Origin of the sequence: Plantactinospora solaniradicis, assembly GCF_042658085.1 — a bacterium.
Taxonomy (GTDB): Bacteria; Actinomycetota; Actinomycetes; order Mycobacteriales; family Micromonosporaceae; genus Plantactinospora; species Plantactinospora solaniradicis.
Genome location: NZ_JBHSPR010000018.1, coordinates 164,518 through 277,751, shown reverse-complemented (window position 1 = coordinate 277,751; position 113,234 = coordinate 164,518). Strand labels below are relative to the sequence as shown.

General features: G+C 71.0%; 109 protein-coding genes (1 of these 109 running past the window's edge). 39 read left to right on the top strand and 70 right to left on the bottom strand.

Annotated elements, in window-relative coordinates:
• Positions 1–392, bottom strand: partial view of a glycosyltransferase 87 family protein gene (locus ACFP2T_RS23015; RefSeq protein WP_377424854.1) — the 5' portion only. The gene continues 1,036 nt to the left of window position 1, outside the view; only the first 392 of its 1,428 coding nucleotides appear in the window; it begins with the start codon at positions 390–392; its stop codon lies off the left edge, out of view.
• On the bottom strand, positions 389–2,908 hold the full coding sequence (locus tag ACFP2T_RS23010) for a putative bifunctional diguanylate cyclase/phosphodiesterase (protein WP_377424852.1): 2,520 nt from the start codon (positions 2,906–2,908) through the stop codon (positions 389–391). Before ACFP2T_RS23010 ends, ACFP2T_RS23015 begins: the two co-directional genes overlap by 4 nt.
• A 1,130-nt stretch (positions 2,909–4,038) precedes the next feature.
• On the opposite strand from ACFP2T_RS23010, the gene moaC reads away from it, so the two are divergent.
• The 4 genes from moaC to ACFP2T_RS22990 all read left to right on the top strand — a co-directional run bounded on the left by moaC (position 4,039) and on the right by ACFP2T_RS22990 (position 6,817).
• The gene (gene moaC / locus ACFP2T_RS23005) at positions 4,039–4,530 is read left to right on the top strand and encodes a cyclic pyranopterin monophosphate synthase MoaC (protein WP_377425206.1); all 492 of its coding nucleotides are present in this window, start codon (positions 4,039–4,041) and stop codon (positions 4,528–4,530) included.
• Positions 4,527–5,009 carry a MogA/MoaB family molybdenum cofactor biosynthesis protein gene (locus tag ACFP2T_RS23000; RefSeq protein WP_377424851.1) on the top strand — a complete coding sequence of 161 codons (483 nt, stop codon included), beginning with the start codon at positions 4,527–4,529 and terminating at the stop codon, positions 5,007–5,009. The genes moaC and ACFP2T_RS23000 overlap by 4 nt, the downstream gene beginning before the upstream one ends.
• A 90-nt stretch (positions 5,010–5,099) precedes the next feature.
• Positions 5,100–6,362: a molybdopterin molybdotransferase MoeA gene (locus ACFP2T_RS22995; protein ID WP_377424850.1), complete on the top strand. Its 1,263-nt coding sequence runs from the start codon at positions 5,100–5,102 to the stop codon at positions 6,360–6,362.
• Entirely contained in the window at positions 6,359–6,817 is a 459-nt protein-coding gene (locus tag ACFP2T_RS22990; RefSeq protein WP_377424849.1) for a molybdenum cofactor biosynthesis protein MoaE, read from the top strand. Before ACFP2T_RS22995 ends, ACFP2T_RS22990 begins: the two co-directional genes overlap by 4 nt.
• Positions 6,818–6,844: 27 nt before the next feature.
• On the opposite strand, the gene ACFP2T_RS22985 is transcribed toward ACFP2T_RS22990, so the two are convergent.
• Complete coding sequence (locus tag ACFP2T_RS22985; protein ID WP_377424847.1) at positions 6,845–8,293, bottom strand: glycosyltransferase 87 family protein; 1,449 nt, start codon at positions 8,291–8,293, stop codon at positions 6,845–6,847.
• 263 nt (positions 8,294–8,556) lie between these two features.
• Positions 8,557–9,102, bottom strand: coding sequence for a DoxX family protein (locus tag ACFP2T_RS22980; RefSeq protein ID WP_377424846.1), 546 nt, complete (start codon positions 9,100–9,102; stop codon positions 8,557–8,559).
• Positions 9,103–9,185: 83 nt separating this feature from the next.
• Between ACFP2T_RS22980 and ACFP2T_RS22975 the strand changes: the two genes are divergently transcribed.
• On the top strand, positions 9,186–9,737 hold the full coding sequence (locus ACFP2T_RS22975) for a GNAT family N-acetyltransferase (RefSeq protein WP_377424844.1): 552 nt from the start codon (positions 9,186–9,188) through the stop codon (positions 9,735–9,737).
• A gap of 26 nt (positions 9,738–9,763) precedes the next feature.
• Here ACFP2T_RS22975 and ACFP2T_RS22970 read toward each other — a convergent pair whose 3' ends face one another.
• The 3 genes from ACFP2T_RS22970 to ACFP2T_RS22960 all read right to left on the bottom strand — a co-directional run bounded on the left by ACFP2T_RS22970 (position 9,764) and on the right by ACFP2T_RS22960 (position 13,150).
• The gene (locus ACFP2T_RS22970; RefSeq protein WP_377424842.1) at positions 9,764–11,035 is read right to left on the bottom strand and encodes an ATP-binding protein; all 1,272 of its coding nucleotides are present in this window, start codon (positions 11,033–11,035) and stop codon (positions 9,764–9,766) included.
• A 240-nt stretch (positions 11,036–11,275) separates the two neighbouring features.
• Entirely contained in the window at positions 11,276–11,887 is a 612-nt protein-coding gene (locus ACFP2T_RS22965; RefSeq protein ID WP_377424841.1) for an LppU/SCO3897 family protein, read from the bottom strand.
• Between the two features lie 456 nt (positions 11,888–12,343).
• Entirely contained in the window at positions 12,344–13,150 is an 807-nt protein-coding gene (locus ACFP2T_RS22960) for an LppU/SCO3897 family protein (protein WP_377424839.1), read from the bottom strand.
• A 166-nt stretch (positions 13,151–13,316) separates the two neighbouring features.
• On the opposite strand from ACFP2T_RS22960, the gene ACFP2T_RS22955 reads away from it, so the two are divergent.
• On the top strand, positions 13,317–14,255 hold the full coding sequence (locus ACFP2T_RS22955) for an EamA family transporter (protein ID WP_377424838.1): 939 nt from the start codon (positions 13,317–13,319) through the stop codon (positions 14,253–14,255).
• Here ACFP2T_RS22955 and ACFP2T_RS22950 read toward each other — a convergent pair.
• The 6 genes from ACFP2T_RS22950 to ACFP2T_RS22925 form a co-directional block, all read right to left on the bottom strand.
• Positions 14,241–17,483: a UvrD-helicase domain-containing protein gene (locus ACFP2T_RS22950; protein ID WP_377424837.1), complete on the bottom strand. Its 3,243-nt coding sequence runs from the start codon at positions 17,481–17,483 to the stop codon at positions 14,241–14,243. The two genes, ACFP2T_RS22955 and ACFP2T_RS22950, sit on opposite strands and share 15 nt — an antisense overlap.
• Positions 17,484–17,598: 115 nt before the next feature.
• The gene (locus ACFP2T_RS22945; protein WP_377424836.1) at positions 17,599–18,783 is read right to left on the bottom strand and encodes a low temperature requirement protein A; all 1,185 of its coding nucleotides are present in this window, start codon (positions 18,781–18,783) and stop codon (positions 17,599–17,601) included.
• Positions 18,784–18,935: 152 nt separating this feature from the next.
• Positions 18,936–20,270 (bottom strand): metallophosphoesterase, encoded by a 1,335-nt coding sequence (locus ACFP2T_RS22940; RefSeq protein WP_377424834.1) that lies wholly within the window; start codon positions 20,268–20,270, stop codon positions 18,936–18,938.
• 14 nt (positions 20,271–20,284) lie between these two features.
• Entirely contained in the window at positions 20,285–20,551 is a 267-nt protein-coding gene (locus tag ACFP2T_RS22935; protein ID WP_377424833.1) for a MoaD/ThiS family protein, read from the bottom strand.
• A gap of 2 nt (positions 20,552–20,553) precedes the next feature.
• Positions 20,554–21,585 (bottom strand): GTP 3',8-cyclase MoaA, encoded by a 1,032-nt coding sequence (moaA, locus tag ACFP2T_RS22930; RefSeq protein WP_377425204.1) that lies wholly within the window; start codon positions 21,583–21,585, stop codon positions 20,554–20,556.
• 23 nt (positions 21,586–21,608) lie between these two features.
• Positions 21,609–22,499, bottom strand: coding sequence for a fructosamine kinase family protein (locus ACFP2T_RS22925; protein WP_377424832.1), 891 nt, complete (start codon positions 22,497–22,499; stop codon positions 21,609–21,611).
• 68 nt (positions 22,500–22,567) lie between these two features.
• On the opposite strand from ACFP2T_RS22925, the gene ACFP2T_RS22920 reads away from it, so the two are divergent.
• Complete coding sequence (locus tag ACFP2T_RS22920; RefSeq protein ID WP_377424831.1) at positions 22,568–23,083, top strand: GNAT family N-acetyltransferase; 516 nt, start codon at positions 22,568–22,570, stop codon at positions 23,081–23,083.
• Between the two features lie 106 nt (positions 23,084–23,189).
• Complete coding sequence (locus ACFP2T_RS22915; RefSeq protein WP_377424830.1) at positions 23,190–23,591, top strand: hypothetical protein; 402 nt, start codon at positions 23,190–23,192, stop codon at positions 23,589–23,591.
• Between the two features lie 39 nt (positions 23,592–23,630).
• On the opposite strand, the gene ACFP2T_RS22910 is transcribed toward ACFP2T_RS22915, so the two are convergent.
• Together ACFP2T_RS22910 and ACFP2T_RS22905 are read right to left on the bottom strand one after the other, a co-directional pair.
• The gene (locus tag ACFP2T_RS22910; protein ID WP_377424829.1) at positions 23,631–23,816 is read right to left on the bottom strand and encodes a DUF397 domain-containing protein; all 186 of its coding nucleotides are present in this window, start codon (positions 23,814–23,816) and stop codon (positions 23,631–23,633) included.
• Positions 23,813–24,598, bottom strand: a complete 786-nt coding sequence (locus tag ACFP2T_RS22905) for a helix-turn-helix domain-containing protein (protein WP_377424828.1) — start codon at positions 24,596–24,598, stop codon at positions 23,813–23,815. Before ACFP2T_RS22905 ends, ACFP2T_RS22910 begins: the two co-directional genes overlap by 4 nt.
• Before the next feature lie 251 nt (positions 24,599–24,849).
• On the opposite strand from ACFP2T_RS22905, the gene ACFP2T_RS22900 reads away from it, so the two are divergent.
• Together ACFP2T_RS22900 and ACFP2T_RS22895 are read left to right on the top strand one after the other, a co-directional pair.
• Entirely contained in the window at positions 24,850–25,359 is a 510-nt protein-coding gene (locus ACFP2T_RS22900; protein ID WP_377424826.1) for a hypothetical protein, read from the top strand.
• Between the two features lie 128 nt (positions 25,360–25,487).
• The gene (locus tag ACFP2T_RS22895) at positions 25,488–26,582 is read left to right on the top strand and encodes a DUF4192 domain-containing protein (protein WP_377424824.1); all 1,095 of its coding nucleotides are present in this window, start codon (positions 25,488–25,490) and stop codon (positions 26,580–26,582) included.
• An 80-nt stretch (positions 26,583–26,662) separates the two neighbouring features.
• Here ACFP2T_RS22895 and ACFP2T_RS22890 read toward each other — a convergent pair whose 3' ends face one another.
• Positions 26,663–27,103, bottom strand: a complete 441-nt coding sequence (locus tag ACFP2T_RS22890) for a nuclear transport factor 2 family protein (protein WP_377424823.1) — start codon at positions 27,101–27,103, stop codon at positions 26,663–26,665.
• Between the two features lie 164 nt (positions 27,104–27,267).
• Positions 27,268–28,125 carry a formate dehydrogenase accessory sulfurtransferase FdhD gene (gene fdhD / locus ACFP2T_RS22885; protein WP_377424821.1) on the bottom strand — a complete coding sequence of 286 codons (858 nt, stop codon included), beginning with the start codon at positions 28,123–28,125 and terminating at the stop codon, positions 27,268–27,270.
• Between the two features lie 59 nt (positions 28,126–28,184).
• Here fdhD and mobA point away from each other — a divergent pair, with 59 nt between their 5' ends.
• Positions 28,185–28,799: a molybdenum cofactor guanylyltransferase gene (gene mobA, locus ACFP2T_RS22880; protein ID WP_377424820.1), complete on the top strand. Its 615-nt coding sequence runs from the start codon at positions 28,185–28,187 to the stop codon at positions 28,797–28,799.
• Positions 28,796–29,059, top strand: a complete 264-nt coding sequence (locus ACFP2T_RS22875; protein WP_377424819.1) for a DUF6457 domain-containing protein — start codon at positions 28,796–28,798, stop codon at positions 29,057–29,059. Before mobA ends, ACFP2T_RS22875 begins: the two co-directional genes overlap by 4 nt.
• Before the next feature lie 56 nt (positions 29,060–29,115).
• Here ACFP2T_RS22875 and ACFP2T_RS22870 read toward each other — a convergent pair whose 3' ends face one another.
• Complete coding sequence (locus tag ACFP2T_RS22870) at positions 29,116–29,613, bottom strand: MarR family winged helix-turn-helix transcriptional regulator (RefSeq protein WP_377424818.1); 498 nt, start codon at positions 29,611–29,613, stop codon at positions 29,116–29,118.
• 88 nt (positions 29,614–29,701) lie between these two features.
• On the opposite strand from ACFP2T_RS22870, the gene ACFP2T_RS22865 reads away from it, so the two are divergent.
• Positions 29,702–30,673, top strand: coding sequence for an EamA family transporter (locus tag ACFP2T_RS22865; RefSeq protein ID WP_377424816.1), 972 nt, complete (start codon positions 29,702–29,704; stop codon positions 30,671–30,673).
• A 168-nt stretch (positions 30,674–30,841) separates the two neighbouring features.
• Positions 30,842–31,483: an NAD(P)-dependent oxidoreductase gene (locus ACFP2T_RS22860; RefSeq protein WP_377424814.1), complete on the top strand. Its 642-nt coding sequence runs from the start codon at positions 30,842–30,844 to the stop codon at positions 31,481–31,483.
• Here ACFP2T_RS22860 and ACFP2T_RS22855 read toward each other — a convergent pair.
• Positions 31,467–31,724: a hypothetical protein gene (locus ACFP2T_RS22855; RefSeq protein WP_377424813.1), complete on the bottom strand. Its 258-nt coding sequence runs from the start codon at positions 31,722–31,724 to the stop codon at positions 31,467–31,469. The genes ACFP2T_RS22860 and ACFP2T_RS22855 overlap by 17 nt on opposite strands.
• Positions 31,725–31,831: 107 nt before the next feature.
• On the bottom strand, positions 31,832–32,413 hold the full coding sequence (locus tag ACFP2T_RS22850; protein WP_377424811.1) for a PadR family transcriptional regulator: 582 nt from the start codon (positions 32,411–32,413) through the stop codon (positions 31,832–31,834).
• 84 nt (positions 32,414–32,497) lie between these two features.
• Here ACFP2T_RS22850 and ACFP2T_RS22845 point away from each other — a divergent pair, with 84 nt between their 5' ends.
• Both ACFP2T_RS22845 and ACFP2T_RS22840 read left to right on the top strand, forming a co-directional pair.
• Positions 32,498–33,397: an extracellular catalytic domain type 1 short-chain-length polyhydroxyalkanoate depolymerase gene (locus ACFP2T_RS22845; protein WP_377424810.1), complete on the top strand. Its 900-nt coding sequence runs from the start codon at positions 32,498–32,500 to the stop codon at positions 33,395–33,397.
• A 98-nt stretch (positions 33,398–33,495) separates the two neighbouring features.
• The gene (locus ACFP2T_RS22840; RefSeq protein WP_377424808.1) at positions 33,496–34,602 is read left to right on the top strand and encodes a T3SS (YopN, CesT) and YbjN peptide-binding chaperone 1; all 1,107 of its coding nucleotides are present in this window, start codon (positions 33,496–33,498) and stop codon (positions 34,600–34,602) included.
• Positions 34,603–34,611: 9 nt separating this feature from the next.
• Here ACFP2T_RS22840 and ACFP2T_RS22835 read toward each other — a convergent pair whose 3' ends face one another.
• From ACFP2T_RS22835 to ACFP2T_RS22825, 3 genes are all read right to left on the bottom strand, one after another.
• Positions 34,612–36,648, bottom strand: coding sequence for a beta-propeller domain-containing protein (locus tag ACFP2T_RS22835; RefSeq protein WP_377424806.1), 2,037 nt, complete (start codon positions 36,646–36,648; stop codon positions 34,612–34,614).
• Positions 36,649–36,808: 160 nt separating this feature from the next.
• Positions 36,809–38,173 carry a glycoside hydrolase family 6 protein gene (locus ACFP2T_RS22830; RefSeq protein WP_377424805.1) on the bottom strand — a complete coding sequence of 455 codons (1,365 nt, stop codon included), beginning with the start codon at positions 38,171–38,173 and terminating at the stop codon, positions 36,809–36,811.
• A 418-nt stretch (positions 38,174–38,591) separates the two neighbouring features.
• Positions 38,592–39,050 carry an Lrp/AsnC family transcriptional regulator gene (locus tag ACFP2T_RS22825; protein WP_377424804.1) on the bottom strand — a complete coding sequence of 153 codons (459 nt, stop codon included), beginning with the start codon at positions 39,048–39,050 and terminating at the stop codon, positions 38,592–38,594.
• 106 nt (positions 39,051–39,156) lie between these two features.
• Here ACFP2T_RS22825 and ddaH point away from each other — a divergent pair, with 106 nt between their 5' ends.
• Complete coding sequence (ddaH, locus tag ACFP2T_RS22820; RefSeq protein WP_377425202.1) at positions 39,157–39,942, top strand: dimethylargininase; 786 nt, start codon at positions 39,157–39,159, stop codon at positions 39,940–39,942.
• A gap of 97 nt (positions 39,943–40,039) precedes the next feature.
• Here ddaH and ACFP2T_RS22815 read toward each other — a convergent pair whose 3' ends face one another.
• On the bottom strand, positions 40,040–41,245 hold the full coding sequence (locus ACFP2T_RS22815; protein ID WP_377424802.1) for an ABC transporter substrate-binding protein: 1,206 nt from the start codon (positions 41,243–41,245) through the stop codon (positions 40,040–40,042).
• Between the two features lie 83 nt (positions 41,246–41,328).
• Positions 41,329–42,153, bottom strand: coding sequence for an alpha/beta hydrolase family protein (locus tag ACFP2T_RS22810; RefSeq protein ID WP_377424800.1), 825 nt, complete (start codon positions 42,151–42,153; stop codon positions 41,329–41,331).
• An 87-nt stretch (positions 42,154–42,240) separates the two neighbouring features.
• Between ACFP2T_RS22810 and ACFP2T_RS22805 the strand changes: the two genes are divergently transcribed.
• On the top strand, positions 42,241–42,849 hold the full coding sequence (locus tag ACFP2T_RS22805) for a bacterial proteasome activator family protein (RefSeq protein WP_377424799.1): 609 nt from the start codon (positions 42,241–42,243) through the stop codon (positions 42,847–42,849).
• A 21-nt stretch (positions 42,850–42,870) separates the two neighbouring features.
• On the opposite strand, the gene ACFP2T_RS22800 is transcribed toward ACFP2T_RS22805, so the two are convergent.
• The 4 genes from ACFP2T_RS22800 to ACFP2T_RS22785 all read right to left on the bottom strand — a co-directional run bounded on the left by ACFP2T_RS22800 (position 42,871) and on the right by ACFP2T_RS22785 (position 46,828).
• Complete coding sequence (locus ACFP2T_RS22800) at positions 42,871–43,707, bottom strand: HAD family hydrolase (RefSeq protein ID WP_377424798.1); 837 nt, start codon at positions 43,705–43,707, stop codon at positions 42,871–42,873.
• Positions 43,707–44,528: an HAD family hydrolase gene (locus tag ACFP2T_RS22795; RefSeq protein ID WP_377424796.1), complete on the bottom strand. Its 822-nt coding sequence runs from the start codon at positions 44,526–44,528 to the stop codon at positions 43,707–43,709. Before ACFP2T_RS22795 ends, ACFP2T_RS22800 begins: the two co-directional genes overlap by 1 nt.
• A gap of 149 nt (positions 44,529–44,677) precedes the next feature.
• Positions 44,678–45,934, bottom strand: coding sequence for a serine--tRNA ligase (gene serS / locus ACFP2T_RS22790; protein WP_377424794.1), 1,257 nt, complete (start codon positions 45,932–45,934; stop codon positions 44,678–44,680).
• Between the two features lie 69 nt (positions 45,935–46,003).
• Positions 46,004–46,828 carry a hypothetical protein gene (locus tag ACFP2T_RS22785; protein ID WP_377424792.1) on the bottom strand — a complete coding sequence of 275 codons (825 nt, stop codon included), beginning with the start codon at positions 46,826–46,828 and terminating at the stop codon, positions 46,004–46,006.
• 226 nt (positions 46,829–47,054) lie between these two features.
• Between ACFP2T_RS22785 and ACFP2T_RS22780 the strand changes: the two genes are divergently transcribed.
• The 3 genes from ACFP2T_RS22780 to ACFP2T_RS22770 all read left to right on the top strand — a co-directional run bounded on the left by ACFP2T_RS22780 (position 47,055) and on the right by ACFP2T_RS22770 (position 48,781).
• Positions 47,055–47,486, top strand: a complete 432-nt coding sequence (locus ACFP2T_RS22780) for an OsmC family protein (RefSeq protein ID WP_192766111.1) — start codon at positions 47,055–47,057, stop codon at positions 47,484–47,486.
• Positions 47,487–47,615: 129 nt separating this feature from the next.
• Positions 47,616–47,978: a metallopeptidase family protein gene (locus ACFP2T_RS22775; RefSeq protein ID WP_377424790.1), complete on the top strand. Its 363-nt coding sequence runs from the start codon at positions 47,616–47,618 to the stop codon at positions 47,976–47,978.
• Positions 47,979–48,058: 80 nt separating this feature from the next.
• Entirely contained in the window at positions 48,059–48,781 is a 723-nt protein-coding gene (locus tag ACFP2T_RS22770) for an AIM24 family protein (RefSeq protein ID WP_377424789.1), read from the top strand.
• Positions 48,782–48,870: 89 nt separating this feature from the next.
• Here ACFP2T_RS22770 and pheA read toward each other — a convergent pair whose 3' ends face one another.
• The 5 genes from pheA to ACFP2T_RS22745 form a co-directional block, all read right to left on the bottom strand.
• Positions 48,871–49,827, bottom strand: coding sequence for a prephenate dehydratase (gene pheA, locus ACFP2T_RS22765; protein ID WP_377424788.1), 957 nt, complete (start codon positions 49,825–49,827; stop codon positions 48,871–48,873).
• 10 nt (positions 49,828–49,837) lie between these two features.
• Entirely contained in the window at positions 49,838–50,383 is a 546-nt protein-coding gene (locus tag ACFP2T_RS22760) for a hypothetical protein (RefSeq protein WP_377424786.1), read from the bottom strand.
• 91 nt (positions 50,384–50,474) lie between these two features.
• Entirely contained in the window at positions 50,475–50,864 is a 390-nt protein-coding gene (locus tag ACFP2T_RS22755) for an ACT domain-containing protein (RefSeq protein WP_377424785.1), read from the bottom strand.
• A 112-nt stretch (positions 50,865–50,976) separates the two neighbouring features.
• Positions 50,977–51,468 (bottom strand): hypothetical protein, encoded by a 492-nt coding sequence (locus ACFP2T_RS22750; RefSeq protein WP_377424784.1) that lies wholly within the window; start codon positions 51,466–51,468, stop codon positions 50,977–50,979.
• A 176-nt stretch (positions 51,469–51,644) separates the two neighbouring features.
• A complete protein-coding gene (locus tag ACFP2T_RS22745) occupies positions 51,645–52,382 on the bottom strand; it encodes a hypothetical protein (RefSeq protein ID WP_377424783.1) in 738 nt (245 codons plus the stop codon).
• Between the two features lie 164 nt (positions 52,383–52,546).
• Here ACFP2T_RS22745 and ACFP2T_RS22740 point away from each other — a divergent pair, with 164 nt between their 5' ends.
• Positions 52,547–53,773, top strand: coding sequence for an arginine deiminase (locus ACFP2T_RS22740; protein WP_377424782.1), 1,227 nt, complete (start codon positions 52,547–52,549; stop codon positions 53,771–53,773).
• A 74-nt stretch (positions 53,774–53,847) separates the two neighbouring features.
• Here the strand turns inward: ACFP2T_RS22740 and ACFP2T_RS22735 are convergent, their stop codons facing one another.
• Positions 53,848–54,135: a flavin reductase gene (locus tag ACFP2T_RS22735; protein WP_377424780.1), complete on the bottom strand. Its 288-nt coding sequence runs from the start codon at positions 54,133–54,135 to the stop codon at positions 53,848–53,850.
• Between the two features lie 3 nt (positions 54,136–54,138).
• Entirely contained in the window at positions 54,139–54,378 is a 240-nt protein-coding gene (locus tag ACFP2T_RS22730) for a hypothetical protein (protein WP_377424778.1), read from the bottom strand.
• A 14-nt stretch (positions 54,379–54,392) separates the two neighbouring features.
• On the opposite strand from ACFP2T_RS22730, the gene ACFP2T_RS22725 reads away from it, so the two are divergent.
• Positions 54,393–54,689: a Scr1 family TA system antitoxin-like transcriptional regulator gene (locus tag ACFP2T_RS22725; protein WP_377424776.1), complete on the top strand. Its 297-nt coding sequence runs from the start codon at positions 54,393–54,395 to the stop codon at positions 54,687–54,689.
• Positions 54,682–54,873, top strand: a complete 192-nt coding sequence (locus ACFP2T_RS22720) for a DUF397 domain-containing protein (RefSeq protein WP_377424775.1) — start codon at positions 54,682–54,684, stop codon at positions 54,871–54,873. Before ACFP2T_RS22725 ends, ACFP2T_RS22720 begins: the two co-directional genes overlap by 8 nt.
• Positions 54,874–55,032: 159 nt before the next feature.
• Here ACFP2T_RS22720 and ACFP2T_RS22715 read toward each other — a convergent pair whose 3' ends face one another.
• The 18 genes from ACFP2T_RS22715 to ACFP2T_RS22630 all read right to left on the bottom strand — a co-directional run bounded on the left by ACFP2T_RS22715 (position 55,033) and on the right by ACFP2T_RS22630 (position 74,435).
• Positions 55,033–55,974: a DUF5926 family protein gene (locus ACFP2T_RS22715; RefSeq protein WP_377424773.1), complete on the bottom strand. Its 942-nt coding sequence runs from the start codon at positions 55,972–55,974 to the stop codon at positions 55,033–55,035.
• Between the two features lie 84 nt (positions 55,975–56,058).
• Complete coding sequence (locus tag ACFP2T_RS22710; protein WP_377425201.1) at positions 56,059–56,535, bottom strand: ATP-binding protein; 477 nt, start codon at positions 56,533–56,535, stop codon at positions 56,059–56,061.
• A gap of 14 nt (positions 56,536–56,549) precedes the next feature.
• Positions 56,550–58,010 carry a sensor histidine kinase gene (locus ACFP2T_RS22705; protein WP_377424772.1) on the bottom strand — a complete coding sequence of 487 codons (1,461 nt, stop codon included), beginning with the start codon at positions 58,008–58,010 and terminating at the stop codon, positions 56,550–56,552.
• A 112-nt stretch (positions 58,011–58,122) separates the two neighbouring features.
• Entirely contained in the window at positions 58,123–58,935 is an 813-nt protein-coding gene (locus ACFP2T_RS22700; RefSeq protein WP_377425200.1) for a glycerophosphodiester phosphodiesterase, read from the bottom strand.
• Between the two features lie 202 nt (positions 58,936–59,137).
• Positions 59,138–59,473, bottom strand: coding sequence for a rhodanese-like domain-containing protein (locus tag ACFP2T_RS22695; protein WP_377424770.1), 336 nt, complete (start codon positions 59,471–59,473; stop codon positions 59,138–59,140).
• A 120-nt stretch (positions 59,474–59,593) separates the two neighbouring features.
• Positions 59,594–60,568 (bottom strand): LCP family protein, encoded by a 975-nt coding sequence (locus tag ACFP2T_RS22690; RefSeq protein ID WP_465264268.1) that lies wholly within the window; start codon positions 60,566–60,568, stop codon positions 59,594–59,596.
• Positions 60,569–60,807: 239 nt separating this feature from the next.
• Complete coding sequence (locus ACFP2T_RS22685) at positions 60,808–62,061, bottom strand: LCP family protein (RefSeq protein ID WP_377424769.1); 1,254 nt, start codon at positions 62,059–62,061, stop codon at positions 60,808–60,810.
• A 221-nt stretch (positions 62,062–62,282) separates the two neighbouring features.
• Positions 62,283–63,539: an LCP family protein gene (locus tag ACFP2T_RS22680; protein WP_377424768.1), complete on the bottom strand. Its 1,257-nt coding sequence runs from the start codon at positions 63,537–63,539 to the stop codon at positions 62,283–62,285.
• Positions 63,540–63,614: 75 nt separating this feature from the next.
• Complete coding sequence (locus ACFP2T_RS22675; RefSeq protein ID WP_377424767.1) at positions 63,615–64,595, bottom strand: UDP-glucuronic acid decarboxylase family protein; 981 nt, start codon at positions 64,593–64,595, stop codon at positions 63,615–63,617.
• A 152-nt stretch (positions 64,596–64,747) separates the two neighbouring features.
• Positions 64,748–66,436: a solute symporter family protein gene (locus tag ACFP2T_RS22670; RefSeq protein WP_377424766.1), complete on the bottom strand. Its 1,689-nt coding sequence runs from the start codon at positions 66,434–66,436 to the stop codon at positions 64,748–64,750.
• Entirely contained in the window at positions 66,433–66,846 is a 414-nt protein-coding gene (locus ACFP2T_RS22665) for a DUF485 domain-containing protein (protein ID WP_377424765.1), read from the bottom strand. The genes ACFP2T_RS22670 and ACFP2T_RS22665 overlap by 4 nt, the downstream gene beginning before the upstream one ends.
• Before the next feature lie 246 nt (positions 66,847–67,092).
• Positions 67,093–67,692 carry a flavin reductase family protein gene (locus ACFP2T_RS22660; RefSeq protein WP_377425196.1) on the bottom strand — a complete coding sequence of 200 codons (600 nt, stop codon included), beginning with the start codon at positions 67,690–67,692 and terminating at the stop codon, positions 67,093–67,095.
• 55 nt (positions 67,693–67,747) lie between these two features.
• Complete coding sequence (locus ACFP2T_RS22655; RefSeq protein ID WP_377424764.1) at positions 67,748–69,391, bottom strand: sodium/solute symporter; 1,644 nt, start codon at positions 69,389–69,391, stop codon at positions 67,748–67,750.
• Position 69,392: 1 nt separating this feature from the next.
• Positions 69,393–69,800 carry a hypothetical protein gene (locus tag ACFP2T_RS22650; protein WP_377425194.1) on the bottom strand — a complete coding sequence of 136 codons (408 nt, stop codon included), beginning with the start codon at positions 69,798–69,800 and terminating at the stop codon, positions 69,393–69,395.
• Between the two features lie 131 nt (positions 69,801–69,931).
• Complete coding sequence (locus ACFP2T_RS22645) at positions 69,932–71,602, bottom strand: DUF4153 domain-containing protein (RefSeq protein WP_377424762.1); 1,671 nt, start codon at positions 71,600–71,602, stop codon at positions 69,932–69,934.
• Between the two features lie 308 nt (positions 71,603–71,910).
• The gene (locus ACFP2T_RS22640; RefSeq protein WP_377424761.1) at positions 71,911–73,023 is read right to left on the bottom strand and encodes a sensor histidine kinase; all 1,113 of its coding nucleotides are present in this window, start codon (positions 73,021–73,023) and stop codon (positions 71,911–71,913) included.
• Complete coding sequence (locus ACFP2T_RS22635; protein ID WP_377424760.1) at positions 73,020–73,706, bottom strand: response regulator transcription factor; 687 nt, start codon at positions 73,704–73,706, stop codon at positions 73,020–73,022. The genes ACFP2T_RS22640 and ACFP2T_RS22635 overlap by 4 nt, the downstream gene beginning before the upstream one ends.
• A 165-nt stretch (positions 73,707–73,871) precedes the next feature.
• A complete protein-coding gene (locus ACFP2T_RS22630; protein WP_377425192.1) occupies positions 73,872–74,435 on the bottom strand; it encodes a phosphoribosyltransferase family protein in 564 nt (187 codons plus the stop codon).
• Between the two features lie 179 nt (positions 74,436–74,614).
• Between ACFP2T_RS22630 and ACFP2T_RS22625 the strand changes: the two genes are divergently transcribed.
• From ACFP2T_RS22625 to ACFP2T_RS22610, 4 genes are all read left to right on the top strand, one after another.
• Positions 74,615–75,256: a septal ring lytic transglycosylase RlpA family protein gene (locus ACFP2T_RS22625; protein WP_377424759.1), complete on the top strand. Its 642-nt coding sequence runs from the start codon at positions 74,615–74,617 to the stop codon at positions 75,254–75,256.
• Between the two features lie 246 nt (positions 75,257–75,502).
• Positions 75,503–76,630: a PP2C family protein-serine/threonine phosphatase gene (locus tag ACFP2T_RS22620; RefSeq protein ID WP_377424757.1), complete on the top strand. Its 1,128-nt coding sequence runs from the start codon at positions 75,503–75,505 to the stop codon at positions 76,628–76,630.
• Between the two features lie 178 nt (positions 76,631–76,808).
• Positions 76,809–78,701, top strand: a complete 1,893-nt coding sequence (locus ACFP2T_RS22615; protein WP_377424756.1) for an acyl-CoA dehydrogenase — start codon at positions 76,809–76,811, stop codon at positions 78,699–78,701.
• Between the two features lie 165 nt (positions 78,702–78,866).
• A complete protein-coding gene (locus tag ACFP2T_RS22610) occupies positions 78,867–79,136 on the top strand; it encodes a DUF6458 family protein (RefSeq protein WP_377424755.1) in 270 nt (89 codons plus the stop codon).
• Positions 79,137–79,188: 52 nt separating this feature from the next.
• Here the strand turns inward: ACFP2T_RS22610 and ACFP2T_RS22605 are convergent, their stop codons facing one another.
• Positions 79,189–79,806, bottom strand: coding sequence for a SixA phosphatase family protein (locus ACFP2T_RS22605; RefSeq protein ID WP_377424753.1), 618 nt, complete (start codon positions 79,804–79,806; stop codon positions 79,189–79,191).
• 204 nt (positions 79,807–80,010) lie between these two features.
• Between ACFP2T_RS22605 and ACFP2T_RS22600 the strand changes: the two genes are divergently transcribed.
• The gene (locus tag ACFP2T_RS22600) at positions 80,011–80,280 is read left to right on the top strand and encodes a DUF6458 family protein (protein WP_377424752.1); all 270 of its coding nucleotides are present in this window, start codon (positions 80,011–80,013) and stop codon (positions 80,278–80,280) included.
• Between the two features lie 200 nt (positions 80,281–80,480).
• Positions 80,481–82,313, top strand: a complete 1,833-nt coding sequence (locus ACFP2T_RS22595; RefSeq protein ID WP_377424751.1) for an NHL domain-containing thioredoxin family protein — start codon at positions 80,481–80,483, stop codon at positions 82,311–82,313.
• 22 nt (positions 82,314–82,335) lie between these two features.
• Here ACFP2T_RS22595 and ACFP2T_RS22590 read toward each other — a convergent pair whose 3' ends face one another.
• Positions 82,336–84,051, bottom strand: coding sequence for an alpha-keto acid decarboxylase family protein (locus ACFP2T_RS22590; RefSeq protein WP_377424750.1), 1,716 nt, complete (start codon positions 84,049–84,051; stop codon positions 82,336–82,338).
• Positions 84,052–84,331: 280 nt separating this feature from the next.
• Between ACFP2T_RS22590 and ACFP2T_RS22585 the strand changes: the two genes are divergently transcribed.
• A complete protein-coding gene (locus ACFP2T_RS22585) occupies positions 84,332–85,033 on the top strand; it encodes a hypothetical protein (RefSeq protein ID WP_377424748.1) in 702 nt (233 codons plus the stop codon).
• A 155-nt stretch (positions 85,034–85,188) separates the two neighbouring features.
• Positions 85,189–85,866: a PAQR family membrane homeostasis protein TrhA gene (gene trhA / locus ACFP2T_RS22580; RefSeq protein WP_377424746.1), complete on the top strand. Its 678-nt coding sequence runs from the start codon at positions 85,189–85,191 to the stop codon at positions 85,864–85,866.
• A 75-nt stretch (positions 85,867–85,941) separates the two neighbouring features.
• Here the strand turns inward: trhA and ACFP2T_RS22575 are convergent, their stop codons facing one another.
• The 7 genes from ACFP2T_RS22575 to ACFP2T_RS22545 form a co-directional block, all read right to left on the bottom strand.
• Positions 85,942–88,953 carry a hypothetical protein gene (locus ACFP2T_RS22575; RefSeq protein ID WP_377424745.1) on the bottom strand — a complete coding sequence of 1,004 codons (3,012 nt, stop codon included), beginning with the start codon at positions 88,951–88,953 and terminating at the stop codon, positions 85,942–85,944.
• A gap of 359 nt (positions 88,954–89,312) precedes the next feature.
• Positions 89,313–89,450 carry a hypothetical protein gene (locus tag ACFP2T_RS22570; RefSeq protein ID WP_196202257.1) on the bottom strand — a complete coding sequence of 46 codons (138 nt, stop codon included), beginning with the start codon at positions 89,448–89,450 and terminating at the stop codon, positions 89,313–89,315.
• Between the two features lie 231 nt (positions 89,451–89,681).
• Entirely contained in the window at positions 89,682–91,160 is a 1,479-nt protein-coding gene (locus ACFP2T_RS22565; RefSeq protein WP_377424744.1) for a dihydrolipoamide acetyltransferase family protein, read from the bottom strand.
• Complete coding sequence (locus ACFP2T_RS22560; protein ID WP_377424742.1) at positions 91,157–92,146, bottom strand: alpha-ketoacid dehydrogenase subunit beta; 990 nt, start codon at positions 92,144–92,146, stop codon at positions 91,157–91,159. Before ACFP2T_RS22560 ends, ACFP2T_RS22565 begins: the two co-directional genes overlap by 4 nt.
• A complete protein-coding gene (gene pdhA, locus ACFP2T_RS22555) occupies positions 92,146–93,330 on the bottom strand; it encodes a pyruvate dehydrogenase (acetyl-transferring) E1 component subunit alpha (RefSeq protein ID WP_377424741.1) in 1,185 nt (394 codons plus the stop codon). Before pdhA ends, ACFP2T_RS22560 begins: the two co-directional genes overlap by 1 nt.
• A gap of 652 nt (positions 93,331–93,982) precedes the next feature.
• Positions 93,983–94,663 carry a hypothetical protein gene (locus ACFP2T_RS22550; RefSeq protein ID WP_377424740.1) on the bottom strand — a complete coding sequence of 227 codons (681 nt, stop codon included), beginning with the start codon at positions 94,661–94,663 and terminating at the stop codon, positions 93,983–93,985.
• A gap of 107 nt (positions 94,664–94,770) precedes the next feature.
• The gene (locus ACFP2T_RS22545; RefSeq protein ID WP_377424739.1) at positions 94,771–95,466 is read right to left on the bottom strand and encodes an NUDIX hydrolase; all 696 of its coding nucleotides are present in this window, start codon (positions 95,464–95,466) and stop codon (positions 94,771–94,773) included.
• 538 nt (positions 95,467–96,004) lie between these two features.
• Here ACFP2T_RS22545 and ACFP2T_RS22540 point away from each other — a divergent pair.
• Positions 96,005–97,540, top strand: coding sequence for a M28 family metallopeptidase (locus ACFP2T_RS22540; RefSeq protein ID WP_377424738.1), 1,536 nt, complete (start codon positions 96,005–96,007; stop codon positions 97,538–97,540).
• A gap of 153 nt (positions 97,541–97,693) precedes the next feature.
• On the top strand, positions 97,694–98,308 hold the full coding sequence (locus ACFP2T_RS22535) for a Uma2 family endonuclease (RefSeq protein WP_377424737.1): 615 nt from the start codon (positions 97,694–97,696) through the stop codon (positions 98,306–98,308).
• 13 nt (positions 98,309–98,321) lie between these two features.
• Here the strand turns inward: ACFP2T_RS22535 and ACFP2T_RS22530 are convergent, their stop codons facing one another.
• The 7 genes from ACFP2T_RS22530 to ACFP2T_RS22500 all read right to left on the bottom strand — a co-directional run bounded on the left by ACFP2T_RS22530 (position 98,322) and on the right by ACFP2T_RS22500 (position 107,024).
• A complete protein-coding gene (locus ACFP2T_RS22530; RefSeq protein WP_377424736.1) occupies positions 98,322–98,981 on the bottom strand; it encodes a restriction endonuclease subunit S in 660 nt (219 codons plus the stop codon).
• Positions 98,978–100,360, bottom strand: coding sequence for an N-6 DNA methylase (locus ACFP2T_RS22525; RefSeq protein WP_377424735.1), 1,383 nt, complete (start codon positions 100,358–100,360; stop codon positions 98,978–98,980). Before ACFP2T_RS22525 ends, ACFP2T_RS22530 begins: the two co-directional genes overlap by 4 nt.
• 338 nt (positions 100,361–100,698) lie before the next feature.
• Positions 100,699–101,376: a hypothetical protein gene (locus ACFP2T_RS22520; RefSeq protein WP_377424734.1), complete on the bottom strand. Its 678-nt coding sequence runs from the start codon at positions 101,374–101,376 to the stop codon at positions 100,699–100,701.
• 331 nt (positions 101,377–101,707) lie between these two features.
• Positions 101,708–102,937, bottom strand: a complete 1,230-nt coding sequence (locus ACFP2T_RS22515) for a hypothetical protein (RefSeq protein ID WP_377424733.1) — start codon at positions 102,935–102,937, stop codon at positions 101,708–101,710.
• Between the two features lie 9 nt (positions 102,938–102,946).
• Entirely contained in the window at positions 102,947–103,384 is a 438-nt protein-coding gene (locus ACFP2T_RS22510; RefSeq protein ID WP_377424731.1) for a hypothetical protein, read from the bottom strand.
• Positions 103,381–105,099 (bottom strand): GTPase, encoded by a 1,719-nt coding sequence (locus tag ACFP2T_RS22505; protein WP_377424730.1) that lies wholly within the window; start codon positions 105,097–105,099, stop codon positions 103,381–103,383. Before ACFP2T_RS22505 ends, ACFP2T_RS22510 begins: the two co-directional genes overlap by 4 nt.
• Complete coding sequence (locus ACFP2T_RS22500; protein WP_377425191.1) at positions 105,096–107,024, bottom strand: GTPase domain-containing protein; 1,929 nt, start codon at positions 107,022–107,024, stop codon at positions 105,096–105,098. Before ACFP2T_RS22500 ends, ACFP2T_RS22505 begins: the two co-directional genes overlap by 4 nt.
• Before the next feature lie 345 nt (positions 107,025–107,369).
• Here ACFP2T_RS22500 and dnaK point away from each other — a divergent pair, with 345 nt between their 5' ends.
• The 5 genes from dnaK (at position 107,370) to ACFP2T_RS22475 (ending at position 113,195) form a co-directional block, all read left to right on the top strand.
• Complete coding sequence (gene dnaK / locus ACFP2T_RS22495) at positions 107,370–109,244, top strand: molecular chaperone DnaK (RefSeq protein ID WP_377424729.1); 1,875 nt, start codon at positions 107,370–107,372, stop codon at positions 109,242–109,244.
• A gap of 54 nt (positions 109,245–109,298) precedes the next feature.
• On the top strand, positions 109,299–110,324 hold the full coding sequence (gene grpE / locus ACFP2T_RS22490) for a nucleotide exchange factor GrpE (protein WP_377424728.1): 1,026 nt from the start codon (positions 109,299–109,301) through the stop codon (positions 110,322–110,324).
• Positions 110,325–110,449: 125 nt separating this feature from the next.
• A complete protein-coding gene (gene dnaJ, locus ACFP2T_RS22485) occupies positions 110,450–111,640 on the top strand; it encodes a molecular chaperone DnaJ (protein ID WP_377424726.1) in 1,191 nt (396 codons plus the stop codon).
• Positions 111,641–111,664: 24 nt separating this feature from the next.
• Complete coding sequence (locus ACFP2T_RS22480; RefSeq protein ID WP_377424725.1) at positions 111,665–112,111, top strand: heat shock protein transcriptional repressor HspR; 447 nt, start codon at positions 111,665–111,667, stop codon at positions 112,109–112,111.
• Positions 112,112–112,574: 463 nt separating this feature from the next.
• Positions 112,575–113,195, top strand: a complete 621-nt coding sequence (locus ACFP2T_RS22475) for a DUF4360 domain-containing protein (RefSeq protein WP_377424724.1) — start codon at positions 112,575–112,577, stop codon at positions 113,193–113,195.
• Positions 113,196–113,234 lie beyond the last annotated feature (39 nt).

Sequence of the window (113,234 nt, the reverse complement as noted above, 5' to 3'; positions counted from 1 at the left end):
TGGGCCCGGTCGAGCCGACCACCGGCCCGCTCGACGGCCTGCCAGACCAGCGGCACCAGCGCGGTGGCCGTCCAGACGACCGTGGTCAGTACGCCCCTGGCGGCGGTACCGGCGAGCCGGGAACCGGGCTGCCGGCGCCGGGCGAGGAGTTGGCCGAGGACGGCGATCGTGGCGGCGAGGTAGCCGAACACGGCCACGGCGCCCCAGGCGCGGTGTGGCAGCAGCGTGGAGGTGGCCGCGGTGACGGCGGCAAAGACGGCGGAGAGGGCGTAGAGCACCAGGTCGGCGGCGAGTCCTCCGGCGGCCTGATCGGCCCGGTTCCAGTACCGGCGGCCGCCCGATGCCGGCGGTGGGTTCTCCGTTCCGTCCGCCTGATGGTCCGCAGCGTTCACGCGGGCAAGTGTGGCAGACGCTCCGCGCGCCGTGGACCGGATCGCCGGCCGGGTGACAGCCGGACCACCGCGCCCTCGTCGTGCAGCGCGGGCGCGAGGGTGCCGGGGCGACCACCCGCGCCCTGGTGCAGGGCGGAGAGGAGTCGGGCGGCCGGCATCGGCCGGGCGAAGAGGTGACCCTGCCCGGCGGAGCAGCCCAGTTCCCAGAGCGCCATGCGTTGCGGCTCGCTCTCCACGCCCTCCGCCACGACCACCAGGTTGAGGCTGCGGCCCAGGTCGACGGTGGACCGGATCACCGCGGTGGCCTCGGCCGAGGTTTCCATCGCGGTGACGAACGCGCGGTCGATCTTCAATTCGTGCACCGGGATCCGGGACAGTACCGACAGCGAGGAGTAGCCGGTGCCGAAGTCGTCGAGGGCGAGCCGGATCCCGGCGTCCCGAAGCTGGCCGAGGACCTGGTCGACCACTTCCAGTTGACTGAGTGTCAGCGTCTCGGTCAGTTCCAGCACCAGCCGGTCGGGCGGCAGGTCGTGGGCCCGCAGCCGGGCCAGCACGGCACCGGGGAACCGGGCGTCGAGCAGGCTGCGTGGCGAGACGTTGACCGCCACCGGCAGGTCGAAGCCGGCCTCCCGCCAGGTCTGGGCGGCGATCAGGGACTGGTCGAGGACCGCTTCGGCGAACGCCGGCAGCAGGCCGGAGCGTTCGACCGTCTCCAGGAACCGGAGCGGGTCGATGGTGCCCCGGGCCGGGTGCCGCCACCGGGCGAGAGCCTCGGCCGCCACCACCTCGCCGCTGCCGAGATCGACGATCGGCTGGAAGTTGACCGTGAACTCGTGGTCGGCCACCGCCCGGGGCAGGTCGCCGCCGAGCGCGAGCCGGCTGAGGTCGGCGGTGTCCCGGGCCGGGGCGTAGGTGGCGATCCGTCGTCCGGCCCGTTTGGCCTGGTACATCGCCACGTCGGCGCGGCGCAGGAGTTCGGTCATCCCACCGGTGCTCGGCGCGACCGCGATGCCGCCGCTGGCCTCGACACTGATCCGCATCCCGTCCAGATCGATCGGCTCGTGCAGCGCGGTGAGCAGGGACTCGGCCCGGTGCGCGGCGACCGCCGGGGCGGGCAGTCCGTGGAAGAGCACGGCGAACTCGTCCCCGCCCAGCCGGGCGACCAGGTCGTCACCCTGGACGGCGGCGCGCAACCGCTCGGCGACCTGGATCAGTACCCGGTCCCCGGCGGCGTGCCCGAGCGTGTCGTTGACCTCCTTGAAGTGGTTCAGGTCGATCAGGAGGAGCGCGATGACCCCCTCGGAGCGGCGCTGGCCGAGCTGTTCCGCGCCACGGTCGAGCAGGTGTCGCCGGTTGGCCAGGCCGGTAAGCGCGTCGTGGGCGGCAGCGTGCGCGTGCTCCTCGGCCACCCGGTTCAGTTCGGCGTACGCGGAGGCGTTGCGGACCGCCGTGCAGAGTGCGGAGGCGAAGGTACGGAGGGTGTACTGCTCCCGCTCGGAGAGCTTCACCGGCCCGTGGAACCGCAGCCGCAGCATGCCGACCGCGCTGCCGTCGTACCCCTTCATCTCCATCGGGATGACTGATCCGTTGGTGGACGAGGGTGGAGTGTCGAACCCGTCGTAGCTGATCGTTTCGCTGTTGCCACGGACCGTCCGCTTGTTGTCCTGCAGCTCCACCTCGACCTCGTCGGCGGAGAACAGGTCGGCGGCCTGGGCCACGGCGGTGTGCAGTACGGCGTTGAGGTCGACCACGTTGAGTGCGTCGGTGGTGTGGGCCAGGTGTTGCCAGGCATAACGTTCAGCACGCGCCCGAACACGGGTCGAGTACGCGAGGTGCAGGCTGAGGGCCAGTGGCGGTACCGCCACCAGTAGCCGGACGTCCTCCCGCAGGAGCATCACCGTGAAGACGGCGACCACGAAGCGCACCGCGTAGCCGACGAGTCGCAGGTCCCAGTTGGCGCTGAACTGTCGGAGGATCTTTCGCCGGGTCGCGAGCGCGATTACCGGCATGGCGACAATCTCGTCGACAAGTGCCGCGACGGCGTACGCCAGAGCCACTGGAACGATCATCTGCTGCAGTCCGGAAGGAGGCCATACCCAACCGACGAGAGTCAGGGTCGTGCCGGCCGCCGCGGCTACGAGCATGTTCTTACTGATGTTGAAAATCGCCTTAACCAAGGGTGAACGATGAATCCTACTTAGGATCGCCAGGCTGAGCCCCGTACACAGCACCACCCACGGGGTTGGCGCCACGGCCACGCCGATCACGATCGCTGTGTCGTTCCACGTGATGGCATGGGTGGTGGAGCGGATCCGTATCGGAGCCTTCACGCTCGCGCTTACCGTGATCGTTAAGATGAGTGCCAGCACCATCGCCAGGTCGTCGATGGAACGGGGCGGCGTGGGGGCGCTCAGCAGGGACAGGACCGTCGCGACAACTGCGGAAACAGCGACGAGACCGAGGAGCGGCAGTAGCCGCTGATCGGTCCCGTTGTCGGTTCGCTGTCCCTGACTCACACTGGTTCCTCAACGTCACCGAACCCTCGTGGTCTGTAACGGTAGCAACCTCGACGCCTCTGTGTGGCGGGTCGTATCTCCTAGTACCAGTCGTTGGAGCGCATCGGCCCTATGCTCCCTTCGTTTGGGGTGTCCACATGCAACCCAATTACGCGGAATAGTCCCCGTCACTTGTTGCTTCCGAGCGATGAGAGAACCTTAAGGGGAGTAGGGCATGGTTAGCGACAATAAATGTCGCTATGCTCAGTATTAGTCAACTAGCGCCGGATTCGTCACGCTCTGTCCATAAATGGGAACTGAGAGCGTTAGCCTGCTCCTCCGGGCCCTAACGTTAGGGAGCGGCGAAGGGTGTTCCCTCCGGGATACCCGTCCTGCCGGCCTATAGGAAGATCTGCTCCGGAGTAGCCGGATTCCGTCGTCTTCGGCTTCTGGGTGGTGGTGTGGGCGGATGGTGTGATGCACTCCACTCGATGGTGTTGAGTGTCGACCTACTGCCCGCCGGTTTCCATCGGGTGGCCTGGTAGAACTCGCTTCGTGCCGACGTGCTGACCCTGGGTTCAGGGTGACGGTAAAAAGCGTGTCATTCCGGAACATTGTGGTAATACGGGGGATTCGGAACGTCCTAGTGGACGGCAAGGCAATGACGCCAGTGAATGTATGATTGTAGTGCTCGACGGGCTGCGTGGAGTGACTGTGGAGCGCGCCCTTTCGCCTGGCTCGAGACTGTGGATGATCGAGTTCGAGCTCCGGCTCCTCGTGGCCGCTGGAGGTCGTTGCCAGCGGGGTGTCGCTGCCGCTCGGACCGCCGAAGCATCAGGTCGTGGTGGCCACGCTGGCCCCTTCGGGGCGCCGTCGATGGTGTCGACTTGCCCATCTCAACAGGGGATATCGGCCGTGTATCGACCTCCCATCGCCCGTCGGCTTACGTTCTTTCCGTTCCACAGGGGATCGGCTTGGCGACAAGGCGATTGGCGGGGGCCGCTGGCGGTGCCCGCCACCGAAGTCGCGAGCGGAACATGGTGAGGTACCGGTACCGGCGTACGGCACTGGCGGAGACGAACTGCCGTATCGGCATCGCGTCGACCCGCCCGTACCCCGTGGCCGGAGTCACCCTCGGTAGGCTCGCGGGCGTGACCGAGCCCGCGCACCTCACCCATGTCGACTCCGCCGGGGCGGCCCGGATGGTCGACGTCTCCGCCAAGGACGTGTCGGTGCGCCGCGCCGTCGCCGCCGGCCGGCTGCGTACCACGGCCGAGGTGATCGAGTTGCTGCGCCGGGACGGCCTGCCCAAGGGCGACGCGCTGGCGGTCGGCCGGCTCGCCGGCATCATGGGCGCGAAGCGCACCCCGGACCTGATCCCGCTCTGCCATCCGATCGCGCTGCACGGCGTGACGGTCGACCTGGAGCCCGGCGACGACACCGTGGAGATCACCGCGACGGTCCGGACCGCGGACCGGACCGGCGTCGAGATGGAGGCACTGACCGCCGTCGCCACCGCCGGGCTCGCGCTGATCGACATGGTCAAGGCCGTCGACCCGGCCGCCTCGATCGAGGGGGTACGGGTGCTGCGCAAGGAGGGCGGCAAGACCGGCGACTGGACCCGACCGGTGGACCGGCCGTGATCCGGGCCCGGGTCGTGGTCGCCTCCAACCGCGCGGCCAGCGGGGTGTACGCGGACACCAGCGGCCCGCTGCTGGTCACCGGCCTGACCGAACTCGGCGCACAGGTGGACGAGCCGGTCGTGGTGCCGGACGGCGACCCGGTGGCCGAGGAGTTGCGCCGGGCGGCGGCGGACGGCGTCGACGTGGTGCTGACCAGCGGCGGCACCGGGATCAACCCGACCGACCGGACCCCGGACGTGACCCGGGCGATGCTCGACTACGAGATTCCCGGCATCGCCGAGGCGATCCGGGCGCACAGCCGGGACAAGGTGCCGACGGCGGCGCTGTCCCGGGGGGTCGCCGGGGTGATCGGCCGGATGCTCGTGGTCAACCTGCCCGGCTCGACCGGTGGTGCCCGGGACGGGCTCGCCGTACTCGGGCCGATTCTGGGGCACGCGGTGGACCAGCTCCGGGGCGGCGACCACCCGCGTACCGACTGACTCTCCGGCGCTCGGTCACATCGCGAGGATAGGCTCGGACGGTGAACGTGAGGACCGGGTGAACGTGAAGACCGGGTGGGAGAGGACCGAGTGAGCACCGAGGCCACCGCTGTCGCCGCCGCGCTGCCCACGCTGGACTGGGCGCAGGCGCGCTCCCGGGTCTACGAGGCTGGCCGGGCCGTCGTGCCCGAACCCGTCGACCTGCCGCTGGCCGAGGCGGACGGACGGACCCTCGCCGAGCCGCTGACCACCCTCACCGACCTGCCGGCCTTTCCGACGTCGAGCGTGGACGGCTGGGCGGTACGCGGTGCCGGGCCGTGGCGGATCGTCGGACGGGTCCTCGCCGGTGGTACGCCGCCGCCGCTGACCGGGGACGACACCGCTGTGGAGATCGCCACCGGCGCGATGCTGCCGGACGGTGCGGCGGGGGTGCTCCGGATCGAGGAGTCGACGCGTACCGCCGAGGGGTTGGTGGCCGGGACACTGCGGCCGACGCCGGAGTGGCGCGCCCCGGGCGAGGAGGCGCGGGCCGGGGAGGAACTCCTGCCGGCCGGTACTCCGGTCGACCCCGGGGTGATCGGCCTGGCCGCCTCGTGCGGCTACGACAGCCTGCGGGTCCGCCGCGCACCCCGGGCCGCTCTGATCATCTTCGGCGATGAGTTGCTGACCAGCGGACGGCCGGGCGCCGGCCGGGTACGCGACTCGCTCGGTCCGGCCGTTCCCGGCTGGCTGCGCCGGTACGGCGCCACCATCACCCCCGCCGAACTCGTCGGACCGGTGGCCGACACCCTGGACGCACACGTCGACGCGCTCCGCCGGGCACTCGCCGAGGCCGACCTGGTCTGCACCACCGGCGGCACCATGAACGGGCCGGTCGACCACCTGCACCCGGCACTGCGTGAACTCGGCGCGGAGTACGTCGTCAACACCGTCGCCGTACGCCCCGGGTTTCCGATGCTGCTCGCCCGGGTCGTCGGGGCGGACGGCCGGGCCAGGTTCGTCGCCGGGCTGCCGGGCAACCCACAGTCGGCGATCGTCGCGACCGTGTCCCTGGTCGCCCCGCTGCTGGCCGGGCTACAAGGCCGGGGCATGCCGGCACTGCCCCAGGTGACCCTGGCCGAACCGGTACCCGGCCGGGGCGACCACACCCATCTGGCGCTGGTTCGGGTCGACACCGCGCGGAACACCGCCCATCCGGTCCGGCACGTCGGTTCGGCGATGCTGCGCGGCCTGGCCCAGGCGGACGGCTTCGCCGTGATCGCACCCGGCACCCGGGGCGAGCCGGGGGACCGGGTACCGGTCGTACCGCTGCCCCTGCTGTCGGGCGAGCGTGTTCCGGGAGGAGCGACATGAGCGAGCAAGCCCTCGACACTGTGCCGGCGACGCCCGGCCCGACGGTGCACACCTGGGTCGGGGTGGAGCCGCTGGACACCGCCTTCCACGAGGCCGTGGTCGCCGACTCCGGCGCCGGGGCGGTGGTCTCCTTCCAGGGCGTGGTACGCGATCACGACCACGGACGCGCGGTCGTCCGGCTCGAGTACGAGGGCCATCCGAGCGCCGCCGACGTGTTGCGGGAGGTGGCCGCCGAGATCGCGGCCGATCCGGCCGTACACGCCATCGCGGTCTCGCACCGGCTCGGGCCGCTGGCCATCGGCGACGTGGCCCTGGTGGCGGCGGTCAGCACCGCGCACCGGGCGGCGGCCTTCGCGGCGTGCGCCCGGCTGGTCGACGAGGTGAAGGCCCGGCTGCCGGTGTGGAAGCGGCAGGTGTTCGCCGACGGTACCGAGGAATGGGTCAACTGCCCGTGACCTGACAGCCCGCCGGACGGCAGGCTGTCAGCGGTGGTTGGCGGCGGACCGCCGGTCGAACCGGGCGTGCTCGGGGTAGAAGGCGGGCTCGGCACCCGGCCGCCAGGGCAGCGCGGCGACCAGCACGATCACCGCGAGCGCCAGCGAGTTCTCCATCAGGGCGCCGAAGAAGCCGTCCTGGTAGTGCGAGACCTCGGGCAGTTGGTGCTCGTACGGCCAGATGGGCGCGATCAGGAACAGCAGGTAGAGGCCGATCGCCGCGCCCCCGTGCCGGAGCCCGGTCAGGGTGGGGAACCAGATCGGTGACCGCAGTCCGTTCATCCCGGCCGGTCCCGAGCCGGCCGGAGACAGCGTGCTCCGGTACGCCGGGCCCCGGCTGGCCGCCCGTCGCCGGCTCGCGGCGTCGCCGAGTACCACCATCGCCGGGATGACCCAGACCAGGTGGTGTGACCAGGAGATCGGGCTGATCACGTTGGTGGTGAGCCCGATCAGGGTGAAGGCGGTCAGCTCGTCACCGTCGGCGTGCGAGTTGGAGGCGCGGGAGAGTCCGAGCGCGAGGACCAGCAGCGCGAAGGAGAGCCAGAGCAGGGTCGGTGTCTCGATCGAGTCGTAGAGCCGGGCCAGCACCCCGGCCAGGGACTGGTTCGGGGTCATGTCCGCCGCGCCGACCCGCTCGGTCTGCCAGAGCACCGACATCCAGTAGGTGGTGGACTCGCGACCCGCGACCGCGAAGGTGCCGACGGTGACGGCGATGGCGGTGCCGACCGCGGTCATCGCGGCCCGCCATTGCCGGGTCAGCAGCAGATAGACGATGAACAGCGCCGGAGTGAGTTTGATCGAGGTGGCCAGCCCGATGCCGACGCCGGCCCACACGCCGCTGAACCACAGCCTGCGCAGCGGGCCGTCGGTCGGGTTGATCCGGGCCCCGCGCCGGGCCCGCCAGCGCAGCGCGATCAGGTCGGCCATGATCAGGCCGAACAGCAGCAGGTTGACCTGGCCGAATCCCAGGGTCTCCCGGGTCGGCTCGATCGCCACCGCGAGCGGTACGGCGATGCCGAGGGTGAACCAGAGCGACCAGCCCAACCGGTCGGTGATCGGCTTGAGCAGCGCGGCCAGTACGACCGTCAGCGTGGCGACGCTGGCGAGAACGTTGAGCCAGCCGGCGAGGCCGAGCGGGATCTTCGCCATCGGCAACATGACCAGGCCGGCGAAGGGTGGGTAGGTGAAGCCGAGGGTGGTCCTGGGTGCGATGAAGTCGTAGAGCTCGTTGCCGCTCGCCCACCAGACCACCGCGCCGTGGTAAATCTTCATGTCGAAGAAGTTGTACGACCGTCCGAACGTGACTATGGCGAGCCACGCCGCGTAGCAGACGACGGCGACGATGCCGATCCGTACGACTGCCCGACGGTCGATTCCACGAGCCAAGCGGCGGACTGGGGCGAGGCGGCTTAGCCGTCTTTCGACGGTCGCCGGCATGGCGTGGCCACCCCCGTACCGATGTCGGTGTTCCGCCCAGGTCCTCCAGGGAGCCTAGAACGGTGAGTCACTTGAATGCCTCCTGCGTTATGCGACCGTGTCCGATCCCACACTGGTTCGCGACATTTCCACCGCGTTAACGCAGGGAGTGCGGTTCAGGTGATTCAAGGCCGCTCAGTCAGGTGAAACTAGCATATGTCCGGCATGGACCGTGGGCCGATCGCGGATCCACCGACCTGCGGCCCGGCGGAAAGTGGCGCAGGTCAGCCCGGGAATTTCCGAGCCGCCGCCGCTGACCGTACCGCGATCCGGGCGTCCCTGCGTGCCGTGCGCACCGCGCGGCGTACCCTTCGACGCCCGCCGTCCACCGCGTGACTGGTCCGCCAGCCCAGCCCGGGTCGGCCCTGGGTGTCGGCCACCGCGAGCAGCAGCCCGCCGAACAGGCCGAGGTTCTTCATGAAGTGGACCTGATGGGTCCGCCGCTCCGCCGGATCCTCGACGTCCCAGAACGGGTGTCCGGCGAGCGTGGTCGGCACCAGCGTGCCGGCGAGCAGGGCGGCCGCCGGCCGGGTCAGGTGCCCGGTGGCGAGCAGCAGTCCACCGACGAGCTGGGCGGCGCCGTTGGCCCGGACCATGCTCGTCGGATCGGTCGGTATGCCCGGGTGCACGCCGCGCAGCACCGGTCCGACCCGATCCGTCACCCGCTTCGCCCGGTCCAGGTGCGGTTCGGGGTTGGTCACGGCGCGGGCGCCGCTGACCACGAATATCGTGCTCAACAGGGTACGGGCCACCGTGCGTACGGGTCTCATGGGTCAAGTCTTACCCGTTCCCTCCGAGTTTCACCCGTCGAAGTGGGAGACTGGAGGGCGCTGTGGCGGTACCGTCGCGAGCTGTGACGACTGTGCGGTTGCGACCGGAGGGCTTGGCCGACGTCGCGCCGATCCGCCGGCTGGTCGCCCAGGCGTTCGCGAGTCCGGAGACCCGACGGCCTCCCGAGGTGCAACTCGTGGAGGCGTTGCGGGACAGCGACGCCTGGCTGCCCGAGCTGTCCATGGTGGCCGAGGTCGACGGGGAACTGGTCGGCTACGCCCTGCTGAGCCGGGTCCTGGTGCAACCGGGCGGAATTCCCGCGCTGGCCCTCGGTCCGGTGGCCGTACGCCCGGACCGGCAGCGTCGTGGGTACGGCCGGGACGTCGTACAGGCCGCGCTCGACGCCGCCGCCGAGCTTGGCGAGCGACTCGTTCTGGTCCTCGGAAACCCGGCCTACTACCGTCGGTTCGGATTCGAGCCCGCGGCCCGGTTCAAGCTGACCAGCCCGTGGTCCGGGCTCGGGGATCCGTGGCAGGCGCTGGTGCTGCCCTCGATGGACGGCGCGGTGGAGTCGGCACCGGTGCCGGTGCCGAGTGGTGAGGTGACCTTTCCGGCACCCTGGTCCCAGGTCTAGGCCGCCGATCGGCCGGCGTGGCGACGTCAGGCCGGCTGGGTACGCAGGTAGCGGCCGAAGTGCGGCACCGTGAACGCCACCGTGCCGCGCTCGCCGGAGTAGATCAGCCCCTTCTTGATCAGGGCGTCCCGGGCCGGCGAGAGGCTTGCCGGCTTACGCCCGAGCGACCGGGCGATCTCGGCGGTCGAGACGGCGGCGTCCATGTCGTCGCGGGGTCCACTGTCGGGTACCTCGGTCGCGGTCGCGCCCTCGACCAGGGAGAGAGCGGCCATCGCCCGCATGTACTCGCGCTCGGCCGGAGTCGCCCGCTCGAATCGGGAGCCGAAGAACCCGACCGCGAGTTCGGCCTCCGCTTCGGGGGCGGCGACCCGGACGTCGGCCGCCGTCACCGGGGTACGCGGCGCATGGTCCCAGGTGGCCTTGCCGTACGCCTGGACGAAGTACGGGTAGCCGCCGGACTTCTCGTAGAGCAGGTCGAGCGCCTTCTGCTCGTACTCGACGTCCTCCCGGGCGGCCGGTGCGCAGAGCGCCTGGTCGGCGGCGATCCGGTCGAGCCGGTCGATGCGCTGGTAGCGGAACAGGCGTTCCGAGTAGGACTTCGCCGCGGAGAGCACGGCCGGCAGGTGCGGAAGCCCGGCGCCGACCACGATCAGTGGTGCGCCCAGTTGGGACAGCTCGTGACACGCGGCGCAGAGCCCGGAGACGTCCTCGGGACCGAGGTCCTGCATCTCGTCGATGAAGACCGCGACCCCGGTGCCGACGTCGGCGGCGACGTCGGCCGCGTCGGTGAAGAGCTCGACCAGGTCGATCTCGATGTCGCCGGAGTCGGCCCGGCCGCTCGCCGCCGGTACGTCGATGCCCGGCTGCCAGCGGTCCCGGAGCCGGGTGCCGGCCGCACCCCGACCGGTCGTACCCGATCCGGTGGGAGCGGAGCGCAGCGCGAAGGCCTTGAGTACGCCGAGGAACGCGTCGATCCGATCGGGGGCACGGTGCCGGGGTGCCAGCTCCCGGATCGCCATGTGCAGTGCGGCGGCCACCGGTCGGCGGATCGACTGGTCCGGTCGCGCCTCGATTTTGCCGGTGCCCCACAGCCGGTTGATGGCCTGGGACCGGAGCGTGTTGAGCAGCACGGTCTTGCCGACCCCACGCAGCCCGGTGAGCATCAGGCTGCGTTCCGGCCGACCTCGGGCGATGCGTTCCAGCACGATGTCGAAGACCTCGAGCTCCCGACCTCGGCCGGCGAGCTCGGGCGGACGCTGGCCGGCGCCGGGCGCGTACGGGTTGCGGACCGGATCCACGTATCGCACGGTATCGGGCCGTCTAGCCGCACCGCTAGACATACGTAGATCGGTGTAGGCGTGTCGCGCCGTCGAGCCGACCGTCGTCACCGTCGAGAACAAACTAGGACCGTCTAGCGTCTCTGCTAGACGGTCCTAGTTTTAGCTATCGGCACTGCTTCGGGTCGTCGACGCCGCAGGGCCGACACATCATCGCCGCAGGCCGACACATCATCGCCGCAGGCCGACGGGGGATTCGGGTCAGCGCGACTTGAGGCAGAGCACGAAGTCCCCGAGATCCAGCGGATCGTCCTGCACGTAGTGGGCGTCCGCCTCCGGCGCGCCGAAGATGGCGTCCTCCTTGCACTGATCCGGGTCGGTGGTGAACGGGATCCGGGACAGCACCTCGAAGGTGTCCGGTCCGCAGGTCACCTTGCGCAGCTTCGGGTCGCTGTCCGTGCCGTCGTTGACCAGGCAGTCGCCCTTCGCGTACCGCTCCGTACTCGACGACGGGGTGGTGCGCGGGGTGGGCGTCGCCGGTCCGGCGGTCGAGGTCGGCGCACCGATGGGGTTCGTGCCGGAGTCGTCGGGCGCCCGGTCGACCAGCCACCAGACGCCGCCACCTACGCAGGCGCAGAGCAGCAGCAACACGACGCCGCCGATGATCAGAGCGAGCTTCAGGCCGCCCTTCTTCTTCGGGGCACCCGGCTGTCCGAGCGGAGCACCGGGCGGGCCGTACGGGGCACCGGGCGGGCTGTACTGGGCACCGGGCGCACCGTACTGGGCACCGGGCGCACCGTACTGGGCGCCGGGGGGGCCGTACGGGCTGCCGTAAGGCGCGGCCGGTGCGCCCGACTGCGGCTGATCCTGCACGCCCCCGTACCCGGGTTGCTGTGGTCCGCCACTGGACGGTGGCTGGCCCCACTCGGGGTTCGGAGCCGATGGCGGCTGCTGGCCCCACTCCGGAGTCGGCGGTGGCGGCTGCTGGCCCCACTCCGGGTTCGCCGGGGGTGGCGGTGGATAGCCGGTGTTGGGCGGCGGTGAATAACCGGGGTCAGGTGGTGGCGGGTAACTCCCCGGTGGTGGCGGTGGCGGGTAGCCGCTGGCGGGTGGGCCGGACGAGGGGGGCTCGTTGGGGTCGTCGGGCTGACGTGGACCAGGTGATCCGTAGATCGACATCGTTCTCCAGGGTCGGGGCCGCGCGTTCCGGGTCGTCGTACGGAACCTGGGATGGCTGGCACAGGTGGGGTGGGCGCGGAGTCGTACGCGGCGGTGGGTCGTGGAACCTCCGCTACGTTCTCGGGAAACCGGACGGAACCGCCTCGAAAGCTATCGTTTCCTGAGGCACAGCACGAAGTCCAGTTCGTCCAACTCACTGTTGAAGAAGTAGAAGTTCGTGTAGCTCTTCACCTTCGCGCATTTGGCCTTGGCATCGGTGGCGCCGGTCGTGGCGCCGTTGTACCGGGCGAGCACCTCGAAGGTCTGCGGCGCACAGACGGTGATGGCCAGCTTGGGCGCGTCCTCGGTGCCCTCGTTCGCCACGCACTGTCCGGCCTTGACGAACCGCGCGTCGGTGGACGGCTCGGGTGCCGCGGTGGTCGGTGCCGGCTGGGTCGACGCCGTGGGCTGGTCGGCCGGGCCGGTGGTCGGCCCGGTGGTCGGCTGGGCAACCGGAGTCTCCTGGTCCTGTCCGAACAGATAGACGCCGATGGCCGCGCCCCCGACCACCAGCAGGGCCAGCGCGACGACGACCCCGACGAACGCCCGGCCTCCCCCGCCCTTCCGGGGCGGCTCGGGCGCGGAGGTGGACCAGTTCGGATCCCCGGCCGGCGGTGCCCAGACCGGGTCGGAACCCGGCGGTGGCGTCCAGGCTGCCGGCGGAGCGGCGAAGGGTGCGGACCCGCCGGGGTGGTGCGGTGCCGGCGGATATCCGGGGTAGCTGACCGGGGAACCGGGGCCCGCCGGCGGCGCCGACGGCTGCCCTCCACCCCACTGGCCGTGGCCGCCCGACTGGTCGTGATCGCCCCAGGGGTCGGCCGGCTGGGCGTACTCGTCATTGGCCTGTCGGGTCGGGTCAGGCCACGGCTCCGACGGAGGGCCGGGATACGGCCCGCCGGGCGGTCCGTAGTTGGCCATCGACTGTCCTCCTGGTACAGAGCGGTGAGAGCCTCGCCACTCGCCTTCGACGGGATTGCTCTGGTCACCGTAGCGTGACCCCCCAATGAGCTCACCTCCCGGAACCGCGCCAATCTCGCCTGCTCGCGCCGCCTCGGTCGGCCAGCCGGCGGTGCCGGTGGGTCCCGTGACCGGGGCGCCGAACCGGTCGGCGCTGATCTGGGTGGCCCTGGCCATTGTCTACGTGGTCTGGGGCTCCACCTACCTCGGAATCCGGATCACGGTGGAGACCCTTCCACCGCTGCTCTCGGCGGCCGCCCGGTTCGCGGTCGCCGCCGGGGTGCTCGCGCTGGTGCTCCGGGTCCGGCGCGGTCCGGGCGCGCTGCGGGTGAACCGGCGCCAGTTGGGTTCGGCGGCACTGGTCGGTGTGCTCCTGCTCGCCGGCGGCAACGGCATGGTGGTGCTGGCCGAATCGGGCCCGCCCTCGATCGCGCTCTCCTCCGGGGTGGCCGCACTCTTCGTCGCCATCGTGCCACTCCTGGTGGTGCTGCTCCGGGCGGGCACCGGCGACCGGCCACGCCTGCCGACCCTGCTCGGCGTCACCGTGGGCTTCGGCGGGCTGGTCCTGCTGGTGCTGCCGACCGGCGGGGACGGTGCGGCGCCGATCGTCGGGGCACTGATCGTGGTCGGCGGGTCCGTGTCCTGGTCCGTCGGGTCGTTCCTGTCCGGCCGGCTCAGCATGCCGGAAGATCCGTTCGTCGCCACCGTGTACGAGATGCTGGCCGGCTCCGCCGCGCTGGCCGTACTCGGCATCGCCCGGGGCGAGTCGCGCGGCCTCAACCTGGCCGCCGTCTCCGCCCGATCGTGGCTGGCGCTCGGCTACCTCGCGGTGGCCGGCTCACTGGTCGCCTTCACCGCGTACGTCTGGTTGCTGCACCACGCGCCGATCTCGCTGGTGGCGACCTACGCCTACGTGAATCCCGTGGTCGCGGTCACGCTCGGCGCGATGCTGCTCTCCGAGCCGGTCTCCGGGCAGGTGCTGCTCGGTGGGGCGGTGATCGTGGTCGGTGTGGCGCTGGTCGTGTCGACCGAGCGACCCCGAGCCGCCCGGTCACAGCAGCCGTAGCTGTCGGTCCTTCGGCCGACGCGGGGCGGTGTCGCCGAGCCGCTCGAACAGCCCGGCGTCGATCGAGGTCAGGAACGGCGACGGTACGCAGTCCCGCTCCTGACCGTGCCGCAGCCGTCGGCTCACGTGGCTGAGATAGAGCCGGTCCTGTGCCCGGGTCAGGCCCACGAAGAACAGCCGGCGCTCCTCCGCCACGTCGTCCTCGCTCGGGGGCGTGCCGGGAAACCGCAGCGGCAGCAGCCCGTCCTCGCAGCCGGGCAGGAAGACCACCGGAAATTCCAGGCCCTTCGCGGCGTGCAGGGTGAGCAGGGTGACCGCCTCCGCCCGAGGGTCGAGCGCGTCCACCTCGGCCCCGGTCGACACCTGGGAGAGGAACAGCGTCAGGTCGTCGCCGCAGCGCCGGGCCAGCGGGGTGAGCACCTCCGCCGCCGCCCAGATGTCCTCCGGACCGACGCCACCGGCCGCGTCCAGGGTGGGCGCGGCGTGCCGCTCGGCGAGCACCTGCCCGGCCAGTCGTACCCGGGCGGCGACCGAGCCGCCGAGACCGTCGGCGTGCCGGAGTTCCCGGGTGATGACCGATACGCCGGGCCGGTCCCGCAGTCGGTTGTGCGAGCGCTTCTGCACCGGGATGTTCGCCCGGGCGAGCGCGTCCAGGATCGGCGCCGCCTGGGCGTCGGTCCGGTAGAGCACGGCGATGTCGGAGAACGACACCTCCGTCGCCCGGCCGTCGATCCGTCCCGAGTCCAGGGACCGGTGCGACAACCCGCCGACGAGTTCGTCGACGGTGCGTACCACGAAGTCGGCCTCGTCCGCGACGGAGGCGGCGGGGTAGCGGCCGACCAGCGGTGCCTCCGGGTCCAGCCGGGCCGGGTCGAGCCGCCGGCCCCGGACCAGCGTGGTCGGCGCGATGGCCTGTACGGCGGCGGCCAGGATCGGCGCGGACGACCGGTAGTTGCGGGTCAGCCGGACCAGCCGGGCGTCGACGAAATCCTCCGAGAACCGCAGGAAGTACGCGACGTCAGCGCCCCGGAACGAGTAGATCGCCTGGTCCGGGTCGCCGATCGCGCAGAGGTTGCCGTCCGCCGGGCTGAGCAGCCGGAGCAGTTCGTACTGGGTGGCGTCCACGTCCTGGTACTCGTCGACGAAGATCCACCGCCAGCGGTCCCGGTACCGCTCGACCAGGGCCGGATCGTCGCGCAGCAGTGCCACCGGCAGGGTCACCAGCTCGTCCAGGTCGACCAGGTCGGCGGCGCGGAGCAGCTTGACGTACGTCGCGTCGTCGTCGCCGGCCTCCGCCCGGGCGGTCGCCCGTTCGACGTCGTCGGCGATCCGGAAGTCGTCCGGCAGGCCGGCGGCCCGGGCGTTCTCTCGCAGGATGGTCAGGCCGAGCGAGTGGAAGGTGCCGACCGTGACGTCCTCGGCGACCGGCCCGAGCAGCCCGTCCAACCGGGTACGCAGCTCCTCGGCGGCCCGCCGGGTGAAGGTGATCGCGAGGCAGTGCTCCGGATAGACGTTCAGCTCCGCGCACAGGTACGCGATCCGGTGGGTGAGGGTGCGGGTCTTGCCCGTACCCGGACCGGCGACGATCAGCAGCGGCCCGCCCGGCGCGGAGGCGGCGACCCGCTGCATCGCGTCGAGCCGGTCGAGCAGCCCGGTGCCGACCTCCTCCATTCCGGCGAGCATCGGCTCGAACGGTTCGTGCGGCGAGGGTGGCGGGGCGAGCGGCGGCGCGGGCTCGGCCGCCGGTGCACTGGCCCGGGACCGGCGGCGCGGCTCCGGCGACGTGGCCGGTGCCGGCGCCGTACGGGCCTTCGTGGACGTCTTCGGCTCCACGGGCGGTCGCGGCCGGGGCACCGGCTCGCCGAACAGCGCGTCGGCGAAGAGCGTGTCGGCCTGGTTTCCGGCCCCAGAGCCGGACAGCTCACCGGGCTCGAAGAGGGTGATCACGCCGTACTCGCCGTCGTAGCCGGGTACCCGGCGGACCTGTCCCCGGCGCAGCCGGTCGACCGCCTCGGCGATCAGTTCGCCACCGACCCGGCGGATCTCGTCGACCGGGGTGACCGTGAGGATGTCCAGCTCGGAGCCGAGCCCGGCGACCAGGGTGTTGAGCTGCCCCTCGACCGTCTTCGACTTGGGGCCGACACTGTTGATCTCACCGAGGATCTCGGCGAGCTGGATCAGGTGGGTCACCCCGGGAGCGCCGGTCGGTACGTGCCCGTCCGGCCGGTCGGCCAGGTCCTCGACCCGACTCAGTACGCCCACCGTGAGCGGCTTGCCGCACTCCGGGCAGTGTCCGCCCGCCTCCCGGGTGCGCTCCGGCGCCCAGTTGACGCCGCACAGCCGGTGCCCGTCGGCGTGGTACTTGCCCTCCTCCGGGAAGAACTCGATCGTGCCCCGCAGCCCCTCCCCGGTACGCAGCGCCTCTCGTACCGCGAAGTAGTCCAGTTCGGTGGCGAAGACGGTGGCCTCCCGGGCCAGCGCCGGCGGTGAGTGCGCGTCGGAGTTGGAGACCAGCCGGTAGCGGTCCAGGCTGGATACCCGCCAGTTCATCGCGGGGTCGGAGGAGAGCCCGGTCTCGACCGCGAAGATGTGCTCGGCGAGGTCGGCGTAACAGTCGGCGATGGCGTCGAAGCCGGACTTCGAGCCGAGTGCGGAGAACCACGGGGTCCAGATGTGCGCCGGCACCAGGTAGCCGTCCGGGCTCGCCTCCAGGACGATTTCCAGCAGGTCCCGGGAGTCGAGTCCGAGGATCGGCCGACCGTCGGAGCCGATGTTGCCGATCCGGCCGAGCACGGTGTTGAACCGGGCCACGGCGTCCAGGTCGGGCAGGTAGATCAGGTGGTGCACCTTGCGGGTACGGTCGTCTCGCTTGTAGATGGTGGAGATCTCCACGCTGAGCGCGTACCGCACCGGGTTGGCCTCGGCGACGCTGGCCAGCCGGGGTGGCAGTCGCCGGGCGATGTCCCGCTCCACCTCCGGATCGAGCCGGTAGAGACCCGGCTCGGCCGGACGCAGCGTCTCGCGCAGGTGCTCGTACCAGGCGGGATGGGTGAAGTCACCGGTTCCGAGCAGGCTGATTCCCTTGCGCCGGGCCCACCAGGCGAGGTTCGGCATCGTGAGGTCACGGCTGCAGGCTCGCGAGTATTTCGAGTGGATGTGCAGGTCCGCGACGAAGGGCACGGCGCCGGAAGGGGAGCCGTCAGCGGATGCGGCGCGCAACGGAGACACGCCGCATCCTGTCACGGGCCGGTACGTGAGCGCGTGTCGCCACGCGAGAGTGTGATTTCCGCGCCCGTCCACCAGGGATGGCCGGTGGCTCGTGACGCGGTCCCGGGAGTCGCGCTCACAGTCGGCGGGGTAGGTCCTGGTCGCCGGGTTTGATCCCGCTGCGGACGAGGTCCCAGACCACGATCCCGGCCAGTATCGCGACGATCGATCCGGCGAGCAGGATGATGGAGTGCCCGGCCAGGATGGGCGCGACGGCGACGAGCGCGACGATGCCGGAGAGTCGCGGCGCGGTGACGTCGCCGAACTTGTGTCGTCCGAGCAGCGCGTGCCCGGCGAGGAAGAGTATCGGACCGGCGACGAACACCGCGACCAGGAACGAGCGTGCGGTGCCGATCGGATCGGCTATCAGGTCACCGGCCGCCGCGGTGGTGGCGACGACGCCGGCCACCATCAGTAGGTGTGCGAGGCCCGCCTCCCGGGCGCGGATCTGTGGACTCGGCGCGCCGGCGAAGCTCGGTGCCAGTTTCTCCCGGATTCGGTGGAAGTAGATCCAGTAGAGCATCACGGTGATGGCGAACGACAGAACGAACGCGACGCCCCGGTGTGCGGTGAAGTCGCTGTTGTGGAAGGCCAGTCCGGTGACCGTGACGGTCTGGCCCAGCGAGATGATGACGAACTGCCGGTAGCGTTCGGCGAAGTGTTCGCTGGCGACGTTCAGTTGCCTGGACGGCGTGCGGCCGATCCTCGGCGTGGGCCAGCCGGACAGGGCGGAGAGGTAGTCGATCGTGATGGCGAGGCCCCAGAGGGCGGTCCGGGCGTCGCTGTCGACCGTGGCACCGACGAGCCAGGGCACGGCGGATATCGCGAACCAGAACACGGCCCGCAGTGGTCGGAGGCCGAGTTCGTCGTGCCGCAGGGTGAAGGCCAGGATCGAAGCGCGGCCGACGTTGATGGCGAGATAGCTGACCGCGAAGAGCAGGCCACGCTGCTCGAACGACTCCGGGATGGCGGTGGAGAGCGCCAGCGCGCCGAACATGGACCCGATGACCAGCAACTGGAGGCGGATGGTCCGGGAGTCCAGGGTGTCGGTGAGCAGATTGGTGTACGCCCAGACCCACCAGATGGCCATGAGGACGATCAGGGTCTGGAGGGCACCGATCCAGTGCAGGCGGTCGGAGAGCATCTCCGAGAGCCGGAACAGGCTGAACACGTAGACCAGGTCGAAGAAGAGCTCGACGAAGGTGATGGGCTTCGACTGTTGTAGGTCGCGGACGAGTTCCGTTCGCCTGCCTCGGGTCATCCGTCGCCTCACCTGTGCTCCGCGGGCCGTGGACATCGGCACTTGGGTGAGCACGACCAAGAGATCCAATGGTAAGGCCTACAAGATTGAAATGCACCGTATTGCGGCATTTTGAGCCGGCGGCCGTGGCCCCGGATCGCCGTCCCGTCCGCTCAGGCCGAGCGCAGTTCGACCAGGGTGACCTGTGGGGGTGCGCCGACCCGGACCGGTGGGCCCCAGAAGCCGGCGCCGTTGGTGACGTAGAGCTGGGTGCCGTCGATGGTGGCGTGCCCGGAGACAACCGGCTGCTGCAACCCGACCAGGTAACTGAACGGCACGATCTGCCCGCCGTGGGTGTGCCCGGAGAGTTGCAGGTCGACGCCGTGCTTCGCCGCCTCGTACACGTTGATGGGCTGGTGGGCGAGGAGCACCGCCGGCCGGCTCGGATCCCGGCCACCCAGCGCAGCGTCGAAGTCGGGGCCGTCCGCGAAGCCGAGGTCCTCGCCGGCCGGGTCGTTCACACCGGCCAGGTCGAGCACGCCGCCCCGGGCCAGGATCTCCTGGCGCCGGTTCTGTAGCACCCGGAGCCCGAGCCGGTCGACCTCGACCACCCACTCCTCGACCCCGGAGTAGTACTCGTGGTTGCCGGTGACGAAGAAGCTGCCGTACCGGGCGCGTAGGTCCCGCAGGGGCGCGGCGGCGTCGCCGAGTTCGCCGACCGTGCCGTCGACGAGGTCACCGACCACCGCCACCACGTCGGCGTCGAGCCGGTTGATGGTCGCCACGATTCGCTCGGTGTGCGCCCGACCGGCCAGCGGTCCGATGTGGATGTCGGAGACGGTGGCGATCCGCAGCCCGTCCATGCTCCGGGGGAGTTTGGCCAGCGGGATCTGGACCCGGTCGATCTGCGGCGGGCCGAGCGCGGTCCGGACGCCATACCCGACGATCCCGGTGGCGGTGAGTCCGGCGAAGATGGCCGCTCCCCGGGCGAGCAGCAGCCGGCGACCCGGGTCGTGATCCGGCGTCCCGGGCGTGGCCGGCACCGGGAGCGGTGTGGCCGCCGGCGTGGGCGGTGTGGCCGGCACCGGGAGCGGTGACGCCGTCGCCGTCGCGTCGGCCTCCGCGGCGGCCGTCGCCCCGGTGCTCTCCGCGCCGGCCGGGACCGCCACCGCGGGTAGCGCGGGTACGGCGGGCACCGCGGCCCGGGTACGCCGGCCGAGCGTCAGCCGGACCGCCAGCATCGGCAGCTCCAGCACCACCATCAGGACGAGCAGGTAGAACATCACGGCGAGCCAGAGATAGCCCGGCCAGGCCAGCCAGTAGAAGCCCTCCCTGGTGCCGATCAGGGTCGCCGGGGTGAGCAGGGCCAGCACCAGCATGGTCACTCCGCCGGCCCGGCGCCAGCGCCCCGGCCGGGTGGTGTCCCGGACCAGCCGCTTCCAGAGGTAGAGATGGATCAGGCCGGTGACCAGCGCCAACGTTCCGGCGAAGCCCAGCAGCCCGAACACCTGGGTGCCCTCCCTCAGCCGCCCGCGAACGGCGGCAGCACGTCGACCGTCGCCCCCGGCGGCAGCGGTGCCTGACGATCATGCCAAGCGACGCCGTCGACCAGGAAACTCGCCATCTCCAGCACGGTGGCCAGCCGGGCACCGTGCCGGACCGCCAGCGCGTCGGCGAGGTGGTCGAGGCTGCACCCGCCGGGCACCGTCTCCTCGGGAACGCCGGCAGCGGCCCTGGCGGCCGCGAAATAGCGTACGACCATGGGCGTTCCGGTGGATGTCGAGTCCATGGTCAGCCGCCGATCGCCGACATCGGGCGAACCGGCTGGAGAAAGGAGGGATCGTCGATGCCGTGTCCGGCCCGCTTGCCCCACATCGCGATCCGCCACCGACGGGCCAGTTCCTCGTCATCGGCACCGGCCCGCAGCGCGGTACGCAGATCCGACTCCTCGGTCGCGAACAGGCAGGCCCGGACCTGACCGTCGGCGGTCAGCCGGGTCCGGTCGCAGTCGCCGCAGAACGGCCGGGTCACGCTGCCGATCACCCCGACCCGGGCCGGCTGGCCGGCGGAGTCGGTCCAACCCTCGACCAGCCAGGTTTCGGCCGGTGCCCCGCCCCGCTCGACCGGATCGGGCAGCAGGGCGAACTCGGCCTGGAGGGCGGACAGGATCTCCTCGGCGGTGATCATCGTCGACCGGTCCCAACCGTGCTGGGCGTCCAGCGGCATCTGCTCGATGAAGCGCAGCTCGTAGCCGTGGTCGAGCGCGAAGCGCAGCAGCGCCGGTGCCTCGCCGTCGTTGACTCCGCGCATCAGCACCGAGTTGATTTTCACCGGGGTCAGCCCGGCCGCCACCGCCCCCGCCAACCCGGCCAGTACGGCGGGAAGCCGGGGACGCCGGGTCAGCTCGGTGAACCGGGTCGGGTCGAGGGTGTCCAGCGAGACGTTGACCCGGTCGAGACCGGCGGCGCGCAGCGGCGCGGCGAGCCGGTCGAGCCCGATGCCGTTGGTGGTCAGCGACAGCACCGGCCGTGGCGACAGCTCGGCGACGGCGGCGACGATCCCGACCAGGCCGGGACGGATCAGCGGCTCGCCGCCGGTGAACCGGACCTCGTGCACCCCGAGCAGGCGTACCGCCACGCCGACCAGGCGGACGATCTCGTCGTCGGTGAGCACCTCGGAATTCGGCAGCCAGGGCAGCCCCTCCGCCGGCATGCAGTACGTGCACCGCAGGTTGCAGCGGTCGGTGAGCGAGACGCGGAGGTCGGTCGCCGCCCGACCGTATCGGTCGACCAGACCCCCGACGTCCGGCCGGACAGCCGGAATGGTCATCGCTCGACGGTAGCGCGTCACACCGACAGTGCGGCGCGAGCCACCGTACCTACCGCATCCCGGTACGCGGCGCCGAACAACGCGGTGTGCACCAGCAGCAGGTGCAACTGGTGCACGGGAAGCCGTTCCCGCCACCCGTCCGCGAGCGGCCACACCTCCTGGTACGCCGCCAGGATCAGGTCCAGGTGGGGTGCGCCGCCGAAGAGGGCGAGCTGGGCGAGGTCGGTCTCCCGGTGGCCGCCGTGCGCCGCCGGGTCCACCAGCCAGGCCCGTCCGTCGGCGCCCCACAGCACGTTGCCCGGCCACAGGTCGCCGTGGATCCGGGCCGGTGGCTCGGCACCGCCGTACTCGTCGATCCGGTCGATGACCCGCTCCACCAGGGCGACCTCGGCCCCGGAGAGCGCGCCACCGTCGACCGACCGCCGCAGGAAGGGCGCGAGCCGACGCCGTGCGAACCAGCCCGGCCAGGGGCCGTCGGACGGGGTGTTGTCCTGCGGCAGCGCCCCGATGAAGCCCGGCCAGTCCGCGCCGAAGGCCGGGGCACCGGCGCGGTGCAGCGCCGCCAGGTCGGCACCGAACCGCCGCGCCGCCTCCGGGGTCGCAGGACCCGGCTCCACCCACTCCAGCGCCAGCAGTTCGGGCAGCGCCACGATCACCTCCGGCACCGCAACGGCGTCCGCCTCCCGCAGCCAGCGCAGCCCGGCGGCCTCGGTGTCGAAGAAATTCTCGGGTACGCCGCCCGGGTCCTTCTCCGGCCAGGTCTTGGCGAACACCGAGTTGCCGTCGTCGAGGGTGAGCCGGCTGGCGGTGCAGATGTCCCCGCCCGAGACCGGCGTTTCCCGGATCCGCTGGTGGGTGAGGAACAGGGGAAGCTGCGCGGGATGCGCCCGGAGATACGCCAGGTCCATCTGCGCAAGGTAGCTGTTCTTGAGCAACCGGGTGTCGCCCGGCGGCGATCCGGAGTAGATATGAGCCTATGACCGCTACGGCGATCCGTCCGTACCGGCCGTCCGACCACCGGGCCGGGCGGCAGCTCTGGGTCGAGCTGGCCGAGCAGCACCGCGAGCTGTACGACGACCCGACCTTCGGCGGTGCCGATCCCGGCGCCGGATTCGAGGAGTACCTGACCCGGCTCGACCTCTCCGGAGTCTGGGTCGCCGAGCAGCCCGAGGCCGGAGTGGTCGGGCTGATCGGACTGATCATGGATGGTCGGGTCGGCCGTGTCGAACCGGTGGTCGTCACCGCTCCCCTCCGGGGCCAGGGAATCGGCCGGGCCCTGCTCGACGAGGTCGCCGAGCAGGCCCGCCGACGCGGCCTCGCCCGGCTCACCGTGATGCCGCAGTCCCGCAACGTCGACGCGCTGCGCTGCCTGCGCGGCGCCGGCTACGACGTACTGTCCGCCATCGAGCTGACCGTCGAACTCCGCCCCGGCCCCGACACCGACACCCGCCGCGACGTCATCGAACTCCACGGCCACGAGTTCCACACCTGAAAAGCTGTAAGGGTGTAAGGAAGGGCCCCTTCTTATCGCTTTTTGTATAGGAAGGGCCCCCTTTTAACACCCCGGGCATGTCGGAGGGCCCGCCTACGATCGCGCGATGGCTGAACGACCATCTGATTCGTGGCGGCGACAGGTCGTGCGGGAGGCGGCTGAGCTTGCCGCCGGAACGATCGACCCCGAATGCGCGTACGCCACTCAACTCTTTCCGGAGCCGATGCTGGCGGACACGGACGAGGTTCTCGCGGCGTTCGAGGCCGAGATCCGCTGGGTTGAACCACCGGCGGACGAGGAGGTGTTCGGCGTCATCGAGCGCACCGTGCTCGCGTTGAACCGGGTCAACGACAGGTATGAGGGTGCGGCGTACGAGACCGACGAGCGGGAAGAGCTCTGCGCCTACATCGACGCCTCGCTCCGTGAGGCCCGGGTCGATGTGGAGGCGCTGGCCTCCCGACGGGGCATCGGTGTCTGGGAGATCACCGACGAGTGGCGGGATTGGTAGCGGACAGCCGCTCGTACCCCGTCAGGTCTTCGGCCGGTGTTACGGCCGACGGGCAACGTCGGTGACGAAGGTGTGCCAGGCGGCGGGGGCGAAGGTCAGGGTGCCGCCGTCGCGGTCTTTGGTGTCCCGGACGAGTACGCGGCCGGGCAGGTTGTCCGCGACCTCGACACAGTCCCCGCCGTTCGGAGTGGAACGGGTGCTCTTGCGCCAGGCGGCGCCGGTCATGTCCATGACTTTGCCACTTCCTTGATGAGGTTCAGGGATTGGCGAGCGGGCAGTGCCACCGCGCTGACACTATCCCAGGCCGCATCCAACATGGAGATCTGGTTCGGGCTGGTCACGGTCTGCCCCTCCAGGTGGTTGTCCAGGTAACCGACGTCCTCGGCGTCGATGAGGCTCGCCAGCGCCAGAGGGCCGCCCCAGCCGAGATGGGCCGGGGCGTCCGCCGGAACGACCCGGATGGTGATGTTCGGCCGGTCCGCCAGCGTGACCAGGTGGTGCAGTTGCTCCGGCATGATGTCCGGCTCCCCGCGCCGGAGAACCAGTTCGTCGACGACGGCGGAAATGCGCGGTGGATCTTTCCGGTCAAGAATGGACCGCCGACTCATTCGGAGTTCGACCCGGCGCTCCACCTCGTCGGGCTGAAGCGCGCCGCACGACAGAACCATCCGCGCGTACCGCTCGGTTTGGAACAACCCGGGGATCACCAGGGCGCCGTACAGCCGAAGCGCGACAGCCTTCTCCTCGTACTCCAGCCAGGGGCGCAACCACGCGGGTGCGAGTTCGTTCTTGACGAAGCTCTCGTAGAAGACCGTCAACGACGTGCCGAACTCCTTGTCGACGGCACCGAGATAGTCCGTCTTCGCTGGACGGGTGCCGCGCTCCACCGCACTCACGTGTTGGGCGGAGAAGTAGACGCGAGAGCCCCACTCGTCCTGGCTGAGCCCCTCGACCTCCCTCCGGCGGCGCAGCTCCCATAGCAGAAACTCGCTCGCTGACATGCCCATTCGCGTTCTCCGTCTCTCTACGAGGGTCAGCCAATTCGCTACTTCCGGATACATGCGACTCGGCGGAGCCACGCGTCCGCCGCCCATCTTCCGGGGCGGAGCATCGGCAGTCCAGAGTGGAAGCTATCGCATTCGCCCGGATCCATGCGTGCATCGCCTTCCAAGGGACGGGCGGATGTGTGCCGGGCGGCCTCGGGGATGTGTGACCCCCCCGTGTCGCTCCCGCGTCCAATGCGGCCGAGGAGGCACCGATGAAATGGCGATGCCGGATCAAGCCACGCCATCGCCGGGATTGGCGTCGACTCTGGCGTTACTGCCGCTGCGGGTTCCGGTGGCGCTGTCCGGACTCGGTGGAACTCGTTCCGATGCCGTACCTGCCGCCCCCGGACCCGCCGCTGGACACGCGGGCGCCGAACAGCCGCTTTCCGTTCCGGACCACGGGGAGCATCCGCCTGTTCCGGAGCACGGGGAGCACCCGCCGGCCGCACGCCCGGTTCCGCCCGCACACGCCGATGCGCCCGCTGTTCCTGTGCCGGGAGTGCGGTGCGCCCTGGCCCTGCCAACCGGCCCGGTTGTCCCTGCTGGTCGCCTACCGAGACGATCGGCACGGCCTGCGGATCCACCTGGCGACCAAGCTGCTGGCCGCGATCGGCGACCAACCACGCCTGGACCCGCTCGGCCTCGCCGTCCGGTTTCTCGGCTGGCTACCGCCACGTGAGGATGCGGCCGAATCGCACGGACAGCAATCCCATGGCGGCTAATGCGGCGGGACGCGGTTCGCGGCTGAGCAGGAGAACTACGGGGAGTAGCTGTGGATGAATCGGCGTGTCATCCACAGTCTGTAACGAGACGCTTCCGATCATCGGTACGCCCGGCCAGGCTGCCCGGCATGAACTCGACCGACCGGAACCCGACCGACCGGAACTCGACCCATCAGAACTCGACGGACCGGGCCACCCTGACCGTCCGCTCGACCGCAGACCTGCTCGCCGCCGTCCCGTACCTGCTGGGGTTCCACCCCGCCGACAGCGTGGTGGTGATCGCGATGCGCGGCAACCGGGTCGTCTTCGTCGCCCGGGGCGACCTGCCCGGCGCGGAGGACGTTCCGGAGACCGCCGAGGCCGCCGAACACCTCGCGGCGGTCGTCGCCCGGCAGGATGTCGAGACCACGACCATCATCGGGTACGGCCCACCGGAGCGGGTCACCCCGATCATCGACGTGGTGACCGCCGCTCTGGGCCGGGTCGGTCTGTCGGTCGTCGACGCGATCCGGGTCACCGGCGACCGCTACTGGTCGTACGTCTGCACGGAGCTGGAGTGCTGCCCGGCCGAGGGCACCCCGTTCGACGCCTCGACGAGCCAACTCGCCGCGGCGGCCACCTTCGCCGGTCAGGTGGCCCTGCCGGACCGGGACGCCCTGGTTCGGCGGATCGCCCCGGTCGAGGGTTCGGCCCGGGACGCGATGCGGGAGGCGACCAGGAAGGCGGAGATACGCCTGCGCACGTTGCTGGACAAGGCTCCGGCGACGGATCTGCTCGGCCGCCGAGCACTACGTCGCGCCGGCCGCGCTGCGGTACGCGGAGCGCTGGACCGGTATCGCCGGGACGGTCAGCTGACCGACGACGAGGTGGCCTGGCTCAGCCTGCTTCTGGTGCACCTGCCGATCCGGGATGACGCCTGGCAGCGGACCAGCGGCGAGGACTGGCAGTTGACCCTCTGGACGGACGTCCTGCGTCGGGCCGAGCCGGACCTGGTCCCCGCTCCTGCGAGCCTGCTCGCCTTCGCCGCCTGGCGTGCCGGACAGGGCGCGCTGGCCACCGTGGCGGCGGAGCGCGCCCTGGAGGCCCAGCCCGACTACTCGTTCGCGCTCCTCCTGACGGAGGCGTTGCAGGCCGGGATCGGCCCGTCGGCGCTCGACGGGTGGCCCGAGCCCGGTCGACCGACCCGGTCCCGCCGCCGGGAACGCCGAGACCCGTCCGATTGACTCGCCGAATCCGAACGACATGAGGCGCCAGCTCCGAACGACATGAGGGGCCGGAATCCGAAGGACATGACGCGGCGGGACTACGCCTCGCAGGCCAGCGCGACGGAAAGGCTGTCCTCGTAGACGTGGTGCCGGACGATCAAGCCGTTCTCGACGGTGAGGTGGAGCGCGAACCGGGTGCTGAACCGCTTCCCGGTGGCGCGTACGGTCTGCGCGGTCTCGCCGATCACCACCGCGTCCGGACCGTCCACCAGGATCCTGTCGATCGTCGCGGACCCCTGCCCGGGAACGCTGCTCGCGGCGAGCGTCCGGTGATGGTCGGCGACGTCGGCCCGGCTCGACCGGGGGCGGATCCACGGCACCGCCTCGTGGCTCGGCTCCGGCCAGTTGACCTGCCAGTCAACCTGCTCCGCGTACAGCGCGGCGGTGTGATCCGGGTCTCCCTCGCCGATCCGGCGCAGAAACTCCTCGACGGTGGCTCGGGTGTCCATGGCGGGCCTTTCGGTGTTGGTTGCGTTCACCCGTCGAGCCTGTCAGCCGAGATGCGATCCGGCGATTACCCGACGGGTAAAGCGGCGTTCCCGGACGCCGCCAACCGGGCCGGGGGACAGATCCGCCAACCAGCCAAGTGGACAGGTCCGTCACCCCGGCCAGGGGACAGACCCGTCACCCCGGACCCGAGACGTCAGACCTTGATCCGGGTGTCTCCGGCGTACACGTTCATGGTGGCGCCCCGGAGGAAGCCGACCAGGGTCATCCCGGCCTCGGTCGCGAGTTCGGCGGCAAGTGTGCTCGGTGCGGAGACGGCGGCGAGCAGCGGAATCCCGGCCATCCACGCCTTCTGGGTCAGCTCGAAACTGGCCCGGCCAGAGACCAGCAGCAGATGCCCGGCCAGCGGCAGCCGCCGCTCCCGGACCGCCCAGCCGATCACCTTGTCCACCGCATTGTGCCGGCCGACGTCCTCGCGGAGCACCACGAGCTCCCCGTCGGCGCTGAAGAGACCGGCGGCGTGCAGCCCGCCCGTGCGGTCGAAGCCACGCTGGGCGGCACGCAGCCGGTCCGGCAGGTCGGCGAGGGTACGCGCCGGCACGGTGACCGGGTCGGTCGCGACGTCGTACTGGGACCTGGTCCGGACGGCGTCGATGCTGGCCTTGCCACACACCCCGCACGAACTGGTGGTGTAGAAGTTGCGGGACGGGTCGGTGGCGGGTGCGGGTACGTCGTCGGCGAGCACGACGTCGACCACGTTGTAGGTGTTCGGAGTGTCGGTGCCGGCGCACAACTGGGCGGTACGCACGTCATCGGTGGACCTGATGATGCCCTCGGTGAGCAGGAATCCGATCGCCAGGTCGAGATCGTCGCCAGGGGTACGCATGGTGACCGCGAGCGGAGCACGTCGGCCGGGCCCGGCCGCTCCCACGCGGATCTCCAGCGGCTCCTCGGCGGCCAGGTTGTCCGGCCGGCGTACGGCCGGTCGCCCATTCGTCGCACCGGATTCCAGGTCTATCCGCAGCACCGTTCGTCGCACACTGGCTCGTCCCATTCCGCCATCCTCTCTCGCGGCCCGCGATCCGCAGCCGGAAGCCCGGCTACCGTTACCGGATGACCGGGTTCGCGGCGGTGGTGCTGGCGGGTGGGGCGGGGCGCCGGATGGGCGGTGTGGACAAGCCGACGCGGCCGGTGGGCGGAACTCCGATGCGGGACCGGGTGCTCGCGGCGGTCGCCGACGCCACGCCCCGGATCGTGGTCGGCGCGACCGGAAGCCCGCCGAGCGGGGTACGGGACACCCGGGAGCAGCCACCGGGCGGTGGACCGGTCGCCGCCACCGCCGCCGGGCTGGCCCTGGTCACCGAGCACGCCGACCCGGGTACGACCACGGTCGCACTGCTCGCCGCCGACCTGCCGCTGTTGACGACGGCGGCGGTGCGGAACCTGCGTACCGTGTTGGCCCGGTCCGGTACGGCGGACGGTGCCGTCTACCTCGACGAAACCGGGCGTCAGCAGTGGCTGTGTGGCGTCTGGCGGCTGGCGTCGCTGCGTGATGCGCTGGCCAGGCTGGCGGCCAGGCACGACGGCGTCCTCACCGGTACCTCGATGCGTGCCCTGATGGCCGAGTTGACCGTGACCGGGGTGGCGTGGGGCGGGGCGGGACCGCCACCCTGGTTCGACTGCGACACTGACGACGACCTACGCCGGGCGGAGGAGTGGATTCGATGACGACGATGGATCGCTGGGTGGCGGCGGCCTGTGCCGAGCTCGACCTCGATCCGGCCGAGGTCGACGTGCCGCAGGTGCTCGATCTGGCCCGCGACGTGGCCCATCACGTGCTCCGGCCCGGTGCGCCGGTCACCGCGTACCTGCTCGGGATCGCGGTCGGTCGGGGCGCGGACCCGGCGGTCGCGGCGGCCGGGCTGTCCCGCCTGGCCCTGAACTGGTCGCCGGACGGATCCGATCAGCCGCTACCGGAATCGGTCTGAGCCCGCCGGACGGAAGTCTGAGCCCGCCCGGACGGAGTGTCTGAGCCCGGCCGGGATCAGCCGGTGGTGTCGCCGAGCGACTCCAGCAGCCGCCGGAGCGTACGGGCGAGGGCGTCCCGCTCGGCCGGGGTGAGCGCGGCGAGCAACCGGTCCTCGGTGGCGACGTGGTCGGGCAGGACCCGGTCGATGAGGGCGTGGCCCTCGTCGGTCAGGGCGACGAGGACGCCTCGCCGGTCCGCCTCGCTCGGAGTACGGGTGACCAGTCCCCGCGCTTCGAGGCGGTCGAGGCGTTGGGTGATCGCGCCCGAGGTGACCATTGCGGAACGCATCAGCTCGGTCGGGGTCAGCCGGTACGGCGGTCCGCTGCGGCGGAGCGTGGCCAGTACGTCGAACGAGGCTCTGTCGAGCCCGTGCGCGGCGAACGTGCGGTCCAGTTCGGTCCCGACCAGGCGGGAGAGGCGGGACAGCCGTCCGATCACCGCCATCGGGGAGACATCGAGGTCGGGGCGGTGCGCGGCCCACTGTTCCAGTACGACGTCGACGTGGTCTGCCACCGCACCAGCCTAGCCAATTCCTTAGCGGTGAGGTAAGTCACCGGGACCGCGCGCTCAAATTGCCTTAGCGGTGAGGTACTTTACCTTAGTGCTAAGTAATCGGACGCCCATCCTGCTGGCCACCGCGCTGGTGCCCATGATCTGGGGCAGTACCTACCTCGTCACCACCGAATTCCTGCCGCCCGGGCGCCCACTGCTCGCCGCGACAGCGCGGGCCCTCCCCGCCGGCCTCGCGCTCGTCGCGCTCACCCGACGACTGCCCCGGGGAGACTGGTGGTGGCGGGCGGCAGTGCTCGGCACCCTCAACATTGGCGCGTTCTTCGCGCTGCTCTTCGTCGCCGCGTACCGGCTGCCCGGCGGGGTTGCGGCCACGGTCGGCGCGATCCAGCCGCTGCTCGTCCTCGGCCTGGCCACCGGCCTGCTCGGTGAAGTCCTCCGCACGCGTACGGTGGTCGCCGCCATCGCGGGGCTGGCCGGCGTCACCCTGCTCGTGCTCCGGGCCGACGCGCGGTTGGACGCCGTCGGGGTCGCCGCTGCGGCGGGCGGCGCGGCGTCCATGGCGCTCGGGGTGGTGTTGAGCAAACGGTGGCCCGCGCCCGTGCCCGTGCTGGCCGCCACCGGCTGGCAGCTCGTCGCCGGTGGCCTGCTGCTCCTACCGGTGACTCTGCTCGTCGAGGGGCCGCCGCCGGCGTCGCTCACCATGGCGAACCTGGCCGGGTACGGCTATCTCACTGTCGTCGGCTCGGCCTTCGCCTACGCCCTGTGGTTCCGGGGAATCCGGGCCCTTCCCCCGACCAACGTCTCCTTCCTCAGCATGCTCAGCCCCGTCGTCGCCACCGCACTCGGCTGGATCGTGCTCGATCAGGAGCTGACCCCGGCTCAGGCGTTGGGCGGTCTGGTCGTCCTCGCCGCCATCGTCGTGCCACAGCTCCACGGCGGTCCGGCGGGCACCCGTCCGCTCCGCGGCGGCCACCAGGAAGCGCGGCGAGTCCCGGACGGCGGGGTGGAGGCGGCCCGGCTGCCGAACATCCCGGAGGCCCGACCACGGGCAGCCGGCTGACCGGACGGCCCGGACCGGGGCAACCGCTGGTCGAACCGGCCGGGTCACGGGCCGGCACCTGATAACAAGCGGGCCGGCAACTACAACAAGCGGGCCGGCAACTACAACAAGCGGGCCGGCAACTACAACAAGCGGGCCGACAACTGACAACAAGAGGGAGAGAACAACATGTGGATCACCGTTTTCGGGGCGGCCGGCCAGGTGGGGAGCCGGGTGGTGAGCGAAGGACTGTCCCGTGGTCACCAGGTCACCGCCGTGGTGCGGGACCCGGCACGCCTCGGCGAGCTGCATCCGGACGCCGAGCACCGGACCGGGGACGCCGCCGACGTCGGGGAGGTCGTCGAGCTGAGCGCCGGTCGGGACCTTGTGGTCAGCGCGACCCGTCCGGGCCTGGGTCGCGAGCAGGAACTGGTCGTGACCGCCCGTGCGCAGCTCGCGGCGGCGGCCAAGACCGGCGTACGGCTGCTGATCGTGGGCGGCGCGGCCAGCCTGACCGTACCGGGCGGCGACGGCCGTAGCGTCCTTGACGAGCCAGCCTTCCTGCCGGCCGAACACCGACCGATCGCCCTCGCCTGCGTCGCGCAGTTCGCTGCGGTGTGCGCCGACACCAACGCGGACTGGACCTACCTCAGTCCGCCGGCGCTGCTCGAACCGGGGACGCGGACCGGTCGATACCGGCTCGGCGCCGACGAACTGCTCGTCGACGCCGATGGCGGCTCGTGGATCTCGATGGAGGACCTCGCCGTGGCATTGCTGGACGAGGCCGAGCAGCCCCGGCACCGCCGGGCGCGCTTCACGGTCGCCCACTGAGCGGGCCCCGGCCTGGGCCAGGCCCGGGCCGGCTCAGCGGGCCGAGGCGTTTCTCCAGGGCGGCCACCTGCGCCTCCGTGGCCGCCGCGAAGCCGAGCCAGCCGGCGGCCCGCTGCTCGGCGCTGACCTCGGCCAGGTCCTGCTCGTCGGCCACCCGCAGGTAGTCGGCGCTGTATCCGGCGAGGTACTCCCGCCACCCGGCGACCGTTGTCGGTAGGTCGTGGACGTCCCATTCCCGCACGACGAGACACGGTACGACAATGCTGCGACGCCGACGGTCCGACGCCGACGGTTCGGCACCGGCCCTGCGACGCCAGTACTGCGGTGGCGGCAGAGTGGAATGGTCGGTCACTGGTCGCGGTGCGGCCGACCGAGTTCGGCCATCCGTTCGGCCATCCACCGGCACCACTGGATCCGGGCCGGCGTGCTGACCAACGCCAGCTCCAGGGTGGCGTACGCACCGAACTGGGGATGGCCGGGATCGTCCGCGTGTCGGCTGCGCATCTCCGTGTGCTGTGCCCGGAAGTCGTCCAGCCGTCGCTGGTACGCCTCGGCCTCGGCGAGATAGAACTCGCGCATCCGGTCCGGATCGGCCGCGGCGAGGGCGTACGTCTTGAGTACCGCCTCGTCGCGGGGTGCCCGGGGTGCCCGGGGTGCGGGTGGTTCGACCAGCCAGGCGGCGAGGGTCTCCCGCCCGGCGGCCGTGAGCCGGTGGGTCTTGCGTTGCCTCGGCCCTGGCCCGTCCTCGGCCTCGTGCTCGATCAAGCCCGCCGCCGACAACCGGGCCAACTCGGGATAGATCTGGCTCTGCCGTGCGGTCCAGTAGTAGCCGATCGGCTTCGCCATCCGCTGGACCAGGTCGTATCCGGTGAGCGGGCCCCGATGGAGGGCGCACAGCAGGGCGTAACCCAGTGCGCTGACGGTAGCCAAACTGTTATCTCCCGGGTGCGGCTTTGCTATGTCATTTTTGACATAGTCCCACGACAACAAGTGAATCTGGAGACGGGGGACCCGATGCGCAGAGTTGGACGATCGATCCTGGCCACGGTCGCGTTTACGGTGATCATCGGCACCGCCACAGCGTGTGGCGCGGAGGACGACGCCGGCCCGGAGACCGCCCCGAACCCGACACGCTCGACCCGCCCGGAGATCCCCCCGGCGCCGGGCGACCACAGCATGGCGCTCGACTGGGCCGGCAAGGAGCGGACCTGGATGCTGCACGCGCCGCCCGGATACCGCCCCGGCACGCCGACGCCGTTGGTGGTCGCCCTGCACGGCACCGATCAGAGCGTCGAGGCACTGGGCAGGACCAGCGGACTGAACGCCCTGGCCGACAAGGAGAACTTCCTCGTCGCCTATCCCCAGGCGTTCAACCAGCAGTTCAGCCGGCTGAGCGAGCAGGGGGACGACGTCAACCTCGTCCGGGCCATCGTCGAGCAACTGGTCAAGACCTGGTCGGCCGATCCCGCCCGGGTGTACGCGACGGGTTTCTCCTCCGGCGCCGAACTGACGTACTCACTGGGTGTCGAGGCAGCCGAGGTCTTCGCGGCGATCGCACCGGTGAGCGGGGCCTTCACCGGTGGTCCGGCCGCGAGTGACCCAAATTACAAACCGTCCAGGCCCGTCTCGATGATCACCTTCATCGGCCGGAACGACCGCAACTCCTCCCGGATGTACGGCGGACTGGCCCGGTGGCAGGGCAACCTCGGCTGCGAGGTCGGAAAGCCGGCCTGGGTCGACAAGGCCAAGACCGTGAACCGCACGGCCAGCACCTGCTCCGATGGCAGCGAGGTCGTCGACTACACGGTGAACGGGATGGGGCACGCCTGGCCGGCCGCGACCGGCTACAAGACGGCCGTCGATGCCACCGTCACGATGTGGGAGTTCTTCGCGGCACACCCCCGTCGTCCGTGACGGTTCGCACTCCTGTGGTGTCCGATCGGGGTCCGCACTATCCCTAGCACCCGGTCCGCTGGGTAGGGTGTGCGGTGCCCTGACGGACGGAGGCGATTATGGCGGCTGAACACCCTGAGGCGCCGGGGGACGAAGTGACCGAGGGGAACCCGGCCGATCATTACGAGTCGATCCTGCTCGACGAACCCACCACCGCGGACCTGCGGGTCAAGGTGACCGAGGCGTGGCAGGAGTTCGCTCGGGCGCTCGCCGAGCAGATCCGCGCCCTGCCGCCCGGGGCGCAGGTCGCGCTGACTCTCGATCCCACCGCGTCCGGCACCGGCGACGCGGTCTACTCGGTGAGCATCGAGGTCGGCGAGGAGGGTCGGATCGACGTACGGGCGGTGGGTAACGCCGCCCTGCCCCAGGGGTACCGGCTGGATCGGGCCGCGGTCGCCGACATGATCGCGCTCGGCTGGTCGCCGCCCGGGGTGGTCGAGGGTTCCGGCGGCCACTTCGGGATGCGGGTCGGTACGGCCGACGCGGGCCGCCTCGCCACCACCGTCTCGCGAACCCTGCGTGACGTGTACGGAGCGCCGCACCCCGCGTTCCTCGTCTTCCTGGTCCACGACGAGGAGGACGAGCCGATCGCGGTCGAACCGCTCGGCACCGCCCGGCCCGAGGTCGCCGCCGACCAGAACCTCGACCTCGATCTCGACGAGGCGCTCGCCGCCGCCCGGGCCGCCCAGGCCGGCGAGGAGAGCCTTGCCCTGGAGGACCGGGTCCGGACCGTGGTCTCCGCGATGCTGAAGTCGTCGGCGGAACAGCTCCAGGTCGACTCCGACGGCGACATCGGCATCCGGGCCGGCTCGGCGATGGTCTTCGTCCGGGTCCGGGACAATCCCCCGCTGGTCGACGTCTTCTCGCCGGTGCTCACCGAGATCGAGCCGACCGAGCAGCTCTACGTCAAGCTGTCCGAGCTGACGAACCGGATGCCGATCGGCCGGCTCTACTGCACCAACGACACCGTCTGGGCCTCCATCCCGGTCTTCGGCCGCAACTTCCAGGCCACCCACCTGATGCTCGCGGTGCAGGTGATGACCGGTCTCGCCGACGAGTTGGACGACCGGCTGCACGGCGAGTTCGGCGGCCGGCGGTTCTTCGGCGAGGGGGACAAGCCGCAGCACCGCGATCCCAGCGAGCACCGGACAGGCATGTACCTGTAGTCCGCCGGATCAGGTCCGGATCACGCCGAGCGTGTTCAGGGTGGCGAGGTCGGTTGCCTTGACGGCAGCGTCGGAGACGGTCCAGAGGACGCCGTCGATCATCAGCGAGCGGCGGATCGTTCCGTCCGGCTGCCCGGTCTGTGTCGTCTGCACCTCGGCGTGATCGATCCGGCCCGACTCGGTGAAGCCGCCGTCGGTCACCCGCAGCACCAGCGCCCCGCCCGTCACGGTCTTCTCGTCCCTCATCGTCTGGCCGTACGCGGTCAGCGGCACCACCAGTGAGTTCGTCGCCGGCCAGTAGAGGAACGCGTGCGGGTCGAACTCGGCCTCGGAGTGGCCGAACCGGACGTGGTGCTGGGCGATCCGGGTCGGCTTGGTGAGATCCGAGACGTCGAACAGGGAGATCTGGGTGCCCTGGGTCCGTCCTTGGAGGTTCGCCTCCTGGCCGATCCCGAGCAATCGCCCCTCGCCGACCGGATGCAGGTACGCCGAGTACCCGGTGATCTTCAGTTCGCCGGTGACCTTCGGCGACTTCGGGTTCCGCAGATCGACCGTGTAGAGCGGGTCGGTCTGCCGGAAGGTCACCACGTAACCGATGCCCTCGGCGAACCGCACGCTGTAGATGCGTTCACCCTTGCCCAGTCCGGTGACCCGGCCGGTCTCGGTCAGCGTCCGTCCGTCCGCGCGCAGGACGTACACGGAGGAGCTGGACTTCGGGTTGTCGCCCCAGGTGCGACCGCTCGTGGTGGCGACCCGCAGGTGACCGTCCCACTCGGAGAGCGCGTACTGGTTGATCACCCAACCTCGTACGGTCGCGGCGGTGACGTACCGGGGACGGCCGGGACCGGAGGTGTCGAACTGGTAGACCTCGGTCTGCTCGTCCTCCGCCTTGGGCAGCACGTTGCTCCGGCTCAGGGTCGGGAGTACCCGCCAGCGCTGGTCGCTGGTGATGTAGAGCCGTGGCCCGTTGCTGTAGACGGTGTCGCCGTCGGCGGCGACCGTCACCGGGTCGCCGTCGCCGAGGCTGGCCGTGCCGAGATCGAAGCTGAGGATGGAGACGAGCGACGTGCCGGAGTAGACCGCCGGCCGGCTCAGCCGGTCGCAGCCGACCCGTCCGGTGCTGGTCCGGCCGTCGGCGGTGACGGTCTGGTAGCGGGGCAACCAGGCGTCGATCCCGGCCTCGTCCACGATCTTCCGGTTGGCGGCGAGGTTCTTCTTCTCGTTGACCGGCCCCTCGCCCTTGTTGAGCGGGAACTCCAGCCGGGGGCCGGACCGGACCACGACCCGGGCGGTCGCGCCGACCTGCCGGGCGTCGACGAGGTCGCCGTCGAACCGGTACTCGCCGAGGATCTTCGGCGGCCCGGCGAGGTCGACCAGGATCAGCCGGGGGCCCGTGATCGCGTCCCTGTCGATCGGCGGCACGCCGTCACCGTCCCGGCGGATTCCGCCGGACACGGCCATTCCCTGGCTCCGGACCAGCACCAGCGCCCGGTCCGCGTGCAACAGCAGGGTGGCGTCGGACCATCCGCCGTCCGGGGCGGAATCGAGCTTCAGGGTGCCGGTCAGCTGCCGACTCGCCGGATCGACCACCCGCAGCGTTCCCTGGCTGACCGTGACGATCCGTCGGCCGTCCGTCTTCACCAGGTCCGGTTCGTCCACCCCGGCCTCGTGGGTGTTGGTCCCCGAGTACGCGGGGGCGGCCGCCGTGCCCTGCTGGCCGGCGCTGTCCTCGGCGGCAGCGGCCCGCTGGTTTCCGCCGGCATCGCGGCCGGTGAACTCCGGGCCACCCTGCCCCCAGTTGCCACTACCGAAGCCGTACGGCCCGACGTACGCCTTCGCGGCGGACCTGAGCTGCGCCAGCGCGTCCGTACAGGAGTCGAAGGCGACGAGCCGGAAACCGCCGGCCGGTACGCCGGGATCGGCCGGTGGCGGGGTCGGCTCCGGATCGTCGGTGCAGCCGGCGAGCAGGGTGCCGGACAGCAGCGCCAGGCCGGCGACCAGCGCTGTGCCAACGGTGGCGGCTCGGGTTCCCCGTACGCGTCTCATGCCCGGTTCGACGCGCCGCCCCGCGTTCGCGTTCCCGGTGGCGCGGTCCCAAAGGCCGGTGGCGCGGACACGGGCCTGGTGCGGTCGGTGTCGACCGCACCAGGTCCCCTACCGTGCCGTTGCCGGATAGATCCTCAGTCCTGGGCAGGGGCTGGAAGGATCACAGCGGCGGGTAGGCGTTGGCCAGCAGTTCCTGGAACTGGGCCTCGAACCAGTGCCCGGAGAGCGGGGCGTCCGGCAGGGCGCCCGACATGTTGTTCTGGTTACGCGGGTTGCCGGTGTACGTCGGGTCGCACATCCGGTCGAAGCCCTTGCCCTCCTCGTTCTCGATCTCCCGGCTGGCGCCGTCCGACTCGCCCGGGGGCTTGATCCAGACGTACGCGTCGATGCCGTCCTCCGGGGAGGCGGTCGGCCGCTCGCCGATGCCGGCGCCGGACTGGTTGCACCAGTTGCCGAGGTGGATCCGGCGGTCGATGCGTGAGTCGTTGACGAAGGTGTTCGGGTCGGTCGAGGTGCTGGCCCGGGTCGGCCGCTCCGATCCGCCCCAGCCGTTGCGGGAGGTGTCGATCAGCATGCCGATGTCGGAGTTGAAGCCGACCGAGACGAGTTCGTCCCGGTACGCCTGGGCGTACGACAGTTCGTCGACGTAGCGGTTCCAGTCGACCCAGGTCGTGCTCTCGCGGACCGGCCGACCGCCGACGACGGTGTTGGCGTTGAAGAACTCCTCACGCAGCACGCCGTAGTTGGCGGTGTTGCTGATGAAGCCGTGCACGTCGTCCACGCTGCTGCCGTTAGCGGTCGCCGCCTCGTGGAAGAGCTGGGCCGCCGCACCGAAGTTGTCGTCCCAGCCGAGCCAGCCGTGGTGGCCGATGTCGATGTAGTTGTAGGTGTTCTCCAGCGAACCGAGCTGGGCCAGCGCGTAACCGACTCCGGCCACGTAATTGCCGTTGGCCAGCATCTCGTCGCACTCGGGCGTCGCGGTTTCCCGGGATCCGACGTTGGTGACCAGGTTGGGCAGTGAATCGATCTCGATAATGTTGACGATCCGCAGGTCCGCGTAGGCCGGATCACTCATGATCTCGACGATCGGGTCGATGTACTCGGACTGGTAGATGTCGATGTCGTCCGGACCCAGTTCACCGTTGCTGGCCAGTGCGGCGCAGTCCCGGCCGGGCAGGTTGTAGATGACGATCTGGATCAGGTCGGCACCCTGCTCGACGGCACCGTCCAGGTGCTCCCGCAGACCACGGGCGCCCTGGGTGCCCTCGATCGCGGCGCGGCGGTCCATCCAGACTCCGGTGGGCTGGTCGGCGATCGCGGAGCCACCGCTGGCAGTGGCCCTCGCCGCCCAGTCCGGGTTCACGTAGACCGTGGCTCCCTCGTACGGGTTGTCCACCCGGGGGGCCGCGCTGGCCGGACCGGCATTGCCGGCGATCATGCCGGAGACGAGGGTCAGGGCCGCGGCGGCGGCTAGTCCTCGACGTACCGGTGTCCACTTACCCCGAGGTAAGGGATTGGTTTCCATCGAATACTCCTTGTGACAGTCTCGACTGCCGTCGCGGTCCGATCGGGACCACGCGACGGGCTTTTCAGGTCGGTTGTGCGGGGGCCGATCACCCGCGTCCGCGGTGTGCGGGGTTCGGCGTCGCGGCCGCCCTTTTCCGGATATCGGTTGCCCTGGGCGACGTAATGTTCTTGCCCGGCTCCGCGACTACAAGTACCAATTGATGCCCATCATTACATGGGAACGCTCCCACCGCAACCAGTGGGAAACAGGACAGAAATATCAACGTGATCGAATGCCGCATCTTTGCCGGTCAGGCCCAAAGTGGCGGAGCCTCAATCGATAGGGATCAAGCCCTCTGAAAGCCGCGTCCTGACGGCCGCCGGGTGGTGGCAGCGGCGCGATCGGTGGCGGCGCCGTGGTTCAGGACGGCCGGTGGTCAGGACGGCGCGGGGACTACGGTCGGTGAGTCGACCAGCCGGGACAGCACGATCATGCTTCGCGACGAGGTGACGAAGGGCTCGGCGCGGAGTCGCTCCAGCGCCTGCTCCAGGTGTGAGATGTCGGCCGCCCGGAGATGGACCAGCGCGTCGGCCTCGCCCGAGACCGTGTACGCGGCGACCACCTCCGGATGCCGCCGGGTCGCCAAGGTGATCTGGGTCGGCGTGGTCCGGCCGGTGCAGAAGAGTTCCACGAACGCCTCGGTGTTCCAGCCGACGGCCGCCGGGTCGATGACGGTCGTGAATCCCCGGATGACCCCGGCCGCCCGTAGCCGATCGACCCGCCGCTTCACGGCGGGAGCCGAGAGCGAGACCCGGGAACCGATCTCCGCGTACGACGATCGGGCATCGGCCACGAGTGACGCAATGATTCGCTGGTCTACCTCGTCGATCTGCAACGTTCTGCCTCTCGTAGGCAACAATTTTAGCTGTTAGTGAACCTGTACCGTACCTACCCTTGGATCCGTGAACCAGCCGAGGATCCCTAGAAAGCGGACATATCTCCTGTGTCCGCCGGAGTACTTCACCGTGGAGTACGCGATCAACCCGTGGATGGACACCGCCACCCCGGTCGACCCGGAGCTGGCGGTCAAGCAGTGGCACCAACTGCGGGAGACGCTGCTGGACCTCGGCCACACGGTTCACGAAATCACGCCGGAGCCGGGCCTACCCGACATGGTCTACGCGGCCAACGGCGCGTTCGTGGTGGACGGCACCAGCTACGGCGCCCGGTTCCGGCACCGGCAGCGGGCCGCCGAGGCGACGGCACACCGCGCCTTCTACGACGCGTACGGCTGGCGGTTCGTCGCGCCCGCCGAGACCAACGAGGGCGAGGGCGACTTCACCTACCTGCCGGACGCGTACGGTGGCCTGATCCTGGCCGGGTACGGCTTCCGGACCTCCTCGACAGCGCACGCCGAGGCGCAGGAGGTGCTCGGTCGCCCGGTCGTCTCGCTACGGCTGGTGGACCCGCGCTTCTACCACCTGGACACCGCGCTGGCCCCGCTCGACGACCAGAACGTCGCCTACTTCCCCGGGGCCTTCTCGGTCGCCTCCCAGCGGGTGCTGGCCCAGCTCTTTCCGGACGCGATCCTCGCGGACGAGACCGACGCGTTCGCCTTCGGGCTGAACCTGGTGAGCGACGGGCGGCACGTGATCCTCAACAGCGAGGCCACCGGGATGGCGGCCAAGGTCGCGGCGGCCGGCTACACCCCGGTCCAGGTCGAACTCTCCGAGCTGAAGAAGGGCGGTGGCAGCGTCAAGTGCTGCGTCGCCGAACTCCGCCCCTGAGTCGAACTCCGCCCCTGAGTCGAACTCCGCCCTGAACCGAACTCCGCCCCTGAGCCGGGCCCGACACGCTGTCGGGCCCGGGCTCTGGTGGTGCGGGTCAGCCGAGCGTCGCCAGCTCGTTGATCATGACGTTGGAGAGCACCCGCCCGTCGAGTTGCACCCGACGCAGGTACCACTTCTGCTGCGGCGTACGCGGCTGGTTGAACTGCCACGGACCGCGCGGGCTGTCGACCTGTCCCACCTTGCCGAGCGCCAGGTTGAGCTGTAGCGGGTCGAGATCATCTCCGGCGATCCGGATCCCCTTGTCGAGCACCTGCGCGGCGTCGTACGAGGCCATCGCGTACGTCGTCGGGGCCGAGCCGTGCGCCTTGCGGAAGGCCGAGGCGAACCGACGGTTGGCCGCGTTGTTGAGGTCGGCCGAGTAGTTGAGGGAGGTCATGATGTCCCGGGCCTCCTGCTGCTTCAGCTGGCCGAGCACCGTTCCCTCGGTGAGGAAACCCGGGGCGTAGATGGCCTTGCGGTAGCCCGCCTCGTGCAGCCGCTTGAGGAACTCGACGGCGGAGTCGCCGTAGAAGTAGCAGTAGATCGCGTCGGGATTGAGGTCCATCAACTGGCTGATCTCGCTCGCGTACGCGTTCCGGGCGGGCTTGCCGGCGATGTACTTGGTCCAGATGACGGGGGCGGCGATCCGCTCGTCGGACTCCCCGAAGCTCTGCCGGAAGCCCTGGACCGCGTCCTGCCCGGCGTCGTACTGCGGCGCGACGATCGCCACCCGCCCGTTGGCCGGGATCTGGTCCTTCATGTACGGCGCCAGTGCCCGGCCCGCCTCGTCGTTCACGTACGAGGTGCGCCAGATGTACACGACGCTCTGCAGGGTCGACGGCGAGGCGTTGGACCCGATCAGGGGCACCTTGGCCTGCTCCACCGCGTCCCGGAGACCGAGTATGACCGAGGAGTTGACCACGCCGGTGAGCGCGAGGACGCCCTGCTTGATCAGTCCGTCCAGGGCAGCCTTGCCGGATTCGACCGTCTCGCCCTCGTCGGCGATGACCAGCTCGACGGGGTGGCCGCCCAGCCGCTGGTCGTTCAGGTCAAGATAGAGCTGGAAACCTCGCACCATTTCGTCGCCAACCGGCTTGTAGCTACCGGACTGGGCGGTAATCATGCCGATTCGAACGGGTACGTCGCTGACCGCTTCGCCCGACTCGTTGGTGGTGGCCTGCCGGCTGCATGCGGCAGCCAGTCCCGTAGCGCCGAGCGCGCCCAGGATCTTGAGCGCTTGTCGGCGGTCCATTTGCGACACGGATTTCCTCCCAGGGCGGCGCTAGGGTTCGCAGCCCCTCCGGGGTTCTACCGGCTACGCGAAGCTGCGTCAATGGAGTCTGATCATCCAGCCATCGAATGTAACTCGGCTATCACCGCAGACCAGACGCCTGATTCCGGATCTACGAGCCCGAAATGCTCGGAGTCCGGCAACTCGACCATTCGTAACCCGGCGCCGGTGCGACGGGCCTCGGCAGCGTAACGGCGGCTCATCTCCACCGGTACCTGCCGGTCCAGTGTTCCGTGCAGGATAACCGTACGGACCTGCGGCGCAGCGCTCCGAGCCGGGTCCGTCTGGGCGTACCGCTCCGGGACTTCGTCGGGACCGCCGCCGAGCAGTGCGGCGACCGCCCCGCCGTCCAGGTCGAGCCGGTACGCCTGCGCGAGGTCGACGACCGGCGCGAGGGCGAGTACCCCGCGTACCCCGGCCGGCTTTGCAAGGGCGTACCAGAGCGCGAGGTGCCCGCCGGCGGAGTGCCCGAGCAGGATCGGCGGGCCCGGCGCCATCCGTCCGGCCGGCATCGCGGCGTCGGCCAGGGCCGGAACGGCATCCACTCCGGCGGCGACGTCATCGAAGGTGCCCGGCCATCCTCCGCCCGGCTGGCCGGTCCGGCGGTACTCCAGCTGGGCCACCGGATAGCCCCGTTCGGCCAGGTCGGCGGCGAGTGGGCCGGTGTGCCGGCGGTCGTACTCGGCACGCCAGAAGCCTCCGTGCACGACCACCACCAGCGGGCGGGGTGGCGCGGCGGCGGTGGCGGTGGCGGGCCACCTCAGGTCGGCGATCTGCTCCGGGTCCGGCCCGTACCTGACCCGGGCGTCCGGTGGCGGGGCCGGCCGGTCGAGCACCGTGCGTGGGTCCGCTGACCTGGTGCGGAAGCTCTCGGCCATGGCGGTGACCGTACCGGGTGTGATTCCGGCGAGGTCTGCCGTGGTCCCGGCGCGCGGCGGGCGGGTGGCTTGAGCGAAGATGGGGGCATGACCGACGTGCCACGTTCCCAGAAAGACAGCGACGAGTCGGCCACGGCGGACAACCGCCCCGGCGGCGCCGTGCTGGTGGTCGGCCCGGACGGCCGTCCCGTCGGCACCGCTACCGTTCCGACCGACGGCGAATCGGCTGACGAGGATCCCTCGCGCCTGATCGAGCAGCCGGCGAAGGTGATGCGGATCGGCAGCATGATCAAGCAGTTGCTGGAGGAGGTCAAGGCCGCCCCGCTGGACGACGCCAGCCGGCAGCGGCTGCGCGAGATCCACCAGCGGTCGATCGTCGAGCTTGAGGACGGGCTCGCGCCGGAACTCCGCGACGAGCTGGAGCGGCTGTCTCTGCCGTTCGGTGAGGGCACGCCGAGCGAGGCGGAGCTGCGGGTCGCCCAGGCGCAGTTGGTCGGCTGGCTGGAGGGGCTGTTCCACGGCATCCAGGCCGCGCTGGTCGCCCAGCAGATGGCGGCCCGGATGCAGTTGGAGCAGATGCGCTCCGGCAGTCGTCCGGCCCTGCCGATGGGCCCCGGTGCGGCGATCCCCGGCATGCCCGGTGCCGCCGGTCCCGGCCACCCCGGCGAGGGCCCCGGCCCCGGTCAGTACCTGTAACCGGCGCCCGGCGAGGTCCCCTCAGGCGTTCGGGGCGGGGTCCGGCTGGTCGGCCGCGAGCAGCGCCTCCAGGTACGCGGCGACGCCGTCCTCCTCGTTGCTCGCCGTCACCTCCCCGGCGATCTCCAGTACGGCCGGATGGGCGTTCGCCACCGCGACCGCCCGGCCGACCCAGGTGAGCATCGGTACGTCGTTCGGCATGTCCCCGAAGGCGATCACGTCGTCGGCGTCCACCCCCAGCCCGGCGCAGTACCAGGCCAGTCCGGCCGCCTTGGTCACCCCGGCCGCCGAGATCTCGATCAACCCGCTGTACGACGAGTGGGTCGCCTCGGCCAGCCCGGCCAGGGCGCCGGCCACCACCTTCACGAAGACGTCCGGATCCTGGGTGCCGGCCCGGGCCAGCAGCTTCACCGCCGGGGCCGAGAGGAGATCCTCCGCGGTCTCGATGGCCCGGATCCCGGGGTAGCCGCGGTCCCAGTTCAACAGGTACTCGGCCTCGTGCCGCAGCTCCCGCCCGTCGGTGATCTCCACGGCGAAGCTCACCTCCGGCACCTCGGCGCGGAGCCGTCGTACCACCTCGGCGAGCAGGTCCGGTGCGAGCGGGTCGGCCCGGAGCACCCGGTCGGCGATCGGGTCGTACACCACCGCGCCGTTGGCGCAGACCGTCGGCAGCGGCGCGCCGAGCTGCTCGTACACGAGGTGTAGCCAGCGGATGGGACGGCCGGTGACCAGGACCACCCCGACGCCCTCGTCGGAGATCCGGGAGAGCGCCTCGACGGTACGCGCGCTGAGCGTCTTGTCCTTGCGCAGCAGCGTGCCGTCGAGGTCCGTGGCCACCAGCCGGGGTAGTCGTCCCATCAACGGGAGAGTAGTCGATCGAGGTAGACCGCTACCCCGTCGTCGTCGTTGCGCAGCGTGACCTCGTCGGCGGACCGCCGTACCAGCGGGTGTGCGTTCGAGACGGCCACCCGGCCCCAGCCGGCCCACTCGAACATCGGCAGGTCGTTGGGCATGTCTCCGAAGACCAGCACCTCGGCGGGGTCGACCCCGAGCGCCTGGGCGACCACGGCGAGCCCGGTGGCCTTGTCCACGCCGGGCGGGCAGATCTCGATGAAGCCGAGACCGGCCTGGGTGATCGACGCCTGCTCCGGCGGCACGATCCGGCGTGCCGTGTCGAGCAGGGCGTCCACGTCGTGGTCCGGGGTCCGGGCGAACGCCTTGATCACGTCCGTGTTCAGGCAGTCGAGCCGGGTCCGTACCTCGAACCGGTCCTGGTACGGCCAACTCGGGTCGAAGTCGCCCCACAGCGGGTCGTCCGGGCCGTCCAGCGCCTCCACCATCACGGTCATCGGGCCCACCTCGGCCTCGATCGCGACCAGCAACTCGGCCAGGTCCGCGCCGGGCAGCCGTACGTCCCGGAGTACCACCGGTCCGGCCGGGTCGGTCTGGTCGACCACACGTCCGCCGCCGGCCATCACCAGGAAGTCCGCCGCCCGGATGTCGTTGCGGGTCAGCTCGGCCAGACGCGGCCCGCGGCCGGTGGCACCCACCACCGGGATGCCGGCGGACCGCACCCGGTCCAGCACCTCGTGGGTGTACGCCGATACGGTTTCGTCGCTGCGTACCAGCGTTCCGTCGAGATCGGTGGCGATCAGCTTCGGCAGTCCGGGTCGGGGCATGGCTCCTCCTTCGCCCCGCCCGCCGGCCCCGGTGAACTGCCGGAACGCGCTCCTACCGGGTCAGCCGGCGGTGACGGGGCAGCAACCGTATCTCACCTTGTGCGGTCGCTCCATGACTTTTGTGTGAAGTGATCCTCACCTGTTGGAGATCAGTTCGGTTCGAGCACATCCCGGCCGCCGAGGTACGGCTGGAGGGCCTTGGGGACTCGCACCGAGCCGTCCGGTTGCTGGTGGTTCTCCAGGATCGGCACCAGCCAGCGGGTGGTGGCCAGCGTGCCGTTGAGGGTGGCGGCCACCTGCGGCCGTCCCTGCTCGTCCCGGTACCGCACGTTCAGCCGGCGGCTCTGGAAGGTGGTGCAGTTGGAGGTGGAGGTGACCTCGCGGTAGCGGCCCTGCGACGGCACCCAGGCCTCGCAGTCGTACTTGCGGGCCGCGCTGGTGCCCAGGTCGCCCGCTGCCACGTCGATCACCCGGTACGGCACCTCGACCTTGGCCAGCATCTCCTCCTCCCAGGCCAGCAGCCGGAGGTGCTCGGCGTGCGCCTCCTCGGGCCGGCAGTAGGAGAACATCTCGACCTTGTCGAACTGGTGCACCCGCATGATGCCCCGGGTGTCCCGGCCGTACGACCCGGCCTCGCGGCGGAAACACGACGACCAGCCGGCGTACCGGACCGGCGCGGCGAGGTCCAGGATCTCCCCCGAGTGGTACGCGGCCAGCGGCACCTCGCTGGTGCCGACCAGGAACAGGTCGTCGGCTTCGAGCCGGTAGACCTCGCTCGCGTGCGAACCGAGGAAGCCGGTGCCCTCCATCGACTCGGGCTTGACCAGCGCCGGGGTGATGGCGGGGATGAAGCCGTACTCCACCGCCTGGGCGATGGCGAGTTGCAGCAGGCCGAGTTGGAGCAGCGCGCCGACCCCGGTGAGGTAGTAGAACCGGCTGCCGGAGGTCTTCGCGCCGCGCTCGACGTCGATCGCCCGCAGTCCCTCGCCCAGCTCCAGGTGGTCGCGCGGGTTCTCGATCTCGGGCTTCGCGCCGACCTCGCGCAGCACCACGTAGTCGTCCTCGCCGCCGGGCGGCGCACCTTCCTCGACCACGTTGGGGATCGCGTACTGCGCCCGGCGCAGGGTCGCGTCGGCCTCGGTGACCGCCGCCTCGGCCGCCTTCACCTCGGCGGAGAGTTCCTTGGTCCGGCGGAGCAACTCGGCCTTCTCCTCGGCCTCGGCCCGGGGCATCCGCTTGCCGAGCTGCTTCTGCTCGGCCCGGAGCGCCTCGAAGCGGCCGACCGCCGACCGCCGCTGCTCGTCGGCCCGGAGCAGGTCGTCGACCACGGACTCGGACTCGCCACGGGCCCGCTGGCTGAGTCGTACGGCTTCCGGATCGTCGCGGAGCAGACGCAGGTCAATCACGGGAACCGAGCCTACCGGTGGACACCGCCGTAGGTGTATCGAGATACGCCCCTGCCGGGACGCGCGGGGTCAGTGGGTGAACGGCTTGGTCGGGGTGACGGTCAGGTCGATCGGCGCCGAGCGGCCGTCCTCGTCGTCCGGCTCCGGCTCCGAGGCCGACCGGGGCCGGCGCCACGGCCAGTCGTTCTCCTCGGGCGTGACCGGATCGGCCGGCCCGGTCGGGGTTCCGGCGCCGTCGCCCGGCACCACGCCGGCGCTCCGCCGGACGAAGCGCCCCGCGAGCAGCAGGGCCAGGCCGAGCCCGCCGGTGCCCAGGTACGCCAGGCCCAGCCCCTGGCCGTAGGCGGTGATCAGTCCCCCCTGCTCGCCGTACACCTGCCAGTCGTTGGTGAGCGAGTCGAGCGACTTGGTGACGGCGACCAGCACCCCGATCGCCACCGCGGTCAACGCCAGGCCGAGTACTCGGGCGTTGTGCCGGATTCCGGGAGAGCCGAAGAAGACCAGCGCGAGACAGCCGATCATCCCGAACACGCCGACCAGGTACGCGGTGCCGAACGTGGCCAGGTCCGCCACGCCGCTGGCCAGTTCGACCGGGGTGTCTGACGGCGCCCCCTCGGTCGGCATGATGGTGACCGCCCAGTCACTCAGCAGCGAGGCGAAGATCGCCCCCGCACCGAGGATCGCGACCACCGGCACCAGCCGGCCGTCCTGGCCGAGCCGGGAGAGCGCCAGGCTGGCCCGCCGGCCGCTGCGGGGGCGTTCGCCCCACGAGACGACGCTGGCACCGTCCGCTGTGGTTTCCGTCTCGTCGCGCGGTGCCAGGGGATCCTCCGGCGCGGATTCCTGGTGTCCGACCGGCCGGTCCTGTCGGGGGATAGGGAAGTCGGAAGACATCGCTGGCCCCTTCCGCGGCACGCTCTTGGGTCGATGATGTCACAGCAGCCGCCGGTGCCACCCCCGCCGCTCCGCGCCGATCCGCCGCTCCGGGCCCGGTCGCGGTCGGCGGCCCGCCGCTCCGGGCCCGGTCGCGGTCGGCGGCCCGCCGCTCCGGGCCCCGTCGCGGTCGGCGTCTTCCGCCGGGTCGTCGCGCCGCCGGACGCTTTGAGCTAGCGTCGGGACCATGCCTATCCGCACCGCATCCGCCCGCTGGCAGGGCAATCTCACCGAAGGCTCCGGCACGATCCGCACCGGCAAGGGCGGTTTCGAGGGAGCCTATTCGTTCAAGTCTCGCTTCGAGGAGGGTGAGGGCACCAACCCCGAGGAGTTGATCGGCGCGGCCCACGCCGGATGTTTCTCGATGGCGTTCTCCAAGGCACTGGCCGATGCCGGCTTCACGCCGACCTCGGTCGAGACCACCGCCCAGGTGCACCTGGACAAGACCGACGCCGGCATGACCGTGACCCGGATCGACCTCGACACCGTCGGCGCGGTACCCGGTATCGACGAGGCCCAGTTCGCCAAGCTGGCCGAGGGGGCGAAGGCCAACTGCCCGATCTCCCGACTCCTCTCGCCGGGCGCCGACATCTCCCTCAACGCCCGCCTCTCCGCCTGACCTGACACGCCAGATCGCGATGATCGGGGCACAACCGCGCCGGGCCGACGGCCCGACGGGTTGACGAGTCCCTGGTCATCGCGATCTTCCATTCGTGAACCCCGTTCCGACCCGGTCGGGTGCGGCACAATGGGTGCCGTGCCAGTCGAGATGAGCCGCGAGCGCTTCGAGGAACTGGTCGGCGAGGCCCTCGACGAGGTGCCGGAGGAACTCCTCGGCCTGATGAGCAACGTGGTCATCCTGGTCGAGGACGAGTCACCCGAGGACGGGCCGGAGTTGCTAGGCCTCTACGAGGGGCACGCGCTGACCAGCCGTGGCTGGGACTACGGCGGCGTGCTGCCGGACCGGATCCTCATCTACCGCAACCCCATCCTGCGGATCTGCGACAACGACGACGACGTCGTCGACGAGGTCGCGATCACGGTCGTACACGAGATCGCCCATCACTTCGGGATCGACGACCACCGGCTGCACGAACTCGGCTGGGCCTGAAAGCCGGGGTCAGCACCCCGGAACCGGGTGGCTTGCACCGGTTGCCTACCCTCGGTCATCCACCCGTCAGGAGGAACGTGATGCGCAGCGCGCTGTTTTCCGCAGAGAACCTGGAGAAGGAGTCCGCCCAGCCGGGGATGCGGCTACAGAACTCCAAGATGCTGAAGATCGAACTCAACGGCGAGGCGATGGCCCGGGTCGGCTCGATGGTCGCCTACCAGGGGCAGGTGCAGTTCCAGGCGTTGGGCTCCGGCGGGATCGGCAAGTTTCTCAAGCAGAAGCTCACCGGCGAGGGCGTCCCGCTGATGAAGATCACCGGTCGGGGGGACGTCTTCCTCGCCGACTACGCGGCGGACGTACACCTGATCGACCTCGAACCGGGCGACGCGTTGTCGATCAACGGCTCCAGCGTGCTCGCGTTCGACTCCACCCTCCAGTACGACATCAAGATGGTCGGCGGCGCCGGCATGATGTCGTCGTCCGGCCTGTTCAACTGCGTGTTCACCGGGTACGGCCGGATCGCCGTCACCACCAAGGGCACCCCGGTGGTGCTCAACGTCGACGCGCCGACGTACGTCGACCCGCAGGCCGCCGTCTGCTGGTCGGCCAGCCTCCAGACCGGCTACCACCGGGCCGAGCAGATCGGCCTCGGCACGCTGCTCGGGCGTCGGACCGGAGAGGCGTTCACGATGAGCTTCGCCGGACAGGGTTTCGTGATCGTCCAGCCGTCCGAGGAGCCGCCGATCCAGGGCAGCGGCCAGCAGGAGCAGCAGGGCGGGCTGCTCGGCGGGCTGCTGGACTGAGCCGGGCGCGTCGGGGCCCGGCCGTCCGGTTCGGCTGCCCCGGCGCCGGGGCGCGCCCGGTCGGGGCGCCCCGGGGACCGGTCACCGGCTCAGGACAGCTCGCCCGAGCGCAGCCGGGCCAGCCAGGCCGCCGCGTCGGCGTAGTCGACGTCGGAGAGGCCGGCGGGCGCCGGGACCGGCCGGTCGGTTCCCGAGGTGGTCCAGCGATGCCTCGGGTACGACCCCAGGAAGCGCACCTCGGCGCAGATCCGGCGCAGCCCCTGCAACGCCTCACCGACCCGGTCCTCGGCGACGTGTCCGGTGCAGTCCAGGAAGAACGCGTACCGGCCGAGTGCCTCACCGGTGGGCCGGGACTCGATGCGGGTCAGGTTGACTCCGCGTACCGCGAGTTCCATCAGCACGGCGAGCAGCGCGCCGACCCGGTCGTGGGCGATGTACACGGCCAGCGAGGTCAGGTCGTCGCCGGTCCGTGGCGGCGGCGGGCCGGGCCGGCCGAGCAGGACGAACCGGGTGACCGCGTCGTCATGGTCGGCGATCTTGTCAGCCAGTACGTCCAGCCGCTGCCGCCCGATGCTGAACGGCGCACAGATCGCGGCGTCCTGCTCGCCGCCTGCCGCCGCGGCCGCCGCCGCGGCGTTGGAGAGCACGTCCACGACGACCGCGTCCGGCAGGTGGTCCCGGAGCCACCGCCGGCACTGGGTGGACGCCTGCGGGTGCGCCGCGACCGTGCGGATCCCGGTGATCGGCTGGCCCGGGCGGGCGGTGAGTACGAACTCGACCGGCAGCACCACCTCGCGCGTGATCACCAGGGGAGCGCCGTCGACCATCTCGTCGAGGGTGATGGCGACGGCACCACCGACGGAGTTCTCCAACGGGACCAGGGCCGCGTCGGCGTCCCCGGTCCGGACCGCGTCCAACGCCTCGGGAACGCTGCGTGCCGGCGTACGGCTTCCGCGTTCGGCCGCGGGAATGGTGCGCAGCGCCTGTTCGGCGAAGGTTCCCGCGGGGCCGAGATAGACGAAGCGGGTCGGTGGGGTTCCGGGCATGACACCCAGCCTACAAACCACCGCTGGGGGACGGTGCCGCGTCGCAGGCCGCGGTCCGGATCGCGGTCGGCGCCTCGGTACGCACCCGGACCGTGCAGACCTCGGTGCCCGCCGTGACCAGCCGCAGGGCGTTTCCCGGACCGGTCGTCACCGCCTGTAACGGCTCGCGGCCAGCCACCGTGACGACGCTGAACTGCCAGTTGGCCGCGCACAGCGGCCCCACCTGGTAGCTGACCCGGGCGCTTCGCGGCAGGTTGGCCGAGCGTCGGAGCAGGGCCGTCACCTGTGCCTGACTCGGATTGCCCGCGCAGGGGACGAGCCCGCTGGCGCTCGTCGGCGACGCGGTCGGCGGCGTCGGTGTCGGGACGGGAGTCGGGGTGGCCGTGACCGTCGGGCTGGGGGTTGGCCGGGTCGACGGCTGGGACTGTTCCAGCTCGGGCGGCACCCCGCAGGCCGCGGTCGCGATACAGCCGACCACGGCGAGGCCGCCGGCGATCAGGGCGCCGACGACGCGGGAACGGCCCGTTGGGGAGTCGGGCGAGGGGGGACGGAACACGGCCGGGTCCTCGGGCATAGGTGGATGCCGTGGTGCATTCGGCGGGGGGTGGCCCAGTCAATGCTAGGCCGTGGCCTCGGCCGACCGCGCCTCAGGTGGCGACCCGGTGCCCGAACTGGGTCAGGGCGGCGAGTGCCTCGGCGAGCCGTACCGAGGGCACCAGCAGATAGTCGGTGTCGTACGTCGAGAACGCCACGATGTTGACCCGGGCGTCGGCCATCGGCACCACCAGGGAGGCGAGGATCCCGGTCAATGCCAGGTCGAGCGGCCCCACCACGCGCAGGCAGCGCCACGGCGTCTCGACCGTGGCCGCGGCCGGCACCCGGTCGGCTCTACAGATGATCGACACCTCGTCCGAGGTCCAGGTGACCGACAGGAGCCCGGAGTTCGTCGGGTCGCCCAGCAGGCCGGCGGGCACCGATGAGTCGGCAGGCAGCCGGCACACGGCGTACTCCTCCGGCAGCAGAGCGATATCCAGCATGAGGAGACCTTACGGTGGGTCGGGCGTCGGCCCAACACCGCCAGCCCCATTGACCAGCGCGTCGGCGTGGCGCGTCGCCGGAGAAGGTCTGCGGCGGCCGGGGGTCGGGGGCTCAGACCTCGGCGAAGAAGGTCAATGAGCCGGCCACGGCGCCGTGCGCCAGGATCGGCGTGGTGATCGCGTCGAAGGTGCTGTCCGAGCCTTCCGCGCCGCAGCGCACCCGCAGCAGGCCCCGGGCGAGCCGGCCGGAGGCGAGAGCGAGGAGCGGGGGAATCTTCTCGACGTCCTGCTCCGTCAGTTCGCCGCGTGCGGCGGTGAAATCGAGCAGCCGCAACTCGCTGTCCAGCAGCGCCCGACCGATGGCGTCGAGAGGGGTGCCGAGCCCGAGCAGCCGGCAACACGAGGACGAGACGGCCGCGATGGTGGTGCTGCGGTCGATGAGCAGGCAGGGTTCCGCGGCGGTCGACACGGTGTCCGACCACCGGGCGAAGCCGTCGGCCTCGGTCCGACGGTCGGCGTCGGCGAATCCGTCGGACTCCTGGCCCAGCGACGAGGTCGCTGGCGACACGAACGCCTCCGAGATCGAGAGCTCGACGTGGGCCACCGCGCCTCCTATTTACCTCACCGCATGCCCACGCTAGCCGGTGCCACCCGGGAGCCGCGACCCCCGGGACACGCCAACCAGGTGGGCCATCCCGCAGCCCCCGCCGGTGTGCCCCGCACCTCGCCCGCGAATGGCGGTTGCGGCGCCGCCCCGGCGGGTGGCGTCGGCTGGTGACGCTACCGGCGACTGGCCCGCTTGTCAGCCGCCGTTCGGCCCTCCTCGTACCACCGGTAGTCCGCCGCCGACCGGTACGGGGCGTTCAGCCAGGTGGAGGGGGCCTGGGCGACCCGGGACAGCTTTTCCGCCGTGGCGGCGCTGATCCGGTTGCCGCCCGCCACGAGCAGCCGGTCGAGTTCCCGGTGGGTGGCCACCAGACACTCCTTCGGCAGCCCGTACACGCTGATGACCCCGGAGCCGACGAAGGTCAGCACCGGGGTGACCGGAATGGTCAGGCCGACGGCGTTGGAGAGCGCCTTGGCGGCCCGCTTCGCGTCCCGGCGCGCCTCGGCGATGTACGCCGGACGCTTGCCGTTGATCTGCACGACGTCCCCCGCGATCAGTACCCGGGCCCGACCGTGGTCGGCGACGGTGACCGCGAAGAGGCCGCTGGGGCCGATCGCGAGGAATCCCGCACGATCGTCCCGGGACCGGTAGTCCAGGTCGAGCATGCTGGTCTCGGTCAGCTCGGTACGCGGCCAGTCGACCACGTGCCACGATGGACCGAGGTGGTCGAGTCGGCTCAGTGCCCTGGCCCCGGCCGCCTCGATCCGACGGGCGTCCCGCTCGGCGCGACGTCGACGGGCCCAGTCCATCGGCGTCGGCCGTACGGCCTCCAGGGGCGGAAGTGGGTGCACCGGCGCGGGGGGTAGGGCCCGGGCGGCGGGTACCGCTGAACGTGCAGAAAAGACAGTCATCGTGACCTCCGGCAAAAGGTCCCTCGAAGTTATCTCTTCACTACGGTACGTGGCCACACCCCCCATTCTGCAAGTTGCAGCGCCGGAGTGAGTGTGGATGAATGCCCCATTCATCCGAAGCCCTTTTTCCCGGATGGTGCCAACCGCTGCCTTACGCTGCGAGGATGACCCATTTCGTGGACAGCGAGGTTGGGCGTCTCAGCACCGTACTCCTGCATCGTCCCGGGCCTGAACTCGCCCGACTCACGCCCCGGAACAACGACTCGTTGCTCTTCGACGCGATCCCGTGGGTCGGGCGGGCACAGGAGGAGCACGACGCCTTCGCCGCCGCGCTGCGGGAGCGGGGGGTCGAGGTGCTCTACATCGGAACGCTGCTCGCCGAGACGCTGGCGGTGGCCGACGCGCGGGCCGAGCTGACCGAGCGGGTGCTCCGGACCCCCAGACTGGGCGACACCCTGCGCCGCCGGGTCGCCGAGCACCTGTCGTACCTCGATCCGGCCGCGCTGGCCGGAGTGCTCATCGCCGGCCTCGCCCACGAGGAACTGCGGCTCGGCTGGGACCGCGGTGGCGGTCTGGTGTACCGCCTGATGGACCGGCTCGACTTCGTGATCGACCCGCTGCCGAACCTGCTCTTCGCCCGGGACTCGTCGACCTGGATCGGGGACCACGCCGCGGTGACCAGCCTGGCCATGCCGGCCCGCCGCCGGGAGACCAGCCTGACCGACGCGATCTACCGGCACCACCCACGGTTCGGCGGCACCGCCTTCGTCTACAGCCCCGGTCTGGAGCACCTGGAGGGCGGCGACGTGCTGCTCCTCGCGCCCGGGGTGCTGGCCGTGGGGGTCGGGGAGCGCACCACCCCGGCCGGGGCGGAGCGGCTGGCCCGCCGGGTCTTCGATGCCGGCCTGGCCCACACCATCCTGGTCGTGCCGATCGCCCAGGAGCGCGCCACGATGCACCTGGACACCGTCTGCACCATGGTCGACGTCGACGCGGTGCTGATGTACCCCAACATCGCGGACACGCTGTCGGCGTACACCGTGGTCGCCGGCGCGGACGGCGAACTCCAGCTCGACGGGCCGGCGCCGTTCCTGCGCGCGGCGGCGGACGCGATGGACCTGGCGACGCTGCGGGTGATCGACACCGGCCTGGATCCGGTGACGGCGGAGCGCGAGCAGTGGGACGACGGCAACAACACCCTGGCCCTCGCCCCCCGGCTCTGCGTCGCGTACGAGCGCAACGTGGAGACGAACGCGCAGTTGGAACGGGCCGGCATCGAGGTGATCAGGATCGCCGGATCCGAACTCGGCTCGGGTCGGGGCGGCCCACGCTGCATGTCCTGCCCGCTCGTCCGGGAGCCGCTGCATCCGGCGGGGGACGGCCCCGCGTGACGGCGGAGACCCGCCCCCGGTCGCCGAGGGGAAGGCGGCGAACCGGGGCGGGTCGGTTGGGTGATGAGGTGGGGTCAGCGGCGACGGGGTACCCAGTAGAGGAGCTGACCGACGATCAGCGCGGGATGGGTGTCCGGCAACTCTTGCAGCGCACGGGCGAGGTGGGCACCGAGGTACATCATCAGTCCGACCCGGTCGCCCTCGAAGCCGATGAGCAGGGCAAGGCGTGCCGGCTGGCACGGCCAGGGGTGCTCACACTCGCGGCAGTCGTACGTCTTTGCCGGGAGGTGCCCGCCGGCTCGGCGTTCGCGCATCCGCCGCCGTGCGGCGAACCGCTCCCAGCGCATTCGGGGCCCGATCACCGGTCACGCCCGTGCGCCGGGCCGGGTGCGGTGTTCCTGTGCCGGAGCGGGGGCTCCGGCACGGCCGTTGGCGAGGTGCGAGTGGGTGGGCGCGTTCCAGGCGGGTCGACGGTTGGTCGCCCGGGTTCGGGGCGGCGGCGGGGGCGGGGTGTCCAGGGTCAGGGCGCGGATCTCAGCCCGCTCTGTCTCGGTCAGCTCGATCCGCGACGGCGGGGCCGGTGGCCGGTAGGGTGCCGGCACCATGTGGAGAGCCCGAGGTGTGCCGCGAGCAGGTGAAGCACCTGCTGGACCTCAGCCACCGGGCGAAGGTCCAGGTGGTCGTGGTGCCCCGCTCCGCCGGCCTGCATGCCGGCCTGAACGGCGCGTTCGTGCTGGCGACGCTCCCGACGAGCCGCCGGGCCGGCTATGTGGACGACCAGCTCCAGGGTCGGGTGGTGACGGACGGGGGAGATCTGGATCGATTGGAAGTATCGTGGGAGATTGTCAGCGGGCTGGCACTACCGGTGCAGCCGTCGAGGGACCTCCTCCAGAAGGCGATCAACGATCATGACTGACCTGGCGCCACAGTGGCGCAAGAGCACCCGCAGCAGTGGGAACCAGGGCGCCTGCGTCGAGGTGGCGGACAACCTGCCCGGCCGGGTGCTGGTCCGGGACACCAAGGACCGCGACGGGGGCACGCTGGCTTTCGGGCCGGCGGGCTGGCAGGCGTTCGTCGATCTGGCGAAGCGGATCGGCTGACCGCCCACGACGACAGACAAGGCCCCCAGCGGGAACGCCGGGGGCCGTCTTCGTCTCTGGTCGTCGAGTAGTGCCGAGCCTGGCTAGATCTTGACGACTTGTTGCTGTCCTAGGCGCAACAAATTGTCAAGATCTGATCGATACCCGGAGCCCGGGTGGCTAGCGGAGCGTGAGTTGGCGGCCGACCAGGCCCTGCCTGGCCCGGCGGCCGGCGGCGTCCAGCGGGGTCGGGTCGGCGAGGGCGGCGGCGTAGCGCTTCGCGACGTCCGCCAGCGGGGCCTCCCAGGACTCCGGCGCGGCGTCCCGGGGAAGGTCCCAGACGGGTACGAGTCGACCGTGCGCCCGGAACATCCCGGCAAACCGGGTCTGCTCGCCCAGCGGCAGCTCGCCCGCCGCAGCCAGCCGGGACAGCGCGTCGAGCGCGGAGTCCTCGTCGTCGGGCAGCACCCAGCGGACGTGGCTCTTGTCGCTGACCCGGCACCAGTAGGCGGCCGGGGCGGCGGCCAGCCGGGACGTCGGGTAGATCGAGGCGTTCGCCCGTTCGAGTGAGGCCTTGACGTTGGGGTCGTCGCCGGCCCCCGGCTCGACCCAGAACTCGAAGCCGTCGTGCATCGTGATGTCGAGCGGCCCGTCGACCAGGACGTCCTGCAACCTCGGGCCCTCGCCGGGCAGCGGCGGTACGGAGACCGTCCCGCCCGGCTCGGTCCGCAACGCGCAGAGCAGCGCCTCGGCGAGGTCCCGGGACGCGTCACCGGACTGCACGTGCCGTTGCAGGCCGATGAACACCTGCCCGTCGGGCCGGCTGACCGCAGGCGTGGCCATCGGCAGCACGGTGGCCAGGCTGACCGGCCGGTCCCCGAACTGCTCGACCAGGTCGGGAGTGAGCGTCAGCGGGGCGGTGGCCGCCGGCACCAGCTCGCGGAGCGCGATCCACTCCGCCTCGTCGGTGAGCCCTTCGAAGGGCCGGGCCACGAAGATGTCCCGTACCTTCTGCCGCTTCTCGGCCCTGGCGGTGCGGTTTCCCCCGATCGTGTTTTCCCCGATCGCGGAGCTGGTCGCGTCCGCCGTGGCGGACCGGGAACTCTTTCGACGCTTGCCCACGGCGAGACAGCCTAGGCGCATCCGGTTCGGGCCGCGCACCCGGCGGCGGATCCGGCGTCGCCGGGCCAGCCCACCATCGCCCGGTCAGCCCACTGGCGCGAGTTCCCGGCCGGCGGGGTGGGCCAGCCGGGCCCAGACGCTCTGTCCCAGCCCGTCGCGCTCGACTCCCCACCGGGCGGCCAGCGCGGCCACCAGGTACAGCCCCCGGCCGTCGACCGCCTCCGGGCCCACCCGACGCAGTTGCGGCGGGGCCGTCGCGCCACCGTCGGTGACCCGGATCTCCACCACGTCGGCCGGCGGGTCGGCGCGCAGCGACCAGGACAGCCGGATCAGCCCGCCGGGTAGCGGCTCGGCGTGCCGCACGGCGTTGCCGAGGAGTTCGGCGGCGACCATCTCCACGTCGGCGAGCAGCGCCGCCGGGACGACCCCGGTCAACTCGGCGGCGAGGCGGTGCCGGGCGCTCCGGGCACCCTGGGCGTCGTGCGGCACCATCACGCACCACGAGCGTTCGGTCAGGACGGTAGACACTCCAGGTGCCTCCTCAGCGGCCCGCTGGGTCACGGTGGTGCCCCGGTTCACCCTCGGGGCAGTCGCACCTCTGCGACCGTACCGCCGCCGTCGCGAGGGCGGAGCGAAACCCAGCCGTTCTGTCGCTCGACGATCCGGCGGACGAGATAGAGACCCAGGCCGGCACCGGGATAGCGGCGCCGGTCACCCGACTCGCCCTGCCAGAACCGTTCGAACGCGCGCTCCACATGGTCGGGACGTACCCCGATTCCCCGGTCGCTCACCCGAAACGCCACGGTGCGTTTGTCCGCCTCCGCCGTCAACTGCACCGGCGAACCGTCCGGGGAGTACTTTCCGGCGTTCGTGGTGAGCTCCGTCAACACGGTGGCCAGGCTGGCCCGGTCGCCGAGGGCCTTCGGAAGATCGTCCGGAAGCTGGAGGACGAGCCGGTGGCGCAGGTCGGCGGGAAGGTCGGTCGCCGCCGCGCGCAGGGTCTCGACCAGATCGAAGGGTACGGGCGGCGAGCCGCCGACCGGCCCGACGTCGTTGGTGGTGGAGAGCAGCCGGTCCACCAGTCGGGCCAGCTCGCCGGCCCGCTGGCCGATCAGCCCCGCCGCCTGGCGCCGGTCGGACTCGGAGAGCGACTCCCAGTGCGCGTCGAGCGTGTCGGCGTACCCCTTGATCACGGTGACCGGGGTGCGGAGCTCGTGACTGGTGACCGCCACGAAGAGGTCCCGGTCGTGGTCCCGGATGTGCTGGTCGCTGCTGTCCCGGAAGGTGACCACCCGGGCCGCGCCGGCACCGGGCAGCTCACCCGAAGTGATCTTCAACCACCGGCCGTCCGGCAACCGGTGGTCCAGCACCTGTCCGGGCGGCGGTACCGGAAACGGCAGGGGGCGGTCGAGCAGTTCCGCCGCCCGCAGCCCGGTCACCTTCTCGGCCGCCGGGTTCCAGAGCTGGACCGTACCGTCCCGGGTGACGATCGCCAGGCCGTCGGCGAGCGCCGCCACCACCGTGCCGTCGCCGTGCACCGGCAGGCCCGCCTGGTCGCCGTACATGTGCGCGGCGGAGGAGGCCAGGTAGCCGAGCGCGGCCTGGTGCTCGGTGTCGTCGGCCCGGGTCGCGTCCCGGTACAGCGCGTAGAGGGTGCCGATCGTCAGGCCACCGACCTCGGCCCGGGCCGAGATCATGTACCGCAGGCCGCGTCCGTCCAGTTGTCCGGCCAGGTCCCCCGGCAGGGCGTCGATGCGCAACGCCTGCACCCGGGGACCGCACAGCAGCTCGCTGGTCGCCTCGTCGAGCGGGCGGATCGGGCGGCCGACCGCCCAGCCGGCCGCACCGTTGGCGGAGACGACCCGGCCGCCGCTGGGGCCGTACTCCACGAAGGCCATGCCGACCGCGCCGAGGGCCTGCCCGGCGACCTGGAGCAGACGGTTGAGTACCGGAAGGCCGACCTCGCCAGCGTTGAGCATCTCGATGACGTCGGCGTGACCGGCGATCAGGCAGGCATAGTCGGGGCGCTCCGGCATGCCCCGAGTCTGCCTCTTCGGCCTGGCTTTGGGCAGTACCGCCGTTCCGCTGTGTGACTTCCGGCGCCCGTGATCGCCCCCGACGTCACCGGTGTCCGGCTACCTGGGCCGGTCAGCGGCCCAACCGGTCGAGGATCAGCGCCGGGCGGTCGGTGATGATCCCGTCCACGCCGCGCGCCAGCGCCAGGTCGAGTTCGGGAGGCTCGTTGACGGTCCAGACGTAGACGCGGTTGCCGGCGGCGTGCAGCGCCGGAACGAGGCGCGGGCGGGTACGGAGCAGCTTGACGCTCGGGCCGGCGATCTGGGCTCCGAACGGCAGCCGCCCCCGTCGCAACCCGGGCGGGAGGACGTCCAGCAACAGCACGGTCGACAGTCGTGGCGCCAGCCGCCGGACCTGCCGTACGGCCAGCGGCGAGAACGACATCACGGTCACCCGTACCGGATCGCCCGGCCGGGGGTCGGCCAGGCCGTGCCGGTGCAGCATGGCGACCAGCCGCCGCTCGACCTCGGAACCGTGCCGGGTCGGGTGTTTCGTCTCGATCAGCAGTTCGACCTCGCGCCCGGCGTCCCGGACGGCCCGGAGCAGGGTGTCCAGGGTGAGCAGGCGGGTACGGTCGGGATCCGCCGGGACGTCGCCGTCGATCGCCCCGCCGGTGTGCCACGAGCCGTAGTCGAGCTGCTCCAGCTCGGCGAGCGTGTGCGCCCCCACCCGCCCCCGACCGTTGCTCGTCCGATCCAGCCGACGGTCGTGTACGCACACCAGGTGACCGTCCCGGGTCAGCCGGACGTCGCACTCCAGACCGTCCGCGCCCTCGTCGAGGGCCTGTAGGTACGCGGCCAGGGTGTGCTCCGGCATCGTCTCCGAGGAGCCACGGTGCGCGAAGACCAGCGGTCCGGCCCGGAGCCCCGGTGCGTCGCCGGAGATCCGCACCGCCTCGCCGGGAAGGCGCGGCACCGGTGCGCGCAGTCCCGGCTCGCTCCGGGCACTTCCGAGCTGTCTCGCCGACCGCCACCGCGGGGCTCGCGACCCCGGCTCGCTCCTCGCGCTCACGGGGGTTCTCCGGTCGTTCGCGACTGCGGGGCTCGCGACCTCGGCTCGCTCCTCGCGCTCACGGGTTCGTCCGGCCTCAGATGACCCGGGCCGGTTGTCCGTCTTCGCTGGCCAGTGGGCGGCCGGCGGCGGCCCACTGGCGCATTCCGCCGTCGAGGTTCCGGACGTTGTCCCAGCCGTTGTTCATCAGGTAGCCCACGACCTGTCCGGAGCGACCGCCGGAGCGGCAGATCACGACGACGTAGGCGTCGGAGGGTATCTCGGCCATCCGGGCGGGCACCTCCATCATCGGCAGGTGGTGGGCGTCCGGGGCGTGCCCGGCGGTCCACTCGTCCGCCTCCCGTACGTCGAGCAGGTAGGCGTCGGCGGGTACGTCAGCCGCGGTCACGGTGGGAAGGTTGGATGCGAACACGGTTACCAAGCGTAGAGCCTGTTCCGGCCGACTCCACGTACCGGCGCGAGGTCGCCGCGCGTTCGGGGCGGGGACGTCAGGGGCGGCGTTGCTGGCCGACGGGCGGAACGAGGACCCGGTTCAGAGGCGATTGACCCATTTGGGGTTGGCCCGGGCCCAGTTGTCCAGGTCGGTGTTGTGCATCGAGTCGAACAGCGTGTTCGCCGGCTCGTCCAGCAGCACGTACGAGACCTCGTCGATCATCTCGGAGTGGGACGGAAGCTGGATTCCGAGCAGGGCGTCGGAGCGGATCCGCCGCATCGCGAAGATCATCTCCTCCAGGCGTGTCCCGTTGGTGTCGACGGTGAACGAGGAGCCGATGGCCCGGATCACCTGATCCAACCGGAGCGGATTCCGGAGCATGTCCGCGGTGGTGGCCTTGTCCATCATCGCCCGTAGCAACTGCTGCTGGTGTCGCTGCCGGTCGAAGTCGCCGTTCGGCAGGTCGTAGCGCTGGCGGGCGTAGTCGAGCGCCTGTGCGCCGTTCATCTGGTGGCAGCCGGGGTTGAAGACGGACTTGGTGTGGATCGACCGGACCGGGGTGTCGACGCACATCCGGACGCCGCCGAGCAGGTCGATCGCGCGCTGGAAGCCGGCGAAGTTGACAAGTGCCGCGCCATCGAAGCGGATTCCGGTGAGCCGGGTGAGGGTCGCCGACAGTAACCGGGTGCCGCCCTGGCCTCCGCCGCCGTACTGGAAGGCGGAATTGATCTTGTCTGGCCCGCCGGGGTAGCCGCTGGCCGGGGCCGGCGGGATCTCGACCAGAAGATCCCGGGGTATGGAGATCAGGTAGGCCCGGTCCAGCCCGGCGGGCAGGTGGGCGATCATGATCGTGTCCGACCGCTGGTCCGCCTCCGGTCCGGCGGTGGGGCGCTGGTCGGAGCCGACCAGCAGGTAGTTGAGCGGCCCGGTGACGGCGCCCCGTTCCTGGCGGGCGGCCGGGTCGAGGAGCATCTCCTTGACCACGCTGTTGTCGTAGCGGTCGGCGAGCATGTGCAGGCCCGCCCCGCCGGCTCCGGAGATCACCACCAGGGCCAGCCCGAATCCGAGTGCCACCTTCGCCCAGGCGGGAGCCTTACGCCGGTGTCGGCCCCGGTCGGCGCGGCTGCCCGCGCCACGGGTACGGCCGGCGGATGGAGCGCGTCCTGGCCGCTCGGGTTCGCCCGGAGCCGCCCGCTTGGGTGTGAACGTGATCCCTCCCCGGGCCCGACTGAGTGAAGCTTTCTCACCTCAGGCTAGGGGCCCGGTTTGCGCGTTCAGCGGCTTTTGCGATTTCTGCTGGACCTGATCGCCGGCTATCTGGCGGTGGTGGGCGCGAGCACGGTCGGGTTGTTGATGATGAACTCGTCCAGCCTGTCGCCCTTGACGGCGGCGAACATCTGCTGGCTGGTGCTGTTGATCACCTCTCGGCCGCTCCCGTTCCCGCTGAAATTGCCGTTGTTGGTCCGGAGCAGGACGAGGTCGTTGGCGGCCACCCCGCGCATGGTGAAGATGAAGTTGGCGATCGGTACGCCGCCGGTGTCCAGGATCAGCGCCTCACCAGCGGCCTTCATCAGCCGGTTGAGCTTGCCGAGGTCGGTCATCACCCCGTCGCTCATCGCCTTCTTGGCCATCCCCTTGATCAGTTGCTGCTGGTTCTGCTGGCGGTCGTAGTCGCCGTGCGTGAGGCCGTAACGCTGGCGGGAGTAGTCGAGCGCCTCCCACCCCTTCATCTCGCGACAGCCCTTCTTGTGCACCACCGGCTTCTTAGTGCCACTGACCTTCTTGGCCTCGTGGTTCCACATCGGCTCACCGTTGACGAGGGTCATGTGCTTGGACTCGACCTGCTGGCGTACGCACATCGGAATGCTGCCGAGCGCGTCGATGACCTTCTTGAACCCGCTGAAGTTGATGATCGCCGCGCCGTCGAAGCTGATCCCGGTGAGCTTGTGGATGGTCTGCGCCATCAACTGCGCACCGCCCTTGAGGCCGGCACCGTTCTGGGCGCCGTGGAAGAACGCCTCGGTGGCCTTCGCCGTACCGCCGTTGTACCGGCTGGCCTTGAAGGCCGGCACCTGCACCTCGGTGTCCCGCGGGATCGAGAGCAGGTACGCCTGGTCGTGGCTGGCCGGGATGTGCAGCACGATGATGGTGTCGGCCCGGACGTTGTCGTCGTCCAACCGTTCCCGGGCGTCGATACCGAGCAGCAGCATGTCGATCGGGCCCTCCAGGTCCTCGCCGCCCTCGGCCTCGGTCTTGCCGGCCGTGCCGAGCAGGTTCTCCTGGGTGATGCTGCTGGTGGCCTTGCCGATCGCGACCTTCATGCCGGTGATGCTGACTCCGCTGGCGACCAGCAGCACCGCACCGAAGACCAGCGTGAGGCGAGCCCAGAGCGGGGCTTTGCGCCGCCGCCCCGCCGCGCCGTTCTTGCCCTTGCCGCCCTTGCCCTTGGTGGCCCGCCCGTTCGGGCCTCGGTTGTCCAGGACCGTGCCGGACGGTGAGGCGCCCGCACGGCCGGGTGGAACCGCCGAGGCGGGCCGTGGGGGACGTCGGCGAGATTGCACCGGCATGCCTGCTCCAGGGTCAGGGGTGAGAGGGCCGGGGCCGCGTCGCGGTATGGACACCGCAAGGCTTCCCCGAATTTGCTTACGCTACATGTTCTTGTCGATTTGCGGGAGCGCGCTTTCCGGCATGCGACAGCCACCGTCCGTGCTTCCGCCGGGGGGCGGAAGCACGGACGGCTCGCGTGCGTGACTGGACGGTGACGGAACGGACCAGGTGCCCGACCGGGTCAGCCGCCGTTGGCCGGAGTCGGGGTCGGCGAGACGTTCGCCTGTACCCAGGCATCCATCGTGTCGGCGGACATCGCGCGGTACATCGCCAGCGCCTTCTCCCGGTTGGACACCACCACGGACTGGCCGTCGATGGTCTCGCTGCCGTTGTGCGGGCTGGTGATGAACTGCAGGTTCTCCCCGCGCAGGTTACGGAACTGGACCGCCATGTCGACCAGGGAGAAGCCCTCGTCGACGGTGACCGCGCTGGTCACCGACTTGAGGAAGGCGTTCAGCTTGGCCGGGTTGGTCAGCGTGCCGGAGCTGGCCGCCTTGTCCATCAGGGCCCGCAGGAACTCCTGCTGGTGCCGCATCCGGGCGAAGTCCCCGTCCGGGAACTGTTTCCGCTGCCGGATCCAGTCCAGGGCCTCGGCCCCGTCCATGTGGTTGGTGCCCTTCTTGAACTTCCGGAACGGCTTGTGGATGGAGGTGATGTCCCGTTCGACCTTCAGGTCCACTCCGCCGAGTGCGTCGGTGACCTCCTTGAACCCGGCAAAGTCGATCGCCATCACGTGGTCGATCCGGACGTCGGTGAAACACTCCACGGTGCGTACCGCCAGGGGTAGTCCACCGAACGCGAACGCCGCGTTGATCTTGCCGCGTTCGCCGCTTCCGCATTCCGCGCCGGCACTGTCCGGAATGGGTACGTAGAGGTCCCGGGGCACCGAGACGAGGTACGCCTTGTCGTGGCTGGCCGGAATGTGCATCACGATGATGGTGTCGGCCCGCCACTTGCTGGCCTCGTTGACCGGGGCGTCCGGGTCCCGGGAGTCGCTGCCGACCATCAGGATGTTCAGGGCGCCGCTGACCGACTTGGGGCGGTCACCGGTCAGCGCCGAGAACGGATCGGTGCGGGCCAGGTCCTTGTCGAGCCCTCTGACGTAGAGCCAGAGGCCGCCGCTGGTGAGCAGGCCCAGCACGAGTACCGCGATGCCCGACACCAGGGCGATCCGCCGCCAGTTCGGCCGGGGGCCACGCCGGCCCGGACCGCCGGGCACACCCGGACCGCCAGGCAGACCCGGATCGCCGGGGCCGCCGGGGCCGCCGCCGCCGTACGTAGGGCGGGCCTGACCGGGTACGCCCGAGACCTGGGCCCGTCCGGAGATCCGGTTCGAACCGGCTGAGGCCGGACCGGGCACCGAGGCGCGACCGGCGGATCCACCGGCCGTCATTCGGTGGCCGCCATGGGATGCGTTCGGGGGAGGGCTCTCGAACATGCCCTCAGGGTACGTAGCGAAACCAAGGAGCCGCTGTGTGCCACGGCCGGGCTGGCACGAAGCCGGTATCCTCCGCTATCCGGCCAACCGCTGGCTGAAGTGCTCGATCGTGCGGCGGAGCCCCTCGGAGGGAGTCACCTCGGGCTCGTAGCCGAGCCGCTCCCGGGCGAGCGTGAGGTCCGGCCGCCGCTTTTCCGGGTCGTCGGCCGTCCGGGTGATGTAACTCACCTGCGACCCGCTGCCGGCCAGTGCGGCGATCGTCTCGGCGAGTTCCCGCATCGACACCTCGTGCTCGGTGCCGCAGTTGATCGGGCCGGTCTCGGTCGAGTCGAGCAGCAGCAGGATGCCGCGCACCAGGTCGCTGACGTAGCAGATGGACCGGGTCTGCGATCCGGTGCCGTGTACGGTCAGCGGCTCACCGCGCAACGCCTGGGTGATGAAGGTGGGGATGGCCCGCCCGTCGTCCGGACGCATCCGCGGCCCGTAGGTGTTGAAGATCCGGACGATCCCCACATCGAGCCCGTGATAGCGGTGGTAGGCCATCGTGCTGGCCTCGGCGAACCGCTTGGCCTCGTCGTAGACGCTGCGTACGCCGATCGGGTTGACGTTGCCCCAGTACGTCTCGACCTGCGGGTGCACCTGCGGGTCCCCGTACGCCTCGGAGGTGGAGGCCAGTACGAACCGGGCCCGGTCGGCAACGGCCCGGTCCAGCAGGTGCAGGGTGGCCAGCGAACCGACCCGGAGGATCTCGATCGGCAGCGTGGCGAAGTCCGTGGGGCTGGCCGGCGAGGCCAGGTGCAGGATGGCGTCGAACCGCTCGGCGATCGCCGGGTGGTGACCGGGTAGCCCCTCCGAGACGTCGGCCTCGACCAGGGTGAACCGGGGATGGTCCGCGAGGTGGGCCACGTTCTCCTTCGAGCCGGTGACGAAGTTGTCCACCGCGACCACCGTGCAGCCTCGCGCGATGAGCGCGTCGACCAGGTGGGATGGGACGAATCCGGCACCGCCGGTGACGAGGATCCGGTGTTCCGCTCCGAAACGCTGGGCTACCACCATGCTGCCAGCCTACCCACGATGCTGATCTCCGGCTGGCCGAGGGGACCGCCCGCCGCGCCCGGGACCGAATGCGCGACGGGTGGCGCCGGGGTAACTTTCGTCCCCCGACACCACCCGTTACCGAATCACGACCGTAAGTGTCTACGGTCCGGTCAGTGCGCTCCCGCGCCGGTGAGGGCCCGAACCTCCAGTTCGGCGTACTTGTCCGCGTCCGTCTCCTTCGACAGCAGGGTGCCGATCCAGCCGCAGAGGAAGCCGACCGGGATGGAGATGATGCCCGGGTTGGACAGCGGGAACCACTGCCAGTCGTGGTCCGGGAACATCGCCGTGGGTGCCCCGGAGACCACCGGAGAGAAGAACACCAGTCCGACGGCGCTGATCAGACCGCCGTAGATCGCCCAGACCGCGCCCGCGGTGTTGAACCTCTTCCAGAACAGGCTGTAGAGGATCGCCGGCAGGTTGCCGGATGCCGCCACCGCGAAGGCGAGCGCCACCAGGAACGCCACGTTCAGGTTCTGCGCGAAGATCGATAGCACGATCGAGATCGCGCCGATCACCAGCGCCGAGATCCGGGCGACGTTGACCTCCTGGCGCTCCGACGCCTGTCCACCCTTGACCACGTTCGCGTAGAAGTCGTGGGCAAGGCTGGACGAGGAGGCCAGGGTCAACCCGGCGACCACGGCGAGGATGGTGGCGAACGCCACCGCCGCGATGATCGCGAGCAGCGCGGCCCCACCGACGTCGCCACCGAGGAAGTCGACCCCGAGCGCCTCGGCGAGCTGCGGAGCCGCCGTGTTGCCGGCCGCGTCCTGGGCGACGATCGCCTCCCGGCCCACCAGAGCCGCCGCGCCGAAGCCGAGGGCCAGGGTGAACAGGTAGAACGTGCCGATGATGCCGATCGCCCAGAGCACGCTCTTCCGGGCCGCCCTGGCGGTCGGTACGGTGTAGAAGCGGATCAGGATGTGTGGCAGTCCGGCGGTGCCGAGCACCAGGGCGATCCCGAGGGAGAGCAGGTCGACCTTGTTGTAGAAGGTCTTCGTCGCATCGCCGGCCACCTCGACGCCGTACCGCAGTCCGGGTTCGAGGAACGCGGAACCCTTGCCCGAGGCGTTCGCCGCGTCGCCGAGCAGCTCGGACAGGTTGAACTTGTAGTGCGCCAACACCAGGATGGTCATCACCAGGGCGCCGGTCATCAGCAGGAACGCCTTGACGATCTGGACGTAGGTGGTGCCCTTCATGCCGCCCACGGTGACGTAGATGATCATGAGAGCGCCGACCAGGATGATGGTGGCGATCTTCGCCGCGTCCGCGTCCATGCCGAGGAACGTGGTACCCGGCCGGATCCCCAGCAGCAGCGCCACCAGCGCGCCCGCGCCGACCATCTGGGCCAGCAGGTAGAAGATCGAGACCGTGATCGTGGAGACCGCCGCCGCCGTCCGAACAGGCCTCTGCCGCATCCGGAACGCCAGCACGTCGGCCATCGTGTAACGGCCCGAGTTCCGCAGCAGCTCGGCCACCAGCAGCAGGGCCACCAGCCAGGCGACCAGGAACCCGATCGAGTAGAGGAAGCCGTCGTAGCCGTACAGCGCGATGATGCCGGCGATGCCGAGGAACGACGCGGCGGACATGTAGTCGCCGCCGATCGCCATGCCGTTCTGGAAGCCGGAGAACGACCGGCCACCGGCGTAGAAGTCGGTCGCCGTCTTGGTCTGCCGACTGGCCCAGACGGTGATTCCCAGGGTCACCGCGACGAAGACCAGGAAGAGCGTGATGGTCAGGGTACGGGCGGTACTGCTGCCGGCCTCGGCGGCCAGCACGACACCGTTGATCGCCTCGCTCATGACGCCACCTCCTTGTCCTTCGGCTGCGCCTCGTCGTCCGGCGTCACCGTGCCCGCCGGGTCACGCGACTCCGCCGTCCCCACCAGTTCCTCGCGGATCCGGTCGGCGGTCGGGTCCAGCTTGCTGGCGGCGAACCGGGAGTAGAGCCACGCGATCAGGAACGTGGAGACGAACTGCAACAGGCCGAAGACGAGGGCAACGTTGATGTTGCCGACGAGCTTGGTGCCCATGAAGTCGCGTGCGTACGCGGAGAGGATCACGTAAAGCGCGTACCAGAGGAAGAACGCCGCGGTCATCGGGAAGACGAAGCCACGGAGGGCCTTACGCAACCCGGCGAACTCGTCCGACTGTTGTACGGCGACGTACCGGTCCGGTGGCGCGCTGGCCGGTGCGGGAGTGTCCGTAGACATGCTGGTCTCACCACCTTCAAAAAGGGGCAGGGGAGTTTCGCGCACGGTATGGAGCCGCCAGGACACTCGGATAGCGGTGATCCGTTGGCTGGTCAGCGGCTGCGCCGAACGGGCCGGTGGCTGCGCCCAGTGACCCCGGTCACGCCGCTCGGCGACGCCGCACGCCGAACCCTCCGAACCCTCCCGGCCCGACCGGTCTCCGCCTGCCGGCCCGACCGGTTTCCCGGCCGGTGCCCTCCCGCCGGTTCAGCCGGCCAGTTCCCGATAGCGCCCGCGATGGTGCACCAGGGGCGGCGCGTCGTCCGACAGGTCCACCGTTTCGATGGTGGCCTCGACCAGCAGCGCCCAGCCGTACTCCCGGGCGCTGTCCAGCCGGCAACCCGCCCAGCCACCGGCACCGGCCGGCACCGGGCCGTACGGCGTGCGGCTCCACTCCCCCACCGAGAACAGCCCGCCGGGAGCGGGGAACAGCCCGGCGAACCGGTCGGCGAGTTGCCGGTGTGCCGTGCCCAGCACCGTGACCGCGAACCGTCCACTGGCGGACGCCGCGGCCCACAGTTCCGACTCCTCGTCGAGCAGGCCGATCAGCCGTCCCGGCTCACCGTCGGCGACCAGCGTCGACGAGACGGTCAGCCCGGCGGGCCCGGCGGTGTCACCGATGGTCGTCGGACCGTACGCGGTCCACAACGTCACCGCCGCCGGCACCCGGCCACGGAGCCGACGCACCGGAGAGCGGTGCGGCTCCGGGGTGGCGAACGGATCGGTGTGGTGGATCTGCCCGCCCGGTGGCTCGGCTCGGTTCACGGCACCATTGTGCCGGGCCGGCCGCCCGGCCCGGCCGCTCAGGGGTGTTAGGAGGGGGCCCTATCTTCTACAAAAAACGATAAGAAGGGGCCCTTCCTTACAGGCGGAGGCTCTCCGGGGCGTGCAGGCGCAGCATGATGGCCCCGACATCGCCCGGGGCCCGGCGCCGGGTGGCCCAGGACGTGGTGACCATGACGGTGAAGGCCAGTGGGACGGTCCAGGCTGCCGGCTGGGCGATCAGTACCGCCGGCCAGCCGGTCAGCTCCGGTCCGAGGACGGTGAACAGGACGGCGCCGACCGCGGCGCCGCCGCCGGCCAGGATCCCGGCAGCCGCTCCGGCGTCGGTCAGCCCGCGCCACCAGATCCCGAGTACCAGCAGTGGGCAGAAGCTGGACGCGGCGACCGCGAAGGCCAGCCCGACGACCTGGGAGACGTCCAGCCCGGACAGGTTGAGGGCGAGCACCATCGGGACCAGTCCGGCGAGCACCGTGGCCAACCGGAAGTCGCGTACCGAGCCCCGGCCCAGCAGGTCGGTGGAGACCACCCCGGCCACGCTGGTGAGCAGTCCGGACGACGTCGACAGGAAGGCGGCGAACGCCCCGGCGGAGACCAGGGCGGCCAGTAGCTGCCCGGTCGGGCCGTTGCCCAGGGCGGCACCGGGCAGTAGCACCACCACCGCGTCGGTCTTGCCGGTCAGCAGCAGTTGCGGGGTGTAGATCCGGCCGAGTACCCCGTACAGGGTGGGCAGCAGGTAGAAGGCGCCGACCAGGGCGAGCACCACCAGGGTGGTACGGCGGGCGGCGGCGCCGTCCGGATTGGTGTAGAACCGCACGAGTACGTGCGGCAGCCCCATCGTGCCGAGGAAGGTCGCCAGGATCAGCGAGTAGGTGGCGAAGAGTCCCCGGTCGTCGCTGCCCGCCGTACTGGGCAGCAGCCAGTCGAGTCCGGTGTCGGCGGCCACGCTGGAGATTTCCGGCACCTGTTCACCGGCCGCGAACGACAGTTCGTCGCCGGGGCGTACCTCCCGGGACGTTCCGTCCGGCAGCGTCAGGGTCGCCGGCTCCTCGACCACCACGGTGGTCGAGGCGGAGAAGACCGGGCCGCCGACCGGGGTCACCGCCGGCCGGGAGTCCGCCTGCCACTGGAGGGCCAGGAAAATTGCCGGTACGGCGAGCGCCGTGAGCTTCAGCCAGTACTGGAACGCCTGCACGAAGGTGACCGCGCGCATCCCGCCGAGCGCGACGTTCGCGGTGACCACCGCACCCACCAGCAGCGCACCGAGCTGGTACGGCGCGCCGGTGACCGTGGACAGGGTCAGCCCGGCGCCCTGCAACTGCGGTACGAGGTACAGCCAGCCGATGAAGATCACGAAGGCCGTGGCGAGTTTGCGCAGGCGCCGGGAGCCGAGCCGCACCTCGCAGAAGTCGGGCAGGGTGAACGCCCCCGACCGGCGTAGCGGCGCGGCGACGAACAGCAGCAGGGCGAGATAGCCGGCGGCGAACCCGACCGGGTACCAGAGCACGTCCACGCCGTACTTGAGGATCAGGCCGGCGATGCCGAGGAAGGACGCGGCGGAAAGGTACTCGCCGCCGATCGCCGCCGCGTTCCAGGTCGGGCTGACCATCCGGGACGCGACCAGGAAGTCCGACGTGGTCCGGGCCAGGGTCAACCCGTAGAAGCCGATCGCGACCGTGACCAGGGTGACCGCGATGATCGCCGGCACGGTGTACGGGTTGTCCACCTCAGCGCTCCGGCCGCTGGATCACATCTGTGAAGTCCTGCTCGTTGCGCTCAGCCAGTTGCACGTACGCCCAGCCGACCCCGACCAGGAACGGGAACGCGCCGACCCCGAGCAGCAGCCAGGGCAGGTTGACCCCGAACAGTTTCGCCGTACCGACCTCCGGGGCGATCGCGAACAGCAGGGGCAGGCCGCCCAGGCCGATCCCGACCACGAGTGACAGTCGCAGGGCGAGGGCGAGTTGGGCCCGGACCAGTCCTCGGACGAGGGCATCGCCGACCTGGGTCTGCTGGGTCAGCTCGGCCCGGGTCCGTTCGGCGCGGGTGCCGCTGCGAACGACCTCGGCCAGCACCACCCTGGTCCGGTTGGGCGTCTCCGGCGGCCCCGGGTCCGGTCGCGGATCGATGGGGATGGCCACCTCGGCAGTCTCATCGCCTCGCCACGAATGTCAAGTGGTCCCCGCCGGTGCTCCGCGCCAGGTTGACCGCACTCCGGTCACGGGTTGACTGCCATTCCGGTCACAGGTCGTCCGCCGTCCGGTCGTCAGCAACCGGTGTACGAGGTGCCGGGGGTGCGGCGGACGGGCGGTGCCGGGGACTCGGCGGGCGGCGGGGCGGCCAGGATCCGCCGGGCCCGGATCCGGCCGAGGTTGGTCTCCCGCCAGTCGTCCCGGGGTAGTTCGCCGGCGATCCTTGTCGAGGCGCACCGGCGCAGGTCGGCGGGGAGCCGGTCGAACGCGGGTACCGCGTCGGCGGAGAGCCGGGAGAGGTACCAGACGTCGATCCGGCCGGTCCTGGCGTACATGTCGACGTTGCGCTCGGCGATCAACCGATCCGGGTTGACGGCGGCGAGGGCGAGCAGGGCGAGGACGGCGGTACCGAGGGCCAGTTGGGGAAGCCAGCGGGCGGAGAGCCGTACCCCGGCCGCCGCGATCAGCACGAAGATCAGTCCCAGCCAGAGTTCGCAGGTGGCCACCAGCAGCCGGAGCCGGGTGGCGCCGTACGCGTCGGCGTACACGTCCATCCGGTACAGGGCGGACGCCACCACCACCAGACTCAGCAGGGTCAGCCCGCCGAGCAGGATCCGGATCAGAGACCGGTCGGTCCGGCTCTCCCGGGGCGCCCACCAGGCCGCCGCACCGATCACCAACAACGTGAGTACGGAGACGGCGAGCAGTTGCCAGAAGCCGCTGCGGGCGTACTCGGCATAGGTCAGTCCGGCGGTCCGCAGGACGTGGTCCGAGCCGCCGAACAGGCTGGTCACCTGGACCCCGACGAAGAGCACGAACAGCGCGTCCAGCAGGGCCACCGGCAGGACCCATTCGGCCCGGCGCAGTCGCTTCCGTCCCGGGTCGGCCGTCAGCCCGGTCAGGTCGGGTGGTGCCGCGAGCACGTAGACCGCGCCGAGCAGGGCCGCGCCGACCATTCCGAACACGAAGACCCAACGGACGACGGTGGACGGTGACAGATCCGGCAGCCCCCGGTCGACCAGCCCGGCGAACGCCGCGTCGGCGGAGGAGAAGAGCAGGCCGAAGACCGTCAGCAGGACGAGCGAGACGGCGACGGTGGCCAGTGCCCGGCCCGCGCCGCGTTCCTGGCCCGGTCGTGCCGGTCGGGCCAGTCCCTTGGCGACCCAGGGCATCGACCGGAACACCGCCACCGGCGGAACCAGGCCGGAGAACAGGATCGCGCGTACCGACCGCCCGTCCGCGACGGTCAGCGCCGCCGTCATCGCGGCGGTGAGCAGGCAGAGTACGAACAACCAGCCTGCGGCCCGGACCGTGCCGACGCCGAGCAGGGCGAGTGTGGCCAGGCCCCAGAGCGGGCGGGACCAGCCGAACCGACCCCGGATCCCGTTCTTGTCGCCGGTCGGTCGAGGGCTGTTTCCGTCGGGGGCCCGGTGACCGCCGCTCGTGTTGTCGGCCGGGCGGGCGGCGATCCAGCCGGCGGTGACCAGGGCCGCCGCTCCGGCGACTCCGCCGACGAGCCAGCCGAGTCCCGGCCGGGTCAGTGGAAGGCTCACCGCGGACACGGCCGCCGCCGTGGCCACCGCGCCGAGGACCGGCCGCGCCGCGCCGCCGACCGGCCCCGGCCAGCGCCGGGTCAGCGCCGACGGTGCGGCGGGTACGACCGGCCCGGTCAACGCCGGCGCCGGATAGCCGGGCGGCCAGCCCGATCCTGCCGGAGCGACGGTCCTCGGGGCCGGGCCGGCCACGGGCCTCGTCGAGCTGACCGGCGGGGCCACGGCGGGACGGGTCGACGTCGCTGTCGGGGCAGCCACCGTCGGTGCCGTTGCCAGCGCCGTTGCCACCGTCGGTGCCGGTGCCGGTGCCGGTGCCGGTGCCGGTGCCGGTGCTGGTGCTGGTGTCGAGGTCGAGGTCGAGGTTGTGGTTGCTGCCGCTGGTGTGGGGGTCGGAGCGGGCCGCGAGCCGGTGCCCGGAGCCTGGGTGGTCTGGCCACGCTTCGGGCTGAAGGTGCCCGGGTCCCCGCTGGGTTCTCCGAGACTCGTCGGAACCGTCCCGCTCATCGCCGCGCACCCAGGGTCGTGGAGTTGGCGGATGTACCGGCGGTGACCGGGAGAGTCACCCGGATCTGACAGCCGACCGCCCGTGATTTGTTCGGCGGTTGGGTCCGGGCCACGGGCCGGTCGGCGACGGCGATCGTGCCGCCGTGCAGCTCCACCACCCAGTGCGCGATCGCCAGGCCCAGGCCGGTGCCGCCGTCGCCGGTCCGCTCGCCCCTGGTGAAGCGCTCGAACACCTCCGGTCTGAGCCGTGCGGGGATGCCCTCGCCCTCGTCGGTCACCTCGAATCGCAGCTCGTCCGCCACCCGCTTCGCGGCGACGAGCACCCTCCCGCCCGCCGGGCTGTGCCGGGCGGCGTTGTCGAGCAGGTTGGCGAAGACCTGGTGCAGCCGCCGGGGATCGGCCTCGACGTGCAACGGCGCCGGCTGCTGGCGTACCTCGAACCGGACGTCGCGTCCGGCGCCGGCCGCGTTGACCGTGGCCTGCTGGACGACCTCGTCCAGGAACTCCGCGACGTCGATGTTCTCCCGGCGCAACGGCAGCACCCCGGCGTCGAGCCGGGACAGGTCGAGCAGGTCGGCGACCAGATGACCGAGCCGTTCGGTCTGGGTCAGCGCGACCCGCAGGGTGGACAGGTCCGGCTCGGCCACGCCGTCGACGATGTTCTCCAGTACGCCCTGCAACGCGGTGATCGGGGTACGCAGTTCGTGTGAGACGTTCGCGATCAGTTCCCGGCGTCGCCGGTCGGCCTCGGCCAGGTCCCCCGCCATCTGGTTGAACGCGGCGGCAAGTTCACCGACCTCGTCCCGAGAGGTCGCCCGGACCCGCCGGGTGTAGTCACCCCGGGCCATCGCCCGGGCCGCCGTGGTCATCTCGCGCAGCGGAGAGGTCATGCCGTGGGCGAGGAACTGCGAGGTGAGCAAGGCCACGCCACAGGCGGTGCCCGCGGTCCACCAGGGGATCCAGCCGATGCCGATGATGAACACGGCCAACCCGGCCGCTCCCGAGCCGAGCATCAGGATGCCCAGCTTCAGCTTGATCGACCAGATCGGGTCCAGCGGGCGGGGCAGGACGTCGAGGGCCGAGTTGAACCCGCTCCAGAACCTGGTCACGGCTGTACCTCCAGTGCGTAACCGACCCCGTGGACGGTGCGGATCAGGTCGGCGCCGAGCTTGCGGCGGAGAGCCTTGACGTGGCTGTCGACGGTTCGGGTGCCGGAGCCGTCCATCCAGCCCCAGACATCGGCGAGCAGCCGTTCCCGGGGCAGCACCATCCGGGGGCGGTTGGCGAAGTGCGTCAGCAGATCGAACTCGGTCGGCGTCAGGTGCGCCTCGACCCCCTGGCGCCGGACCCGGCGTTCCGCCTGGTTGATTTCGAGGTTTCCGATCCGGAGGATCTCGGTCCCCGTACGCGCCGCGCTGCTGGCCCGGTCGACCCGGCGCAGCAGGGCGTGCACCCGGGCGGCCAGCTCGCGCAACGAGAACGGCTTGGTCAGGTAGTCGTCGGCGCCGACGGCGAGCCCGACCAGCAGGTCCGTCTCGTCGTCCCGGGCGGTCAGCATCAGCACCGGGACCGGGTGGTCGGCCTGGATCCGCCGGCACACCTCCAGCCCGTCGAAACCGGGCAGCATCACGTCCAGGACGACGAGTTCCGGCCGACCCGTCCGGAATGCCTCGACGGCGTCCGGCCCGGTCCGGGCAATCTCCACCAGGAAGCCCTCGGCGCGCAGCCGGGCCGCGACCGACTCGGCGATGGTGCGCTCGTCCTCGACGACCAGGATTCGACGTTCCGTCATGGCCCTGACTGTAGGGACCGCCCGTGTGGGATCGTGGGGCACGTTGTGAACAACCTGTGGAGAACCGTGCGGCCCTGTGGATAACCGTCGGGGCTGGGAAAAGTCCGGCGTCCAGGGATGCCCGCCCGCGATGGGGCCGGACCGGACGGTGTGCAGAGGCGAGGATCAGGCGTGCAGGTCGGCGGCGGCCAGCAGGCTGTCGAGGCGGAGCCGCCGGGCCAGCTCCGGTGGACACTCGGCGACCAGCGCCGCGGTGCCGAGCGCCGTACCGCCACGGGTGGCGATGACCTCGTAGAGGGCCCGTATCTGGGCGCCACTGGCCACCCAGTCGTCCACCACCAGCACCCGGTCGTCCGGCCCCAGGTGCCGGTCCCGTACGCCGAGGGCCAGTCGCCGCCCCCGGTAATCGGAGTCGGTGAAGGCCCAGGTGGTGGGCTCGGCGATCCGCCGGTCCCCGGTGTTCTTGTAGGCCGGGACGAACCCGACACCGAGCGCGTTCGCGACGAGTGGGCCCAACAGCAGGCCGGTGACCTCGGGCGCGATCACGACGGTGGGACGCCGGTCCCGGAACGGCTCGGCGAGCACCGGTCCGAGACCGGCGAGGATGGCCGGGTCCCGCCACCAGCCGGACGAGTCGCTGACCAGGTGGGTGCTCTCCGGTCCCGGGTCGGTCCACCGGAACCCCTCGATCAGTCGCTTTCTCAGCTCGGCCCGCCGCACGCAGACCATCTTGCGGCACGGCGGCGGACCGGTTCGCGGTACGGGCACGTCCGACCCAGCGGGGGTCGGATGATCGGCTACACGTTTCGCCACATATCCGGGCGAAAGCACATGATCACATTGACTTCCGAAGTACCTGTCTCGTTACGGTCCGACCCGATCTATGTCGTCCACGAGAGGAAGTGCCGGTGGCTGGGAGACATGCCCGAGCTCGGATCTTCAGGTCGCCGACCGGCCTGGTGGCCGCCGGTGCGGTCGCCGTCGCGCTGGTCGGCGCGGGCGCGGCCGGGGCGGTACGGCTCGGCACCGAACCCACCGCCAGTGAGTCGTCGACGCCGCTGGTGACCGCCCCGGTCGCACCGGGCATCCCGAGCGGGCTGCCGACGGCCTCGGCCAGCCCGGCCCCGACCAACCCCGATCCGACCCGCTCGGCCGAGCACTCCTCCCGGTCCAGCACCCGGTCGACGCCGAGCCCGACCCGTTCCGCCGTCACGAAGCGGCCCGCCGCGACGAAGCGGGCGGTCACGACGCCGACGGTCCGGGTGGTCGACACCGGCTCCTGCGGCGCGTCGTACTACGACCAGGGGCAGGTCACCGCGAACGGGGAGGCGTTCAATCCCGACGGGTTGACCGCCGCGCACAAGACACTGCCCTTCGACACCCGGGTGCGGGTGACCAATCCGGCCAATGGCAAGTCGGTGGTGGTCCGGATCAACGACCGGGGGCCGTACATCGACGGTCGCTGCATCGACCTGTCCCGTGGGGCGTTCCAGGCGATCGCCTCGTTGGACCAGGGCGCGCTCGACGTGAGGTACGAGGTCCTCGGCTGATCGGTTGCGGTGTGGCGGGGCGAGTCGGTTGCGGTGTGGCGGGGCGAGTCGGTTGCGGTGTGGCGGGGCGACGCCGGTGCGTGTCCGCCGGGCCGGCGAAATGATCGGACAATGTTCATTCGACTTGCAACGGCTGGCTGACTCGGCGATGGCATCCGGCGAAACCGGGGCGGTTGGATGCGCCAGGTGGCCAGAACCCGATCGGACGAGGAGTCAACTTCGTTCAATCGCGCTCGTCGATCAGGCATGCTGTTCGGCGTACCCATGCGATTTATGCCGTCGGGCGATCGCCCGATGAGCCCTGGCTCCCGCGCCGGTCTCGGCGCGGCCATTGTGCTGCTCGCACTCGTCTCCGTGGTGGAGTTCGCGGACGACTCGAAGGTCAACTATGTCGGCCTGGTCGCGGCGGCGCCGTTCCTGGCCGCGGCGTTCGCGTCCTGGCGGGTGGTGCTCGCGGTCGGGGCGATCGCGACCGTGCTGGCGGTGTTCCTGGCCTGGGGCGGTCAGGTGGTTCCGCTGGCCGCCTCGGTCAACGTCGTCGGCGTCGTCCTGGCCACGGCGATCGCCGCGCTGTTCGCGGTGATCCGGCAACGGCAGGCCGACCGGATCGCCGAATTGTCCAAACTCGCGTCGGTGGCCCAACAAGCCGTACTACGTCCGGTCGGTCCACAGGTCGGCAGCCTGGCGGTGGCCGGCCACTACATCTCGTCCACCGCGGCGGCGGACATCGGCGGTGACCTCTACGAGGCGATCGACACGCCGTACGGGGTGCGGATCATCATCGGAGACGTCCGGGGCAAGGGCCTGGACGCGGTCCGACTGGCCAGCATCGTGCTCGGCTCGTACCGGCACGTCGCCTACGAGCGGGCCGACCTGCGGGCGATCGTCGCCGACCTCGACCGGGCGGTGGCGCGTAACGTCGGCGACGAGGACTTCGTGACGGCGGCCCTGGTCGAGGAGCGGGGCGGCACGCTGACGATCGTGAACTGTGGCCATCCGGCACCGTTGCTGCTCCGGGGCGGTCAGGTGATTCCGATGGAGCCGCCGGCACCCGCGCCGCCGTTGGGCTTCATGCCGGTGGTCCGGCCCCGGGTCGAGCGGCTCGAGCCCGGTGACCGGCTGCTGCTGTTCACCGACGGACTCGGCGAGGCACGTCGGGACGGCGAGTTCTTCCCCACCGCGGACCGGGCCTGGCGACTGCTCGGGCACGGCACCGTGGCCGACGGGCTGGCGTCGCTGGAGTCGGCGCTGGTCGAGTGGGTGCGCGGTCGGCTCGACGACGACATCGCCCTGGTGCTGATGGAGTACCCGGGACCGCGCTCGGCAACCACCACCGCCGTACCGAGCTGGGAGGTCGGCGCCACCGACGGCTGAGCAGCCGTACCGGAACCCGGTGGGCCGGGCGGGGCCGGCCGTGCGGCGGCCGGCAGCGGGGGTCGGGTTTCCGGCACTGTGGCATTCGTCACCGGACTGACCGGCTCTGGGCGTCCTACCCGCGAGTAATATAACTCGTGTTACTGCTGGGTAACCTGTGTTCGGAAGCGGGGGGCAAATGACCCACTACAGGAGCAATCGGCGCGATCTTGAGTTCAACCTCTTCGAGGTCTTCGGGGCGGAGCGGACGTTCGGCGTCGGCCCGTACTCCGAACTGGACGCCGACACCGCTCGGAGCGTCCTCGCCGAGGTCGACCGGCTGGCCCGCGAGGACCTCGCGGTCAGCTACGCCGAGAGTGACCGCAATCCGCCGGTGTTCGATCCGGCCAACCACACCGCGGCACTGCCCGAGGCTTTCAAGCAGTCCTACCGGACCCTGATGGAGTCGGACTTCTGGCGGATGGACCTGCCGGCCGAGCTGGACGGGACACTCGCCCCGCGCGCCCTGTGGTGGTCGGCCGCCGAGCTGATCCTCGGCGCCAACGCGCCACTCTGGATGTACGCCGGCGGCCCGTCCTTCGCGCACACCCTCTACCGGGAGGGCACCGAGGAGCAGAAGAGGTGGGCCAGGCTCTTCGTCGAGAAGCAGTGGGCCTCCACGATGGTGCTCACCGAACCCGACGCCGGCTCGGACGTGGGCGCGGGGCGGACCCGGGCGATCCCGCAGCCGGACGGTTCCTGGCACATCGAGGGCGTCAAGCGGTTCATCACCAGCGGTGAGCACGACCTGACCGACAACATCATCCACTATGTCCTGGCCCGACCGGTCGGGGTGGCGGGTGTCGGCGGCCCGGGTACCAAGGGCCTGTCGCTGTTCGTGGTTCCCAAGTTCCACTTCGACTCCGAGACCGGCGAACTGGGCGACCGCAACGGCGTCTACGCGACGAACCTCGAACACAAGATGGGCCTCAAGGTTTCGAACACCTGCGAGATGACCTTCGGCGAGCACGGCGTTCCGGCCAAGGGCTGGCTGCTGGGCGACGTACACGACGGCATCCGGCAGATGTTCCTGATCATCGAGTACGCCCGGATGATGGTCGGCACCAAGGCCATCGCCACGCTCTCCACCGGCTACCTCAACGCCCTGGAGTACGCGAAGAACCGGGTCCAGGGTGCAGACCTGCTCCGGTCGACCGACAAGAACGCCCCCCGGGTGACCATCACCCACCATCCGGACGTCCGCCGCTCGCTGATGCTCCAGAAGGCGTACGCCGAGGGCCTGCGTGCGCTGGTCTGCTACACGGCGACCTGGCAGGACCGGATCAACCTGGCCGAGGCGGCCGGTGACGAGTCGACCGTCAAGCTCGCCAAGGGCGTGAACGACCTGTTGCTGCCGTTGGTCAAGGGAGTCGGCTCCGAGCGGGCGTACGAGTTGCTCGGGCACGAGTCGTTGCAGACGTTCGGCGGCTCCGGTTTCCTCCAGGACTACCCGTTGGAGCAGTACGTCCGCGACGCGAAGATCGACACTCTCTACGAGGGAACCACGGCGATCCAGAGCCTCGACCTGTTCTTCCGGAAGATCGTCCGGGACCGGGGGACGAGCCTGATGGCCGTGGCCGGCGAGATCCAGGGCTTTGTCGAGTCCGGGGCCGGTTCCGACCCGGTGCCCGCGATGTCCGCCGAGCCGGTCGACGGCCAGCTCAAGGAGGAGCGGTTGGCCCTGGGCCGGGCGCTCGGCGAGGTGCAGAGCATGCTCGGCACCATGACCGGGTGGCTCGCGGAGGCCCAGGGTGACGATCCGCGCGCGATGTACAGGATCGGGCTGAGCAGTCGCCGCTTCCTGCTGGCGGTCGGCGACCTGGTCGTCGGCTGGCTGCTGCAACGGCAGGCCGAGGTGGCGCTCCGGGCGTTGAGCGCGGAGGTGTCCGAGGCGGACAAGGCGTTCTACACCGGAAAGCTGGCCGCCGCCCGGTTCTTCGCCCGCGAGGTCCTGCCCCGGATCGGTGCCGACCGGCGCATCGTCGAGGGCGCCGACCTCGAGTTGATGGAGTTGGCCGAGGACGTCTTCTGACGGTTTTCCGATCCCGCGCACGTTGGCGGTGGTCCCCGCTCGACAGGCGGCCGGCGTAGCAGTTGCTCGCCGGCCGCCGCGTTATTCTTGAGGCGGTGCTAGGAGCAGTTTGACCTGATTTGTCATGAAAGCCCACGACCCATCGCACGGGGGAGTGCAGCGGACATGGGCCTTGGTACGGGAATTTTCCTCATTACGTTGGGAGCCATCCTGACGTTCGCGATCAGAGCGAACATCTGGTGGCTCGACCTGCGCGCGGTCGGCTGGGTATTGATCCTGGCCGGGCTCGGAGTGGTGGCCACCACCCTCTGGTACTGGCAGGACCGCAAGAAGCGCGCCCGGACGCTGATCGTCGAGGAGAACCGACTGTCACATCCGACGGCGATGATGCCGCCGCCACCGGATCCGCCGCCACCGAGCGCACCACCGACCTGATCGGGGGGCGGCCGGAATCACCGGTGACGCGACATCACCGGTGACCCGCCGGTCAACCGCGCGCGGTGTGCCACTTCACGATCGGTCCGGCCTGCTCGCGTACGTCCGCCCACTCGCCGTCGATCCCGTGCACGACGATCCCGCTGGTGCGCAGTCCGTCCGGGTCGGCATGCACCGGATCGAGCAGAGTGGACAACTCCGAGATGGTCGGGTTGTGCCCGATCAGCAGCAGCGTTGTCGCGTGCGGATCGGTGGAGCGGACGAGCTCGAGCAGGTCCGCCGCGTACCCGTGGTAGACCCGCTGGTCGTAGCGGACGGCCGGAACTCCGCTCTGCGTACGTGTGGTGCCCGCCGGCGCGGTCGCGGAGTCGCGTGGTGGCTCGACCGGACGGGTCGGCGGCGCCGCCATCCCGAGGGCGGCGTCGTGCCAGGTCTGCCGGGTGCGTTTGGCCGGGGAGCAGACGACGACGGTCGGCAGGTAGCCGCCGTGGCCCAGCCAGGCGCCGGCGGCGGCCGCGTCCGCGTGTCCGCGGGCGGTCAACGGTCGCTCGGCGTCCGGTCCGGTGGTCGGTCGCTCGGCCTTTGCATGCCGGAGCAGCACGAGTAGCCGCTTGGGCGCCTTCGGCCGTCCAACGGCCCCGCTCGGGCTGACCCCACTGGTATCCGTCACGTCGATCCCACTCCTCCGCCTCGGTCAGGGCGTCTTTCCGTGATGTACGGCTGACCGTTGGCCACCCGGCCCGGCCCGATCACGACGTCGCCAACCAGCTTGCCTGATTCGGATTTGAAACGCCTGGGTATGTCGACGTGTACCGCGACCTCACCGGTGGGCGGTACTGGCGCAAGCCGGTCGAGAGCCTAGGAGGGCGACAAAGTGGGCATCGGTGGAAGCATCTTCCTCATTGCACTGGGTGCGATCCTCGCGTTCGCGGTGGACGTCGAGGTGGGCTGGCTCAACCTGAGCATCGTCGGCTGGGTGCTGATGCTCGCCGGCGTGGTCGGCCTGATCATGACTGCCTACCTCTGGCGCGGTCGTCGCCGTACGGTTGTCACCCCGGTGGCCGACCCGAGGGTCGTGCCGAGTCGGGACGAGCAGGTCGTCGAGGAGTACCGCGAGGTGCGTCGTCCCGGCCATCCGCTCTGACCGGGGATGACCGGGCCAGAGCGGGGTACGGCGCGGCAGGTCCGCCCGGGTTGCCCTGGCGCCGTCCGGGCCCCGGGTTGCCCTGGCGCCCTCAGGGTTGAGCGTGGCGCCCGAGGTGCGGTGACGGTGTTGCGGTGCCCGGGGCGACCTCTGGCCGGGGTCGCGGGGCGGACCACGGCCGGGTCCTGCAATATGGGCGCATGACTGCACGGGTGCGCGCACCAGAGTTCCGGGGCCGGGGCTGGCTCAACACCGGCGGGCGGGACCTGACTCTCGCCGATTTGCGCGGAAAAGTCATTTTGCTGGATTTCTGGACTTTTTGCTGCATCAACTGCCTGCACGTGCTGGACGAGCTGCGCCCGTTGGAGGAGAAGTACGGCGACGCCCTGGTGGTGATCGGGGTCCACTCGCCGAAGTTCGAGCACGAGCGGGACCCGGACGCGCTCGCCGCCGCCGTCGAGCGGTACGGCGTCACCCATCCGGTGCTGGACGACGTGGAGATGGCCACCTGGCAGCAGTACGCGGCGAAGGCGTGGCCGACGCTGAACGTGATCGACCCCGAGGGCTACGTGGTCGCGTCGATGGCCGGCGAGGGTCACGCCGAAGGGCTGTCCCGGCTGCTCGACGAGCTGATCGCCACCCACGAGGCCAAGGGCACCCTGCACCGCGGCGACGGCCCGTACGTCCCGCCCGCCGAGCCGGCGACCCCGCTGCGCTTCCCGGGCAAGGCGGTCGAACTGGGCGACGGTCACCTGCTGGTGTCGGACTCGGCCCGGCACTCCCTGGTCGAACTCGGGCCGGACGGCGAGACGGTACTGCGGCGGATCGGCGCCGGGCACCGGGGACGGGCGGACGGCCCGGCCGACACCGCCCGGTTCGCCGAGCCGCAGGGCATCTGCCGCCTGCCCAGGCACGCGGCCGAGGTCGCCGGGTACGACGTCGTGGTGGCGGACACCGTCAACCACCTGCTCCGGGGCGTACGGCTGGAGACCGGCGAGGTGACCACCGTCGCGGGTACGGGCCGACAGTGGCGTTCGACGGTGGACGACCACGCCCATGACGCCCTCTCCATCGACCTGTCCTCGCCCTGGGACCTGGCTTGGTACGACGACCGGGTCGTGATCGCGATGGCCGGGATCCACCAGCTCTGGTGGTTCGATCCGATCAAGCGGACCGCCGGGATCTACGCCGGCACCACCGTCGAGGCGCTACGGGACGGTCCGCTGCCGGACGTCTGGATGGCCCAGCCGTCCGGGCTCTCGGTCTCCGGCGACGGCCGTCGGCTCTGGGTCGCCGACAGCGAGACGAGCGCACTGCGGTACGTCGAGGACGGGGAACTGCACACCGCCGTCGGGCAGGGGCTGTTCGACTTCGGCCACGTGGACGGTCCAGCCGACCAGGCGCTGTTGCAGCACCCGCTGGGCGTCGGCGCGCTGCCGGACGGGTCGGTGCTGATCGCCGACACGTACAACGGCGCGGTGCGGCGGTTCGACCCGGCGTCGGGGACCGTGTCGACGGTCGCGAGCGGACTGGCCGAGCCGAGCGACCTGGTGGTCACCGGCGAGGGCGAGGTGCTGGTGGTCGAGTCCGCCGCGCACCGGCTCTCCCGGTTGGCGCCGGGTGCGTTGTCGGCGGCCGGGGCCAGCACGATCGCCGGCGCCCGGCACCGTACGGAGCGGCCGCCGACCGATCTCGCCGCAGGCGAACTGACCCTGGACGTGATCTTCGAGCCGCCGCCGGGGCAGAAGCTGGACGAGTCCTTCGGCCCCTCCACCCGCCTGGAGATCTCCGCGTCCCCACCCGAGTTGCTGCTCGACGGCGCCGGGGTCGGCACGGAACTGTCCCGCCGCCTGGTCCTCAACGACCAGGTGGCCAGCGGGGTGTTGCAGGTGGTCGCCCAGGCTGCCACCTGTGACGCCGAGGCCGAGCATGCCGCCTGCCACCTGAGCCGGCAGGACTGGGGCGTGCCGGTACGGATCACGTCGGACGGGGTACACCGGCTGCCGCTCATCCTGCGCGGTCTGGACAGCTAGTGCGCCGCCCCCGGCCCGGGGGTCAACTCGCCGTCTGCTCCGGCAGGCCACCCCACGGCAACCGGGGAGGGTCCATCGACATCCGCACCTGGTAGTCGAGGGCGGTCGTCTCCTTCCCCCACCGGGGCATGCCGAGCGGCACGTCCTCGGTGTCGAGCCGTACCTCGATGATGGTCAACCGGTCGGGTCTGCCGGAGAGACCGGCGAAGACCCGGGCCAGGTCGCCCTCGGTGGCGGCCACGTACGAGTCGATCGGTGCGTTCCGGGCGAACATCGACGGCAGCTCGGCGTAGCGCCAGTTGTCGATGTCGTTGTAGGGCTGGTGTGCGCCCTCGATCGTCCGCTCCACGGTGTAGCCGCCGTTGTTCAGCACCATGATGATCGGGCGTTGGCCGGTGGCCAGCATCCGGCTGATCTCCTGGACCGTCAGTTGGAGTGAGCCGTCCCCGGTGATGAGGACGACCCGGCGATCGGGGTCCGCCATCCCCGCGCCGAACGCGGCCGGCGTCGCGTACCCGATCGCGCCCCAGAGCGGCGCCAGCAGGACGTCGGTGTCCGACGGCAGGTGGAAGTTCGCCACGCCGAACGACGGGGTGCCCGTCTCCGGCACGAGCACGTCTCCCGGACGCAGCATGGCCGCCACGGCAGACCAGAGCCGCGCCTGCCGGAGCGGTGCGGTGCTGGTCGAGTCGAGGGGGATGGGACCGGGTTCGATGGTCACCTCCCAGTCGGCCTCGCGAGCCGGTGCGATCCCGTACAGCGCGTGCAGTGCCGCGGCCGGGGGTACGGACGGGAACACGTCCTCCCCGACGCTGCTGGAGGTGGTGTTGAGCCCGATGATCCGGGAGAGGTCCAGGTCGGCGGTGAACAGGCCGTCCCAGTCGAAGAACTTCGTGCCGACGCAGACCAGGGCGTCGGCACCCTCGATCGCGGTGCGGGCCGGTTCCAGACTGTCCCCGCCGTTGTAGATGCCGACGAAGTGCGGGCTGGACTCGTCGATGAAGCCACGTCCCAGGCTCTGCGTCGCGACCGGCCAGTTCCGGTCGATCAACAGCGAGTTCACCAGGTCCCGCAGGTCGTAACGGATCGCCAGGTTGCCCACCAGCAGCGCCGGGCGGGTGGCGTCGGCGAGCAGCCGCCGGGCGGCACCGACGAACGCGTCGAGCTGCTTCGGGTCGACGGCCGGCTCGGGCGGGATGAGCGGCGACGAGGGTGGCGCCACCCGCTGCCGGGCGACGTCCCCGGGCAGGCGTACGTAGACCGGTCGCCGGGCGAGCCAACCCGCACACAGCACCCGGTCGATCTCGCTGCCGGCGTTGTCGGCGGTCAGGCTGGTCTGGGCCACGGTCACCTCGCGGCCGACCCGGACCCAGCGGTCGTAGTCGCCGTCGCCGAGGGAGTGGTGCATCGCCGCGTGCTGCTCCATGATCCGGACCGGTGGCCCGCCCACGATCGACACGATCGGCACCGACTCCGCCATCGCCCCGGCGAGGCCGCACACCGCGGAGAGTTCGCCCGGTCCGAAGGTGGTGACGATGGCGGCGATCCCGGCCAGTCGGGCGTAGCCGTCGGCGCTGTAGGAGGCGTTCAGCTCGTTGCAGCTACCCACCCACTCGATCCCCGGAAACGCCTCGATCTGGTCGAGAAACTCCATGTTGTAGTCGCCCGGTAGGCCGAAGATGTGTCGTACCCCGAGGTCGTGGAGCCGGCTCAGCAGCAGTTCACCCACGGTGATCATGGTTGGCCAGTTCCCCGCATCGTGCCACCCCCGTCACCGCACCGTCGCAGTCCGACCGCCCACGAGTGGTCGACCTCGACCGCACCGCCCGCCGCCGTTCCCTCATTCTCGGGTCTTCGCCTGGCGCCGGGACCGGGAATCGGCAAAGCCACGAACCAGGCCGCGAGGGCCGCAGGCAGGCGGGGAAATCACCGGCCGAACAGGGGAATGGAAGCTACGGGAGCACCCCTCGTTGATCGCCCGTGCGGCCGGCCCGGATCGTGCGACGCACAATTGCGGAATGGCATTCCCCCTCCCCCATCCCTCGGCCCTCCTCCACCTCACCAGGAACGCCGTCGACCAGGCCACCGGTGCGGCAGCCACACTCGCCGACCTGCCGGCCCGCGCCCTCGACCTGCTCGACGGCACCGAGACGCTGGTACGCCGGATCGCCTCCGTGCTCGACCGGGTGGAATCGGTCCTGGAGCGCGTGGAGTCCACCCTGGACCGCACCGGTCAGATCGTCGACGCGACGGAGAAGACGATCGAGCAGGTGCGGTCGGTCACCGCCCGCGCCGTCGCCCCGATCGACGAGGCGACCCGGATCACGGCGGTCGCCGGGCTGGTGGTCGCCGACGCGAAACTCGTGGCGGACCAAGCAGCCGCGACCATGGCCCGCGCCGAGGGGACCATGACCACCGTCGACGAGCTGCTCGCCGCGTACGCCGACACGTTGCGCAAGGGCGCACCGATGGCGAACCGGTTCGTCGAGCAGCTCACCCCGGAGGAGGTCGACGCGGCGATCCGGCTGATCGACGAACTGCCCCGGTTGACCGGACACCTCACGTCGGACGTACTGCCGATCCTGGCCACCCTGGACCGGGTCGGCCCGGACATCCACGACCTGCTCAACGTGACCCGCGACCTGAGGCTCGCCATCGGCGGCATCCCTGGGTTGGCGATGCTGCGCCGACGTGGCGAGGCGCTCTCGACGGAGGATTAGCCGCTGGCGCCCGGGTCGAACCCGGACGGTCCGACCTGGTCGACGCGGGGCGGGGCGGGGTGGACGGCGGGGAGATTCCGTGACGACGGCGGGGTTTCGGTGACGTGATGCGATGCACTACCCCTGAGTAACCTACGGTGTCGTAACCTGTCCAGGTGAGTACCTCTTCGCCGTCCCGGCTCCGCCCCGTCGACCTGGGCAAACCACGGATGCGAGGCTGGCTGCACGCGTACGCCTTCTTCGTGGCCGTGGCGGCCGGTGTCGTACTCTGCTCGATCGCGGCGACCCGGCCGGGCTGGACAGCGCTGATCAGTTGCACCGTCTACAGCGTCACCGTCTGCGGCCTCTTCGGCACCAGCGCCCTCTACCACCGTCGGGTCTGGTCGGAGCGCGGCTACCGCACCATGCGCCGGCTCGACCACTCGATGATCTTCGTGTTCATCGCCGGCACGTACACGCCGTTCTGCCTGTTGCTGCTCTCGGGGCGGAGTGCGGCCGTACTGCTGGTGATCGTGTGGTCCGGCGCGGTGGTCGGGGTGGCACTCAAGCTGGTCTGGCCACACGCACCCCGGTGGGTGTCCGCGCCCCTCTACCTCGCGCTGGGCTGGGTCGCTGTCGCCGTGCTGCCGGACATCCTGGATCGGGGCGGGGCGACCGTGTTGGCGTTGCTGGTCGCCGGAGGGGCCGCCTACAGCGTCGGTGCCGTCTGCTACGCGCTACGTCGCCCCAATCCCTGGCCCACGGTGTTCGGCCACCACGAACTGTTCCATGCGTGCACCCTCGTCGCGGCGATCTGTCATCACGTGGCGATCTACTTCGCCCTCTTCGCATGACCCGCCGTGAAACGACCAGCGCCCCGCCTCCCGAACGGGAGGCGGGGCGCGTGGTTTCGTATCAGCCGGCCGGACTCAACTACCGGCGGTCGCCGCCGGTTGCAGGCAGAGCACTTCCTTGCGGCCCGGGATGACGATGGTCTGCGGAGTGTTCGGTGCGCACTCCGCCTTGTCGGTCACCTTGGAGACCACCTTGAAGACGCCCTGCTCCGCGCAGTCGGCGATGACAGGAGTCCCACCGGAGTCCTTGACACAGGCGCCGACCGCCGGGTTGAACGGGGGAGCCGAGTCATCTTCCCCGATCTTGCCGAGCAGCCAGAGGGTGCCCAGTGGAATCGCCAGCAGCAGAACCGCGGCGACCAGCACCAGGAACAGCACCTTCCCGTTGCGTACCTGCGGCGCCGGGGGCTCGGTCTTGACCTCAGGTTCCGCTTCCGGCTTGAACGAGTCGAACCGGCCCTGATCGGCACCGTCCGGTCCACCGCCCCAGTTCGGACCCGACGGGGACGGCGATCCGTACGGCGGCGCACCCCCGGGTGCCCCGAACGTCGTCGGGGCCGCTCCGGGTGGCGACCCGTAGGTCGCAGCCGCTCCCGCTGATCCGTAGGTCGCAGCCGCGCCCGGCGACCCGTAAGCCGCCGGTACCGGTGCTGCCGAATTGGGCGCGCCGAATCCGCCCGGGCCTCCGGCGCCGGGCATCGGCGGACCGAAGCCCGGCTGCCCGGCCCCGTTTCCGCCGAAGCGGTCGCGGTCGGCTCCGCCCGGCCCGCCGAATCGGTCGGTGTCGGCGGGAGCTGGCCCGCCGAACCGGTCGGTGTCGGGTGAACCGGGTACGCCGAAGCGGTCGGCTGGGCCGGGCCCGCCGAACCGGTCAGCATCGGTTGGGCCGGGTCCGCCGAACCGGTCAGCATCGGCTGGGCCGGGTCCGCCGAAGCGGTCTGCCTCGGGTGAGCCGGGTACGCCGAAGCGGTCGGCTGGGCCGGGTCCGCCGAAGCGGTCGGTGTCGGCGGGAGCTGGCCCGCCGAACCGGTCTGCTGGGCCGGGTCCGCCGAACCGGTCTGCCTCGGGTGAGCCGGGTACGCCGAAGCGGTCGGCTGGGCCGGGTCCGCCGAACCGGGCGGCGTCCGGCGGACCGGATCCGGGTGCACCGGCCCCGGGGGAGTCGATCAGGTCGGCGAAGGGCGCGGCTCCGGCCGCCTGAGGGCGGTTCGGGGCGTCGGCCTGGGGTGCCCTGGCTCCCGGAACGGCCACCCGGGTCGCCGGTGGGTCATCCGGAAATCGGTCGTCATGGTCTTCCGACCCCGGCTGTGCGGGTGGCGCGCCGTAGACGCCCACTCCGGGCCGTCTCGCGCTCTCGCCGCCGGACCGATCGGCCTCCCAGCCGCCGGGCTCGGCGGGGCGGCCCTGGTCGGGCTCGTCCGCTGGGGCGGCCCGGCCGTACACCCGTGGCTGCGGTGCCGGCATCGGGGTCGCGGCGACGTGGTCGGCCGGCGGCAGGACCCGACTGGCCGCCGGAACGGCGGCGCTGGCCCGGCCGACGGGTCGGTCGGATTCGGCGGCCGGCTCCGGCCGTCCCACCCCGGGTACGGCCACCCGGCCGCCGACCGAGGAGTCCGTCGGCACCCGTGGCTGAGGTACGACCGGCATGGCACCGGGCGAGGGAGCGGGCGACTGCGGTGCCGCGTCCGGCGCGGTCGACGGATAACCACCCGGCGTCCAGCCGTCCGGCTCCCGGGCCGGCTGACCGTAGTCCGCCGGCTGACCGTAGTCCGCCGGCTGACCGTAGTCCGCGGGCTGACCGTAGTCCCGGCCCTCCGCGGGCTGACCGTAGTCCCGGCCGTCCGCGGGCTGACCGTAGTCCCGGCCCTCCGAGGGGAAGCCGGGCCGGGGCGGGTAGTCACCGGGGGCCGGCGAACCAGCCGGCGCGGGGCGCCCGGACTGCGCCGCGTAGTCGGTCGGGGACTGCGGTGGGTAGTCGGCCGGCGGTGCGGCGGCCAGACTCGCGCCGGGTACCCGGGTCTCCTGCGGCGGCAACGGTACGGCGTTCTCCGGCGAGAATCCCGGCGCCGGGCGGGGCTGGTACGCCGGTCCGTCGGCCGGGCTGCCCGACTCCCGCCGGTCGAACTCGGGACGGGACGGCTCGAATGCACCGGGCCTGGCGTTCGGTCCCGGCGACGACGACCAGGTCGACGGCTCGGGTGCCCAGGCGGCAGCCTGTGGCGATCCGCCGTGCGGCTGTCCCGCCCCTGCCTGCGGTGGGTAGTCGGTGGGCCGCTGCGGGTAGTCGCCCGGTGGCGGAGTGGACTCCGAACCAGGTCGCTGGGAGCCCCACGCCTCGCCCGGTCCCCACGGTTCGGGGCCGGCGAAGCCGCCGCCCCGGTTGGCCGGAGGGTAGCCGGAATTGTCGGCGGACTGGCCGGGGTACGCGGACCCGTCCGGCGCCGCCGACGGATATGCCGGGCCGCCGGAGGACTGGCCGGGGTATGCCGGGCCGCCGGAGGACTGGGCCGGGTAGCCGCCCTGCGGGCCGCTGCCGGGCTGGGCGGGGTAACCGCCCTGCTGACCCCCGACGTGCTGGTCGGGATAGCTCTCCGAGCCGCCGGGCGCGGCGGACTGGGCCGGGTACGCCGACTGCCCGCTCGACGGGTCTTCGGACTGGCCGGAGCCGGTCCAGCGCGGAGGGCCGACCGGGGCGCCCTGGGCCGGAGGGTTGCCCCACTCCGGCGGGTAGCCGGCGCCCTCGGCGGGCGTTGGCCTCGGCGGGGCGGACGCCTCCGGCGGTACGCCCCACTGCGTCTCCGGGCGTGGCCGGGGTGCGCCCGGCTCGTTGCCGGACCCCTCCCAACCGGGCGCGCCGGCCTGGCCGCCACCCGGGCCGGCTGGCTGCTCGTCCCAGGCGGTGGGCGCACCCGCTCGCCCGGACGGCGGTGGTGCCCATCCGAAGTCGGCCGGTGGCGCGCCAGCGCCCTGGGGCGGGAACCGGTCCTCGCCCTGTGGTGCGGAACTGCCGTACGGGGCTGGGCCTGCGGCGCCCGGCGCAGCCTCGTCCGGCCACCGGCCGGGGTGCTGCGGATCCTCGGACGTCATGCGCGCGCCTCCTCCATCACATGTCGGCCGCGCCGATCGCGCGTCGGTTCTCCGGCCAGGGTCGCCGGCGGTACCGGCGCGAGACCGGCTCAGCAAGCTCCCCGCACGGTAACCGGTCCAGGCCGGTGCCGCCCGGGGGCAGCACAGGTCGCCGGGGGCCAGCCGTCCGGGAGCGCCGAGCTGACGAGGTCTGCTCGGTACGTCTCGGGCGGTTGGTCGGGCGACGACCGAGCCCCACCGTACCGGGCGGCGTGGCAGGGGCGGAATCCCGGTGGCCGCGCTGTGAAACGCCGACGGACCGCCCGGCGGACCGGGCGGGCCGTCGATCTGGTGCGGAGGTGAGGAGGCTCCGCTGGGGGTCAGCCGTAGTAGCGCTGCGCGGCGATCAGGATCTCGTCGCGGACCGCCGGCGAGCTGGTCGCCTGCAGTGCCCGCTCGATCGCCCGCGCGCGTCGGACGCTGGCCCGTCGGTTACGAAGTCGATTGATCATGCTCATGGTGTGTGCCCCCTGGCTATTCGGTTGTCTTCCCGTCTGATGTGTCCATTCAATCGCATCTCACCGGAGGCTGCCACCGATTAGAAGGTGAGTTGGGACACCGGCCTACGAATCAAAAGTCAAACCGTCTTCGTGGCGACGGTTCTTCGTAACCTAATGGCTACGGCCGGTGTGCCCGGGGGTAACCCGGGGCACACCGGCCGCGTCCTGCCAGTGCGGATCGTCGGAGCGTCAGGTCCAGCCGAGCAGGGCCGCCTCCGGATCGGCCAGGAAGTCGCCCACGTCACGCAGGAACTTCGACCCCAGCTCGCCGTCGATGATCCGGTGGTCGAAGGAGAGCCCCAGCGTCGTCACGTGACGAACCTTGATCTTGCCCTTGTGTACCCAGGGCATCTCCCGGATCGCCCCGAACGCCAGGATCGCCGACTCGCCCGGCGGCAGGATCGGGGTACCCGTGTCGACGCCGAAGACTCCGACATTTGTGATGGTCAGGGTGCCGCCGGACATGTCGGTCGGCGCCGTCCGTCCCGCCTTCGCCGTCTGGACCAGCGCGGTCATCGCATCGGCCAGCTCCCGCAGCGACAGCCGGCCGGCGTCCTTGATGTTCGGCACGATCAAGCCGCGCTCGGTCGCCGCCGCGATGCCCAGGTTGACGTACTCCTTGACCACGATCTCGTCGTCGGCCCAGGTCGAGTTGACCATCGGATGCCGGCCGACCGCGAGCAGCACCGCCTTGGCGACGAGCAGCAGCGGTGAGACCCGGACCTCCTGCCACTCCCGACGCTTCCGCAGCCGGTCGAGCGCCTTCATCGACCGCGTCACGTCGACCGTCAGGAACTCGGTGACGTGCGGGGCGGTGAACGCTGACGCGACCATGTTCTGCGCGGTGAGCTTCCGCACGCCCTTGACCGGAATCCGCTGCTCCCGGTCCGGCCCGAAGGCGGGGCCCGCCGTGGTCCGGGTCGCGGACGCCGGTTCGGCATCCGTCCCGCCCCCGGCCACCGCCAGGTGTACGTCGTCCCGGGTGATCGAGCCCAACGGGCCCGACCCGGTCAGGGTACGCAGGTCCACCCCGAGATCCTTGGCGAGCTTGCGTACCGGCGGCTTCGCCAGAACCAGCGCCTCGGATCCCGTACCGGTCCCGGCGGCGGGCGCCGGAGGCGGTGTCGTGGCCGCCCGGCGTACCGGCGGAGCTGCCGGCACCGGGGTCGGAGCCGGCGCGGGCGCCGGTACCGATGCGGGTGCGGACCGTGGCACCGGAGTGCCGTTCGGCCCGGCGCCCTTGCGGGGTCGGCGCTTCGCGGCGGCGGTCTTCGGGCCGTAGCCGACCAGCACCGCCGTCCGGCCACCCGGTGCCGGGCCGCCGATCAGGCCCGGTTCGATGGCGCCCTCCGCCGGAGCCAGCTCGACCGCCGCCAACGAGGCGGCGGACGGCACCGGCAGGTCTCCGGCGCCCGGGTCGGTGTCGACGGCGAAGATCGGCGTACCGACGTCGACCACCGTGCCTTCCTCTTGGAAGATCGCGATGACCTTGCCGGCCCACTTCGCCGGGATCTCGACCGCAGCCTTGGCGGTCTCGACCTCGACGATCGGCTGGTTCAGCTCGACCGTGTCACCGACCGACACCAGCCACTTGAGGATCTCGCCCTCGGTCAGCCCCTCCCCGAGGTCGGGGAGGGGGAACTCTCTGACTCGCGACATCCCGCTCACCAGCCGAAGGTGCGGTCGACGCCGTCGAGCACCCGGTCGAGGTTGGGCAGGTAGTCCTCTTCCAGCCGGGCGGCCGGATAGGGCGTGTCGAAGCCGGCGACCCGCAGCACAGGTGCCTCCAGGGAGTAGAAGCACTCCTCGGTGATCCGGGCCGCGATCTCGGAGCCGAGACCGAGGTTGCCGGGTGCCTCGTGCACCACCACGCACCGGCCGGTCCGCTTGACCGACTCGTAGACCTGGCCGAGGTCGAGCGGGGAGAGGGTGCGCAGGTCGATGACCTCCAGGTCGCGACCGTCCTCCTCCGCCGCGGCGGCCGCCTCCAGTGCGGTCCGGACCATCGGGCCGTACGCCAGCAGCGTGGCGTCGCGGCCGGGCCGGACCACCCGGGCGGCGTGCAGCGGGTACGCGTCGCCGAGTGGCGCGTCGAGGTCCACCAGGCCCTTCTCGTGGTAGCGCCGCTTCGGCTCGAAGAACACGATCGGATCGTCCGAGGCGACCGCCTGTTGGATCATCGTGTACGCGTCCTGCGGCGTCGAACAGGCGACCACCTTCAGCCCGGCGGTGTGCGCGAAGTACGCCTCCGGGGACTCCGAGTGGTGCTCCACCGCGCCGATGCCGCCGCCGAACGGGATCCGGATGACGATCGGCACCTTGACCTTGCCCTGCGAGCGGTAGTGCATCTTCGCCACCTGCGACACGATCTGGTCGTACGCCGGGTAGACGAAGCCGTCGAACTGGATCTCGCAGATCGGCCGGTAGCCCCGGATGGAGAGGCCGACCGCCGTGCCGATGATGCCGGACTCGGCGAGCGGGGTGTCGATCACGCGGTTCTCGCCGAAGTCCTTCTGCAGGCTGTCGGTGATCCGGAAGACGCCGCCGAGCTTGCCGACGTCCTCGCCCATGATGATGACCTTGGGGTCGCTCTCGAGCGCGCGGCGCAGGCCGCGGTTGAGTGCCTTGCCCAGGGTGAGGGTTTCGGTGGCCATCAGTGCGCGCTCCCCTCGAACGAGTCCATGTAGCGGGCGGTCAGCTCACGCTGGGCGTCCACCTCCGGCGAGCCGTGTGGGAATACGTTGTCGAACATGGTCAGCGGCTCGGGATCGGGCATCTCGAGCACCCGCTCCCGCAGTCGCAGCGCTTCCTGCTTGGCCTGCTCGTCCACCTCGGCGAGGAACGCGTCGTCCGCGATGCCCTGCTTGGTGAGGAAGGTTCGGACCCGGGCGATCGGGTCCTTGGCCTGCCACGCCTCGACCTCGCTGGCGATCCGGTACCGGGTGGGGTCGTCCGTGGTGGTGTGCGCGCCCATCCGGTAGGTGTACGCCTCGATCAGGGTGGGGCCCTGACCGTGGCGGGCGTTGTCCAGAGCCGCCCGGGTGACCGCGTACGTCGCCAGCACGTCGTTGCCGTCCACCCGTACGCCGGGGAAGCCGAAGCCGGCGGCCCGCTGGTAGAGCGGGATCCGGGTCTGCCGCTCCAGCGGCTCGGAGATGGCGTACTGGTTGTTCTGGCAGAAGAACACCATCGGGGCGTTGAAGACGCTGGCCCAGATGAAGGCCTCGTTCACGTCGCCCTGTGCGGAGGCACCGTCGCCGAAGTAGGCGATCACCGCCTCGCCGTCGTCCGTGCCGGTCCGGCCGTCCATGTTCACGCCCATGGCGTAGCCGGTCGCGTGCAGGGTCTGCGCCCCGATCACGATCGTGTACATGTTGAACTTGAATTCGTTCGGGTCCCAGCCGCCGAGGTCGACGCCGCGGAACAGACCCAGTGGCATGATCGGGTCGATTCCCCGGCAGTAGAGCACGCCGTGCTCCCGATAGGTCGGGAAGGCCATGTCCTGGGTGCGCAGGGCTCGACCGGAACCGACCTGGGCCGCCTCCTGGCCGAGCAGGCTGGCCCAGATGCCCAGTTCACCCTGCCGCTGTAGCGCGGTCGCCTCGGCGTCGAGCTTGCGGACCAGGACGAGGTCCCGGTAGAGGCCGCGGTACTCCTCGTCGGTGAAGTCGACGCGGTACTCCGTACCGTCGTGCCAGGTGACCTTGTCGATCCGGTCGCCGTCCGGGGTGAGCAGCTGCACGAGGTCCCCTGTGCCTGGGGTTGTGCCGCCAGGCCGTGCGGACCGGGTCGTGGCCCGCCTGCCGCGGGCCGTACCCGCAGGATCGCCCTTCGCCATCCCTATCTCCCTGTCGTTCGTGCGTCGGCACCGGGGGTGTCCCGACCGCGCAGCTGGTGCGCCCGTCCGGCTGGTGCCGGACCGGGGGTGGCTGCCGCGCCTTACCCCGGTAGGGGCAGCCACGCGGCGTGGACCAGATTCTGGCCGATCCTGGTCCACCGAGCGCCGGCACCGCGTCCCGCCTGCCACAGGGGGGTGCGCGGAAGGTCTGGCCGCGTTGCCGTCGGCTCCATATTCGCAGAGCAGCTCAGCACACCTATAGTTCGGCCTCCGCCAGATTCGGATGGCCGCCAGGTTCGCACCACATCTACCGATTTGATCGGGTACGGCGACCGGATCATCTCAATCTCCATCGCTGACACGCTGTGTAAGGCTGGCAAACTCATCGTCACTACATCACTGTAGGTAGCGGATATGTCGCCTGGGAGAGACGAGTCTCCGCCCGGGTTCCATTCGGCCGATGCCGCCGTTTCCGGCGCGCCGGTCCTGCGCTGTCCCGCGATGACGAGGAGTTTTCCGTGCCCAACCACGGTGCCGACGAGCCGGCTCCCATGCTGCCGGCCCGGCACCGGCGGTCCGGCGGCGCACACGTCGGATACCGCCGGGTGACCGGGATTCACCGGGCCGAAGGGCTCGCGGGACCCACCCGACGCTATCTGTTCACGGTCGCGTTGCTGGCCGGGACCTCGTCGTTGCCGATCCTGGCGGCGATCGGCAGCGGTTCGGCGACCGTGGCCGACGGCATGCCACCGGCCGGGGTCACGCCGTTCATCGCACCGCCGTCCGGCGGGCCGCTGGTGGTCGTACCGCTGGTCCCGACGACGCCGCCCGTGGTGGCACCGGGCCCGGCCGGTACGGGCGACCGGTCCCTGCGGACCGGATTGCGGCCGTTCCCCGTCCCTTCCGGCCAGTTCGACGACGCCGGCACGTCGGGTACGGAACCCGGCGTACCGCCGAACGACGGCCCGGATCCGAACCAGACGGGAACCCTGCCGACGCTTCCGGGGCCGACGCCGACGCCGGGGCAGGCCGTGCCGCCGTCGCCCGCTCCGTCCCCGGAGCCGTCGCCTTCTCCGTCCCCGCCGGTACCGGAGCCGTCCGCGCCGGCCGAACCGAGCAGGCCGCCGTCGGCCGGGCCGAGCGGCACCGCCGAACCGTCGCCGACGGCGCCCGGGACGTCTCCGGCACCGACCGGTTCGCCGGAGGCCACTCCTTCGGCGGAACCGACCCCGTCCACGGAACCGACCGCCGCCCCCGAGCCCACCAGCCCGGCGCCGACCCCGGCGCCGAGTCCTGTTCCGGCGCCAAGTTCCACCCCGGCGTCGGACCCCACCCCCGCGCCGGGAACCGTGCCCGCGCCGAGTCCCGTCCCGGAGCCGGCCGCCGCGCTCCGTCTCGGCTGAGGGCCAGCCTCGGCTGAGGGCCAGTCCCGGCTGAGGGTCAGTCTCGGGTGAGGGACGGACGGAGCATCGGCGGGTGCAGCAGCTCGGCCGACCCGCGTCGGTAGAGCTGTGCCGGCCGCCCACGATCTCCCTCGGTGACCCGGCCGGCGGGCTCCACGAAGCCGGGGGTGCCGGTCACCTTCCGGTGGAAGTTGCGCGGATCCAGCTGACTGCTCCAGACGGTCTCGTAGACCGTCCGCAGCCGGGCGATGGTGAACTCCGGCGGACAGAAGGCGGTGGCCAGCGGGGTGTATTCGAGCTTGGCCCGGGCCCGCTCCAGTCCGGCGGCCAGGATGACGTCGTGGTCGAAGGCGAGCTGGGCGTCGGCGATCCGGGATACCGGAAGCCAGTCGGCCGCGGCCGCGTCGGTGCCGGCCACCGGCGGGGGTAGGTCCGGAAGCAGGGCCAGGTACGCCACCGTCACCACCCGACCGCGCGGGTCGCGTCCCGGCGTGCCATAGGTGCCCAACTGCTCGAGGTGGCCCACCGGCTCTGGGACCCCGGTCTCCTCGGTGAGCTCCCGTGCGGCGGCGTCCGCCAGGTCCTCGTCGATCCCGACAAACCCGCCGGGCAGCGCCCAGCGACCGTGGTACGGCGGTATGCCCCGGCGGACCAGCAGGATGCAGAGCTCGTCCTCCCGCACGGTGAGGACCACCAGGTCGACGGTCACCGCGAACGGCGGGTATTCGGCCATCTGAATTATCACCACCTTGACGAGAAGCTACCACAAGCGTTATCGTCAGTAGGACGAAAAACTCCGGACCGAAAGGTACCGGCCCAGCACAACCCTCAGACGAGGTCGCCGACCGGCAACGGTGGCCTTGGGCGGCGCTGACCTCGGTCAGCGCCGCCGCCCTGACCGGCCGGCGGGGGGCGGACCGGTCTTCGATGGGACCGGCGGGCCCGACATGCTCTCCCACGTCGCGGCCCGCCGGTCGTCGGCCACACCGCCACCGCCGACCGGCGCGCGACCACCGTCGGTTCACACCGGACGGGCGACACGCCTTGAGGCCCCGCCGGTCCGCGCTGCCACGCGGGCCGGCGCGGAGGCGGACCGTCGTCGATGGAGCAGCGCGTGGCCCGATGCCGGACCCGGCTGCGATTTGTGGTGACTCAGCCCTACCAGCCAGTAAGCACACGCGTGTGGACTATTCACCGGCCATCTACCCGTAGCTATGCTGACGTCCCTCGATAGCACCGGAAAACCCCGGTGACCTGAGACAGGAGGCAGCGTGGGTCGCACCAGCGGTAGGTGGAGCCGTGGCCTGCTGGCCACTACGCTCGTGACAGCGCTCGCGGTGGCGGCCGCACCGGCGCCCGCCCAGGCCAACCTGGGAAGCCTGGGGAGCCTTGGCTCCTGGGCGTTACGTAAGGCGGTGACCACCAAGGGCGTCCAGAAACACCTCAAGGAGCTACAGAAGATCGCGGACCGCAACGGAGGCAACCGGGCCTCGGGCGCGTCCGGTTACGACAGGTCGGTGGACTACGCCGAGAAGGTCTTCCGGCGGGCCGGATACCGGGTGACGCGGCAGAAGTTCGACTTCCAGACGTTCCTGATCAACACTCCGTCCGAACTGGAACGGACGTCGGCACCGGCCGGCGACCTCCCACACCGGATCATGAGCTACTCCGGCAGCGCCGACGTCACCGCGCCGGCCAGCGTGCCGACCGGCGACTCGCAGGGCTGCGCCGCCAGCGACTTCGGCCCGGCGAACGTCGGCACCATCGTCCTGATCAGCCGGGGCACCTGCCCGTTCGGGCAGAAGGCCAGTAACGCGGCTGCCGCCGGCGCGGCGGCCACCGTCATCTACAACAACATCAGCGGTGACCTCTCCGGGACCCTGGGCAACACGTACACCCTGGACTTCGCCGCGCTGGGCGTCTCCCAGGCACTCGGCCAGGAACTGGTCGGCCAGGTCGCCGGTGGCCTCACCCTGCGGGTCTTCACCGACACCTTCCGGGGCATGGCCAGCACCGAGAACATCCTCGCCGAGTCGCGCTGGGGCAACCCGGGCAACGTGGTGATGGCCGGTGCGCACCTCGACTCGGTGCCGGAGGGCCCGGGGATCAACGACAACGGCAGCGGCAGCGCCGCGTTGTTGGAGATCGCCGAGAAGATGAGCATCTTCCCGACCCGGAACAAGGTCCGGTTCGCGCTCTGGGGCGCCGAGGAGGCCAACCTGGTCGGCTCGACCTACTACGTCGCGAACCTGCCGGCGGCCGAGCGGGACAAGATTGCCCTGTACCTCAACTTCGACATGGTCGGCTCGCCGAACTACGTCCGGTTCGTCTACGACGGCGACAACTCGGCGTTCCCGCCCGGCACCGGATCGGCGGTCGGCCCGCCCGGCTCCGGAGCGATCGAGAAGCTGTTCCACGACTACTTCCGGTCGCAGCGGCTGGCCTCGGCGGAGACGCCGTTCTCCGGACGCAGTGACTACGGGCCGTTCATCGCGGCCGGTGTGGACATTCCGTCCGGTGGCCTGTTCACCGGAGCCGAGCTGATCAAGACGGCCGAGGAGGCCAGGGTCTACGGCGGCACCGCCGGTGTCGCGTACGACCCGTGCTACCACCAGGCCTGCGACGACATCGACAACATCAGCCTCAAGGCGATCGACGAGATGTCCGACGCCGTCGCGCACGCCGTCATCACGTACGCCTACGACACCCGCAGCCTGACCGCACCGACGGGCGGCCCGGCGAGTGGCACCACCGCGCCGGCCGGGGGCGGCGGCGGACTGCACGACGACCACGAGGTCGCGAGCTGAGAATTCCCGGGTACGGCGGCGGGGCGGTGCGAAAGCGCCGCCCCGCTGCCGTTGCGTGAAACCGTCGGTACTCACCGTTATCGTGGCGCCCGTGAACGTCCCACCCGTAGCCTTGACCTCGTGGCTCCCCCGACCGATCCCGGAGGTCCTCCGATGACCGCCGCCCCGATCGCCCTCGACCGGCCCGGCCCGCACGGCTACACCACGGCAGACCTGCACGCCCTGCCGGACGACGGCCGGCGCTACGAGCTGATTGACGGGAGCATCATCGTGTCCCCCTTGGCCACGATCGACCACAACACCATCGCCCGCTGGATTGCCAACCTCCTGGAAGACTCCAGCCCGTCCGATGAGTACGCGGTCGGCACCGACCAGTCGACCACGGTCGACGACCACAACGAGCCCCGGCCGGACGTGGTGGTGACCCGGGCGGAGCACCTGCGGCGTACCCCGTTCCCGATCGCCGACGCGCTGCTGGTCGTCGAGGTCGTGTCGCCGACCTCCGCGCTCCGGGACACCGAGACCAAGCGGGCGCTGTACGCCCGGGCGGGCGTACCGGCGTACTGGATCGTCGTGCCGGAGGAGGACAAGCCGACCATCGCGCTCGCCGAGCTGGTGCTCGACCCGGGGGGCCGGCAGTACCGGTACGTCACCCACTACACCACCGAGCCGTTCGCCACCGACCAGCCGTGGCCGGTCCGGGTCGACCTGCCCGGCCTGACCGCCCGCCGGGCTCGGCTGCTCGCCCCGACCGTCGACGACCGGTGACGGCCGGGGTGCGTCAGGGCTGGTGCTGGCCGCCCTGCCGAGGCACGGACACCGCCGGAATCGCACCCGAGAACAGCAGCGGGGCGAGGGTGTCACGGAGACGACGGGCAGTGGCGCTGATCCGCCGGTGTACGTCCACCTGATCGTCGACCGCTGCCAGAACCTCGCCGATCGACTCCTGAACCGCGAGCGGTGGGAGGACGACCGGCAGCTCGTTCAGTAGCCGGACGGGGATCGAGGGGATCACCGTGCCCGTGCCATGCCGGACGATCCAGTCTTGCACCGGAGGCAGGGCCAGGTAATAGGCGAGAAAGCCGGGTCGTACTGCGTCGGTGGGCCGCAGCCGTAGCAGGCTGGTGCCGTAGATCCAACCCTCATGGCCCGCACCGACCAGCGCGTGTTTGCCGAGTTCTCCCGCGCGTACGCAGAGGATGTCGCCCGCCCGGAGCGCATATCGGGTCAACGCGCTGGCCTGGTCGGCCCCGACGAAGGTCGGCCGCTCGTCGTCGATCCGGCCGTCCTGCAGGTGTCGCGGCAGCACCAACCGAATGCCGTCCGCCGTCCGTTCCCCGGTCCGGAGGGCGGCTCCGGAAGGCCCGGCCTGTAGCTCGGCCACGTCGGACAACGGGACCTCTCGCCAATCAGCGGGTATCTCGCCGATCAACGGCTTCATCCGGTGATCTCCGCGATCAGGGCTGCGACCCGGGAATCCACCTCGCTGGCGCGGGCGACGAGTCGGTGCAGGTCGGTGGCGGCGTTCGCCAGGTCCGACCGGGCATCGGTAGCCTTCGGCTCCTGCTGGGGCACGGCGACGTACGTCGACGGGTGCAGTAGGTAGCCCTGGCGGCGGATCTCCGTGAGCGGCACCGAGGCGGCGACCGCGCCGTGTCGACGAACCGGCTCGGCTGTCCGCCGTCCGTCCCGCCAATCCCGGTAGATCTCCGAAATACCGCTGATGTCCTCGTCCGTCAGGCTACGAAGCGTCCGGGAGGCCATCGTGCCCATCTCGCTGGCGTCGATGAGAAGAATCTCGTCAAGGCGTTCGGCGGGATGTTTCAAAATCCACATCGTCACCGGAATTCCGGTGCTGGAGAAGAGTCGGGCTGGAAGCGCGATAAGGCACTCGACGACGCTGTCCTCCACCATCGCAGCCCGGATGTCTTGTTCCCGTCCGTTGGCGGAAACGGCAGCGTTGTTCGCCATCAGGACCGCACCGCGCCCCCCGACGTCGAGGGCGGAGGCAACGTGTTGAAGCCAGGCGAAGTTGGCGTTCCGCTTCGGCGGCGAACCGTACGGCCAATGACGGTCTCCGAGGTCCGGATCGTGGTTCAGGTACATGTTGAACGGCGGATTGGTGAAGACCAGGTCGAAGCGGCGACGGGTGTCGGAAGACGTGGGTCCGTCGACCGGGTTCGTAGTTTCCAGCCGAGCGTCGACTCCGTGCAGCGCGAGGTTCATCGCCGCGATCCCGAGAATCTCCGGATCCGGGTTGGTTCCGTAGATCTCCACGCCATCTGGCTTGTCGGGGTCACTCGCCAGGCGTGTGACCACCTCCTCGAGAAACCCTCCAGCACGGCAGTACGGATCGTAGATGCGGTTGGCCGAACCGGTCGCCGAGAGCAGGTGGACGCCGAGCCGCACGACCGGTCGTGGAGTGAAAAACTGATGGCCCTTCTGCCCCTCGCCCATTGCCCATTGGTTGAGGATCAGGTCGAAGACGCCTGCCGCAGCCGATCGCCCAGGTGTCTTCCGGTCCGCGGCGTCCGCCGCGAGCGCACCGTCCACGGTCAGGATGAGTTGACTGAGCGCCTGCCGCGCCGTTGGGGTGTCCCGCAGGGAGTACAGCCAGCGGTGCGGATTCCGGTCGCCGTCCGCCGACGGCAGAAGCATGTGGGCCACGAGGGGCATCAGGGCGGAGTGACCGTTCGGATCCTGGGCCGCGGCGGCGAGCCCGGCCCAGTCCTCGGGCTGGCGGACCCGCCGGTGGATGAGGGTGAGGAGCAGATTGACGCGATCCTCGGCGGAGAGCACACCACGGAGGATCCCGTCCATGGCAGCCCACAGCTTTCGCGTGATCTCAGGCGGCGGGTCGGGCCTCGGAGGATCCTCTGCCGTTTCCGCCGTGAGGTTCCGGAGAAATCGATCGCCATATGAGATTCCGGGAGTCTCTTTGGGTTCCAGGGCGTTCGCCGGAATTCTTCTGTGGGAGAGCCACACCGCGATCTCGTCCGCCCGGAACCTGTCCACGCCGTCCGTCTGCACCGGCTCGGGAAAGTCGCCGTGCCGGCGTTCCCAGTTGCTCACCGCTGGACGTCGTACCCCGGCCAGCCGGGCAAGGTCGGCTCGCGAAACCAGGAATCGCTCGTTCTGGCCCACTGTCGTCCCCCCGGCTAGAACCGCGGGTGTCGTCGTCCGGCGCACGCGTCGGCGCGCTGGCGCAACACCGTGGGCACCCGGTCCATCGCGGCCACCTCCTTGGCGGCTACCGCGTCCACGTAGTTCAACAGCCGGTAGAGCTTGGTGTGGTCGGCGAGGAGATCCCGGTGGTGGATGGGCTCGTAATGCATGATCCGGTTGCGTAGCAGCCGCATCGACTCGAAGTTGTCGTGCAGCAGCGCCCGGCGGCCAGAGTAGTGCGGGAAGGCGCGGTGCAGGGTCGGCACCCAGAGGTGACGGTCGTAGCTGGAGCCCCGGCTGTTGCTGAGCAGGGAGACCCAGAACCCGAAGGACAACTGGGCGACGATGTCGTCGGACGTGATCTGCCGTACGGGGGATCGGCGCAGGAACTTGGCCTCCGCCTCGCCGACGAGACGCCTGCCCACGGCGTTGAGTGGCGCGGCCGTCCACCAGTCCGCCCGGCCGAACCTGGAGTGCAACTGTTGGTGCAGGGCGTTGCGCAGGGTCACCTCGAGACAGTGCAGGGGTCCCAGGAACGCGGCCGAGACCTCGCTGTTCCACCAGTACAGCCGTTCCGCGGTCGCCGGATCGCCGCCGCACGCCGCGAGGTACGGCGCCAGGCGTGCCGGGGAGAAAGCCCGACGCATCCACGGCGGTAGGTCCGTGGTCATCTCGCTCCTCTCCGGGCAGGCTGATCGGACCCTCGGATCTGCTATCGTTGCGGGGTAAGCCCCGGGTCCGCCTCTGCATCGCATGCCGCCCGGGGCACGGCTTTTTCTCAGCCTTGTTGCGCCCACTCAGCCCGAGGGGCTCGTTCCAGCCTTCTGCGAGCTTATCGCCCGGCTGTCCGGTTCAGCAAGCGTATCTGGCTACGAAAAATCTGTTAAGGCCCCGTCCGCACGAGGACGCTCCGAACGGGGGTGCGGCGATTCCGGGGCGGCGCAGTACGACAGGACACAGTGGCCGCCCCGCCACGGCCGGGTCGGGGCGGCCCGCCCGGAGTCACTGCACCGGGTCGTCGCCCAGCCGTTGCCGGTTCGCCTCGATCCAGGCGTCCAGTGCCTCCGGATCGTTGGGGTCGACGCCCTCGGCCATCAGCTGCGCCACGGCCGCCGTGGCCGGGCTGCGCCGCTCGCCGGTGGTGTAGAGGCGGACGAACTCCGGCACCATCTCCTCGACCGAACTGTCGGTCTGGGCGGCCGCCTCGCCCGGCAGGGCCCGCTGCCGGGCGGCGTACGCGGCCCAGCTCCGGACCACCCGGGGCAGCATCGCCGCGTCGTCCATGTCCAGCACCGCCCGCCGGTGCACCCAGTCGAGCAGGAAGAGGCCGGCGACCGCCGGACTCCAGCGCATCGGGTCCGCGTCGGGGAACGACGCCGAATGGTCCAGCACCAGGCTCAGACAGAAGTGCAGGGAGGCGAGATCCGCCTCGGCCACCTGGTGCAACCCGAACCTGGCCGCCTCCGGCGAGGCCAGGAAGGCGCGTACCAGCCGGTCGCGTTCGGCCGTGGAGAGCGGCTCGACGTCGTCACCGAGCACCGGGGGCGCCGGTGCCGGTAGCAGCGCCAGCCGGTGGCCGACCAGGGCGCGATCGGTGGCCAGCGAGCCCTCGTCGGGCAGGTCCCCCAACTCGTCGGTGATGTCCAGGTGCCGGGCGACCTCGCCGCGCAGTCGCGACGGGTCCTCCTCGCGGAACCAGGTCAGCTCGTCGTCGGCGCACATCTCCCGGACCTGTCCGAGGATCCGCTCGGCGGGACCACCGACGAAGACGTCCTTCGTGATCCCGATGTTGTGGTCCACCAGGGCCACCACCGCATGCTCGGGGCCGCCCGCCTCGCTGTCGTCGTAGGCGAAGGTGGCGAGGTACGAGGTCTGGTCGCCGTACACGTCGCCGTAGGCGTAGCTGCCGGTCAGGCGTACCTTGCCGAGTTGGCCGGACCAGGACGGCGCCTGGGTGCCGGGCTTGACCGAGGCGGCGCCGACGGCGTCCGGCACCAGCGCGGCGAAGACGGTCCGGATCGTGGTCGCGGCGGCGGTCCGGCGGCGCGACGTCGCGGAGAGAAAGTCGCTGACGAATTCCCGGACGGCGCTGCTGCGGTCTTCCTCCGCGATGGCATAGACACTGCCCAGAAGTGCCGTACCGAGCATCTCGGCGTCGAGCGCGCAGTCGAGCTTGGTCACGTCGCGAGCGGCGTGCAGCACGGCTTCAAAAGGGGTCCGAGGCGAGGCCATGGCTCGACACTACGCCCGCCAGCGGTGGTCGAGCACCAGCAGCGCGCCGGGACCGATCACCCCGAGCAGCAGCACGGTACGACTGGCGAGCAGATCGGCGCTGGTCAGAGTGCCACCGTGCGCCAGATGGAAGCCGAGATGCACGGTCGAGAAGAGCAGCAGGCCGCTCAGCACCACGGCGGTTACCCGTCGATCGTCCAGCCATGCGGCGGCCAGCAGCATGGCGCCCAGGGTGAGGAACGCCGCGCCGACATCGGTCATCAGGTGCGAATTGTACGGCGGATAGCCGGCCGTCCAGTTGAGTCCGAAACCGGGGAAGTTGTCGAAGAACCACCGGGGCGCCAGCACCGCCGGCACGCCCCACGAGAGGTGCAGGAGGCCGAGCAGGATCAGCCCGCCCCGGATCAGGACGGTCCGTCCCCGAGCGTTTCCTGTGCCCGCCTTCACCGGGACGAGGAGGCGACGGCCAGCGCGGACCTCGCCTCGGCGTACGACCGGAGCACCTCGCGGACCGGCACGATCACGTACCCCTGGGCGGCCTCGGCCACGGCGTCGTGCATCCGGCCCTCCGCCCGCCACCGGGCCCGGCGGGCCGCCCAGCGGATCACCGGCTTGACCAGCAGCGCCATCAGCACCCCGAGCAGCAGGCCGCCGAGCAGCAGCACCGTGGGCAACGGGGTCAGCCCGACCATCGGGTACTCCAGCCGGGGAAGGCCGAGTGCCCGGACCGCGTACCCGACGAGCAGCCAGGCCAGTCCCGCCGCCGCGGCGACGGTCACCAGCCACTGCATCGCGTTGACGATCTGCCACCAGACCGGTCGGCGGTCCATCCCGAGGTCGGTGGTGGCCACGGCCCGGTCCAGCGCGTCGGGAAGGTCGGCCATCCGGGACCGAGCGGCTGCGGTCACCGCCGTCGACCACGCGGCGGGCAGCCCCGTACCGGCCCGGTCGGCGACCGAGCGCACGGCCAGTCCGACGGCGGCGAGTTGCGCCGCGGTCGGCTCGGGCACCGAGGTCGCGCCCAGCGCCGGGCGGTTGCCGCCGAGGCCGTCCTCCAGCGCGGCGGCGCCGTCGGGGCCGTGTCCCGTCGCCCCGGTCAGGTGGAGCCGGCGCAACGGGTCGGGCCGCAGCCGCCGCCAGCCCCGGGCCAGCGGCCAACCGGTGGCGGCGACCGCCCGGTGCCGGTAGGCCTGCTCGGTCGCCTCGGCAACCGCCGGTACGCCCGCGGCGCCGGCGAGCGCGTCGATGAGCCGGCGCATCGTCGGCCGGTCGACGTCGGCGTCGACCCGAGCGGATCCGATCAGGTCCGAGAGCCCGTCGACCACCAGGTCCACGTCGGCGGAGAGCCGGCGCAGCGCCGCCTGCCGCTCGGCGACGGTCTGTTCCAGGGCCGACCGCAGCGGGGCCGTTCCGGCGTCGCGCAGGGCCGAGGTGGCGAGGACCGGAATTCCGGCGAGCTGGTCGGCGTCGAGCAGCCGGCGCAGATCGGCCAGTACCCGGGGCAACTCGGCTCCCGGCAGCCGGTCGGCCTGGTTGAGCACCACGACGGTGACGTCCCGGTGCCGGTGGAACTCGCGCAGGTAGCTGCGGTGCAGCACCCGGTCGGCGTACTTCTGCGGGTCGACGACCCAGACCACCAGGTCGACCAGGCCGAGCAGCCGGTCGACCTCGGAGCGGTGCGACCGCTCCACCGAGTCGAAGTCGGGCAGGTCGAGCAGGACCAGGCCGTGCAGGGCCGCCTCGTCCGTCCCGTCCAGCGCGCTCTCCCGGACGAACCGGTGCCGTGGCAGCACCCCGACCCAGTCGAGCAGCCTCGTCGCGCCGTCCAGCGGACCCCACACGCAGGCGTGGGTGACTCCGGTCGTGGGCCGTCGCACTCCGACCGGGGACATCTCGAACCGGGCCAGCGAGTTGAACAGACTGGACTTGCCGCTGCCGGTGGCGCCGGCCAGCGCCACCACGGTGTGGGCCCCGGAGAGTGCGAGCCGGGTGCCGGCCCGTTCGACGAGCGTGTGCGCCGGGACCAGCCGGTCGTCGGGCAGTTGGCCGTCGACGACGGTGATGAACCGGTCGATCGCGGTCAGCCGTTCGACCAGCCGGTCGGGGTCGATCCGCTGGTCGCTGCGGAACGCGTTCCGTACCCGGCCCAGGATGTCGGTCATCGGATCGCCTCCGGTCCGGTGGCTCCGGTCGCTCCGGGATCCTCGTCGGACGTGGCGTGGGCGCGGGCGGCGTCGAGCGTCCGGCCCGCCTCGCGTAGCCGGTCGCCGGGGCCGGCGTCGACTCCGGCCGTGGCGGTCCGGGTCAGGTAGCGCGCGGCCTCCTGGTCGAGCAGCTGGTCGACCAGGAGCAGCAGTTCGGACCTGGCCCGGGTGGCCAGGGTACGGATCGCCTGGTCACCGAAGATCGCTTCGAGGACCTTCTGCGCCGCGACGGTGGTGCCGCCGGCCGCCGCGACCTCCAGGCCGGTCGGGATGAAGGCGGTCGAGGCGAAGACCGCGATCATGACCGCCAGGCCGGTGGCGTTGACCGCGTACGCCGCGCTGCGCGCCACGAAGCGCTTGTCGCCGCCCTGGCTGCGGACCAGTTCCAGGACGCCCCGCTGCCAGTCTCGGACCAGCCGCTCGGCGCGTTCCGGCAGGTCGTCGGCGGGGCGGGCCAACTCGGGGGTGAGCAGCGCGGCGCCTGCCGGATGTGCCTGCCAGGCCGCGTAACTCTGCTCGGCGGCGACCGCGAGGGTCTCCCGCAGCAGGGTGACCAGTTGGGACTCGATCGCGGTCCGAAGCTGGGCGTTCGGGGCGGGACGGCCGGTCACCGCCGCGACGAGCCGGTCGCGCAGCCGGCCGACCCGGGCCTCGAGGGTCCGGAACAGCTCGCCGGTGCCGACGAACTCCTGCCAGCGGGCCAGCACCTCGCCGCGGAGCAGCCGGCCGTCCCGCAGACTCTGCTCCACGGAATGGCGGGCGGCCCGGTAGGCGGCGTGGACCCGAAGGTCCAGGGCCTGCGCGGCGGCGGCCTGCTGGTCGGCGGCGGCGGCCAGGCTCTCGACCGCCGGCACGAGTGCGCTGACGGCACCGTCCAGGGTCTGCCGGATGACTGACGCGCGGGCCTCCGAGTCGGCGGCGAGTCGGGCGAACCAGGACCGCAGCGGTTCGGTGAGCCGGCCCGGAAGCAGCCCCTGCCCGTCGACCACCGTTTCGGGCAGTACGAACAGCGGCGCGGCGGCCAGCCCCTGCGCGGCCAGCATCTCCGAGAGGTGGGCGGTCACCTCGTCGGTCGCCGCCGGTGGCACCCGGTCGAGGACCAGTGCGATCACCGTGCCGCGCAGTTTTGCGGTACGGAGCAGTTCCCAGGGCACCGCGTCGGCGTACCGGGCCGCGGTCGTGACGAAGAGCCACAGGTCGGCGGCGGCGAGCAGTTGCGCGGCGAGGGCCCGGTTGGCGTCGACCACCGAGTCGATGTCGGGCGCGTCCAGGAAGGCCAGCCCGGCCGGCAGGGCCGGCGCGGCGACCAGTTGCAGCGTGTCCGGGCGGTCGCCGGGTTCGGTGGTCCGGGTGAGGCCGGGCAGCAGGTCACCCTGTCGGAACCAGGCCGAATCGGCCGGCCCGCAGACGAGTACCGGCGAGCGGGTCGTCGGCCGGAGCACGCCGACCGCACTCACCCGGGCCTGGACCAGGCTGTTGACCAAGGTCGACTTGCCGGCCCCGGTCGAGCCGCCGACGACCACCAGCAGCGGTGCGTCCAGCCGGGCGAGGCGCGGCAGCAGGTAGTCGTCGAGTTGCGCCACGAGCGCGGCGGCGAGGTGTCGCGCCTCGTCCGCGCCCGGCAGCGTCAGCGGATAGGCCGTCGTGTCGATCACGGTACGCAGCCGGCCCAGCACCTCGCGTAGATCCGGTTCGGCGGTCCCGCCGGCCGGCTCGGTGTCGGTCGACCGCCGTGGTCGGGAGGCAGCCGGTGCCGGTGCGGCGGAGGGCGTCGGAGTGCTCCCGGCCGCGTCGGCGTCCGGAGCACCGGCGCCCGGCGGCTGGGAGGGAGTATCGACCGTATCGAAACGAATGTCAGTGATGGGGGTTTTTGGTCCGACCATGGGCGTGCCGAGGCCGGTGGCCGGATCGCCGTGGGTCGTCACGGGTAAAGACTGCCCGATCCCTGCAACACAGACAACAGGCACGGTTGCTTACGGATCAGCGCGTTGCCGGCCGCGGGGCGGACGCCGGGGCGTTCCGGGCCGCTATGACCCTCTTCGATGCCCGTCCGACGGCTGGCCGGAGCCGGTGGGGAGGCCGATCGGGGGGTTGCGTCCATGTGACTCAAGTCCGACTTTGACGCAGCCGGAGATCATGGCACTATTGAGCCCGGTCCACTCAACTTGCGGTGGGTGCGCTGCGGGCGGCGCCCGTCACCTGCCTTGTAACGAAGCGAGGAAGCGAAGATGGCACGTGCGGTCGGAATCGACCTCGGCACGACGAACTCCTGCGTCAGCGTTCTCGAAGGCGGTGAGCCCACCGTCATCGCGAACGCCGAGGGCTCGCGGACGACTCCTTCGATCGTCGCGTTCGCCCGTAACGGCGAGGTGCTCGTCGGTGAGGTCGCCAAGCGTCAGGCGGTGACCAACCCGGACCGGACCATCCGGTCGGTCAAGCGGGAAATGGGCACCAACTGGTCCGTTGACATCGACGGAAAGAAGTACACCTCGCAGGAGATCTCCGCGCGGACGCTGATGAAGCTCAAGCGGGACGCCGAGGCGTACCTGGGTGAGCGGATCACGGACGCGGTGATCACGGTGCCTGCGTACTTCAGTGACGCCCAGCGGACCGCCACCAAGGAGGCCGGGGAGATCGCCGGCTTCAACGTGCTGCGGATCGTCAACGAGCCGACCGCGGCGGCGCTCGCCTACGGTCTGGACAAGGGCTCGAAGGAGCAGACCGTCCTGGTCTTCGACCTGGGCGGCGGCACCTTCGACGTGTCGCTGCTGGAGCTGGCCGAGGGGGTCATCGAGGTCAAGTCGACCAGCGGTGACAACCACCTGGGCGGCGACGACTGGGACGAGCGGATCATCGAGCACCTGGTGAAGACCTTCCGGGGCCAGCACGGTGTCGACCTGTCCCAGGACAAGATGGCGATGCAGCGGCTCCGCGAGGCGGCCGAGAAGGCCAAGATCGAGCTCTCCGCCGCCACCACCACCAGCATCAACCTGCCGTACATCACCGCCGGCCCGAGCGGGTCCGACGGTGCTCCCTCGGCTCCGCTGCACCTCGACGTGACGCTCAGCCGGGCCGAGTTCCAGCGGATGACGCAGGACCTCCTGGACCGCTGCAAGGGCCCGTTCGAGCAGGCCATCAAGGACGCCAGCATCAAGATCAGCGAGGTCGACCACGTGATCCTGGTCGGCGGCTCGACCCGGATGCCGGCCGTCTCCGAGCTGGTCAAGCAGCTCACCGGCCGGGAGCCCAACAAGGGCGTGAACCCCGACGAGGTCGTCGCGGTCGGCGCCGCGTTGCAGGCCGGTGTCCTCAAGGGCGAGGTCAAGGACGTCCTGCTGCTCGACGTGACGCCGCTGAGCCTGGGCATCGAGACCAAGGGCGGCATCTTCCACAAGCTGGTCGAGCGGAACACCACCATCCCGACCAAGCGGTCCGAGGTCTACACGACCGCCGACGACAACCAGCCGTCGGTGCTGATCCAGGTCTTCCAGGGCGAGCGCGACATGGCCGCGTACAACAAGAAGCTCGGCACCTTCGAGCTGACCGGCATCGCGCCGGCCCCGCGCGGCGTACCGCAGATCGAGGTCACCTTCGACATCGACGCCAACGGCATCGTGCACGTCGGCGCGAAGGACCTCGGTACCGGCAAGGAGCAGTCGATGACGATCACCGGCGGCTCGGCGCTGCCGAAGGACGACATCGAGCGGATGATGCGGGACGCCCAGGACCACGCCGACGAGGACAAGCGGCGGCGGGAAGAGGCCGAGATCCGCAACCAGGCCGAGCAGCTCCAGTGGCAGACCGAGAAGTTCCTGGCCGAGAGCGGTGACAAGCTGCCGGCCGAGTCCCGGGACAAGATCGGCGAGGCGCTGGGCGACCTGCGCTCCGCGCTCGGCGGAACCGACCTGGAGAACGTCAAGTCGGCGCACGAGCGGCTGGCCAAGGTCTCCCAGGAGGCCGGCACGCTGCTGTACGCGGCGCAGGGCGAGCAGGCGCAGGCCGGTGCCGGGGCGGGCGCCACGGACGGTGGGCCGACCGGTGCCAAGGCCGGCGACGACGACGTGGTGGATGCGGAGATCGTCGACGAGGACGACAAGAAGTGACCCGTCACCTCCGCAGTCACGTTGCCCGTAAGCAAGACGGATCGAGGTAGTCGTATGACGGACAAGCCACGAGCCGTCGATCCGGACACCGTCGGATCGACGCCGGGTGGCTCCGCGCCCGGCCGGGCCGAGAGCACGGCCGGCGAGGGCATCGTCATCCGGGACAAGCGGAAGATCAATATGACCGGGGACAAGGTCAGCCAGGGCCGGCACGCCCAACCCGACGGGGCCGGCGAGACGGACGCGGCCGGCACGCCGGCCGACGGTGCCCCGACGGCGGTGAAGGATCCGAACCCGGATCCCGAGCCGCCGGCGGGCGCCGAGGCGCCGACCGTGGCCACCGGGGAGGTCGACGACACCGAGTCGAGCGGCGCCGCCGGCACGGTCGACGACGCGAAGTCGATCGACGGTACGCCGGACGTGCCGGACTCGGCGGCAGTGACCGACCAGGGCGACGTGACGGACGAACCCGACGCCGCAGCGGACGAGCCCGCGCCGGCCACTCCGGTGGTGGACGACGCCGAACTCGCCGAGGTGCTGGAGGCGGAGAAGCCGTCCGGCACCGAGGGCCCGGTGGTGGACGCTCCGGCCACACCGGTCGGTGGCGGCGCCCCGGAGGTCGACGGCCCCGGCCCGCTGGGTGCCGAGTTGGCGGCCCTACGCGCCGAACTGGACGAGCGGACCAGGGACCTCCAGCGGGTGACGGCGGAGTACTCCAACTACCGCAAGCGGGTGGACCGGGACCGGGGACTCGTGGCGGAGCAGGCAACCGGGGCGGTGCTCGTCGCCCTGCTGCCCGTACTCGACGACCTGGACCGGGCCCGGGAGCACGGCGACCTGGTCGGGCCCTTCGGCACGGTGGCCGAGCAGTTGAACGCCACGCTGGGCAAGTTCGGGCTGACTCCGTTCGGCGAGAAGGGCGACCCCTTCGACCCGAACCGGCACGAGGCGGTCGCGCACCGGACCTCCGCCGAGGTCACCGAGTCGACCTGCGTCGAGGTGATGCGCCGGGGCTACCAGCTCGGCGACCGGGTGTTGCGGGCCGCGCTGGTGGCGGTTGCCGATCCAGAGTCGGAGTGAATGGCCGCGAGCGAGGGTGATCCGGTTTTGCGTGGTCGAGGTACCGCCCGTCCGGGGTTCGGGTTCGTAGAACCGGGTACGGGCGGCGCCTCGACCACGTCACAGGGAAAGGGGGTGGACGATCGATGAGTTCCAAGGACTGGCTGGAGAAGGACTTCTACGCCGTGCTGGGGGTGGACAAGTCCGCCTCCGCAGACGAGATCAAGAAGGCCTACCGGAAGCTGGCCAGAGAGTCGCATCCCGACCACAACCCGGGTGACGTGCAGGCCGAGGAACGGTTCAAGACCGCCTCGGAGGCGTACGACGTACTCGCCGACGCGCGCAAGCGCAAGGAGTACGACGAGATGCGCTCGCTCTTCGGCTCGGGCGCGTTCCGGCGGAACGCCAGGGCCGGTGGGCAGCCCGGGGGCTACCCGTTCGACGTCTCCGACCTGTTCGGCGGGGCGGGTCAGCCGGGCGGCGCCGGTGGTGACCGCCGGTTCGGCGGTGCCGGATTCTCCGACCTGTTCAGCTCGATCTTCTCCGGCGGCAGTGGTCCGGCCCGGGGCCGTGGTCCGGCCCGGGGGCGGGACGTCGAGGCCGAGGTGGTGCTGGACTTCGACGACGCGGTACGCGGCGTGACGGTGCCGCTGACGCTGCGCGCTCCCGGCGTCTGCGACACCTGCCACGGCGACGGGGCCAAGCCGGGTACGTTGCCCCGGACCTGCCCGCAGTGTCACGGGGCCGGTGTGGTCACCCGGAACCAGGGGTCGTTCAGCTTCTCCGAGCCGTGCCGGGAGTGCCAGGGCGTCGGCACGATCGTCGACGAGAAGTGCCCGGAGTGCCGGGGCACCGGCGGGGTGACCAAGTCGCGCACCCTCAACGTGCGGTTCCCGGCCGGGGTCGCGGACGGCCAGCGGATCCGGCTCGCCGGGCGCGGGGAGCCCGGTGACCGGGGCGGTCCGGCCGGCGACCTGTACGTGCTGGTGAAGGTGCGCAACGACGAGCTGTTCGGGCGCAGTGGCGACGACCTGACGCTGACCGTGCCGATCACCATCGCCGAGGCCGTGCTCGGCACCGATCTGCGGGTGCCCACCCTGGACGCCCCGGTCACGCTGCGGGTGCCGCCCGGTACGCCGAGCGGTCGTACCCTGCGGGCCCGGGGGCGGGGTGTGGCCCGGCGCGACGGCCAGGCCGGTGACCTGCTGGTGACCGTGGAGATCGTGGTACCCGAGCAGCTTTCCGCCGAGGCGCGTGAGGCGCTGGAGGCGTTCGCCGCACAGACGCCCCCGGCGGGACGGGAACATCTGGACGCCCGGGTGCGTCGTTTCAACTGACCGGTCAACGCGGAGGTGATCAAGGTGGCTGATGAGTACGTCGTCGTCTCGATCGAGCAGGCGTCCGACGCCAAGGTTTTGATGATCTCGGTGGCGGCCCGGATGGCCGGGATGCATCCGCAGACCCTTCGGCAGTACGACCGGATGGGCCTGGTCCAGCCCGGCCGCGCGCCCGGGGGCGGACGCCGGTACAGCGCCCGGGACGTCGCGCTGCTGCGCGAGGTGCAGCGACTCAGCCAGGACGACGGGGTCAACCTGGCCGGGATCAAGCGGATCATCGTTCTGGAGCAGCTCGTCGACGAACTCCAGCAGCGGGTGGCGCAGCTGCAGGCGGAGCTGGACGCGGCGTACCGGCGGGTGGCGGAGTTGGAGGCGCTCGGTGGGCTGCCCCGCCGCGACCTGGTCCCCACCACGCGGGCCTCGACCGCGCTGGTGGTCTGGCGCCCACGCCGGTCCGGTCCCTCGGCCTGACCGGGCCCACTCGGGCGCCATTACCCGAAAGCTTTCGAAAGCGGCGCTTCCGTGGATCTAGTAATCCCATCCGGCGGCGCTGGGAAATGATTACCTCGAACGCGCAGGATTCATTACCCCGGCAATCGGCGTGAGGGTCGATCGTACGTATTGGCGACGTCAAACCGTTGATCTGATCGCCACCGCGTTCCACCGCATGCCGACGCGTTCATGAGACGCACCGTCGATCCGGTCCGACCCCCGACCGGTTCGACCATGCTGGCCGACGAGCCTAATGAATCATGATGTCCGACCCGGCGTGGCCTGTGTGCCCGTCGGGCGCTGGTTAATGGATCAGATCCAGAATCATCCGACCGGCGCGGGAGTGAAGATTTCATGAAGATTAATTAATTGACGTCAATCAATGTAATGACTATGGTGAGCGGCGGGCGCGACCGCATCGCGACGACCGGAAGGAACTAGTATGTCCAACGTGATGGCTGTCGGCGGCGTACTCGCGGCGGCACTGTTTGCCTCGACGGTAACTACCGAGCCCCTGGCGGCCCCCGCTGAGCGGATCACCATCAGCGTGGAGACCGTCAACGGCTCGGGCTGCTCGGCGGGGACGGCCAGGGTGAGCACCGCAGCGGACGATACGTCCTTCACGGTCACCTACAGCGACTACTACGTCCTGGCAGGCGACGGGGCGAGGCCGACCGAATCCCGGAAGAATTGCCAGCTCAGCCTTCGGGTGCAGATCCCTCAGGGCCTCACGTTCGCGGTGGCCCAGGTGGACCTGCAGGGCTTTGCGCACCTCCAGCCGGGAGCCACCGGCTCGCAGCACTCGCACTACTACTTGATGGGCACCTCGCCGACCGCGCAGACGAGCCACGAGTTCAAGGGGCCGTACAGCGACCACTGGCGCACGTCCGACCGCGCCGCGGCCCTGGTCTACGCGCCGTGTGGCGAGGAGCGCAATCTCAACGTCAACACCGAACTGCGGGTGGATGGCGGCGGTTCTGGCAACGGCACGAGCTTCATGGCGATGGACACGACCCGCGGCAGTGTGCGCAGCGTGTACCACCTCAGTTGGAGAGACTGCTGATCGCGCTGCCGCAGGCGTCTCTTGACCGCGGTTTGAGGG

Bases quoted from the DNA above. Each gene is read 5' to 3' on its own strand.
- dnaK (WP_377424729.1), top strand. From the start codon at position 107,370: ATGGCACGTGCGGTCGGAATCGACCTCGGCACGACGAACTCCTGCGTC.
- ACFP2T_RS22775 (WP_377424790.1), top strand. From the start codon at position 47,616: ATGGGTGCCGTGCCAGTCGAGATGAGCCGCGAGCGCTTCGAGGAACTG.
- ACFP2T_RS22900 (WP_377424826.1), top strand. From the start codon at position 24,850: ATGAAATGGCGATGCCGGATCAAGCCACGCCATCGCCGGGATTGGCGT.
- ACFP2T_RS22835 (WP_377424806.1), bottom strand. From the start codon at position 36,648: ATGAGACGCGTACGGGGAACCCGAGCCGCCACCGTTGGCACAGCGCTG.
- ACFP2T_RS22545 (WP_377424739.1), bottom strand. From the start codon at position 95,466: ATGGCCGAATACCCGCCGTTCGCGGTGACCGTCGACCTGGTGGTCCTC.
- ACFP2T_RS22720 (WP_377424775.1), top strand. From the start codon at position 54,682: ATGACTGACCTGGCGCCACAGTGGCGCAAGAGCACCCGCAGCAGTGGG.
- ACFP2T_RS22630 (WP_377425192.1), bottom strand. From the start codon at position 74,435: ATGGTCTGCGTGCGGCGGGCCGAGCTGAGAAAGCGACTGATCGAGGGG.
- ACFP2T_RS22860 (WP_377424814.1), top strand. From the start codon at position 30,842: ATGTGGATCACCGTTTTCGGGGCGGCCGGCCAGGTGGGGAGCCGGGTG.
- ACFP2T_RS22595 (WP_377424751.1), top strand. From the start codon at position 80,481: ATGACTGCACGGGTGCGCGCACCAGAGTTCCGGGGCCGGGGCTGGCTC.
- ACFP2T_RS22570 (WP_196202257.1), bottom strand. From the start codon at position 89,450: ATGAGCATGATCAATCGACTTCGTAACCGACGGGCCAGCGTCCGACGC.
- ACFP2T_RS22785 (WP_377424792.1), bottom strand. From the start codon at position 46,828: ATGTCTTCCGACTTCCCTATCCCCCGACAGGACCGGCCGGTCGGACAC.
- ACFP2T_RS22575 (WP_377424745.1), bottom strand. From the start codon at position 88,953: ATGACGTCCGAGGATCCGCAGCACCCCGGCCGGTGGCCGGACGAGGCT.
- ACFP2T_RS22915 (WP_377424830.1), top strand. From the start codon at position 23,190: ATGGCTGAACGACCATCTGATTCGTGGCGGCGACAGGTCGTGCGGGAG.
- ACFP2T_RS22515 (WP_377424733.1), bottom strand. From the start codon at position 102,937: ATGGCCTCGCCTCGGACCCCTTTTGAAGCCGTGCTGCACGCCGCTCGC.
- ACFP2T_RS22560 (WP_377424742.1), bottom strand. From the start codon at position 92,146: ATGGCCACCGAAACCCTCACCCTGGGCAAGGCACTCAACCGCGGCCTG.
- ACFP2T_RS22980 (WP_377424846.1), bottom strand. From the start codon at position 9,102: ATGAGACCCGTACGCACGGTGGCCCGTACCCTGTTGAGCACGATATTC.
- ACFP2T_RS22895 (WP_377424824.1), top strand. From the start codon at position 25,488: ATGAACTCGACCGACCGGAACCCGACCGACCGGAACTCGACCCATCAG.
- ACFP2T_RS22935 (WP_377424833.1), bottom strand. From the start codon at position 20,551: ATGGACTCGACATCCACCGGAACGCCCATGGTCGTACGCTATTTCGCG.
- ACFP2T_RS22840 (WP_377424808.1), top strand. From the start codon at position 33,496: ATGGCGGCTGAACACCCTGAGGCGCCGGGGGACGAAGTGACCGAGGGG.
- grpE (WP_377424728.1), top strand. From the start codon at position 109,299: ATGACGGACAAGCCACGAGCCGTCGATCCGGACACCGTCGGATCGACG.
- ACFP2T_RS22745 (WP_377424783.1), bottom strand. From the start codon at position 52,382: ATGACTGTCTTTTCTGCACGTTCAGCGGTACCCGCCGCCCGGGCCCTA.
- pdhA (WP_377424741.1), bottom strand. From the start codon at position 93,330: ATGGCGAAGGGCGATCCTGCGGGTACGGCCCGCGGCAGGCGGGCCACG.
- ACFP2T_RS22770 (WP_377424789.1), top strand. From the start codon at position 48,059: ATGCGCAGCGCGCTGTTTTCCGCAGAGAACCTGGAGAAGGAGTCCGCC.
- ACFP2T_RS22705 (WP_377424772.1), bottom strand. From the start codon at position 58,010: ATGCCGGAGCGCCCCGACTATGCCTGCCTGATCGCCGGTCACGCCGAC.
- ACFP2T_RS22505 (WP_377424730.1), bottom strand. From the start codon at position 105,099: ATGACCGACATCCTGGGCCGGGTACGGAACGCGTTCCGCAGCGACCAG.
- ACFP2T_RS22740 (WP_377424782.1), top strand. From the start codon at position 52,547: ATGACCCATTTCGTGGACAGCGAGGTTGGGCGTCTCAGCACCGTACTC.
- ACFP2T_RS22990 (WP_377424849.1), top strand. From the start codon at position 6,359: ATGAGCGAGCAAGCCCTCGACACTGTGCCGGCGACGCCCGGCCCGACG.
- ACFP2T_RS22910 (WP_377424829.1), bottom strand. From the start codon at position 23,816: ATGACCGGCGCCGCCTGGCGCAAGAGCACCCGTTCCACTCCGAACGGC.
- ACFP2T_RS22925 (WP_377424832.1), bottom strand. From the start codon at position 22,499: ATGGACCTGGCGTATCTCCGGGCGCATCCCGCGCAGCTTCCCCTGTTC.
- ACFP2T_RS22810 (WP_377424800.1), bottom strand. From the start codon at position 42,153: ATGGCCGAGAGCTTCCGCACCAGGTCAGCGGACCCACGCACGGTGCTC.
- pheA (WP_377424788.1), bottom strand. From the start codon at position 49,827: ATGCCCGGAACCCCACCGACCCGCTTCGTCTATCTCGGCCCCGCGGGA.
- ACFP2T_RS22805 (WP_377424799.1), top strand. From the start codon at position 42,241: ATGACCGACGTGCCACGTTCCCAGAAAGACAGCGACGAGTCGGCCACG.
- ACFP2T_RS22795 (WP_377424796.1), bottom strand. From the start codon at position 44,528: ATGCCCCGACCCGGACTGCCGAAGCTGATCGCCACCGATCTCGACGGA.
- ACFP2T_RS22670 (WP_377424766.1), bottom strand. From the start codon at position 66,436: ATGAGCGAGGCGATCAACGGTGTCGTGCTGGCCGCCGAGGCCGGCAGC.
- ACFP2T_RS22875 (WP_377424819.1), top strand. From the start codon at position 28,796: ATGACGACGATGGATCGCTGGGTGGCGGCGGCCTGTGCCGAGCTCGAC.
- ACFP2T_RS22945 (WP_377424836.1), bottom strand. From the start codon at position 18,783: ATGACCCGAGGCAGGCGAACGGAACTCGTCCGCGACCTACAACAGTCG.
- ACFP2T_RS22960 (WP_377424839.1), bottom strand. From the start codon at position 13,150: ATGGCCAACTACGGACCGCCCGGCGGGCCGTATCCCGGCCCTCCGTCG.
- ACFP2T_RS22520 (WP_377424734.1), bottom strand. From the start codon at position 101,376: ATGACCACGGACCTACCGCCGTGGATGCGTCGGGCTTTCTCCCCGGCA.
- ACFP2T_RS22905 (WP_377424828.1), bottom strand. From the start codon at position 24,598: ATGGGCATGTCAGCGAGCGAGTTTCTGCTATGGGAGCTGCGCCGCCGG.
- ACFP2T_RS22830 (WP_377424805.1), bottom strand. From the start codon at position 38,173: ATGGAAACCAATCCCTTACCTCGGGGTAAGTGGACACCGGTACGTCGA.
- ACFP2T_RS22985 (WP_377424847.1), bottom strand. From the start codon at position 8,293: ATGCCGGCGACCGTCGAAAGACGGCTAAGCCGCCTCGCCCCAGTCCGC.
- ACFP2T_RS22780 (WP_192766111.1), top strand. From the start codon at position 47,055: ATGCCTATCCGCACCGCATCCGCCCGCTGGCAGGGCAATCTCACCGAA.
- ACFP2T_RS22920 (WP_377424831.1), top strand. From the start codon at position 22,568: ATGACCGCTACGGCGATCCGTCCGTACCGGCCGTCCGACCACCGGGCC.
- ACFP2T_RS22475 (WP_377424724.1), top strand. From the start codon at position 112,575: ATGTCCAACGTGATGGCTGTCGGCGGCGTACTCGCGGCGGCACTGTTT.
- ACFP2T_RS22620 (WP_377424757.1), top strand. From the start codon at position 75,503: ATGCTGTTCGGCGTACCCATGCGATTTATGCCGTCGGGCGATCGCCCG.
- ACFP2T_RS22530 (WP_377424736.1), bottom strand. From the start codon at position 98,981: ATGAAGCCGTTGATCGGCGAGATACCCGCTGATTGGCGAGAGGTCCCG.
- ACFP2T_RS22685 (WP_377424769.1), bottom strand. From the start codon at position 62,061: ATGCCGGTGCAATCTCGCCGACGTCCCCCACGGCCCGCCTCGGCGGTT.
- ACFP2T_RS22665 (WP_377424765.1), bottom strand. From the start codon at position 66,846: ATGTCTACGGACACTCCCGCACCGGCCAGCGCGCCACCGGACCGGTAC.
- ACFP2T_RS22585 (WP_377424748.1), top strand. From the start codon at position 84,332: ATGGCATTCCCCCTCCCCCATCCCTCGGCCCTCCTCCACCTCACCAGG.
- mobA (WP_377424820.1), top strand. From the start codon at position 28,185: ATGACCGGGTTCGCGGCGGTGGTGCTGGCGGGTGGGGCGGGGCGCCGG.
- ACFP2T_RS22610 (WP_377424755.1), top strand. From the start codon at position 78,867: ATGGGCCTTGGTACGGGAATTTTCCTCATTACGTTGGGAGCCATCCTG.
- ACFP2T_RS22845 (WP_377424810.1), top strand. From the start codon at position 32,498: ATGCGCAGAGTTGGACGATCGATCCTGGCCACGGTCGCGTTTACGGTG.
- ACFP2T_RS22680 (WP_377424768.1), bottom strand. From the start codon at position 63,539: ATGTTCGAGAGCCCTCCCCCGAACGCATCCCATGGCGGCCACCGAATG.
- ACFP2T_RS22500 (WP_377425191.1), bottom strand. From the start codon at position 107,024: ATGGTCGGACCAAAAACCCCCATCACTGACATTCGTTTCGATACGGTC.
- ACFP2T_RS22675 (WP_377424767.1), bottom strand. From the start codon at position 64,595: ATGGTGGTAGCCCAGCGTTTCGGAGCGGAACACCGGATCCTCGTCACC.
- ACFP2T_RS22755 (WP_377424785.1), bottom strand. From the start codon at position 50,864: ATGCTGGATATCGCTCTGCTGCCGGAGGAGTACGCCGTGTGCCGGCTG.
- ACFP2T_RS22535 (WP_377424737.1), top strand. From the start codon at position 97,694: ATGACCGCCGCCCCGATCGCCCTCGACCGGCCCGGCCCGCACGGCTAC.
- ACFP2T_RS22800 (WP_377424798.1), bottom strand. From the start codon at position 43,707: ATGGGACGACTACCCCGGCTGGTGGCCACGGACCTCGACGGCACGCTG.
- ACFP2T_RS22615 (WP_377424756.1), top strand. From the start codon at position 76,809: ATGACCCACTACAGGAGCAATCGGCGCGATCTTGAGTTCAACCTCTTC.
- ACFP2T_RS22730 (WP_377424778.1), bottom strand. From the start codon at position 54,378: ATGGTGCCGGCACCCTACCGGCCACCGGCCCCGCCGTCGCGGATCGAG.
- ACFP2T_RS22525 (WP_377424735.1), bottom strand. From the start codon at position 100,360: ATGGACGGGATCCTCCGTGGTGTGCTCTCCGCCGAGGATCGCGTCAAT.
- ACFP2T_RS22590 (WP_377424750.1), bottom strand. From the start codon at position 84,051: ATGATCACCGTGGGTGAACTGCTGCTGAGCCGGCTCCACGACCTCGGG.
- dnaJ (WP_377424726.1), top strand. From the start codon at position 110,450: ATGAGTTCCAAGGACTGGCTGGAGAAGGACTTCTACGCCGTGCTGGGG.
- ACFP2T_RS22635 (WP_377424760.1), bottom strand. From the start codon at position 73,706: ATGACGGAACGTCGAATCCTGGTCGTCGAGGACGAGCGCACCATCGCC.
- fdhD (WP_377424821.1), bottom strand. From the start codon at position 28,125: ATGGGACGAGCCAGTGTGCGACGAACGGTGCTGCGGATAGACCTGGAA.